This is a genomic window from Pantoea sp. GM01, assembly GCF_000282675.1.
Lineage (GTDB): Bacteria > Pseudomonadota > Gammaproteobacteria > Enterobacterales > Enterobacteriaceae > Pantoea > Pantoea nemavictus.
The window spans coordinates 1-114,740 of sequence record NZ_AKIU01000026.1 but is presented as its reverse complement, the minus strand read 5'-3'; the positions used below and the strand labels follow the sequence as shown (position 1 = coordinate 114,740).

The following is a 114,740-nucleotide window of genomic DNA, read 5'->3' as shown; positions in this document are numbered from 1 at the left end:
TTCAGGCGATTGTCGATTTGGTGTTGCTGGCGGAGGAGAAGACCGGACAGCAGGGCACGGTGGGCATTGGCATTCCCGGCACCCTTTCGCCTTATACGCAGCGGGTGAAAAATGCTAACTCTACCTGGCTGAACGGACAGCCGCTGGATAAGGATTTGGCGCAGGCGCTGAATCGTGACGTGCGCATCGCCAATGACGCGAATTGTCTGGCGGTTTCCGAAGCGGTGGATGGTGCAGGCGCGGGCCAGCCGCTGGTGTTTGCAGTGATCATCGGCACAGGTTCAGGCGCGGGCGTGGCGATTGGCGGCGAGTCACGCATCGGCGGTAACGGTAACGCCGGCGAATGGGGCCATAATCCGCTGCCGTGGATGGACGAAGATGAACTGCGTCACCGCGCGGAAGTGCCGTGTTATTGCGGGTTGCAGGGCTGTATCGAGACATTTGTTTCGGGCACCGGCTTTGCCATCGATTATCAGCGTTTGAGCGGTAAGGCATTGAAAGGCGCAGAAATCATCAAGCTGATTGAGCAGCAGGACCCCGTGGCGGAACTGGCGATGAATCGCTACGAAATGCGTCTGGCGAAATCGCTGGCGCAGGTAGTGAATTTGCTTGATCCGGATGTGATTGTGCTGGGCGGCGGGATGAGCAATAACGATCGGCTGTATCAAACCGTGCCGGCGCTGATGAAACAGTGGGTGTTTGGCCGTGAGTGTGAAACGCCGGTGTTGAAGGCGGTGCACGGTGATTCAAGCGGTGTGCGCGGGGCCGCATGGCTGTGGCCGGTGAAGGGTTAGGGTGCGTTGTGTGCTGGCTGTCCCCCTCTTCGTACCGTGCTGGTTGCCCCCCACCTCGGTCCTCCCCCATAAATGGGGGAGGAAGATGCTGCTATATGTGAGTTATGAAGCTGCATATGGCAGCGTCTCCTTCCCCCGCTTGCGGGGGAAGGCCGGGATGGGGGACAGCCAGCACATACTCACTCACCTACTAACATCGAATCCGGCGGCGCGTTGTCGCGCTGTGATTTAGTTGCCAGGAAGTAGACATACCCCACCGCCATAATCGCCACAAACAATCCGCCAATTACCGGGTTAAACCACAGCATTGCCACCAGACACACCAGCGACAGCACCAGCGCAATACCCGGCACAATCGGATAGCCCGGCGCGCGGAAGCTGCGTTCCATCTCTGGAGCGGTGCGGCGCAGTTTAAACAGGCTCAGCATGCTCATCAGATACATCACAATAGCGCCGAACACCGCCATGGTGATCATCGCGGCGGTCAAGGTCATGCCCTGCAAATTGATGAAGCCATCGCTGTAAATCGCGGCGATACCAATCAAACCACCGGCGATAATCGCGCGGTGCGGCGTCTGGAAGCGTGACAGTTTCGCCAGACTTTGTGGCAGATAACCGGCGCGGGCGAGGGCGAAGAACTGCCGCGAATAGCCAAGAATAATGCCGTGGAAGCTGGCAATCAGACCAAACAAACCGATCCACACCAGCATGTGCATCCAGTTGGAGTTCTCACCAACAATCAACTTCATCGCCTGCGGCAGCGGATCGTTGATATCCGATAGCTTACGCCAGTCGCCTGCGCCACCGGCCAGCAGCATCACGCCAATCGCCAGCACCACCAGCGTGATAATGCCGGTGATATAGGCTTTGGGAATGGTGCGCTTCGGATCTTTGGCTTCTTCGGCCGCCATCGCAGCGCCTTCAATCGCCAGGAAAAACCAGATGGCGAAAGGAATGGCGGCAAAAATGCCCGACATCGCTGGCATACCGAAGCTATCGCTACCCGCCCAGCCATTAGCGGCAAAGTTGGCAAGGCTGAAGCCCGGCGACACCACGCCCATAAACACCAGCAGCTCGAGCACCGCCAGCACGGTGACCACCAGTTCAAACATCGCTGCCAGCTTTACGCCAAGAATGTTCAAGGTCATAAAGACGATATAAGCACCTACCGCTGCCGTTTTCGGATTGAGGTCGGGATATTGCACGTTAAGGTAGGCGCCAATCGCCATGGCGATGGCGGGCGGCGCGAACACGAACTCAATCAGCGTCGCCAGGCCGGCAATCAACCCACCAGTTTCGCCGAACGCGCGGCGGCTATAAGCAAACGGGCCGCCCGCATGCGGAATCGCCGTGGTCAGTTCGGTAAAGCTGAAAATGAAGCAGGTATACAGGGTGGCGATCATCGCGGTGGTAATCAGAAATCCCAGCGTGCCCGCCACGCCCCAGCCGTAACTCCAGCCGAAATACTCACCGGAAATCACCAGTCCAACCGCGATGCCCCACAAATGCAGGGTGCCCAGCGTGGGTTTGAGCTTATTCGTCATCATCTTCTCCCCGTCGTCGTTGTTGGTGCGGCAGCTTCACCGCGCTTTTTTATCTTTGCGCTACAGTGAAGTGATAATGCCGCTGCCGTACGCGGGAAAACTTGACGCGGGCGCAGTGAGTTTTGTCCTCCACGGTCAACTCGCCAGCAAGAAAAGTGCCAGATGCACGCTGCGGTCAACTTTGACTGGTCTGCGGTCAAGCAGTCAGGACGACGTCATCCCATGCTGATAACACCTGCTTGATGCTGGAGACTGATGAATGAGTGCCGAACAATCCGATAGCTTAACCGATGCTGAAATCACCCGGCTGGCGCATCAGGCGCTGGCCGCTTATCCCGCCGCGCTGCGCGGCGACCTGAAGCTGCTGTGCCGCTCGGAAAATGCCACCTTTCTGTTGCAGGCGGCGGGCAAGCGTTATGCGCTGCGTTTGCATCGCCCCAACTATCACAGCAAAGCAGACATTCAAAGCGAACTGCTGTGGCTGGATGCGCTGCGCGACATCGGCATTATGGTGCCGCAGGCGATTGCGGCCAGCGATGGCGAAACCGTGTTGACGTTAGCGATGGCCAACGGCGCCGAGCGCTACGCGGTGCTGTTCCACTGGATCGAGGGCGAGATGCCAACCACGGATGTCGATCCCAAAGCCTTTCAGCAGCTCGGTCACATCACCGCGCGCCTGCACCAGCACAGCCGCAGCTGGCAGAAACCGGCCGGTTTCCAGCGCATTATCTGGGATCATCACACCATGGTCAGCGATCGCAGCCATTGGGGGCGCTGGCAGGATGCGCCGAACCTCAATCCGGCCGATCACGGCATCGTCGCTGCCGCGGTGGCGCGCGTGGGACAGGAGCTGCAAGGCTTTGGCAAAGGCGCGGATCGTTATGGTTTGATCCACGCCGATCTACGTCTGACCAATCTGCTGCTGCACAAAGGCGAAACGCGGGTGATCGATTTCGATGACTGCGGGCTCGGCTGGTATCTGCACGATCTGGCGGCAGCGATCAGTTTCGTGGAGCATCATCCCCGCGCCGCCGAATGGGTGGATAACTGGATCCTCGGCTACGAAAAAGTGGCGCACATCAGCGATGAAGAGATGGCGCTGGTGCCGACGCTGTTGATCCAGCGCCGCATTCAGATGACGGCGTGGATGGGATCGCACGCGGAAACGGAGATGGCGCTCAGTCTGGGGCCGCAGTGGGCCGATCATTCCGTGCGTCTCTGTCGTCGTTATCTGGAAACCAATCAGCTGCCGGTCGGCGTCTGATGCACCAGCAGTGAGCAGCGCTGCGTCGTTGCGGCGCACGGAAGGCCGCCATTTATGGCGTAATGTCACTCACTTAAGCAAAAAATTGCGTTTATACGAAGGTGCGCATGAATGCGCACCCTACGAAACCCCGCCAAATCACCGTAGGGTCGCCATTTATGGCGGCCTCACATCACAATCCACCGATTACCCGCCTGGTACGAAAATTGCTGGAATCCTCTGCCTGTTTCACTCGCGCCATCCTGAGAGGTTCCGATGCCATCACTGATAACTCCCACCGAAGCCTTTAGCGCCTTGTCCATCAACGCCAGTAACCGTGGCGTGCTGGCGGCGGCCGCTACCGGGCTGAGCGCGTTTATTACTGACAAGGGCGGCGATGTCGATCGCATCTTCGGCATCAGCGGAATCAACTCGGAGCTGCTGGCGAGCCCAACCTTAAGTCTGGGCTTGGTGAATTATTGCCGCGTGATGGAAGAGGCGGCGCGCCACGCCGATTTTGATAACTTCGGTTTGCACTACGGCAAGCAGTTCAAACCGCAGTCATTAGGCTTGATTGGCTACATTGGCCTGTGTTCGCCGACGCTGGAGCAGGCGCTGCACAACGTGGTGAATGCCTTTCCGTGGCACCAGCACGATACGCTGACGCGGCTGGTGGATAAAGGGGAATGCTGGCGGCTCGATTATCAGGTGCGCCACGGTGCCATCCTGTCGCGTCGCCAGGATGCGGAGCTGACGCTCGGCATGTTCCTCAATTTAATCCGCCACGTTGCCGGCAAGCATTGGGCGCCGCGCGAAGTGCATTTTGAGCATCCGCGCCCTGAGCAGTGGCACGAGCACTGCAAAGTGTTTGATGCGCCGGTCTGGTTCGATCAACCATTTAACTCGTTACTGATCCCGAAACGCGATCTGCTGCGCAGCATGCCGGAGCACGATCCGATGCTGCTGATGGTGATGCAGGATGCCATCCGCCGCCTCAACAGCGCCGCCAGCCTGCAAAGCGTGGTGGAACAGGCACGATCACAGGTCAATCTGTCGCTGATGCAGGGCGAACCGGTGCTGGAAGAGATTGCCGAAAAAATGGGGTTGTCGAGCTGGTCCCTGCAGCGGCGACTGCGCGAAGAGGGCATTAGCTTCACGGCGCTGGTAGACAAGGTGCGTTGCGAAATGGCTACGCATTATCTGCAACAGAAACAGCTACCGATCTCGGAAATGGCGCTACTGCTCGGTTATTCCGAGGTCAGCGCCTTCTCACGTGCGTTCCGCCGCTGGTTTGGCATCAGCCCGCGCCAGTGGCGCCAGCATGGACTGGCGAACCCGGTGCAAAACCAAACCATGCAGGTTGGCCAGGATTAGGCGGCTGAGGTAAATCTTTGGTTTGCCCAATCAATTGCCAGGCGCGCAGGCACAAGCTTTCATCGCCTTGCGTCTGCGTGACCGCGTAGCGCCCGCTGGGCTGCCACTCCAGTCGCACCAGACATTGCTGACCGGCATAACGCTTAGCATCGCGGAAATGCTGGTTAAGCTGGTGCTGCATGCCATCGGCCCATTTGCAGGATGCGCTGCCCGGCGCACTCTGCGGCTGGCACAGATTGGCAATGCTATCCTGCTGTTTTGGCTGAGCCTGCTGGCAGGCGCTGAGCGCTAAAATAATCACTGCGCCGCTCAGCAACGCGATAATTTTGTTCATCAACGTGCCTAAAGTATTCTCGATTATTAGCCACAGTCTACAGGCCGCATTCAGCATTGCTATGGCATTACTCCGACTGTTGGCAGAACCAGAATTTGCCGCCGCCGCAAGCTACTCTTCGCCGGGCAACTCCAGCTTGCTGTAACCCAATCCGTTCATCTTCCGCACCCGAATCTGCACCGGAATGCGCTCCTTCATCGCTTCCACGTGGCTGATTACGCCGATGGTTTTGCCGCTGGCGTTCAGCGCATCCAGTGCATCCAGCGCGGTATCCAGCGTTTCCGCATCCAGCGTGCCGAAACCTTCGTCAAGAAACAGCGATTCGATACGCGTTTTATGGCTCACCAAATCGGACAGGGCTAACGCCAGCGCCAGGCTGACAAGGAAACTCTCACCGCCCGACAGCGTGCGGGTATCGCGCGTGGCGTCTGCCTGCCAAGTATCAACCACTTCCAGCTCCAGCTCTTCGCTGACGCGACGCTGCAGCAGGTAGCGGCCGTGCAGACGATCGAGCTGGCGATTCGCCAGCCATACCAGATGATCGAGCGTCAGTCCCTGGGCGAAGCGGCGGAATTTATCCCCTTTGGCGGAACCCACCAGATCGTTCAGACGGCCCAGCTGGGCCAGCTCCACTTCATCAGCGGCGATTTGCGTCAGCAACGACTGCTGCTGCAGACGCAGCGCGGCATCGCTGTGCAGCTGCTGCTGCGCTTCGCCCTGCTGGCGCGCGTTGTCGCGTAGCGTCATGCGCAGCTGCTCCAGCTGTTGCTGGATGTTGGCGGCGCTGTCATCACTGAGCTCCGCCGGACGCTGCTGCTGATGTGCAGCCTGTCGCTGGCTGAGCTGCTCGTGTAGCGTGAGCTGCTGCTGACGCTGCTGCTCAAGCGTTTGCAGCCGCTGGCGCAGCTGCTGCACCTCGCTTTCCTCCAGCAGTGCCGCACGCAGCGCGGCTTCATCAGCAAAATCACCCTGCTGCAGTGCGGCAAGCAGGGCGGCTTCCGCCGCGGCTAGGCGATCGTGCAACGTCTGCTGCTGCGCGGTGATTTGCTCAAACTGACCATTCAGGCTGTGCAGCGCGCTTTGCGCCTGTTGCCACTGTTGCAACTGCTGCGCCAGCGCCTGTTCACACTGTTGCAGGGCGGCGTGCTGCTGTTGACGCGCTGTCGCCACTGACTGCTCGCCAAACAGCTGTTGACGCTGCTGCTGTTGTTGCTGGAGCTGTTGCTGCAGGGCGCTGAGCGAGTGCTGCAGTTCATCGAGACGCTGCTGCTCGCGCAGCTGGTTCTGTTGCAGGCTGTTGCGCTCACTCTCGGCTTTGGCCAGCTGCGGCTGCAATTCTGCGAGTAACCGCTCACTTTCCTGCCATTTGATCCAGCGCTGCTGCAAGGCGCTAAGCCAGTTTTCGCGCGCCGCCGGTTCCGGCAGATGAAGCTGGTGCTGCGCTAACTGCTGCTCCAGCTGCAGCGCCAGTTGCTGCCTGGCGCTGCGTTCGCTGGCTTCGCGCTGGCTAAGTTCGTCAAGTGTTTGCTGCGTGCTGGCGATCTGCTGCTGCGCCAGCTGCTGCTGGTTTTGCTGCTGCTGCCACAGCTGCTGCTGGTGCAGATGGGCATCCTTCGCCTGCTGCACAGCGCGCGCGGCGTTTTCCCGTGCCTGAAGCTGCTGCTGCTGGCTGCTTTCCTGCGCATCCTGCTGCTGCAGCCACTGCGCGAATGCGTCCTGCTGCTCCAGCGCGCAGGACAGGGCAAGCGGGTCGCATAGCGTTTGCCACTGCGTTTGCGCCGTCGCCAGCTGCTGGTCGAATTCGTCGATTTCCTGCTGCAAGGCCTGCTGCTGTTGCAGCGACAGCTTCTGCTGCTCGCCTTTGGCGGTGCCGGACTCTTTTAACTGCGCCACACGGGTTTCTAGCGCGGCCAGTCGCTGCTGGTTTGCGCCGGGTTCAAGCTGCTGATATTGCGCAATGGCGGGATGCTGGCACGAGCCACACAGCGGGCAGGGCTGATCCGGCTGTAACTTCGCGCGTTCGTCAGCCAGCTGCGCGATGGTGCGCTCCAGCTCGCAAATTTTGCGCACATCCAGCAGCGCTTGATGTTCGCGTTTGTACTCTTCGCGCAGCGCCTGCAACGCCTGTTCAGCGTCCTGATGCTGTTGCTGCAGCTGCGTTAATTTCTGCTGACGCTGCAACCGCTGCGGCTGCAGCGAGCGCCACTGCGCGGCTAACAGGCTGAGCTGCTGACGCGCGGCGCGCTGCGTTTGATGCTGAGCCAGCGCGCTACGCAGCTGAGTCGTGCTGACTTCGGCCTCGAGCGAAGTTAGTACTTGCTCCGCTTGCAGGCGCTGCTGAGCGGCGTGAGCCTCGGCCTGCTGCAGCGGCTGCGCCGCCTGTTCACGCTCAGCCTGCGCCTGTTGATGCTGCGCAAGCTGGTTGCGCTGCTGCTGTTGCTGCGCATTCAGCTGCGTCAGCGTCTGTTCGCGCTCATCGAGCCGCGCGATCTCCGCCTGCCAGCGCGTCAGTTCTGCGCCCCAATCGGCGACAGCGGCTTCGCGGGTACGGAATTCCTGCTGCTGGGTGAGCTGCTGCTGTAAACGTTCACTTACCTGCTGTTGCTGACTCAGTGCGGCTTGGCTGTTGTGCAGCGCCTGCTGCTGCTGAACGTGTAGCCGTTGTTGCTCGCTGAGCTGCTGGGCGTTATTGGCGATGCTGTGATCCAGCGGGATGACCTGTTCGGTCAGCAGCGTTTCCAACTGCTGCTGTTGCTGGATAGCCTGCTCACGCGCCTGCTGTGCCGCTTGATAGTGGCTTTCGCCCTGCTGCAGAGCGGTTTTCGCCTGCTGCTGTTGGCTGTGCAGCTGCTGTGACTGCTGCTCCAGCGCCAGCCGATCGCGTTGCAACTGTTCGCGCTGCTGCAACTTATCGCGCAGTTTTTCTGCCGGTTCGGCACGCGCCAGCCGTTGACGATCGCCATCGGCTTGCTGCCAGGCCTGTTGTGCAGCGAGCAGCGTCTGTTCTGCCTGCTGCTGTTCCTGGATGAGCTGCTGCGCTTGCGTCAGCCAGTGCTGTTGCTGCTGCGCCTGCGTCAGCTGTTGGTTGAGGATTTGCTCCTGCGTGCCGAGTTCTGCCAGCTGTTGTGTCAGCTCTGCGCGCCGCGCCTCGTCCAGCAGCGACATGCCGCCTGCGCGCGCGCGCAGGGTCTCCAGCTCGCTGCGGGCGCTGCGCCAGCGTTCGTAAATCTGAATCGAAATTTGCCCGTAGATCTCGGTGCCGGTTAGCTCTTCCAGCAGCTCGGCGCGTTCGCCGGGTTTGGCATTAAGAAAGGCGGCAAACTGGCCCTGCGACAGCATCATGGAGCGGGTAAAGCGCGCGAAATCGAGTCCGGACAGGGTTTCGATCGCTTTTAGCTTGTCACCGACTTTATCCGCGACGATCTGATTATCGGCGACGCGCGCCAGCTCGACGCGCGGTGCCTGTAGCTTGCCGTCGGCCTGACCGCGGGCGCGGTTCTGGCTCCAGAAGGCGCGCCAGGCTTCACCTTTAATTTCAAACTCAACTTCTGCCAGACATTCGGCGGTGTCGCGGGTGATCAGCTCATTTTGCGTTTGTGACAGCGTGCCAAGGCGCGGCGTCTGGTGATAGAGCGCCAGACAAATAGCATCGAGCAGGGTGGTTTTGCCCGCGCCGGTGGCGCCGGTAATGGCAAACAATCCGTTACTGGCAAAGGGCTCGCGGCGGAAGTCGATAAACCATTCGCCGCGCAGTGCATTGAGGTTTTTAAAACGGAGCGTCAAAATTTTCATGCTAACGGATTCTCCAGCGCGGCCAGCTGGCTGCGGAACAGCAGCGTCAACTGCTCGGCCTGGTCGGCGTCCAGCTGATCATCCTGCGCCAGCCGGCGGGCAAACACCTCTTCCACTTTTAGTTCACTCAGGGTTTCGTTATCCAGTCGCTCCAGGCTGCGCTGTCGCTGTTCACGGCTGCGGCGCACCAGCAGCACTTCAACTGGCAAATTTTCCGTTAAGGCTTCGATGCGGCGCTGCAGGTCGCTGAGATACTCCTGGGTGGTGATTTCGATGTCCAGCCAGGTTGGCTGCTCGCCTGCACTTGCGCTGAACTGAGCCAGCTGATGTTCGATCTCCGCCATGGAGCCTTTGAGCATCTGCATCGGCTGGAAGTGGGGAATGGGCAACGGCGTGACGGCATCGAGCGTCGCGCTGAACTCCAGCAGGAACACGCTTTTCTCGCGGCCGAGTTCATCAAAGCTGAGCGGAATCGGCGAGCCGCTGTAGCGAATATGGTCGCTATCGGCGATGCGCTGAGGACGATGAATATGGCCCAGCGCGATGTAATCGGCGGGCGGGAACGCCTGCGCCGGGAAGGCATCCAGCGTGCCGATATAGATGTCGCGTACGGAATCGCTTTTCGTAACGCCAACGGTGGTGAGATGGCCGGTGGCAATAATCGGTAGCGTGCTTTCCAACGCATCGCGCTGCGCCTGCGCGGCGGCGAAGCACTGCTGATAGTGCTGCGCGATGGCTTCCAGCAGGGAAATCTGCTTCTCGCGCCCGGATTGGCCGGCCTGGCTGCGCAAAATATCGCGCGGACGCAGATAAGGAATGGCGCACAGCAGCGCCCCCGGCGCGCCATCGCGCTGCTTCAGGGTTAATACTTGCTGCTCGCCGTGGGGCGTCGCGCTGGTAATCACCTGGGTATTCAGGCAGGCCAGCAGCTCGCGCGATTCATTCAGCGTGGCGACCGAATCGTGATTACCGGCCAGCACCACCAGTTGACAGCCGCTGGGCTGCAGCGCCACCACAAAACGGTTAAACATTTCGCGCGCGTAGCTCGGCGGCGATCCGGTATCAAACAGATCGCCGGCGATGATCAGCGCATCCACCTGATGCTGCACAATCTGATCCAGCAGCCAGTCGAGAAACGCCTGATGTTCTCTGGCCCGACTTTTGCTGTAAAAGAACTGGCCGAGATGCCAGTCAGCGGTGTGAATGATGCGCATGTTTGCTCCGTGCTGAGTTTAGCGAAGGCGAATTATAACCACTTAAGATCACAAAGAAAAAAAGCAGATTTTTATTGTGACATTTCCGTTTTTTATCTATCTATCTTAAGGCGGTGTTTTCATAAAAGTGTCATAAAACTGACGCATAATGGCGCCGCAAATCCCAGTGACACGGTGTCACACTAGCAGGAGTTACAATGGCTAAGCGCATTTTGGTTGTGGAAGACGAAGCTCCCATCCGTGAAATGTTATGTTTCGTGCTGGAACAGAATGATTACCAGCCTATTGAGGCGGAAGATTATGACAGCGCGATTGGTAAGCTGATCGAACCCTGGCCTGATTTAATTCTGCTGGACTGGATGTTGCCCGGTGGCAGCGGGATTCAGTTTATCAAGCATTTGAAGCGCGAAGCCATGACGCGCGACATCCCAGTGATGATGCTGACCGCGCGCGGTGAAGAAGAGGATCGCGTACGCGGTCTGGAAGTGGGCGCGGATGATTACATTACCAAGCCGTTTTCGCCAAAAGAGCTGATGGCACGCATTAAAGCGGTGATGCGCCGTATTTCACCGATGGCGGTGGAAGAGGTGATTGAGATGCAGGGTTTAAGCCTCGATCCTTCGTCGCATCGCGTGATGTCAGAAACCACACCGCTGGAGATGGGGCCGACCGAATATAAATTGCTGCACTTCTTTATGACGCATCCGGAACGCGTTTACAGCCGCGAGCAGCTGCTGAACCACGTCTGGGGCACCAATGTATATGTCGAAGATCGCACCGTTGACGTGCATATTCGCCGTTTACGCAAAGCGCTGGAGCTGACCGGCCACGATCGCATGGTTCAAACCGTTCGCGGAACAGGGTATCGTTTCTCTGCCCGCTACTAATCGTAAACGGAGTTTTTACCGTGCTGGAACGACTCTCCTGGAAGAGACTGTTGACCGAGCTGGCGCTGGTCTGTTTACCTGCGCTGGTGCTCGGTCTGTTGTTCGGCTATCTGCCGTGGTTGCTGCTGATTGCGGTGACCGGTGTGATGTTTTGGCACTTCAAAAACCTGATGCGTCTGTCGCACTGGCTGTGGGTCGATCGTTCGATGACGCCGCCAACCGGACGCGGCAGCTGGGAACCGCTGTTTTACGGTTTGTATCAGATGCAGCTGCGCAATCGGCGCCGTCGCCGGGAGCTGGGCAATCTGATCAAACGTTTCCGCAGCGGCGCTGAATCGCTGCCGGATGCGGTGGTGCTGACCACCGAAGAGGGCACCATTTTCTGGTGTAATGGTTTGGCGCAGCAGCATCTCGGCTTGCGTTGGCCGGAGGATAACGGCCAGAACATCCTGAACCTACTGCGTTATCCTGAATTCTCCCGCTATATCCGCCAGCGTAAATTTGATACGCCGCTAACGCAGATCCTCAATAATCAGCATCATATGGAATTCCGCGTCATGCCTTACAGCGAAGGGCAGTGGCTGATGGTGGCGCGTGATGTCACCCAGATGCACCAGCTTGAGGGCGCGCGACGTAATTTCTTCGCCAACGTCAGTCATGAACTGCGCACGCCGCTCACCGTGCTGCAGGGTTATCTGGAAATGATGGATGATTCGGTGATGAACGAGCGCACGCGCAGTAAAGCGTTGCACACCATGCAGGAGCAGACGCGGCGCATGGACAGCCTGGTGAAGCAACTGCTGACCTTGTCGCGTATCGAAGCGGCACCGGCCATCGATCTGAAAGAGACGGTGGATGTACCGGGCATGCTGCTGCTGCTGCAGCGTGAAGCGGAAACGCTGAGCCAGGGACGCCACACCATCCATTTCCATACCGATCCGCATCTCAAAGTGTTCGGCAATGATGAACAGTTGCGCAGCGCCATTTCCAACCTGGTTTACAACGCGGTGAATCACACGCCGGAGGGCACGCGCATCGACATCAGCTGGCTGCGCACCCAACAAGGCGCGCAGTTTAAAGTGTGTGATGACGGACCCGGCATCAGCGAGCAGCACTTGCCGCGCCTGACCGAACGCTTCTATCGGGTAGATAAAGCGCGCTCACGCGCCACCGGCGGCAGCGGATTGGGGCTGGCGATTGTGAAGCATGCGCTTGGCCATCACAACGCGCGGTTGGAGATCACCAGCGTGCCGCATCAGGAAACCTGTTTCAGTTTTCTTCTGCCGCCACGGTTGATTGTGGCTAACGTGATTCAAGAGCGAGTTAACTAAGGTTTGCACGACGTAGCGGCGCAATTTATTGCGCGATAAATCGTGCCGCGACAGAATAGACGTCTTAATGAATTGCGGAATCACTGATGAAATCGCTGTTGCTCTCATGCTTGCTGCTTTGCTCTGCTCTAGCGCACGGCCAACAAACTATGCTGACCGGCAATTTGAGCAGCGTCGGCTCGGATACGCTGGGTTATTTGATGACCTTGTGGGGCGAGGATTTCAGCCGCCAGTCACCGGGCGTCAATGTTCAGGTACAGGCGGCGGGATCCTCAACCGCACCCACCGCGCTGGCGGCCGGTGCCGCGCAGCTGGGCGCGATGAGCCGCCCGATGCAGATCGACGAACGTCAACTCTTTATCGCCCGCTACGGCTATCCGCCGCTGGCGGTGCCGGTGGCGATGGATGCGCTGGTGGTGGTGGTCAATCAGGACAATCCGCTGCCGCGCATCGCGCCGCAACAACTCGATGCTCTGTTTTCCATTACCCGGCTGTGTGGTGCGCAGCAGGTGCCGCAGCATTGGGGCGATCTTGGCCTGAAGGCTAGCCAGTGGGCGACGCGCAGCATTCAGCGCTATGGCCGCAACTCGGCGTCGGGAACATGGGGCTTCTTTAAGCAGCAGGCGCTGTGTAAAGGCGATTTCCGTGCCGACGTCGCCGAATTCCCAGGTTCTGCTGCGGTGGTACAAGCGGTTGCCGCCACGCCTAACAGCATCGGTTACGCCAGTTTTGGCTTTCATCTCAGCGGGGTGAAGATGCTGCCGGTGGTGACGGCAGACGGCGACAGCGTGATGCCGGATGCCGAATCGATCCGCAGTGGCCGCTATCCCTGGTCGCGTCCGCTCTATATCTACGTCAATAAAGCGCCCGGCAAACCGTTGCCGCCGCTGGTCAGTGCTTTCCTGCATCAGGTGCTGTCGCCTCAGGGACAGCGACGGGTGAGCGAAGCCGGTTATCTCCCGCTATCGGATAACCAGATGGCACAAGCGCGTGCCGCTATTGAGGGAAATTGAAGAACGTGCATCTGATCATGAAATTCCTTCATGTGAGCTGAATTTTCTTCTATTGCCGAAGAGGTAACAGCGTGGCATTCTTCTCGGACATATAGCCATCCAGATGGCTAAAAATAACCAGCCGAAATTATACCCTGACGCAACTATGCGCTCAGCCAGGAGAGAAGATGTCACGTCATTCCCCATTCCGTGCCGATACCGTTGGCAGTTTCCTGCGTCCCGCCGCCATTAAACAGGCGCGCGAGCAGTTCGCGAAAGGCGATATCAATGCTGACCAGCTGCGTCAGGTTGAAGATCGCGAAATCCGTCACGTTGTCGAGCAGCAGCGCGCCAACGGTCTGCAGATCGTTACCGATGGTGAATTCCGTCGTGCCTGGTGGCACTTCGATTTCTTCGGCGATCTGCATGGCGTAGAGCTGTTCGAAGCCGATCAGGGCATTCAGTTCAACGGCGTACAGACCAAAGCGCACGGCGTGAAAGTCACGGGTAAAGTGGCCTTCAACCCGAATCACCCGATGCTCGATCACTTCCGCTTCCTGCAAAGCATTGCCGGTGATGCGGTGGCGAAGATGACGATTCCAAGCCCAAGCGTGCTGCACTTTCGCGGTGGCCGTAAGGTGATAGATGCGACGGTTTATCCCGATCTGAAAGCGTATTTTGCCGATCTGGCGCAAACCTATAAAGACGCCATTAAGGCGTTTTATGATGCGGGCTGCCGCTATCTGCAACTGGATGACACGGTGTGGGCCTACCTGTGCTCAAGCGATCAGCAGCAGCAGATCCGCGAGCGTGGCGAAGATCCGCAGGAACTGGCGCGCATCTATGCTGAGGTGCTGAATACGGCGCTGGAGGGGAAACCTGCCGATCTGACCGTGGGTCTGCATGTGTGTCGCGGTAACTTCCGTTCTACCTGGATTTCCGAAGGTGGCTATGAGCCGGTTGCGGAAGTGCTGTTTGGCGGCGTGAATATCGACGCCTTCTACCTTGAGTACGACAACGAGCGCTCAGGTGGCTTCGAGCCGCTGCGCTTCCTCAAGCCGGGTCATCAGCAGGTGGTGCTGGGTCTGATCACCACTAAAACCGGTGAGCTGGAAGATGCGGAGCAGGTTAAAGCACGTCTGCAGGAAGCTGCGCAGTACGTGAGTCTCGATCAAATTTGCCTGAGCCCGCAGTGTGGCTTTGCCTCCACCGAAGAGGGCAACAGCCTGAGCGAAGAGCAACAGTGGCAGAAGATTCGTCTGGTGGTCGAGATAGCAAGAACCGTCTGGTAATGCTGTAAACCTGAACAAACAGGCGCGTAAATCGCGCCTTTTGTGCATCTTCAGGCCAGATCATGCAAAGAGATCTCTCGTGCTGAGGAAACTTTTAGCAAATCATCTGAGGTGTTTGCCCGCTATTCCGCCGTGATTCACTGCTTTATCCCGCTATCCTGTTATATCCTTCTGGTTTTCCGATCCCGTATTGCCTTTCTTCGCTATAAACGTTCTAATTTGCGCCGTTGTCGATTTATCCCTCTGCGAACAGAAGAAAAGTAGTTTAAATCACCTGCGCTTTAGCGATTTGGCCCGCATAACCCGCTGGTCTTGCCTGATAAGCCCTTGTTTTAGCGCATCCAGAGGACAACACGAACCCAACTTCCACCGCAACATCAGCTACAGGCAGTACAGAAGTTTATGACACATCGTTTAACCTCGAAGGATATCCTGGCGCTGGGCTTTATGACGTTTGCCCTGTTCGTTGGCGCAGGAAACATTATCTTCCCACCGATGGTGGGCATTCAGTCTGGCGAACACGTTTGGGTGGCTGCATTCGGCTTCCTGATTACGGCTGTTGGTCTGCCGGTGATCACCGTTATCGCGCTGGCGCGCGTCGGCGGCGGTATTGATGCGTTGAGCTCACCGATTGGCAAAGCCGCCGGTTTGCTGCTGGCAACCGTCTGCTACCTGGCTGTTGGCCCGCTGTTTGCCACGCCGCGTACCGCAACCGTCTCCTTCGCCGTGGGCATTGCCCCGCTGACCGGTGATGGCGCGCTGCCGCTGTTTATCTACAGCCTGATTTACTTCGCGCTGGTGATCGGCATCTCCCTTTATCCGGGCAAACTGCTGGATACCGTAGGCCATTTCCTCGCACCGCTGAAAATTTTTGCGCTGATTGTGCTCGGCGTGGCCGTGCTGATCTGGCCGGCTGGCGGCGTGTCGCCGGCAACCGATGAGTATCAGCGTGCGGCCTTCTCTAGCGGTTTCGTCAATGGTTACTTAACCATGGATACGCTGGGTGCCCTGGTGTTCGGTATCGTCATCGTTAACGCAGCGCGTTCACGCGGTGTGGAAGATGCGAAATTGCTGACGCGCTACACCATGCTGGCCGGTATCATCGCCGGGGTGGGCTTGACGCTGATCTACCTGACGTTGTTCAAACTGGGCAATGACAGCGGTGCATTGGTGGCACAGAGCGCCAACGGTGCCGAGATTCTGCATGCTTATGTGCAGCAGACCTTCGGCGGCATGGGCAGCTTCTTCCTTGCGGCGCTGATTTTTGTGGCCTGCATGGTGACAGCGGTTGGCCTGACCTGCGCCTGTGCGGAATTCTTTGCGCAATACCTGCCGCTGTCGTATAAAGCGCTGGTGTTTATTCTGGGTCTGTTCTCAATGGTAGTGTCGAATCTCGGCCTGAGCCATCTGATTCAGATCTCGATTCCAGTGCTGACGGCGATTTATCCGCCGTGCATCGTGCTGGTGGTGCTGAGCTTTACCCTGAAGTTCTGGAACAAAAGCTCGCGTATCATCGCGCCAACCATGCTGGTTAGCCTGCTGTTTGGTATCGTAGACGCCATCAAAACCACCAGCTTTAAAGATGTGCTGCCGCTGTTCAGTCAGCATCTGCCGCTGGCCGATCAGGGACTCTCCTGGTTGCCGCCATCGCTGGCGATGCTGGTGATTGCCGCGGTGGTGGATCGGGCAAAAGGACGTGAACAGGTCGCTGTGCATCAGTAAGCGATACTGCTGTTAATTCCGACCACGGGCTTGCCCGTGGTTTTTCATTTTCAAGGTACTGAGTGTTATGCAAGAAACCAATAAGCTCAAACGCGGACTGAGCACGCGCCACATCCGTTTTATGGCGCTGGGATCGGCGATTGGAACCGGGCTGTTTTATGGCTCAGCCGATGCCATTAGAATGGCAGGCCCCAGCGTGCTGCTGGCGTACATCATCGGCGGTGCGGTGGCATACATCATCATGCGTGCGCTGGGTGAGATGTCGGTTAACAATCCACAGGCCAGCTCATTCTCGCGCTATGCGCAGGATTATCTCGGCCCGCTGGCAGGTTACATCACCGGCTGGACCTACTGTTTCGAAATCCTGATTGTGGCCATTGCCGACGTGACGGCGTTTGGTATCTATATGGGCGTGTGGTTCCCTGAGGTGCCGCACTGGATTTGGGTGCTGAGCGTGGTGCTGATAATCGGTGCCATCAACCTGATGAGCGTGAAGGTGTTTGGCGAAGTGGAGTTTTGGTTCTCCTTCTTCAAAGTCGCCACCATCATCATCATGATCATCGCCGGCTTCGGCATGATTTTCTGGGGCATCGGCAACGGTGGACAACCGACGGGCATTCACAATCTGTGGACCAACGGTGGCTTCTTCGCGCACGGCATTGTCGGCATGCTGCTTTCGCTGCAGATGGTGATGTTTGCCTACGGCGGCATTGAGATTATCGGTATTACTGCCGGTGAAGCCGAAGATCCGAAGACCTCCATTCCGCGTGCTATCAACTCAGTTCCGATGCGTATTCTGGTGTTCTACGTCGGTACGCTGTTCGTGATTATGTCGATCTATCCGTGGAACCAGGTGGGGACGTCCGGCAGCCCGTTCGTACTCACTTTCCAGCATTTAGGCATTGCTGCGGCGGCATCGATCCTTAACTTCGTGGTGCTGACGGCTTCGTTGTCGGCGATTAACAGCGATGTGTTTGGTGTGGGCCGTATGTTGCACGGTATGGCGCAGCAGGGCCATGCGCCGAAAGTGTTCCAGAAGGTATCCAATCGCGGCATTCCGTGGGTGACGGTTTTAGTGATGATGCTGGCGATGCTGATCGCGGTATATCTTAACTACCTGATGCCGGAAAAAGTGTTCCTGGTCATCGCCTCATTGGCCACCTTTGCCACCGTCTGGGTGTGGATCATGATTCTGCTGTCGCAGATTGCGTTCCGCCGCAAGATTGGTAAACAGGAAGCCGGTAAGTTGCAGTTTGCTATGCCGGGCGGCAGCGCGACCGCCTGGTTCGGCGTGCTGTTCCTGGCGTTCATCATCGGATTGATTGGTTACTTCCCGGATACCCGCGTGTCGCTCTACGTGGGCTTTGCGTGGATTGCGCTGCTGTTGCTGGCGTGGCCGCTGGTGAAAAAGCGTAACAGCTGATGCAGCTAATGCAGGTGCGCGCTTATGCGCACCTGCAACCCGGTGAAGCTGGCTGGCATCACGTCATGCATGTGTTACCAACTCTTCCCTAGCGCAATCTCGCCACCAAATGGGCTTAGGTGATTATTGTCGTAATAAAGCGGCAGGCCTTCACTGGTGATCATACAACCTTGTTGATTGCACAGATTGTCGCGCAGCGACAGTACGCGCACGCCTTGCTGCTGATAGCTTTTCAACAACTTCTCAACCGCTTCTTCTGGGAACTGGAACAGTTTGGTGCGTTCGCTCAATAGCGGCGGCGCCTCCCATTTCCCGAGCCAGGCACTCAGCTCACGACGAATCGGCATATTACGGTTATTGCTGAAGCGTAATGGATCGACATCTACCGATGGCGCATCTTCAATCACCGTAACCTTTTTTCCTGCCTGACGCAGCTGTGCCAACACCTGATCCATACCAAATTTGAGCGCTTCCAGATTGCTTTTCTCTGGATGATCGAGCGCGGTAAAGCCGGCGCCGGGTAACAGACTCATGCCAGAAGCCCAATAGGCGCTGATCACCACCTCATCAATCTTGTCGCTCAGCACCATCTTCAGCACCTGCTGGTTAAAGTTGATGCACTGCTGCGTATGTTTGGGCATTTGGCTCACCACGCGCGTGGCACCAATCAGGAACGGACACGAGGCTTTGGTGAGTTGAAACAGCGGCTTATGTTGTCGCAGCGCGTATCCTGCCACTGAGGTACGTAACGCGGCGGCGTGGCTATCGCCAATCAACGCGATACCGGGACGATCGGTTACGGGATGGCACTCTGCATTCAGCGACGGGAAATTGGCACCGTAATCCAGCAGACACGGATTGCGTTGTGCCGAAATCTTCCATGATTCGCCATTCACCACCATCTCACTCACTCGCGATTTCATACCGCCGGTTTGCCATAGCAGCACCATCGCGCCGGCAGCAACTATTGAGGAGGCGCAATAACCCGGAATCACCCAGCGCGTACGGTTGCCAGCCTGACGGAATGGCTGCTCGACGAATCGCCATGACAGCCAGGCAATCGCCAATGCCACGCCGCTGATGGTCAATCCCTGCCACGCGGTGAGCGGGTGATCGCTACAGATGCGTGCCAGGCTGAGCAGTGGCCAATGCCACAGATACCATGAGTAGGAGATCTTGCCGATAAAGCGCATCGGCGCGTTTTCCAGCAGCCGCTGGTTCAGTTCACCGCGTGCGCCAATCATCAAACACGCTGCGATGACTGGAATAAGTGCCAGCCAGCCGGGAAAGCTATCTTCTTTGCTCAGCAGTAGGCTGGCGGCAACGATCAGCAGCCAGCCGATCACATTGAGCCAATTGGCGCAGCGCCCTTCGAGGGGCTGCGGTTTCCATAACGCCAGCAGCACGCCAGCGCCCAATTCCCAGGCACGTGTCGGCAGCAGATAGAAGGCATGCGTGCTGGCAAAAGGCGTCAGCCAGATGCAGGCCGCCAGCGAAATAAGGCTCAGTACCAGCACCACACCCGCCATGGAGCGTTTCAGGCGAGCTGCCAGCAGCAGAATAAACGGCAGCACGATATAGAATTGTTCTTCGATGCCGAGCGACCAGGTCATCAACAGCGGGTTGAGATCGGAATCACTGCTAAAATAGTCACCGCTTTTCAGCAATAACATATTAGGAACCGAGATAAATACCGCCACGCTGTATTTCGCCAGCTGGCTGAACTCCAGCGGTGAAAGCAGAATAAAGCCAAGCAGCAGTAATATCGCCATCATAAAAAACAGCGCTGGTGCGATGCGGCGAATACGGCGTAAATAGAATTGATAAAACGAGAAGCGTCCTTCAGATATTTCCTTGCTAATGATACCGCCAATTAAAAAACCAGAAATAACAAAAAACAGGTCGACGCCAATAAAGCCGCCATGCAGCGTGGTGATGCCAGAGTGGAACAGAACAACCAATATAATAGCGACGGCGCGCAGGCCGTCAATATCCGCACGATAGCGGTGAGAGGTAGTCGCAGTCATAATACGAATCCACGTTAGTATTAATATTTAGGTTTAGAAGAATGAAGTTCGTTTAAAAATAAATCGGCGCGTCCTGTCGCCGAAAAAAAACTGCAAAAAGGAGAAAATGAGTATTACTAAGGGATGTTTGACGAATGCAGCATATCCCATTTCTAACCGATTCGGGATGTTGATTGAAAAAAGGAGACAAGTCTCAGCTTGCAATAGGTTATTACTCAAGATCGACGTAAGTAATTTTACCTGAAAGTTAAGCCCGCATTACTTATCGAGCTTAACCTCAGGTGCAATAATTCTTAGAATTGGGGATACGTTATTGAGGTTAACGCGTGATGATCGATAGCCTGATTAAACTGCTGTAGCGTCGATTGATAAGGACACAGCATGCCAACATCGGTTACGCGACAATTTTGCTGATGCCACTCTTCACGCAATAGCGCATGGGTTTGATCGATCGGCGTGAGATGGCGCAGATCATCCAGGCTTTGTGCCTGGAAATAGACGCGCAGGAAGCGCGCGTTGCTGGTGGTATCGCGCCAGCGTTCAAATACCAGACTGCTACCGGGTGGAATATTACCGCGGGCATAGCCCGGCAACTGCCAGCTAAAATTGATCAGCGTGCGTAGCATGGCGATATTGGTGTCGTGTGCCACCAGCAGTAGCCAGCGCGCGTCGGGTGAGTCAGCGCTGTTGTCTAAACCTTTAACTACCGCATCCAGCAGTATTGAACCGCGCCTTTGCGCAATATAAGCAACATCATTACTGAGATCGTAGTTGGCGGTGAGCAGCGGCAGCAGGGCGCTAATCTGTTGTGCGGAGGTAATATTTCCCCATGCCAGCTGGCTAAGCGGCAGGTTTTCGCTCCAGCCGAGCCGCAGCGTTTCTACCATGCTGGCCAGCACGCTCAGGCCCTGCACATAGGTATGGCCGCTTTTAGTCTGCTTGAGCTGCCACGGACGATCGAAAAAGGCGCAGTCGGCAGTGCACACCGTTTGCTTCAACTGCTGAATTTCCGGCTGTAAATCATGTTGTAGCTCAGCCAGATTGCCCGCTTTGGCAGAAATGGCCGCGTTTTCCTGCGCTGGATCGAGCTGCGCAAACGGCAGTTTGTCGCTCTGGAACAACGGATCGACATCGCCCTCAACCGAGTGGACCTGCACACCGCAGCCGGGGAAGGCGCCGTCCATCAGCGCTGCGGCGGTGGCACGCGTGCGCTGTAGCGGGCTGGCGCGCACGTAAATCTCTCCGGCAGTGGGGCAACCGGCGCGTAACAGACCGAGCTGGCGATAATGTTCGCCTTGCCAGCGGCCTTTATTGACCACCGCCGCATAACCGTGGCCGGTCAACTCACCATCGGCGGTATTCCAGCGCGGCCAGGCGCGTTCCGTCGCCGCTTCGATCTCTTTACGATTACCCGGCGTTGGCGGACGCACGCCGTGGCGGCTAATCTCCACCACTTTTTCCAGCTGATAGCGATCTGCGGCGTGAACCGGTGCGTTTAGCAGCCACAGCAGGCTAGCGATAAACAGGCGAGCAATCATAACGGCAGGTGCGCGGGCAGCAGCGCTTTCAATTGTGGATAAATCACGGCATTCGCCAGCAGCACTGGATTACCGTTCTGCAGGCCGTGATGGGTGAGATAATCGTTAGTGATGCCGCCTGCTTCGCGCATCAGTACAATGCCCGGCAAGCCATCCCACGGATTCATATGCGCTTCGTAATAACCGATCAGTCGACCGGCGGCCGCCCAGGCGCTCATTAAGGCACCCGAACCATTGCGAATAAACATGCCGCCCTGCGCCAGTAACGCGCCAATAAAGGCGGTAAGTGGCTCAATCGGTTGGCTATTGGAACTGCTGAGGCCGAGCACGCCTTGATCGAGCTGCTGTGCGCTATGCGCCTGGATGCGTTTGTCATTGACCCACGCACCTTTGCCGCGGCAGGCGTGGAAGGTTTCATGGTGGTTGGGATCGCATACCACACCAATCACCGCTTCGTTTTCACAGACAATTGCCAGCGAAACGCACCAGGTGTGCAGGCCGTTAATAAAGCTGCTGGTGCCATCGATCGGATCGATCACCCAGATAAAACGCGCGCCGCTGGTCGCGCCGCCGCTCTCTTCGCCCAGCACCGCATCATCAGGAAAGCGCTCATGGATCAGATGTTTGACTAACTGCTCAACGTTGCGATCCGCCTCGCTAACCACATCCTGCAGATCCTTTTTATGCTCAATGACTAACTGATGGCGTTGCTGGTACCAGGATAACGCGCGGCTGGCGGCGGTTTTCGCGACATCGCAGGCGAAGTGATAGCGTGCGTCGAGTTCGGTTAGCGTGGCTGATGACATCTTTCCCTCTTATGATTTTCCGACCGTAGAAGCAACAACAGACGCCCCAAATGGCGCATTGGCTGTGTGACAGACTTAACAAAAGTTAAGAAAGGCTTCATTAAGCCGCAGATGACAGCGGCTGACAAGAGGAGGAGAAGGCCAGCCAGCGAATTTTTATGTTCACTGGCGGCTAAAACGGCAAGGAGGATTAGCGGCGGGTTCTCACGCCGATTTGGCGCATATCATTGCCGGTTGGCGATTGATGGACGCGCAGACCAAAGGTTGGCAGTACGGCGTAAATATGGTCGAAGATATCTGACTGAATATTTTCATACTCTTTCCACACCGTGGTGCTGGTGAAAACATACACTTCCAGCGGCAGGCCGTTTTCACCCGGCGCTAATTGACGCACCATCAACGTCATCTCTTTATGAATGCGCGGATGTTGCTCCAGCCAGCTTTGTAACCAGACGCGGAAGGTGCCGACGTTGGTTAAGCGGCGGCCATTGAGTGGTGAATCCAAATCACAGCCCAGCTGTGCATTCCATGCGGCAACTTCCTCGCTTTTGCTGTTCAGATACGGCGTCAGTAAATGGGCACTTTTCAACTGCTGCATCATGGCATCGTCGAGGAAGGTTATGCTGGTGGTATCGATATGAATGCTGCGTTTGATGCGGCGTCCGCCGGATTCTGACATCCCACGCCAGTTTTTAAACGAGTCTGAAATCAGCGCGTAAGCGGGAATGGTGACGATGGTGTTATCCCAGTTGCGTACTTTTACCGTAGTCAGCGAAATGTCGATCACCGCACCGTCAGCGCCATATTTCGGCATCTCCAGCCAGTCATTCATCTTCAGCATATTATTGGCAGCCAGCTGGATGCCGGCCACCAGACCGAGAATCGGATCTTTGAATACCAGCATCAGCACCGCAGTCATCGCGCCGAGTCCGGTTATCAGGACGCCGGGCGATTTGCCCAATAGCAGCGAGATAATCATGATCACCATTAAAATGGCGGCGATCAATTTCACGCTTTGAATGATACCGCGCAACGGCAATTGCTGTGCCAGCACGCTGTTAACACTGAGCTGCTGTAACAAATCCAGCAGAGAAAACAGCATCAGCAGGGTAAACACCATCATCCACAGCTGCGCGAAAATCAGCAGTGCGCTGTAGAGCTGGCTGCTGTCATGCAGGAATAATTCGGTTTGTAATTTAAATAACACGCCCTGCATTAACCACACGCTACGGCTAAACAGGCGGCTATTAATCAGCGCCTTCGGCCACTGGCGACTGCCGTTTGCGCTGTAACGACGCAATAGCGGCAAAATGGCGCGATGCAGAATTGCATGGGTGAGAAGCGAGATGGCAAAGATAATCGCAATCACGATGCCCAAAGCCATGATGTGCGTGTAATTAAGACCGGCTTCTGCGAGCCAGTTGGCAATAAAATGCTGCATGAGATTTCCCTGGTGTGAACGAAGTGTAAGGTCACGCAGGGTAGGGGATGGGAAATTTCCCGTCCAACAGACGGGTCTTGAAATCTCTGAGACTAAAGTTGTTGCGCGCGCGCGTCGGCCATCAGACGTGGATAGAACTGGAAGAACAGCGGTTCCAGCCGATCATAGTGATCAACAAAATCCTGATAGGAATCGCGTAGCGCGACCAGACGCGGACGGCGATGCGCCATGCCGCTTAGCACGCGCGCCAGCCGGGTGGGTTCGGCGTAATGCTCAAACCAGCGCTCGCGCCACATCACCGCATTCAGCTCAATAAAGCCTTCCGGCGTGCCCGCCAGCTGCGGCACGATGTCGCGTTCGGCTGCGGCAGTGAACGCCACCAGCGATTGCGTCGGGTGGAATTTTTCCCAGTGCAGCGCGAGGAAGTGATCCCAAATCACATCAAGCGTGATGGGCGCCACGCGGCGCGTTTCGGGGCGAAACAGTTCACGTGCAATACGCACTTCGGGCAGATTATCGGTCAGGACGTCGATGCGGCGATGCATCGCAATGCCCTCCACCACCGGCGCGGGCCATTGCGACTGCACGTTGCCGCGCACGAAGTCGGCCATAAGATTGCCCAGCAGAGAGCTGTTAGCCAGCTGCGCCAGGTGAAGATGAGCGAGAAAGTTCATGGCGCATTATATACACGTCAACCTTCAAGTTACAGGTGCGTTGGCTGCTTTCGCTCACCCGAATCACTGACTACAGCAAGCTCATCGGGCTTTTCTCGTGTGCCGCCTGGCATAGCTCGAATTATTTTGTGTATAAGCAGCATCACAGAAGCGCAGCCAGTTGTTCAGAATTTGCCGCTTTTCCGCTAGACTATGCCGCCTGATTTTAAGTCCTGAAGAAGTGAAGCATGCGCGTAGCCGATTTTACCTTTGAGTTGCCAGAATCCTTAATCGCCCACTATCCGCAGGCGCAGCGAAGCGGTTGTCGCTTGCTGTCGCTGGATGGCCCAAGCGGCGCATTAAGCCACGGCGTATTTACTGACGTGATGGATAAGCTCAATCCGGGCGATCTGCTGGTGTTCAACAACACCCGAGTCATTCCTGCGCGCGTTTTTGGCCGTAAAGCCAGCGGCGGGAAAATTGAGGTGCTGGTTGAGCGCATGCTGGACGATAAACGCGTGCTGGCGCACGTGCGCGCTTCTAAAGCGCCAAAGCCGGGTGCAGAGTTGCTGCTGGGCGATGACGAAAGCGTTAAAGCCACCATGGTGGCGCGTCATGACACGCTGTTTGAAATTGCCTTCGCAGACGATCGCGCGGTGCTGGATATCCTTAACAGCGTCGGCCACATGCCGCTGCCGCCGTATATCGATCGTCCGGATGAAGATGCCGATCGTGAGCTGTACCAAACCGTGTATGGCGTGCGTCCTGGCGCGGTGGCTGCGCCAACCGCCGGTCTGCACTTTGACGAACCGCTGCTGGAGGCGCTAAAAGCCAAAGGCGTTGAGATGGCTTTTGTCACGCTGCACGTCGGTGCTGGCACCTTCCAGCCGGTGCGCGTGGAAACCATCGAAGATCACATCATGCATGCTGAATACGCCGAAGTGCCGCAGGATGTGGTGGATGCCGTGCTGGCGTGTAAAGCGCGCGGCAACAAAGTGGTCGCCGTCGGCACCACTTCAGTGCGTTCGCTGGAGAGCGCCGCAAAGGCCAGCCAGGACGCGCTGATTGCGCCATTCTTCGATGACACACAGATTTTCATCTATCCCGGCTATCACTATCAGGTGATCGATGCGCTGATCACCAATTTCCACCTGCCGGAATCGACCCTGATTATGCTGGTCTCGGCTTTTGCCGGTTATCAGCACACCATGGCGGCTTATCGCAGCGCGGTGGCAGAGCAGTACCGTTTCTTTAGCTACGGGGATGCGATGTACATCACCCGTAATCCACAAGCGCCTGACGAAAGCGTCGGTGCATAAAAAAGTCAGACTGTCTTTCTGATGAGGTTAATGTGAAATTTGAATTAGATACTACCGACGGGCGCGCGCGCCGTGGCCGTCTGGTCTTTGATCGTGGCGTAGTGGAAACCCCGGCGTTTATGCCGGTAGGTACCTACGGCACCGTTAAAGGCATGACGCCGGAAGAAGTGAAAGAGACCGGTGCGCAGATCCTGCTCGGCAACACCTTCCACCTGTGGCTGCGCCCAGGGCAGGAGATCATGAAGCTGCACGGTGATCTGCATGATTTCATGAACTGGCAGGGGCCGATCCTCACCGACTCCGGCGGCTTCCAGGTGTTCAGCCTTGGCGACATCCGCAAGATCACCGAAGCGGGCGTGCATTTCCGTAACCCAATCAACGGCGATCCGATCTTCCTCGATCCGGAAAAATCGATGGAGATTCAGTTCGATCTCGGCTCTGACGTGGTGATGATTTTCGACGAATGTACGCCCTATCCCGCCGATTGGGATTACGCCAAGCGTTCAATGGAGATGTCTCTGCGCTGGGCAAAACGCAGCCGCGATCGTTTTGATGAGCTGGGTAATAAAAATGCGCTGTTCGGTATTATTCAGGGCGGTGTTTACGAAGATTTACGAGATGTCTCCGTTAAAGGTCTGGTAGAGATTGGCTTTGATGGGTACGCTGTGGGCGGCCTGGCGGTGGGTGAACCTAAAGAGGACATGCACCGAATCCTGGAGCACGTCTGTCCGCAAATTCCGCAAGACAAACCGCGTTATTTGATGGGCGTCGGCAAGCCAGAAGATCTGGTGGAAGGCGTTCGCCGCGGTATCGATATGTTTGACTGCGTTATGCCTACGCGCAATGCGCGTAACGGTCATCTGTTTGTTACCGATGGCGTGGTGAAAATCCGTAATGCCCGGTATAAAGATGACACCGCAACGCTGGATGCTGAGTGTGATTGTTACACCTGTCGCAATTATAGCCGCGCCTACTTGCATCATCTTGATCGCTGTAACGAAATACTGGGCGCACGCCTGAATACAATTCACAATCTGCGCTATTACCAGCGTTTGATGGCAGGTTTACGCAATGCCATCGAAGAGGGTAAATTAGAGCACTTTGTTAGCGAGTTCTACCAACGGACGGGGAAGGCGGTTCCTCCGCTGAACGTCTGATAATTCATCAATGAGGGAAATTTAATGAGCTTTTTCATTTCTGACGCCGTAGCCGCAGCAGGCGCACCGTCTCAGGGAAGTCCGTATTCTCTGGTGATCATGCTGGTGGTATTTGGTCTGATCTTCTACTTCATGATTCTGCGTCCGCAGCAGAAGCGTACCAAAGATCACAAGAAGCTGATGGATTCCATCTCTAAAGGTGATGAAGTGCTGACCAGCGGTGGCTTAGTTGGACGTGTGACCAAAGTGTCAGAAACTGGCTATGTTTCTATTGCCCTGAACGACACCACTGAAGTAGTTGTTAAACGTGATTTCGTGGCCGCCGTTCTGCCGAAAGGTACTTTGAAGGCGCTGTAATTTTTTCTTCCCGAAGGGAACTGCCGTGTTAAACCGTTATCCTTTGTGGAAGTACATCATGCTGGTCGTCGTGATTCTCGTCGGCCTGCTCTATGCGCTTCCTAACCTTTATGGTGAGGATCCGGCCGTTCAGATCACTGGTGCGCGCGGTGGCGCCGCCAGTGAGCAAACGTTGGATCAGATCCAGACCGTATTAAAACAAGACAATATCGAGAGCAAATCCCTCGCTCTGGAAAATGGTGCCATCCTGGCCCGCTTTGCGACGCAGGATGGGCAGCTGCGCGCCCGTGATGCCATCACGACGGCACTGGGCGAAGATTACGTTGTGGCACTTAACCTTGCGCCGGCAACGCCACGCTGGTTGAGCATGCTGGCCGCGGAACCGATGAAACTCGGTCTTGATCTGCGCGGCGGCGTTCACTTCCTGATGGAAGTCGACATGGATACCGCGCTGGGCAAACTGCAAGAGCAGAATGCCGACAGCCTGCGCAGCGACCTGCGCGACAAAAGCATTCCGTATACCACCGTTAATAAAATCGCGAACTATGGCGTAGAAGTGCGTTTCCGTGATGGCGCCAGCCGTGACGCGGCAATCAGCTACTTGTCTACTCGCCATCGCGATCTGGTGATCTCAAGCCAGGGCAGCGATGCGCTGCGTGCGGTCATGAGCGATGCACGCCTGAGCGAAGCGCGTGAATATGCGGTGCAGCAAAACATCACCATTCTGCGTAACCGTGTGAACCAGCTTGGCGTGGCCGAACCGTTGGTGCAGCGTCAGGGTTCTGACCGCATCGTGGTAGAGCTGCCGGGTATTCAGGACACCGCGCGCGCCAAAGAGATTTTGGGCGCAACCGCAACGCTGGAGTTCCGTCTGGTTAACACCAGCGTGGATCCAACCGCTGCAGCCAGCGGCCGTGTGCCGGGCGATTCGGAAGTGAAGAAAACGCGCGAAGGGCAGCCCGTGGTGCTGTACAAGCGTGTGATTCTGACCGGTGATCACATCACCGATTCCACCTCCAGCATGGATGAGTACAACCAGCCGCAGGTGAACATTTCACTGGATGGTGCCGGTGGCAACATGATGTCGAACTTCACCAAGGACAACATCGGTAAGCCGATGGCGACCCTGTTTGTGGAGTACAAAGACAGCGGTAAGAAAGATGCCAACGGCCGTTCGATTCTGGTGAAACAGGAAGAAGTGATTAACGTGGCGAACATTCAGTCGCGCCTCGGTAACAGCTTCCGTATCACCGGCATCAACAATCCAAACGAAGCACGCCAGCTGTCGCTGCTGCTGCGCGCGGGTGCGTTGATTGCGCCAATCCAGATTGTTGAAGAGCGCACCATCGGCCCAACCATGGGTCAGCAGAACATCACACAAGGCCTCGAAGCCTGCCTGTGGGGTTTGATTGCGTCGATCATCTTTATGGTGGTGTTCTACAAGAAGTTTGGTCTTATCGCTACCAGCGCACTGCTGTGTAACCTGGTGCTGATTGTCGGCATCATGTCACTGCTGCCAGGTGCGACGCTCACCATGCCGGGTATTGCCGGTATTGTGTTGACGCTGGCGGTTGCGGTCGATGCTAACGTGTTGATTAACGAACGTATTAAAGAAGAGTTGCGTAACGGACGCTCGGTACAGCAGGCGATTCATGAAGGCTATAAAGGCGCCTTCTCCAGTATCGTCGACGCCAACGTCACCACGCTGATTAAAGTCATCATTCTTTATGCGGTCGGTACCGGTTCAATCAAAGGCTTTGCGATTACTACGGCTATCGGTATCGCAACCTCAATGTTTACCGCTATCGTCGGCACCCGTGCCATCGTTAACCTGGTGTACGGCGGCAAACGCATCAACAAGCTGTCTATCTGAGGAGTGCGTTGTGGCACAGGAATATAGTATTGAGCAGCTAAACCACGGGCGTAAAGTCGTCGACTTTATGCGCTGGGATCGGCTGGCTTTCATCATCTCCGGTCTGCTGATTGTGGCATCTATCGCCATTATCGGTGTGCGAGGCTTCAACTGGGGCCTCGACTTTACCGGCGGAACGGTGATTGAGATTAACCTGGAAAAACCGGCGGATCTCGATGCGCTGCGCGAAGGTTTAGTGAAGGCGGGCTTTGAAGAGCCGCTGGTGCAGAACTTTGGTAGCAGTCGCGATGTAATGGTGCGTATGCCACCGGCCACCGGCAATGCAGGCACGGAGCTGGGCAACAAAGTTGTGGCATCCATCAGCCAGACCACTCAGCAGAACGCCACCGTGAAGCGTATTGAGTTCGTTGGCCCAAGCGTGGGAAGCGATCTGGCGCAGGCGGGTGCGATGGCACTGCTGTCGGCGCTGATTGCGATTCTGATCTACATCGGCTTCCGCTTTGAGTGGCGTCTGGCGCTCGGTACCGTACTGGCGCTGGCGCACGATGTGATCATCACCTGCGGCATTCTGTCGCTGGCGCATGTCGAAATCGATCTGACCATTGTCGCTTCACTGATGTCGGTAATTGGTTACTCGCTTAACGATAAGATCGTGGTTTCCGACCGTATTCGTGAGAACTTCCGCAAGATTCGCCGCGGTTCCTCTTACGACATCACTAACGTGTCGCTGACTCAAACGCTGAGCCGTACGTTGATCACCTCCATCACTACGCTGGCGATGATCATGATTCTGTTCGTGTTTGGTGGTGCGTTGCTGAAAGGCTTCTCACTGACCATGCTGATCGGTGTCACCATCGGTACCATTTCATCAATTTATGTCTCTTCAGCGCTGGCGCTGAAACTCGGCATGAAGCGTGAACATATGCTGGTGCAGAAAGTGGAAAAAGAGGGCGCAGATCAGCCTTCGATTCTGCCGTAATGCTGCGTTAGAAAGTAAACGGGCTGCCAATGGCAGCCCGTTTTTTTATGCCTGTCGATCAGGGCGTGGTTTTGTGGGTAGCGGGACTCTCAACATCGTGCACGCGCACGTAGCCGAGCTGTTCTGGCGCTAAGCCGCTCAGCCGCAGCGGCACGGTCACCGTACTGCGTGGCATTAAGCTGGCAGGCACCTCGATGGTCTGGCTCAGGCTTCCCGCATTAAGCGGTTTGCCGCTGGCCGGATCCATCTCGCCCCAGACTACGGTGGCACTCAGCGCCGGAATCGGCTGATCATCGGTGGAACGGATATTCAGATTGGCGCGACTGCCGCCCGCTTCACCCGCCACCTGCGAGAGCGACAAACGCACTTTACCCAGCTGCGTCTGAAGCTCCACCGGCGTATTGGCTTGTGGCAACAACCACGCGCCTTGGGTGGACTGGCTGTTCAGCTGTCCCTGAATTTCCAGCGCCGTTGCCTGATTGGTCAGCTTGCGCATCTGCTGATTAAGCTGACTCACTTCCTGGTGCAACTCTTTGACCTGCGGTGAAACCGGCGTTGAACTGCAACCACTGAGAACCAGCAAAGAGAGTGCTGCTGGTGCCCAAAACGTCCTGATCGTCATGCAATGTCCTTTCTTTATTCGGGAATACGTAAAACCTGGCCAGGGTAAATCTTATCAGGATGCGTCAGCATTGGCTTGTTCGCCTCGAAAATCTTGTTGTATTGATTGGGATTTCCGTAGACCTCTTTCGATACCGCACTCAGGGTATCGCCTTTTTTTACGGTGTAGAACTTCGCGGGCGTGGCGGAATCGCTGGTGGTGACCTTGTCATCCACTTTGGTGATCCCCGCGACGTTACCCGCAGCCACCAGGATTTTCTCCTTCAGCTCCTGAGAAATGCCGTCGCCGGTAACCGTAACGGTATCGCCTTTAACATCCACCTTCACCTTATCGCTGTCAGGCAAGCCGAGCTTGTTGATGTGATCCTGCAATTTCTTACTGGCATCGTCGCCGCCACTCACGGCATCCCACAGTTTTTCTCCAGCTTCTTTCACGAAATCGAACAGACCCATACATCCTCCAGATAATTATGGTGTGCCGCCTTGCTGACGGCTCTCTAAGCGTAGTGGTTTTTTGCGTGCGGGCATGTAGGGGATGTCTTGCATTTGGCTTAACGTCACAAACTGCGATTCACACATTATGTGCCACACACATACATTTTGTGTCGTGATCGCGCTACACTGTGTGGCCTATTTATCTCGCATCAGGAAGCCTCATGCATTGCCCATTCTGCTCCGCTGTGGACACCAAAGTGATTGATTCTCGTCTGGTTAGTGAAGGATCGTCGGTGCGTCGCCGTCGTCAGTGTTTGGACTGTCATGAGCGTTTTACCACCTTTGAAGTGGCCGAACTGGTGATGCCGCGCGTGGTGAAAAGCAACGATGTGCGCGAACCCTTCAATGAAGATAAGCTCAGCAGCGGCATGATCAAGGCACTGGAAAAACGCCCAGTGAGCGCTGATGCGGTGGAAAGTGCGGTAAATCACATAAAAACCCAGCTGCGTGCCACCGGCGAGCGTGAAGTGCCGAGTGCGCTGATCGGCAATCTGGTGATGGATGAGCTGAAAAAGCTCGATAAAGTGGCCTACATTCGCTTTGCTTCGGTTTATCGCAGCTTTGAAGATATTCGCGATTTTGGTGAAGAGATCGCCCGCTTACAGGACTAATCCATGACTGACGAACGCTACATGGCGCGCGCGCTGGAACTGGCGCGCCGCGGACGCTTTACCACTACACCGAACCCCAACGTTGGCTGTGTGATTGTGCGCGAGGGCGAGATTGTCGGCGAAGGCTGGCATCAGCGCGCGGGCGAACCGCATGCTGAAGTGCACGCGCTGCGTATGGCGGGTGAACGCGCCAGAGGCGCAACCGCCTATGTCACGCTCGAACCCTGCAGTCATCATGGACGCACACCGCCGTGTTGCGATGCGCTGATTGCTGCCGGCGTGACGCGCGTGGTTGCCGCGATGCAGGATCCCAATCCGCAGGTGGCGGGACGTGGTCTGTATCGTTTACAGCAGGCGGGTATCGAGGTGAGTCACGGTCTGATGATGAGTGAAGCGGAGGCGTTGAATCGCGGTTTTCTGAAACGCATGCGTACCGGATTCCCGTGGATCCAGCTGAAACTCGGCGCATCGCTTGATGGACGTACCGCGATGGCGAACGGCGAAAGTCAGTGGATCACCTCGGCAGCCGCAAGGCGCGATGTGCAACGTCTGCGCGCCCAGAGTTCAGCTATCCTTAGCACCAGCGCCACCGTATTAGCGGATAATCCGTCGCTGACGGTGCGCTGGGGGGAACTGAGCGCCGATGTGCGTGCGCAACTTGATGAAGCCCAGTTGCGTCAGCCGGTACGCGTAGTGATTGATAGCCAACAGCGCGTCACGCCGCAGCATAGTTTGATCGGCCAGCCAGGCGAAACCTGGTTGATGCGCAGTGAACCCGATCAGCAAGCGTGGCCCGCCAGCGTCACACAAATTGCGGTACCGCAGCGTGGTGAACAGCTCGACCTGGTGGCGATGATGATGTTGCTCGGCCAGCGACAGATCAACAGCGTTTGGGTGGAAGCGGGCGCCAGTTTAGCGGGCGCACTGCTGCAAGCCGGGCTGGTGGATGAGCTGATCGTCTACATGGCACCGAAGCTGCTGGGAAACACCGCGCGCGGCCTGTGCGCGCTGCCGGGATTAGAACAACTGGCAGATGCACCCGCCCTGAATTTTAGCGACGTCCGCCTGGTTGGCGAAGACCTGCGCCTGACGCTGACTCCGCGTTGAAAACGCGCGGAAAAGCCTGAGCGCGTCGCCAAAGAGTATGATAGAATCCGCCCCCTTCTGCGGGGCCATAAAACAACCCAAAGGATATGTATGAAAGTTATCGAAGCTCCTGTTGCCACGCCTGATGCAAACATTGCCATCGTAATTGCGCGTTTTAACAACTTCATTAATGACAGCCTGCTGGACGGCGCGATTGACGCTTTGAAGCGCATCGGCCAGGTGAAAGCAGATAACATCACCGTTGTCTGGGTTCCAGGTGCATACGAACTGCCGCTGGCAGCACGCGCACTGGCGAAAGCCGGTAAGCACGACGCCATTGTCGCGTTGGGCACTGTCATCCGTGGCGGCACCGCACACTTCGAATATGTGGCCGGTGAAGCCAGCTCGGGCATTGCGCACGTCGCCATGACCAGCGAAATCCCGGTGACCTTCGGCGTGTTGACCACTGAAAATATCGAGCAGGCGATTGAACGCGCCGGCACGAAAGCAGGTAATAAAGGTGCCGAAGCGGCCCTGACTGCACTCGAAATGATCAACGTATTGAAAGCCATCAAAGCCTGATTTTTGTAAGGGGAATTTTGTGAAACCTGCTGCTCGTCGTCGCGCCCGTGAGTGCGCTGTTCAGGCGCTTTACTCCTGGCAGCTGTCTAAGAACGACATTGCCGATGTGGAATACCAGTTTCTGGCGGAACAAGACGTCAAAGACGTCGATATTAGCTATTTCCGCGAATTGCTGGCCGGTGTGGCGACTAACAGCGCGTACCTGGACGGTCTGATGAAGCCTTACCTGTCGCGTCAGCTCGAAGAGCTGGGCCAGGTGGAAAAAGCCATCCTGCGTATTTCGCTGTATGAGCTGAGCAAGCGTTCGGATGTGCCGTATAAAGTGGCCATCAACGAAGGCATTGAGTTGGCAAAAGTGTTTGGTGCTGAAGACAGCCACAAATTCGTCAACGGTGTCCTCGACAAAGCTGCCCCGCAAATTCGACCCAATAAAAAATAGTATTAAAGGCCGGTTTACCGGCCTTTTTCTCATTGAGACCTGACTTATGTCTTGTGGTGAATTCGAACTGATCGCACGTTACTTTAACCGCGTCACCAGCTCCCGCCGCGATGTGGAGAAAGGAATTGGTGACGACTGCGCGTTGCTCAACGTGCCAGAAAAACAAACCCTCGCCATCAGCACCGATACGCTGGTTGCGGGCGTCCACTTCTTGCGTGATATCCATCCTGCCGATCTCGGTTACAAAGCGGTTGCCGTTAATCTCAGTGATTTAGCCGCGATGGGCGCCGATCCTGCCTGGCTGACGCTGGCATTGACACTGCCCGAGATCGATGAAAATTGGGTAGCGGCTTTCAGCGATAGCCTGTTTGAGCTGCTGGATTACTACGATATGCAGTTGATTGGCGGCGATACCACGCGTGGACCGCTAAGCATGACGCTCGGCATTCACGGATTGGTGCCGGTGGGAAGGGCGCTGAAACGTTCGGGTGCTAAGCCGGGCGACTGGATTTTTGTCACCGGTACGCTGGGTGACAGCGCCGCCGGTTTGTCGCTGCTGCAGCATCGTCACCGTCTGAATGATCCGGCGGTGCACGAAGCATTGATTAAACGCCATTTGCGTCCGATGCCACGCGTGCTGCAGGGCCAGGCATTGCGTGGTTTGGCAACCTCGGCAATTGATATTTCAGATGGTCTGATTTCCGATCTTGGCCATGTGCTCACTGCCAGCCGCGTCGGTGCACGCCTCAATCTCGACGCGTTACCGCTTTCACCGGCGCTGCGCGATCACTTCGAACCTGAGCTGGTGCTGCAATGGGCGCTAAGCGGTGGCGAAGATTACGAGCTGTGCTTTACCGTGCCGGAAGTTAACCGTGGCGCGCTGGACGTGGCGCTCGGCAATTTTGGCGTGCCTTATACCTGCATTGGCCAGATTGCTCCGGAATCGGAAGGGCTGACACTGCTGGAGAACGGCAAGCCGCGTAGCGTAAATCTGAAAGGGTTTGATCACTTCGGCACCAAGTGAAAGTGGTGACCATGAATGGCCACCCGACAAAATCAGCGTAGGGTCGCCATTTATGGCGACCTGTTTTAAAAACTACTCAAATCCTACCACCGGATGCGGTTGATACACCGTCTCCAGCTCTGCAATATCTGTCGAACTCAACTCCACATCGACCGCCTTCACCAGCTCAGCAAACTGCTGCTCACGCGAGGCGCCAATGATCGGCGCTGTAACCGCCGGCTTGTGTAACAGCCACGCCAGCGCCACCTGGGCACGCGTCACGCCTTTATCCGCCGCAACATTAGCCAGACGCTCGGCAATCGCCGCATCGTTCTCTTCGGTACCGGTATAGAGCTTCTCCATCACGTTATCCGAGACCGAACGCGCGGTGGTTTCGCCCCATGGACGCGTTAACTTACCGCGCGCCAGCGGACTCCACGGCAGCACGGCAATGCCTTCACGCTGGCACAGTGGATGCATTTCGTTCTCTTCTTCGCGCTGAATAAGATTGTACTGATCCTGCATGCTAACAAACCGCGCCCAGTTGTTTTGCTTTTGCAGGTCCAGCGCCTGAGCAAACTGCGATGCGTGCATCGACGATGCGCCGATGTGGCGCGCCTTACCGGATTTCACCACCTCATGCAGCGCCTCCAGCGTCTCTTCAATTGGCGTATCGTAATCCCAGCGGTGAATCTGCAGCAGATCGACATATTCCATGCCAAGACGCGTCAGGCTGTCATCGATAGACTGAAGGATATTCTTGCGTGATAGGCCTTGTGACAGATTGCTGAGCGGGAAATAGACCTTGGTGGCGACCACAACCTGATCGCGGCGGGCAAAATCTTTCAGCGCGCGGCCCACGATCTCTTCGCTACTGCCGTCGGAATAGCTGTTGGCGGTATCGAAGAAGTTAATGCCGGCCTCCAGCGCTTGTTTGATCAGCGGTCGGCTGCTCTCTTCCGGCAACGTCCATGCGTGATTACCGCGCGTGGGATCGCCGTAGGTCATGCAGCCTAAACAGAGACGCGAAACCTGTAAGTCGGTTTGGCCTAAGGGAATAGTTTTCATTTGGGCTCCTGCTCTTATGCTTGAGGGAAATCGTTCCCTAAGCATAGCAGCAGGCTCGCTCACCGGGCGGTGAGCGAGTCGGGCAGTTTACTGGGCGAGCCAGTCAGCGATTTGCTGCTGAATACCGGCGGCATCCAGCTGGTAATCCTGGCGCACCTCTTCCTGCGTGCCTTGCGGGATGAACTCATCCGGCAGGCCGAGGTTAAGCACCGGCACGCGCAGGCGTTTTGCCATCACATACTCGTTGACGCCGCTACCGGCACCGCCTTTGATCGCGCCTTCTTCCAGCGTGATCAGCGAATCGTGACTGGCCGCCAGCTCGGTAATCAGTGCTTCGTCGAGCGGCTTCACAAAGCGCATATCCACCAGCGTCGCATTCAGCGCTTCAGCGGCCGCCGCCGCTTCTGGCAACAAGGTGCCGAAGTTGAGGATTGCCAGCTTTTCACCGCGACGCTTCACGATACCTTTACCCAGCGGCAAACTCGCCAGCGGTTCCAGCACTGCACCGGTGCCGGTACCACGCGGATAACGCACCGCGCTTGGGCCATCCTGATAGTGATAACCGGTGTAAAGCATCAGACGGCATTCGTTTTCATCGCTTGGCGTCATGATCACCATCTCTGGCACACAGCGCAAAAACGCGATATCAAACGCGCCCTGGTGGGTTTGACCATCGGCGCCGACAATGCCGCCGCGATCGATAGCAAACAGCACCGGCAGTTTCTGAATGGCAACGTCATGGATCAGCTGATCGTAGGCGCGTTGCAGGAAGGTCGAATAGATTGCCACAATCGGCTTATAGCCGCCGATCGCCATACCGGCTGCGAAAGTGACGGCATGTTGCTCGGCAATCGCTACATCAAAATATTGCTGCGGGTAATCACGCGAATAGCTCACCATGCCGGAACCTTCGCGCATCGCTGGCGTCACCGCCATCAGGCGCGGATCGTCGACGGCCATTTCGCTCAGCCAGTTGCCGAAGATTTTTGAGTAGCTTGGCAGGCCCGGCACGCTTTTCGGCAGCGCTAAGCTGGCGGGATCGAATTTCGGTACCGCATGCCAGGTGATGGGATCTTCTTCCGCCGGGGCATAACCTTTGCCCTTTTTGGTCATGATGTGCAGGAACTGCGGACCTTTCAGATCGCGCATGTTCTTCAGTGTGCTTACCAGCGTCAGCACGTCGTGACCATCGACCGGGCCAATGTAGTTAAAGCCCAGCTCCTCAAACAGCGTGCCCGGCACCACCATGCCTTTCAGATGCTCTTCGGTGCGTTTTACCAGCTCTTTAATCGGCGGTAAACCGCCCAGCACGCGCTTGCCGCCTTCGCGCAGGCGTGAATAGGTTTTCCCGGAGAGAATCTGTGCCAGGCGATTGTTGAGCGCGCCGACGTTTTCGGAGATCGACATTTCATTATCGTTGAGGATCACCAGCATATCCGGCTTGATATCACCGGCGTGGTTCATCGCTTCAAACGCCATGCCTGCGGTAATGGCGCCATCGCCGATAATACAGGCGGTGCGACGGCCTTTACCTTCACGATCGGCGGCAACCGCCATGCCGAGGCCCGCGCTGATCGAAGTGGACGAGTGGCCGACGCTCAGCACGTCGTATTCACTCTCACCGCGCCACGGGAACGGATGCAGGCCATTTTTCTGCCGGATAGTGCCGATGCGATCGCGGCGTCCGGTCAGAATCTTGTGTGGATAAGCCTGATGGCCAACGTCCCACACCAGATGATCAAACGGGGTGTTATAAACATAATGCAGCGCCACTGTTAGCTCGACGACGCCCAGACCCGAAGCAAAGTGGCCGGATGAACGGCTTACGCTATCCAGCAGATACTGACGCAGCTCGTCACACAGTTCCGGAAGTTTTTCTTTCGGTAATAAACGTAATTCCTGAACCGTGTTTGCTAACGCCAGTGTCGGGTATTTTGCAATATCAAAACTCATCAGAGACTCATTATGAAAGTTATTTATCGCGTTCAATTATGAAGCTTGCCAGCGCTTGTAAGGCGATTGTGTTGTAAGACTGTGCAGCCAGAATATCGAGCGCGCCAAGCGCCTCTTGATAGAGATCCCAGGCTTTGCTGCGAGCATTTTCCAGCCCCATCAAGGCCGGATAGGTGCTTTTTCCTAACGCCTGATCCGAGCCCTGCGTTTTCCCTAACACCGCAGTATCGCCGACCACATCAAGGATGTCGTCCTGCACCTGAAACGCCAGTCCGATGGCGTTGGCGTAGGTATCCAGTACCGGCAAGGCGGCGCGGCCACGTTCTCCGGCGGCTAATGCGCCAAGACGCACCGCTGCACGAATTAACGCGCCGGTTTTATGACGGTGAATCTGTTCCAGCTGCGCCAGGTCGATGCGTTTGCCTTCAGCCGCTAAATCCAACGCCTGTCCGCCGCACATGCCCGCTACGCCGCTGGCCTGCGCCAGTTCGGAAATCATCGCAATGCGCGCTTCGGCGCTGACGCCAGGCATCGGCTGATCGGCCAGAATCGAAAAGGCCAGAGTTTGCAAAGCATCGCCGGCGAGAATCGCCGTGTCTTCGCCATATTTAATATGGCAGGTTGGCTGCCCGCGGCGTAACGCATCGTCATCCATCGCCGGCAGATCGTCATGAATCAGGGAATAAGCATGGATGCATTCAACGGCGGCAGCCGGCACATCCAGGCTGGCCGCGTCGGCCTTCAGCATTTCGCCTGTGGCGTACACCAGAAAGGGACGCAGACGTTTACCGCCTAATAATGCCCCATACTCCATGGCATTCACCAGAGGAGAACTCTGAAAAGGAAGTGGATCTATTAAGCGCGTCAACGCCTGATTGACGCGTTGATGGTACGCGCTCAGCAGTTTAGCGAAATCCATTACTCATTATCCGGCGTAAAAGGGGCGAGGGCGGCATCTTTCTCATCGCTGAGCAGGATTTGCACCCGTTGCTCTGCCTGTTGCAGGGTTTGCTGACCGGTACGTGCCAATTGTACACCGCGTTCAAATTCGTTTAGCGCCTGTTCCAGCGGCAACTCACCACTTTCCAGACGGCTAACAATCTGTTCCAGCTGCTGTAATGCGCTTTCAAAACTGGCTGGCGCTTCGGCTTTTTTCGGCATAATCAGTGTCGACTCACAGGTTAGGACATTATGTTGCAATCGGTCATGGTAGCCGACGAGGATTAATTAGCAAAATAATGAATGTGACTGCGGTAGCAGAAGCAGTCACCCCTCAAAGGTGATATACTTTTGCGCCTCGGATGCGGGGGCTCCTGAATCAACCCGCAATTATATGATTTTAACAGCTAAGTGCCGATGCTTTTAGCACTTATTTGCCCAAACGAACCCCTGTCGCCATGAAGTTTATCATCAAGCTGTTCCCAGAAATCACCATCAAAAGTCAGTCGGTGCGTCTGCGCTTTATCAAAATTCTTACCAGCAGCATTCGTAATATCCTGCGTACCGTCGATGAAGACATCAAGGTCGTGCGCCATTGGGATCACGTTGAAGTGCGTTCCAAAAATGAGTCGCTGCGTGAAACCATCGTCACCGAACTGACGCGTATTCCCGGCATTCACCACGTGCTGGCGGTGGAAGATCGCGCCTATACCGACATGCACGATATCTTCGAGCAGACGCTGGTGCTTAATCGCGAGCGTCTGGAAGGCAAAAGCTTCTGTGTGCGCGTGAAGCGCCGCGGAACGCACAGCTTCAGCTCGCAGGATGTTGAACGCTACGTTGGCGGCGGTCTTAATCAGCACATCGCCAGCGCGCGGGTGCAGCTTAATCGTCCGGATGAAACGGTGAACCTGGAGATCGAAGACGATCGCCTGTTACTGATCACCGCACGTTATGAAGGTCTGGGCGGTTTCCCGATAGGGACGCAGGAGGATGTACTGTCGCTGATTTCCGGAGGTTTCGACTCCGGAGTTTCCAGCTACATGCTGATGCGTCGCGGTTGCCGCGTGCATTACTGCTTCTTTAACCTTGGCGGTGCGGCACATGAGATTGGTGTACGTCAGGTCGCGCATTATCTCTGGCAGCGTTTTGGTCGTTCGCATCGCGTACGTTTTGTGGCGATCAACTTCGAGCCGGTAGTCGGTGAGATTCTGGAGAAGGTTGACGACGGCCAGATGGGCGTGGTGCTGAAGCGCATGATGGTGCGTGCGGCGTCAATGGTGGCAGAACGTTACGGCGTGCAAGCGCTGGTGACCGGCGAAGCGCTCGGTCAGGTGTCCAGCCAGACGCTGACCAACCTGCGTTTGATCGATAATGCCTCTGATACGCTGATTTTGCGTCCGCTGATTTCACACGATAAAGAGCACATCATCGATGTGGCGCGTAAGATCGGCACCGAAGATTTTGCCCGCACCATGCCGGAATATTGCGGTGTGATTTCGAAAAGCCCGACTGTGAAGGCGGTGAAAGCGAAGATCGAAGCGGAAGAGCTGAATTTCGATTTCGAGATTCTGAATCGTGTCGTGCAGGAAGCCAGCAACGTCGATATCCGTGAAATCGCTGAACAGACCGAAGAAGAAGTGGTGGAAGTGGAAACCGTCGACTCCTTCACCAGCAACGATGTGGTGCTGGATATTCGTTCGGCGGATGAGCAGGACGCGAAGCCGTTGGCACTTGAAGGCGTTGAGGTCAAACCTCTGGCGTTCTACAAACTCAGCACCCAATTCGGCGATCTGGACCAGAGTAAAACCTGGCTGCTGTATTGCGATCGCGGTGTGATGAGTCGCCTGCAGGCGCTGTATCTGCATGAGCAGGGCTTCAAAAACGTGAAGGTTTATCGTCCTTAAGCTCCAGGTGCGCATGAATGCGCACCACACCGTTTTTGTTGGGGCGTCTTGATGGCGACCCCAGTAAATTAACGCTCTTCAAACTCCTGATAGTTATAAATCCCCGCCGCCAGCACCAGCTGCGCAGCGACTTCGCGCGCCTTCTCTTTATCCACCAGCAAATCAATCAGCTTCAAAGCAAAGTCCATCGCAGTGCCTGGTCCCTGGCTGGTTAGCAGATTAACGCGCGGGTCCCATACCACGCGACGCTCCATCCATTTGCTGTCTGGAATGGTGTCACGCAAGCCGGGAAAACCGGTCATATTGCCCACCGGGAACAGATCGTGCGGGACCAAAACCGTGCCCGGCGCGGCACAGATCGCTGCCACAATCTTGCCTGAAACATGGAACTGACGCACGGTCTCGACCAGCAGCGGGCTGTCGCGGAAGGTTTCTGCGCCTTTTAAACCGCCAGGCAGCACAATCGCGTGGTAATCATTGTCGGCGACCTCTACTAACGGCGCGTCCGCAAGCAGGCGCACGCCGCGCGAACAGACGATCTCGCGCGTGCCGTCACTCTCGACGCTGGCAGTGGTGACACTTATTCCGCCGCGCACCAGCAAATCGATAGTGGTGACCGCTTCGGTCTCCTCACTGCCATGTGCCAGGCAAACCAGAACCGATGCGTTCGCGCTCATAGTGGGACTCCTTACGTTTAATCAGATCGTACAAACGGGTGTTCTCCGGCAGCGAAATACCCTGCGCGCGGGCGCGGCGCAACAGGTAGCCAGTGATGTAATCAATTTCGGTCAGACGCTGCGCCTGCACATCCTGCAGCATCGATGAGGTGTTGGCGGCGGTGCTATCAATCACGTCGTAAATTATGCCGCGCAGATTATCCACCGCCATATGCTGGCCTTCGCGCTCCATCACCCAGGCGATCTCTTCACACAAAGTGGCGATTTGCTCTGGCCAGGCTCGCAACGCGCCGTTCTGGCAGTCGTGCTCGACGGTTAGCGGATTGATCACGCAGTTGATCGCCAGCTTGCGCCAGCTGGCGGCGGCGATGTTGTCATGCCAGGCCACATCCGGCAGCGCCTGATGCAGAATATCGGCGATATCGCTCAGGGCCGCGCTCTCGCGATTAGCCGGACCGATATGTGTCATACCCTGGGCGACATGTTTGATCACCGTGCCATCACGCATCGCGGCGTGGGTGGTGATACCACGCAGCAGCGGCTGACGCACATCTTTTAGCTCATCCAGCGTGCCCATACCATTGTGCAGTAGCAAAATGGGGGCATGCGCAGGCAGCACGCTTTGCAGGTTTTTCACCGCAGGCGAAACCTGTGGCGCTTTTAGCGTCACCAGTAACAGCTGGCTTTCGGCGAGGAACAGCGGATCGTTAGCAATAAATCTGTGATTGCTCACCTTGCCTTGGGGATCGATGACATTCGCTGAGCAGTAAGGCTGTGGCACACGCAGCCAACCCTGAACCTCATGTCCCTGACGGGCGAGCGCGGCGAGCCAAATTTGACCTAAGGCGCCACATCCCAACACGGTAATTTTCATTTTGCCTCCCGTGGGCGGGTTCCTGTTTTCACGATATGGGTAAGTATAGCTTTCCGCGTATCGTGTTTTATTAGCGCCACAAGACGCGTATTATGCATGTCACTTTAGTATCAGGAGAAGAAAAGATGCCATCTTTCGATATCGTTTCCGAAGTCGAATTGTCGGAAGTGCGAAATGCCGTGGAGAATGCGAGCCGCGAGATCTCAACCCGTTTCGATTTCCGTAACGTGAGTGCAACCATTGAGCTCAACGAAAAGAGTGAGACCATCAAAATCAGCAGCGAATCTGATTTCCAGGTAAAACAACTGGTGGATATTCTGCGCGAAAAGCTGCTGAAGCGTGGCATTGAAGGCGCGGCAATTGAAGTGCCGGAAGAGATTGTGCACAGCGGTAAAAGCTGGTCGGTTGAAGCCAAGCTGAAAAAGGGTATCGAAAGCGATATCGCCAAAAAGCTGGTGAAACTGATCAAAGACAGCAAGCTGAAAGTACAGACGCAGATTCAGGGCGAAGAACTGCGCGTAACCGGTAAGTCACGCGACGATCTACAGGGTGCGATGGCGCTGGTGCGCGGTGGTAACCTCGGCCAGCCTTTCCAGTTCAAAAACTTCCGCGACTAATCGCGTTTGTCGCGCGCTGCACGACGATAAAGCGTGCTGCGCGCGACGCCCAATGCCTGCGCCGTTTTACTGATATTGCCATTGAAGCGCTGCAGCGTTTCGCTAATTAAGCGTTCATCATGACTCTGCCGATCTTCCTGCATGGGTAGTGCTGCGCGGCGATATTCGGCAGGTAAATGCACTTCGGTCACTTCCTCACCTTCATCCGCCAGCGCCAGCAGCACGCGTAACAGGCTGCGTAATTGCCGCACATTACCGGGCCACGGCAGCTGTGCCAGCGCGGTCAGCAGCGCAGGCGACAGCTGAATGTCACGTTCTGCGCCGCCCAGCTCGAGCCATAAACGGCAGATAAACCCTTCGATATCCGGCCAGTCGCGCAGCGGCGGAATGGTCATAGAAAATTCCTGCAGGCGATAAAGTAAATCTTCGCGGAATTCACCTTCTGCCACGCGCTGTGCCAAATCCCGGTGCGTGGCGCAGATAACGGCAAAATTTACCGGCCAGCTGCGACTGGAACCGAGCGGCGCCACTTCTTTCTCCTGCAACACCCGTAGCAAGCGAGTTTGCAGCGCCAGCGGCATATCGCCGATCTCATCAAGGAACAGCACGCCGCCGTCCGCTTCGCGTATTTTGCCGATATAGCCACTCTTGTTGGCGCCGGTAAAGGCGCCGGGCTGGTAGCCAAACAGCTCGGATTCAATCAGCGCTTCCGGGATTGCCGCGCAGTTAATCGCCACAAACTTGCCTTCACGCCAGCGGCTCTGCTGATGCAGTGCACGACTTACAAACTCTTTGCCGCTGCCGGTTTCGCCGTGAATGCAGAGTGACACCCCGGCGTTAAGCAGCCGCACCATCTTTTCGTCATCGCGATGCAGCGAGAAGGGCAGATCGCGGGTAGGTTCGCTCGGTGCGGCGAAATGGCTGCGCTGTGGCGCGCGCAGGCGGAAATAGTAGCGCTGGGTGGCGTAATCGAGCGGCATGGGAAGGGTATTGGCGTGTTGCTGCTGCTGCGGAAACAGCTGCTGGAAAGTCACGCTGCCGAGTTGATCGCTACTCAATGCCAGCTCGCGCATCGCCAGACGATTCGCGGCGGTCAACACGTTATCTGAAAATACCAGCAGCAGCTCATCGCTGGTATCGATGCCTTGTGGCTGAAGGTGCAGACTCATCAACCACTGCTGCGGATGCAGGCTCTGCTTCACCCACAAATACTCAATCTGTTTCGCTGCGGCTTTGACCCAGCTAAAGGTTTGCGGATGTGGGAAGTGCGCCGGACCGGAGATATCCAGCACGCCAGCAATCTGACCGTTCGGCATTTGCAACGGCATCGCCGCGCAGTACAGCCCTTGATTGAGCGTCAGGAAGTGCTGATGGCCGGCAATTTCGCAGCCATCATCAATCGCCAGCGCGGTGCCAATCGCATTGGTGCCACGCCCGCATTCACTCCACAAATTGCCGGGTGCCAGCGCATAACGCTGAGCTTTTTCCATCGAGGGCATATCGCCAAAGGTATTGAGTACCAAACCGGTGGCATCCGAGAGAATGACCACCGATTGCTTCTCAGCCAGTTTTTGCGCCAGCTGGTTAATCACCGGCTGGGCGAACTGCTGCAGTCCGGCATTGCTGGCGAGCAGGTCTGCCAGCTCACCCTGGCGAACGCGAGGAAAATCGTCGGCGGTGCGATCGAGGCCATACAGCTGGCTACGAAACCAGGAGTCGCTTAACAGCGGATTGGCGGTAACGGCAGACGCGGATGAATTTCCCTGCATTGATGACCTCGTACCCAAGCGAAAGTGTTGCGGCATTGTAGCGGCTTGGTTTCCGTACTGTTGCGATACGCAACACAGATGACGATTTTTTCTCCATTTTCTCGAGCAGAAAGTGGAAGTGTGATTTGTTAATTTTCTGATTTATTTGGTTATTTATGCATTTTTTGTTGGGTTGGTAAAACTGGCACGCGCGCTGCAATAGCTTATCCAGCAGCGTGTTAATCAATGAAGTCATACAACGTTGCCGCTGTCCGTTCAGATTATCTGACCCTACATTAAGGAGTTTGCGATGCGTTATGCACATCCCGGCACGCCCGGCGCTTTGGTTTCATTTCAGGCGACCTACGGCAACTACATTGCGGGCAAATTCGTCGAGCCGCTCAGCGGTCAATACTTCACCAATACTTCACCGGTAAATGGCAGCGATATTGCGCAATTCCCACGTTCAGACGCGCGGGATATCGATTTAGCACTGGACGCTGCTCATCAGGCCGCTGACGCCTGGGGGAAAACCAGTGTGCAGCAGCGTGCCAATATCCTGCTGCAGGTAGCGGATCGCATCGAGGCGAATCTCGAGAAACTGGCGGTGGCGGAGAGTTGGGATAACGGTAAGCCGATCCGTGAAACACTGAATGCCGATCTACCGCTGGCGGTGGATCACTTCCGCTACTTCGCCGGTTGTCTGCGCGCGCAAGAGGGCAGCACCGCGGAGATCGATGAAACTACCGTGGCCTATCACTTCCATGAACCGCTCGGCGTGGTAGGGCAAATCATCCCATGGAACTTCCCTCTATTGATGGCAGCGTGGAAACTGGCGCCGGCATTAGCGGCAGGTAACTGCGTGGTGTTGAAACCTGCCGAGCAGACGCCGCTGGGGATTACGCTGCTGATGGAAGTGATTGGCGATCTGTTCCCGGCGGGCGTGCTGAATGTGGTGCAGGGATTTGGCCGTGAAGCGGGGGAAGCGCTGGCGACCAGCAAGCGCATCGCCAAAATCGCCTTCACCGGTTCAACCCCGGTTGGGCGTCACATCATGGCCTGTGCCGCTGAAAATATCATTCCCTGCACCGTGGAGCTGGGTGGCAAGTCGCCGAACATCTACTTCGCTGATGTGATGGACGGTGAGGACGAGTTTATAGAGAAAGCGGTAGAAGGCTTAGTACTCGGCTTCTTCAATCAGGGTGAAGTTTGTACCTGTCCTTCGCGCGCGCTGATCCATGAATCGATCTATCAAGCCTTTATGGATCGCGTAATGGCGAAGGTGGCAAATATCCGCCGTGGCGATCCGCTCGATACTGACACTATGATCGGCGCGCAGGCCTCGCGTCAGCAATTCGACAAAATCCTGTCATATATCAACGTCGCACGTGACGAAGGCGGGCAAATTCTGACCGGTGGCGAACGCGCGAGCGTGGCCGCTGAGCTGAATGATGGATTCTACATTCAGCCGACCTTAATCAAAGGAACTAACCAGATGCGCTGTTTCCAGGAGGAGATTTTTGGGCCGGTGATTGGCGTTACCACCTTTAAGGATGAGGCTGAAGCGCTGGCGATTGCCAACGAAACGCAGTTTGGTCTCGGGGCTGGCGTGTGGACGCGTGATACCAATCTGGCGTATCGCATGGGACGCGGCATTAAAGCGGGGCGCGTCTGGACCAACTGCTATCACATCTATCCCGCTCATGCGGCATTCGGCGGCTATAAGCAATCGGGTGTTGGCCGTGAGACGCACAAAATGGCGCTGAGCGCTTATCAACAAACCAAAAATCTGCTGGTCAGCTATGGCACCGCGCCGTTAGGCCTGTTCTGAGTCCGCATCCGATCAAATGGAGAGTGAAAGATGAATATGCAAATCAAAACCACCATGAAAGCCGCCGTGGTGAAGTCTTTTGGTGAACCGTTAGTGATTGAGCAGGTACCGGTGCCGCAGGTGGGACCGGGGCAGATTTTGGTGAAGATCGCCGCCACCGGTGTGTGTCACACCGATTTACACGCCGCGGAAGGCGACTGGCCGATCAAGCCGAATCCGCCGTTTATTCCGGGTCATGAAGGTGTCGGCCAGGTTGTGGCCCTGGGCGCAGGCGTTAAACATTTGAAACTGGGCGATCGCGTGGGCGTGCCGTGGCTCTATTCGGCCTGCGGTCACTGCGAGCATTGCCTTGATAGCTGGGAAACGCTGTGTTTGTCGCAGCAAAACGCTGGCTACTCGGTAAACGGCAGTTTCGCCGAGTATTGCCTCGCTGATGCTAACTATGTCGGCATCATTCCGGATAACGTTGATTACAATGAAATCGCACCGATTCTCTGCGCGGGCGTCACCGTCTACAAAGGGCTGAAGATGACCGACACCAAACCCGGCGATTGGGTGGTGATTTCGGGCATCGGCGGCCTGGGTCATATGGCGGTGCAATATGCGGTAGCGATGGGATTGAACGTGGCGGCTGTAGATATTGATGATGAGAAGCTGGAATTTGCTAAACGCTTAGGTGCCAGCGTGGTGGCTAATGCGAAAAATGTCGATCCGACCAAAGTGTTTCAGGAGAGCTTCGGTGGCGCGCATGGCGTGCTGGTGACGGCGGTTTCACCGAAAGCCTTCGAGCAGGCGATTGGCACGCTGCGTCGTGGCGGTACCATGGTGCTGAACGGTTTGCCGCCGGGAAAATTTGATTTGTCGATCTTCAATATGGTGCTGGATGGCATCACGGTGCGCGGTTCCATCGTCGGGACGCGTAAAGATCTGCAGGAGGCATTGGATTTCGCCGGTCGTCATAAAGTGAAAGCCACCGTGGCGGTGGAACCGCTAACCAACATCAACGATATTTTCGCGCGCATGCACGCCGGCAAGATTGAAGGGCGTATCGTGGTGGATCTGTCGCTGTAAGAAAAAGCCCGACACGGAGGTCGGGCTGATGATTTAGCAGCTGGCGAGCAGCGCTTCGAGTTCTACGCGGCTCGTCACTTTGCTGTCTATTTTGATATAAGCACTTTTCTCTTCCGGCACGATAAACACTGACGCCACGCCGGGTTGTGCTTTCAAACGTTTCTCAAGGTTTGGCACTGCCAGCACCGCATCGCTGAGCATGATACGCAGGCTGCTGACGTAAGGCGGTTCCTGCATCGACATCGCCACAAATAACCACGCTGCCGCGACAATGGCGCCAACCAAAAATACGGTTTGTGCATCAACATGACCAAAGATCCAGCCGCCCATGCTGCCGCCAATCGCCACGCCAATGAACTGGCTGGTGGAGTAAATGCCCATCGCGGTGCCTTTGTAGCCTGGCGGCGACTCTTTGCTGATCAGGGAAGGCAGAATGGCTTCCATCAGGTTGAAGGCGAGGAAGAACAGCTGCACGCCAATCACCAGCGTCCAGAAGTGACCTGCCGCGCCCCACAGCACGATTTCCGCAACGATGATCGTCGCCACACAGCCAACGAACACGCGCTTCATGCGGCGTTTAACTTCGGCATAGATGATGAAGGGCACCACGGCGACAAACGCGACTAACATGGTGACCAGATAGACTTTCCAATGTTCTGCTGCTGGCAATCCAGCCTGTTCAAACTGGCCTGGCAGCGCCACGAAACTCGACATCAGCAGAATATGCAGACAGAGAATGCCGATATTCAATTTTAATAATCTTGGGTTGGCCAGCACCGTGCGGATGCTGCCTTTTACCATGCCCGATTCACGATTGAGCACGTGGTTTGGTGCATTCGGCACCACTAACAGGGTGATGACGATGCCAAGCGTCGCGAGGATAGCAATCATCCAGAACAGCGCATGCAAGCCCAGCGCATGTGTCACGATGGGACCGACCACCATCGCAATGGCAAAGGTGACGCCGAAGCTGATGCCAATAAATGCCATGGCTTTCGTACGGTTCTGTTCGCGGGTTAAATCCGACAGCAATGCCATCACCGCTGCAGCAATCGCGCCAGAGCCCTGTAATGCACGGCCTAAGATCACGCCCCATATGGAGTCGGAGGTTGCGGCAATGATGCTGCCGAAGACAAACAGCATCAGTCCGCCGACGATCAACGGCTTACGGCCGACACGATCGGAGAGTAGACCGAAAGGAATCTGGAAGATGGCTTGCGCCAAACCATAGATGCCGATTGCGAGACCAATCAGCGTTTCACTGGCGCCCTGTAACGCCATGCCGTACGTGGTGAGTACCGGCAAGACCATAAACATTCCCAGCATGCGCAGGGAAAAAACTGTACCTAAACCCCATGTAGCGCGAAGCTCTACTGGCGTCATTTTATTGTCGTTCATGTTTACCTCAAAATTATACTGCGCCCATTTTAGGCAGCAGGGCAGGGCGGGTAAAACATTTGTTCTTAAGCAGTGGTAACAAAAAGAAAGGGCGCGAAATTCGCGCCCTTTCTGGTTTTGCGGAGCTGAATTACCAGACGTAAGTCAGCAAGTCTTTCGACGCCGGCGTCATGAAATCAACTGACATCATCACGCTGAGGGCAGTGATAGCGATAATCGAGAACACAAACAGTTTACGCGCCCAAACTTTATCGTTTGAGGTTTTGTAACCTGAAAGCGCCATCCCGAGCCACCACACGCTAACGGCCGCGGCCACCACCAGATATTTGTAGCCCGCGTAACCGCCAAGGGTCAGCATCAGCGTGGCAATCATGAACGCCAGGATATACAGCGTAATATGATTTTTCGCCACCGAGATGCCTTTCACTACTGGCAGAACCGGAATGTTGGCAGCCTGGTAATCTTTAAAGCGGAAGATGGCAATCGCATAGGAGTGCGGCATCTGCCACAGGCTAAAGATAGCCAGTAAAATCAACGCCCCAGCGTCAAACTGGTTGGTTACCGCGCAGTAGCCAATCACCGGCGGCGCAGCGCCAGAGAGACTACCAATCAGCGTGCCGTAGACAGAGTTACGCTTCATATAGAGGCTGTAAACGCCTACGTAGACCACGAAGCCCATCACCGCCAGCCACATGGCCAGCGGGTTAGCGCCGAAATACAGCAACGCAAAGCCAGCAATACCCAATGCGGTTGCATAAACCAGGCTTACTTTCGCCGAGATCAGGCCTTTGACCAGAACACGGTTCCGCGTTCTCTCCATTTTGATGTCGATATCGCGGTCAATCACGTTGTTGAATACACAACCTGATGCGACGACCAGCGACACGCCAACCAGCGAGGCGAGAAACAGGGTGTAATCAATGCTGCCTTTCGAAGCCAGCAGGAATCCACCGATCACAGAAATTAAATTGCCGAAAATAATTCCTGGTTTTGTTACTTGCAGGTATTGCTTAATCATTACACGACTCTTTAGTGGGCCATCATGTTGTAGTTGAGGTTCCACATAATCCACAGTGAGCCTACGACAACAATCAAGATGATGAGTGCTGAGAAGACAATGGCCACCATGTTCCAGCCACCTTCTGATTTGCTGTCTAAGTGCAGGAAGTAGACCAGGTGAACCAGCACCTGAACCACCGCACACACCAGAACCACACCCAGAATAGTGCCGTGTGAAGCGCCGCCATCCATTACCATCCAGAACGGAATACCGGTCAGGATGATCGAGAGGACGAAGCCGATCATGTAAGACTTCACGCTACCGTGCGAAGCGCCATGCTCGTTAACAGAATGACTCATTACATGGCTCCCATCAGGTAGACAACGGTGAATACGCAGATCCAAACCACATCCAGGAAGTGCCAGAACAAGCTAAGGCACATGATACGGGTGCGATTGGTTGCAGTCAGACCACGTTTAGAAATCTGGAACATCATCACTGCCATCCAGATCAGACCAGAGGTCACGTGCAGACCGTGCGTGCCGACCAGCGTAAAGAACGCTGACAGGAAGCCGCTGCGGTCAGGACCGAAGCCTTCCTTGATCAGGTGATGGAATTCATAGATTTCCATCCCGATGAAGCCCGCACCGAACAGGAAGGTCAGGGCTAACCAGCTGATGACCGAACCCTTGTTCTGGTTGTTCATCGCGATCACTGCCATACCATAGGTAATGGAGCTGAGCAGCAGCAGCGCGGTTTCGACCAGTACGAACGGCAGTTCGAAGATGTCTTTACCTGCCGGGCCACCGGCAGTGTTATTGACCATAACTGCATAGGTCGCAAACAGGGTTGCGAAGATAATGCAGTCACTCATCAGGTAGATCCAGAAGCCAAAGACTTTATTGGCTCCTGCATCGTGATGCCCATGCTCCGCATGGGCGTCGTGGTGGTGTTTTGCAGTTTCAGTTGACATTATTTCAGACCTGCTTTGCTGATTTCGTCAAAGTGCTTCTTCTCGATCTGCTCGACTTCGGCAACCGGTACGTAGTAATCCACGTCTTCATCGAAGCTCTTCACAATCCAGGTCACGATAGTACCTACGAATGTGAGGCCAGCCAGCCACCAGATATGCCAGATCATTGCGAAACCGAACACAGTCATCAGGGCCGCGATAACAACAGCTGCGCCGCTGTTTTTCGGCATATGAATTTCTTCATATTTTTCTGGCTGCTTGTACGCTTCGCCTTTCTCTTTCATTTCCCAGAACGCATCACGCTCGTGGATATGTGGGATAACGGCAAAGTTGTAGAACGGCGGCGGTGAAGAGGTTGCCCACTCCAGCGTACGTCCACCCCACGGGTCACCGGTCAGGTCACGGTTCTGGTCGCGGTCACGCACAGAAACGTAGAATTGGGTCAGCTGGCACAGAATACCGCAAGCGATCAGCGCCGCACCGCCTGCTGCAACAACCAGCAGTGAGTGGAACTGTGGATCGATGTCCTGGCTGATACGACGCGTCATACCCATGAAGCCCAGCGCATACAGCGGCATAAATGCCACGAAGAAGCCGATGATCCAGAACCAGAACGCGCGGATACCCCATTTTTCATTTAGCGTGAAGCCGAATGCTTTCGGGAACCAATAGGTCACGCCAGCCATACAACCGAACACCACACCACCGATAATAACGTTATGGAAGTGCGCGATCAGGAACAGGCTGTTGTGCAGAATGAAGTCCGCACCCGGAACCGCCAGCAGAACACCTGTCATACCACCAATAGAGAAGGTAACCAGGAAGCCGATGGTCCACAGCATCGCTGAGTGGAACTCAACGCGACCCTGATACATGGTGAACAGCCAGTTGAAGATTTTCACGCCGGTCGGGATAGCGATGATCATCGTCATGATACCGAAGAAGGCGTTTACGTTTGCACCCGCACCCATGGTGAAGAAGTGGTGCAGCCAAACGATGAACGACAGTACGGTAATCGCGATGGTCGCCCACACCAGAGAGGTGTAACCGAACAGACGCTTTTTAGAGAAGGTCGCAGTGACTTCAGCGAAGACACCAAACACCGGCAGAACCAGGATGTATACTTCCGGGTGACCCCAGACCCAAATCAGGTTGACGTACATCATCATGTTACCGCCCATTTCATTGGTGAAGAAATGGAAGCCAAGGTAACGGTCAAGTGTCAACAGTGCCAGCGTAACGGTCAGTACCGGGAACGCAGCGATGATCAGGACGTTAGTACACAGTGATGCCCAGGTGAATACCGGCATTTTGAACAGGTCCATGCCCGGTGCACGCATCTTCAGAATGGTAACGAAGAAGTTGATACCGGTCAGTGTGGTACCGATACCGGACAGCTGGAGACTCCAGATCCAGTAATCGACCCCGACGCCAGGACTGTACTCCACCCCGGAAAGCGGCGGATAAGCCAACCAGCCGGTCTGTGCGAACTCGCCCACACCCAGAGAGATGTTCACCAGGATTACACCGATCGCGGTAAACCAGAAGCTCAGGTTGTTCAGGAACGGGAAGGCAACGTCACGTGCACCGATTTGCAGCGGTACCGCGATGTTCATCAGACCTACCACGAATGGCATCGCCACGAAGAAGATCATGATCACGCCGTGAGCGGTGAAGATCTGGTCGTAGTGGTGCGGCGGTAGAATGCCGGCTTCCCCAGCGGAAGCCATCACTTGTTGAGTACGCATCATTACCGCATCGGCAAAGCCGCGCAGCAACATGACGAATGCCATGATGATGTACATGATACCCAGTTTTTTGTGGTCAATGGAGGTGAACCATTCAGACCACAGGTACTGCCACTTACCAAAATAGGTGATGGCCGCAACCAGCGCCAGACCACCTAAGATGATAGCGGCGACCGTAACCACGATAATGGGTTCGTGGTATGGCACTGCATCCAGTGTTAATTTTCCGAACATCGTATTATTCCTCGGCTCCCGCGGAAGCGGCGTGACTCATGTCCATACCTTCATGCTGTGGCATGTCCATCTTCCCGTGGCTCATCTTGAACTTATCAATAACTTGCTTGAACAGTTCTGGATTCGTCGTAGAGAAATATTCCACCGGGTGATTTTCGCTTGGCGTAGCCAGTTTCTCGAAATCATCCATGGTGTTCAGCGCGTTAGGTGCCGCTTTAACTTTGGCAACCCACTGCTGGAATTCCGCATCGTCTTTAGTTGCAATGGCTTTGAATTTCATACCAGAGAAACCACGACCACTGAAGTTCGCAGAGATACCGTCAAATGTTCCTGGCTCGTTGGCGATCAGATGCAGTTTGGTCTGCATACCGGCCATTGCATAAATCTGGCTGCCGAGAGTAGGAATAAAGAAGGAGTTCATCACGGAGTTGGAGGTGATTTTGAAGTTCACCGGAGTATTTGCCGGGAAGGCAATCTGGTTAACGGTAGCAATACCCTGTTCCGGGTAAATGAACAGCCATTTCCAGTCCAGCGCCACTACATCAATCTCAACCGGTTTAACGTCAGAAACCAGCGGTTTGCTCGGCTCCAGCGCGTGGGTTGATTTCCAGGTCAAAACGCCGAGGAAGATAATGATCAGGATCGGAATGGTCCAGACCACGGCTTCCACTTTGTTCGAGTGTGACCAGTTAGGGCTATAGGTTGCATTAGTATTGGTTGCCCGATATTTCCAGGCAAAAAATACTGCCATGAAGACTGCCGGGATAACGACGATCATCATCAAGCCAAAAGCTGTCAGAATCAACGAACGCTGCTCCAGTGCAATCTGTCCTTTGGGATTTAACAACGCACTATCGCAGCCACTGAGTAATACAGCGCCTGCAATTAATGACAAAATCCCCAAACTTTTATTGTATTTACTGAGTCTCATTTAACGACCTCAATGACAAAGGGCTCTATTGTCGTTTAAGTGTGCGCGCATTTTACGGGAAGGTTTATGCAGTGTAAACCAGCATAAGGATGTGTCAGAAGGCTGTTGACACCTTTTGCTAAGGGTGTCACAGATGTTACGCAGGGTGACAAATTATTAACTGCGACAAGCAGTTGGCGTTAATATAACAAAAAACAATGGTAGAAACCGCAGAAAAATCAGGGAAAGTATAAACCGTACTCTTAATGCTCATTTATTTAACATTTCTGTATCATTTTTGCGATGAGTTTAATACAAACTAATTGCTCACCGGATTTAAATATTACCGCGAAGTTGTTAATTTAATGTTTCTAATTCGCGTTAAAAAAAATGCTATTGGTAAAATCAGTTCCTAATATTTTTTGCGCCATTTATTTGTCATTCACAAATAGCGATGAGTTAACGGTGATTGCCCGGCGACATTTTTCTTAATGCCAAACTGTCCAAAATTACGCCGAGTGCAACGGCCAACAGGGCAAATGCCATGCCGGCTTCAAACATCGGCGTAAGCAGCGCGTTGATTGGCAAAACTCCGCTGGCATTAAGCGCCAACGCCAGCAGCCATAACGCCAGCAGGCCACAGCCAACACTAAATAGGCGTACCGTCCAGCGGTAGCCTTGCGGCCATAAGCTGCGCATCACAAACTCACCACTTTGCTGGATGCTATGTAACGTGCCGCGACATAGCCACAACAGCAGCAAACCCGGCACACCGGCAAATACCGTAAAGGCATAAAAAGCTGGCCAGCCCCAAAGCTCAACCAGCCAACCGGCTGCAGGGCCAACGTAAACGCGTCCTACCGCCGAAAGGGCCGAGAGCAGCGCGAACTGGGTGGCGGAGAAGGATTTATTACACAGTGTCATTAACAAGGCGACAAAAGCCGCTGTGCCCATACCGCCGCACAGGTTTTCAATGAAGACCGCGCTGGCCATACTCCCAAGATGCGGAGGCGTCACGGCCAATAGCCAGTAAGCAAAGTTTGAGACAGCTTGTAGCACGCCGAAAATCATTAATGCACGGAACAGACTTAAGCGCTGCATCAGCACGCCGCCATATAGCGCGCCAATAATTGTAGCAAGCAAGCCGAGCGTTTTGTTGACCAGTCCGACGTCGCCGGCGCTGAAACCCACGCCGCGAATCAGGAATGTGGTGGTGAGCGAAGCGGCAAACGCATCGCCGAGCTTATAAAGGATAATCAGGGTGATCAGCAGCCAGGCATTGTTACGCTGGAAGAAGTCTTTAAGCGGGAACGTTACTGCCTGACGTAATGAATGTGGTTCACGCGCTGGCATTGTCGGCTCTTTAGCCAGTAATGTCGCGATCAGCCCTGGCACCATCAACAGCGCCATCAGCCAGTACGTGGCTTGCCAGCCGAGATAGCGATCCGCTAACCAAAGCGCGAGTCCGCCCGAAATCAGCATCGCCAGACGATAACCTAGCACGGTGATGGCCGCGCCGCTGCCGCGCTCTTCCGGCGGTAGCACGTCGGTTTTCCAGGCATCAAACACGATATCCTGCGAAGCCGAACAGAACGCCACCAAAACCGCCAACGCCGCCAGCAGCGTTAAGTCACGCGAGGGTTGCATAAAGCCCATGGCAATAATGCCGCCAATCAGTGCCAGCTGAGTGACCAGCAGCCAGCCGCGACGCCGGCCAAGAAACGGCGGCGTATAGCGATCCATCATCGGCGACCACAGAAACTTAAATACGTAAGCCTGGCCGACAAGGGAGAAGAAACCAATCGTTTTCAGGTCAACGTTCTCAACCGTCATCCACGCCTGTAACGTCCCGGCGGTTAACGCCAGTGGTAAGCCAGAGGCAAAACCGAGCAGCAGCAATACCGCCGCATTACGTTGGGTAAAAATACGCAGATAATGAGATGTCATAGCCAACCTGGAATGAAGCCCGGCCAGAAGTGACCGGGCAAATTACTGCGGAAATTAGCGGGCGTTCTGCTTAATGAAGTTGTGAACGCTGGTGTCCTGCGCCATATCAGCAATCACGTCACTCAGCGTTGAGTTAACCGCGTTGGTGATCTTCGCGTTGGTAGCGGTAAACGCACCTTCTACGCTGTAAGTCTGGCGATAGTTTTTCACCTGCTTGTTGCCGTTTTTCGCGGTAGCGATGATGGAGATATCGGCTTTAGTCGTAATGCTATAGCGCACGTTGCCCTGTGTTACATCAGCATATAGACCGTTCACCACAATTTGCAGATCTACCGCACCGCTTGGGCCGATCATATAACCGCGTGACGTCATCTGCTTCTCCAACACTTCCTGCAGCAGGAAGCGCAGGTCGCGTGAAGGCGTCAGCGTAATCAGTTGACCATCGCGGTTGACTTTCGCCAGCGCCTGATCGGAACGTTGATCGGCACCGTTAACACTGATGGTAACGCCCATCAGACTTGGATCTTGCTGCGGCAGTTGAATCTTCGGTTGAATATCCAACGTGGTGTTGTTGCTGGCACAGCCGGCCAAAATAAAAGCAGCCAGCAGAGGGAATAACAGTTTTTTCAACATACTCATTCTCGTTAGCATATAGGTTGGTTTGCAAAACTGCGGCCATCATAGCATTGCGCAGCGGTGAAAAAAGCCCCGGGCCAATGGAAATTGATTGTAAAGGCTTTTTTCAGACGTGCAGAAATGCCGCCCGGTTGACCTGAAGCATAAGCGGGTTACTATGCGCAGCGTCGAGGGATTTATTTGCGGCTAACCCGCGGAAGCGGCGAAAAACCTACTAATATTTAAACAGATGGGCACAGCGCTCGCCGGAGAGGAGTGTTAATCATGATTCGCGAACAAATAGAAGAAAAGTTGCGTAACGCTTTCGAGCCTGCACATCTTGAAGTGCACGATGAAAGCTACCGTCATAACGTGCCCGCCGGTTCTGAAAGTCACTTTAAAGTGGTGATAGTCAGCGATCGATTTACCGGTCAGCGCTTTCTGCAACGCCATCGCGCCATTTATGGTGAACTGGCAGCCGAGTTAGCGGGCAGCGTACACGCGCTGGCACTGCATACTTACACGCAAAAAGAGTGGGATGGATTGCAGGATACGGTTCTGGCCTCACCCAATTGTCGCGGTGCAGGAACCCTTGCCTGAATTCATTTCATCACCTTCCTCAAAACGGCCTGCGGGCCGTTTTCTTTTCATTTATTCCCTCCAAACGCGATCTACGGCGCAAAAAAGCAGCAAAACCGCCAAAAAGTGGTGAGTTTGCAGCCTCGACTCATTCCAGCGATGCCGCTATAATGCGGCGTCTATTTTTCCGGAATGTCTTCGGGACGCTTCTGGTAACAGGGATTAGGTTCTGCCTGCAGAGGCCGTCCCGGTTGTTGGATACGGCGCATTTATGTGTGGTGTCTGAAGTTGACCGAGCACGTGATTTTTTGAGGTAACAAGATGACAGTTTCAGTAGAAACCACTCAGGGTCTGGGCCGTCGCATTTCGATTACTGTTGCAGCTGACAGCATCGAGAGCGCAGTGAAGAAAGAACTGGTGGAAGTGGCTAAGAAAGTCCGTATCGACGGTTTCCGTAAAGGCAAAGTGCCGGCACACATCATTTCTCAGCGCTACGGTGCTTCTGTTCGCCAGGACGTGCTGGGCGAGCTGATGACGCGCAACTTCGTTGACGCCATCATCAAAGAGAAAATCAATCCGGCTGGCGCACCAAACTATGTGCCGGGCGAATATAAAGAAGGCGAAGATTTCACCTACGCGGTTGAGTTCGAAGTGTATCCAGAAGTTGAGCTGAAAGGCCTGGATGCCATCGAAGTCGAGAAGCCAGTAGTAGAAGTGACTGACGCTGACGTTGATACCATGCTGGAAACCCTGCAGAAGCAGCAGGCGACCTGGAAAGAGAGCGATGCTGCAGCGACTGCTGAAGATCGCGCAACCATCGACTTTAGCGGTTCTGTTGACGGCGAAGAGTTTGAAGGCGGCAAAGCCTCTGACTTCGTGCTGGCAATGGGCCAGGGCCGTATGATCCCAGGCTTCGAAGAGGGCGTTGTTGGCCATAAAGCCGGCGAAACCTTCACTATCGACGTGAAATTCCCAGACGATTACCACGCTGAAAACCTGAAAGGGAAAGACGCGAAGTTCGAAATCGTGCTGAAGAAAGTTGAAACCCGTGAGCTGCCAGAGCTGACAGAAGAGTTCATCAAGCGCTTTGGCGTGGAAGATGGTTCAATTGCCGGTCTACGTGCTGAAGTGCGTAAGAACATGGATCGCGAGCTGAAAGGTGCTATCCGCAATCGCGTGAAGACTCAGGCAATCGACGGTCTGGTTAACGCCAACGACATCGATGTTCCGGTTGCGCTGATCGACAGCGAAATCGACGTTCTGCGCCGTCAGGCAGCACAGCGTTTTGGTGGCAACGAGAAGCAAGCGCTGGAACTGCCACGTGAACTGTTCGAAGAGCAGGCTAAACGTCGCGTAGTTGTTGGCCTGCTGTTGGGCGAAGTGATTCGCATCAACGAACTGCAGGCTGATGAAGATCGCGTTAAAACGCTGATCGAAGAGATGGCTTCTGCGTATGAAGATCCGCAGGAAGTGATTGAGTTCTACAGCAAAAACAGCGAGCTGATGAACAACATGCGCAACGTGGCTCTGGAAGAGCAAGCGGTTGAAGCAGTTCTGGCCAAAGCCAAAGTTACTGACAAAGCCACTAACTTCCAGGAACTGATGAACCAGACCTCAGCGGCCTGATTCGTAAGTTAACCGTAAGTGCTAAGCCCGTGACTGAAAAGTCGCGGGCTTTTTCGTTTCTGGCGTGATGTGCGCAGATTTGTCCTCTATTTGCTTAATTAATCGGCAAATTATCCGCTAAGCTCTTTTTCCGTGTTAGCGAATGGGCAAAAGGTTGTTATGCTTGAAACAACTGGGCAGCATCCCCAGATACAGGGAGAATGCATGAAAACAGTGAGACTGACTGATTAACCGTGTCGATATCTCGGTTTGAGACCGTGGCACGTAGTGTTCCTGCCGCGGCTTACGTAAAATCGGTACAGAATGTTGCCAATGAAATTTATCAGGAGACGGTAATGTCATACAGTGGCGATCGTGAATTTACTGCACCGCACATGGCGCTGGTGCCAATGGTGGTCGAACAAACCTCGCGCGGCGAGCGTTCTTACGACATCTACTCTCGCCTGCTCAAAGAGCGTGTGATCTTCCTGACCGGTCAGGTTGAAGATCATATGGCTAACCTGATCGTGGCGCAGATGCTGTTTCTGGAAGCTGAGAATCCTGAAAAAGACATTTACCTCTACATTAACTCGCCTGGCGGCGTGATTACTGCTGGGATGTCGATTTATGACACCATGAAATTTATCAAGCCCGACGTTAGTACCATCTGTATGGGTCAGGCTTGTTCAATGGGTGCGTTCCTGCTGACTGCGGGCACCAAAGGCAAACGTTTCTGCCTACCTAATTCACGTGTGATGATTCATCAGCCGTTAGGCGGTTATCAGGGCCAGGCGACGGATATCGAAATCCATGCGCGCGAAATTTTGAAAGTGAAGCAGCGTATGAATGAGTTAATGGCTGAGCATACCGGCAAGTCGCTGGAAGAGATCGAACGCGACACCGAGCGCGATCGTTTCCTCTCTGCGGGCGAAGCGGTAGAGTATGGCTTAGTCGATTCTATTCTGACGCATCGCCAATAAGACACATCTGTCTGCCCCTTACGCTATAGTTAACGGGAAGCAGGCAGATGGGTTGAATGCATATCGGCCGTTGATGTACGGCCAGCGCCGTACAACAAATTTGGTCTGAGAAAGAAAAGAGGTTAGCTGATGACAGATAAGCGCAAAGACGGTTCAGGTAAGTTGCTGTACTGCTCTTTCTGCGGCAAAAGCCAGCATGAAGTCCGTAAGCTAATTGCCGGGCCGTCAGTGTACATTTGCGATGAGTGCGTTGATCTCTGCAACGACATCATTCGTGAAGAGATTAAGGAAGTAGCGCCGCATCGCGAGCGCAGTTCACTGCCGACGCCGCACGAAATCCGCCATCATCTTGATGATTATGTAATTGGTCAGGAAAGGGCGAAGAAAGTGTTGGCAGTAGCGGTGTATAACCACTACAAACGCCTGCGCAATGGCGATACCAGTAATGGCATCGAACTGGGCAAAAGTAACATTTTGCTGATCGGTCCAACCGGTAGCGGTAAAACATTGCTGGCAGAAACGCTGGCGCGTTTACTGGATGTGCCATTTACCATGGCCGATGCCACCACGCTGACCGAAGCCGGTTATGTGGGTGAGGATGTTGAGAACATCATCCAGAAGCTGCTGCAGAAGTGTGATTACGACGTGCAGAAAGCGCAGCGCGGTATTGTCTACATTGATGAAATCGATAAGATTTCTCGTAAGTCTGACAACCCATCGATCACCCGTGACGTATCGGGCGAAGGCGTGCAGCAAGCGCTGCTGAAACTGATTGAAGGCACCGTGGCTGCTGTACCGCCGCAGGGCGGACGCAAACATCCACAGCAGGAATTCTTGCAGGTTGATACCTCTAAGATTCTGTTCATCTGTGGTGGTGCATTTGCCGGTCTCGACAAAGTGATTTCTCAACGTGTTGAAACCGGATCCGGTATCGGCTTCGGCGCAACCGTGAAGGGCAAATCTCAGAAGGCGAGCGAAGGCGAATTGTTGTCGCAGGTTGAGCCAGAAGATCTGATCAAGTTTGGCCTGATTCCTGAATTCATTGGTCGTCTGCCCGTCGTAGCAACGCTGAGCGAGTTGAGTGAAGAGGCGCTGATTCAGATTCTGCGTGAGCCGAAGAATGCGCTGACCAAACAGTATCAGGCGTTGTTCAATCTGGAAGGTGTAGAGCTGGAATTCCGTGACGAAGCTTTAACGGCAATTGCTAAAAAAGCGATGTCACGTAAAACCGGTGCACGTGGTCTGCGTTCCATCGTGGAAGGTGCGTTACTCGAAACCATGTATGACTTGCCATCAATGGATGACGTTGAAAAAGTGGTGATTGATGAGTCAGTAATTGATGGTCAATCCGAGCCGATGTTGATTTATGGAAAGCACGAAGCCCAGGCTTCTGGCGAATAAATAAACAATCGCACCGCGTTGTTATCTTAAAAAAGGGGAAAAATCTTTCCCCTTTTGTTTTTCTCTCGCCAGTGACATTGAATGTCGTACAAGCATCCCCATATACTCAATATCCTGTGGGTTTAACTGCAAAACCTCTATTGCGCGGTACCCATCACCTGGCGGACATTAAACTAAGAGAGAGCTCTATGAATCCTGAGCGTTCTGAACGCATTGAAATCCCCGTGTTGCCGTTGCGCGACGTGGTGGTTTATCCGCACATGGTAATTCCGTTGTTTGTTGGCCGGGAAAAATCGATTCGGTGCCTCGAAGCCGCGATGGATCATGATAAAAAGATCATGCTGGTTGCACAGAAAGAGGCTTCAACGGATGAACCTGGCATTAACGATCTCTTCTCAGTAGGGACCGTCGCTTCTGTATTGCAGATGCTGAAACTTCCAGACGGCACGGTAAAAGTGCTGGTTGAAGGTTTACAGCGCGCGCACATCACCACGTTAGCTGATAATGGCGACCATTTTGTTGCCCAGGCTGAATATCTGGTCTCGCCGGAAATTGAAGAGCGCGAACAGGAAGTGCTGGTGCGCACGGCCATCAACCAGTTTGAAGGCTATATCAAGCTGAATAAAAAGATCCCGCCTGAGGTATTAACTTCCCTCAACAGCATTGACGATGCGGCCCGATTGGCCGACACCGTAGCAGCGCATATGCCGCTGAAACTGGCTGATAAACAGTCGGTGCTGGAGATGTCCGACGTGAATGAACGTCTGGAATATCTGATGGCGATGATGGAATCAGAAATCGATCTGCTGCAGGTTGAGAAGCGTATTCGCAACCGCGTTAAAAAGCAGATGGAGAAAAGCCAGCGTGAGTACTATCTGAATGAGCAAATGAAAGCCATTCAGAAAGAGCTGGGCGAAATGGATGACGCGCCCGATGAATACGAGGCGCTGAAACGTAAGATTGAAGCGGCTAAAATGCCGACCGAAGCGCGTGAAAAAGCTGAAGCTGAGTTACAAAAGCTGAAGATGATGTCGCCGATGTCAGCAGAAGCGACCGTGGTTCGTGGCTATATTGACTGGATGGTTCAGGTTCCATGGGTCGCGCGCAGCAAGGTGAAAAAAGACCTGCGTAAAGCGCAAGAGACGCTGGATATTGACCATTATGGTCTGGAGCGTGTTAAAGACCGCATCCTTGAGTATCTTGCGGTGCAGAGTCGCGTCAGCAAAATCAAAGGACCGATTCTGTGTCTCGTTGGACCGCCAGGCGTAGGTAAAACCTCGCTGGGCCAGTCGATTGCGAAGGCAACCGGACGCAAATATGTGCGTATGGCGCTGGGTGGCGTACGCGATGAAGCGGAAATTCGCGGACATCGTCGTACCTACATTGGCTCTATGCCCGGTAAGCTGATCCAAAAAATGGCGAAAGTTGGCGTGAAGAACCCGCTGTTCCTGTTGGATGAGATCGACAAAATGTCGTCCGACATGCGCGGCGATCCGGCTTCAGCGCTGCTTGAGGTGCTGGATCCCGAGCAGAACATCGCGTTCAACGATCACTATCTGGAAGTCGATTACGATCTTTCTGACGTGATGTTCGTGGCGACCTCCAACTCCATGAACATCCCAGCGCCGCTGCTTGACCGTATGGAAGTGATTCGTCTTTCGGGTTATACCGAAGATGAAAAGCTGAATATCGCTAAGCAACATTTGCTGCCGAAACAGATTGAACGTAATGCGCTGAAAGACAAAGAGATCACCGTCGACGACAGTGCCATTGTAGGTATCATTCGCTATTACACCCGTGAAGCGGGCGTGCGTAGTCTGGAGCGCGAACTCTCCAAGCTGTGCCGTAAAGCGGTGAAAACGCTGCTGATGGACAAATCGAAAAAACACATCGTGATCAACGGTGATAATCTCAAGGATTTCCTTGGCGTGCAGCGCTTTGATTATGGTCGTGCAGAGAGCGAAAGCCGTGTTGGTCAGGTGACCGGTCTGGCGTGGACGGAAGTGGGCGGCGATCTGCTGACCATCGAAACTGCCTGCGTACCTGGCAAAGGTAAGCTGACTTACACCGGTTCGCTGGGCGAAGTGATGCAGGAATCGATTCAGGCGGCGCTGACTGTAGTGCGTGCGCGTGCGGAGAAACTGGGCATCAATGCTGATTTCTACGAGAAACGTGACATTCACGTCCATGTGCCAGAAGGTGCGACGCCGAAAGATGGCCCAAGCGCCGGTATCGCCATGTGCACCGCGCTGGTCTCATGCTTAACCGGTAACCCGGTACGTTCTGACGTGGCGATGACGGGCGAAATCACCCTGCGTGGCTTGGTTCTGCCGATTGGCGGACTGAAAGAGAAGTTGCTCGCAGCGCATCGTGGTGGCATTAAAACGGTACTGATTCCCGATGAAAACAAGCGCGATCTGGAAGATATTCCACAGAACGTGATTGCCGATCTGGAGATTCATCCGGTGAAGCGTATTGAAGAGGTGCTGAACCTGGCACTGGAAAATGCGCCATATGGTATGCAGGTTGCGACCGCAAAATAGTGATTAGCGACATAAACCGCTAAAAAGCGAAGCTGGCAGGCAAATTGTTGCTTGCCAGCTTTTTTTTGTGCCGCTAACTTAGTGGGCTGCTGGATCAACGATTAAGATGAATACCGTTGTTTCGGCTCCACAGGCTTGATATAACTTGCTGCGCGTTCGCACCGGGCGGGAAGCGCGGGTGCGATGTGAATAATAAAAGAGGGGATGAAGAGAGTGAATAAGTCACAGTTGATCGACAAAATTGCTGCAGACGCTGACATTTCTAAAGCAGCAGCGGGACGTGTATTAGATGCATTCATGGAGTCCGTTACCGAAGCTCTGAAAGGCGGTGATGAAGTGGCACTGGTTGGTTTCGGTACTTTCTCTGTACGTGAGCGTGCAGCTCGTACAGGCCGTAACCCACAAACGGGTAAAGAACTCACCATCCCGGCTGGTAAAGTTCCGGGCTTCCGTGCAGGTAAAGCACTGAAAGATTCCGTCAATTAATGACCGCTGATCTATCCATTGAAGCAATTTCTTCCATGGATTGAGGACGCAAAAGCCGTTCTCATGTAACATACGGGCACATCATTTTTGATGTGCCTTTTTTATTCTTGATGCGCGGCGATGGCCTTTGGTTGTTGTCTCCGCATGGTTGCCAACTGCCAGCCTGAACAGCAGTTGCACGATGATGACATCGTGTTAAAGCTTTACATTCACACTACAGCGGAGTGTTGTCATACCATGATGGACAATTTACGCGCGGCGTCGAATCATGTCGTGCTCAAGATTATTCTGGGATTGATCATCCTGTCTTTTGTACTCACCGGGGTGGGCAACTACCTGATTGGCGGCGGCAGCGATTATGCCGCGAAAGTTAACGGCCATGAGATCAGCCGTGCGGAGCTGGAGCAGGGTTATAACAATGAGCGCAATCGTCAGCAGCAGATGCTGGGCGATCAGTTCTCACAGCTAGCCAGCAACGAAGGCTATATGCAGCAGATGCGTCAGCAGGCGCTGTCACAGCTGATTGATCAGGCACTGCTCGATCAATACATCAAAGATCTGCACATTGGCATCAGCGATGATCAGGTGAAACAGGCAATTTTCAATCAAAAAGCCTTCCAGACCAACGGTAAGTTCGACAACGCCAAATACAGCGGCCTGATCACCAGCATGGGCTTCACCGCTGACCAGTATGCGGAAGCGCTGCGCAAGCAGCTGGCGACGCAGCAGCTGATTAACGCCATTGCCAATACCGATTTCATGCTGAAAGGCGAAACCAGCAAACTGGTGGATCTGGTATCACAGCAGCGTGAAGTGCGCCAGGCGGTGATTGATGTCAACGCGTTGGCGGCTAAACAGACCGTCAGTGACGATGAAGTCAGTCAGTATTATCAGCAACATCAAAACAGCTTTATGGCGCCTGAGCAGTTCCGCGTGAGCTACATCAAAATGGATGCCGCTAGCATGACGGAAACGGCCAGCGAAGCAGATATTCAGAGCTGGTACGACCAACATAAAGCGGATTATTCACAGCCGCAGCGCAATCGCTATAGCGTGATTCAGACCAAAACTGAAGCCGATGCCAACGCCGTGGTTGATGCCCTGAAAAAAGGTGAAGATTTCGCTGCACTGGCAAAAAGCAAATCAGTTGACCCAATCTCAGCGCGTAAAGGTGGCGATATGGGGTGGCTGGAGCCGAGCACTACGCCAGACGAGCTGAAAAATGCCAATCTGACGCAGAAAGGCCAGCTGTCGGGTGCTATTAAGTCTTCTGTTGGCTACCTCGTGGTGCGCCTGGACGATATTCAGCCGGAGCAGGTTAAGCCGCTGGCCGAAGTGCATGACGCCGTTGCGGACAAAGTGAAGCAAGAGAAAGCGGTGGATGCCTTCTACAAAATTCAGCAGAAAGTGAGCGAAGCGGCCAGCAATGATAATGAATCGCTGGCTGGCGCAGCACAGGCTTCGGGTCTGAAAGTGGTCGAAACCAATTGGATCACCCGCGATAACTTGCCAGATGAGCTGAATTTCGATGCGGTTAAGCAGGCGATCTTCAACGGTGGTTTAGTCGGTCAGAATGGTGCGCCGGGTAACAACTCCGACATCATTTCTGTGGATGGCGATCGCGCCTTCGTCTTGCGTATCAGCGAGCATAAACCGGAAGCGGTGAAGCCGTTGGATCAGGTTAAAGCGCAGATTGTGGATACCCTGAAGCATGATAAAGCGACGCAGCAGGCAAAAGCGCAGGCCGACAAATTGCTGGCCGATCTGAAAGCCGGTAAAGCAGATGCGCTGCAAGCTGCGGGCTTGACGCTCAGCGCCAGCAAATCATTCGACCGCAATGCACAGGATCCGGTTGCGCAGTCAGCTTTCAATCTGCCACAACCTGCCGACAATAAGCCGTCGTGGGGCGTAAGCGAAGATATGCAAGGCAATGTGGTGCTGGTGGCGCTGGATAAAGTCAGCGCCGGCAATATGCCGCAGGCACAGACCGATGAGATGGTGAAAGGTGTGACGCAGAATAATGCGCAGATCGCCTTTGAAGCGCTGCTGGAAAACCTGCGTAAAGAGGCGAAGATTAAGTACGGCGCCGCTGCACAAAACCAGTAAGCCTCACAAAAAAAGTTAAATCACTGCAATACCGAAAGGCCGCTTATGCGGCCTTTTCCATTTCTGGAATTGCCCTTTTGAGCGTTGATTTTAGCTGTGACACCCTGCTGTTGCTGTCAAACACAAGGAGAAACACAGCATGGTTAAATCAACGTTTCATGCCCTCTGTATTGCGCTGGCGCTGGGCGGCGCAGTTTATACCACTGGGCTCGCGGCCGCCGAGAGCCCCAGCGAAACACAGGCAACGCAAGTTTCCACGCCACAGGAAGGGCAGGTCAGCATTAATTCAGCCACAGCTGAGCAGCTCGCTGCTGGCATGAATGGCATAGGACTAAAGAAAGCGCAGGCGATAGTGAGTTATCGCGAGCAATACGGTCCCTTTACTGCCATTGAGCAACTCAAGGAGGTGCCGGGCATCGGCAGTGCATTGATAGAGCGTAACAGCGCTCGGCTTAAACTGTGAGGCGACTCGCGACTTTGAAGGATTGAAAAAGCCCCTATTCAGGCTGTGCTATGCTCAACAGGTCTTACCAGTTGTCATTCTCAGCCTGAACAGGAGCAACAATGCAAACCACAATTAAAGTGCGCGGGTATCATCTGGATGTTTATCAGCACGTGAATAACGCGCGCTATCTGGAGTTTCTTGAAGAGGCGCGCTGGCAGTGGCTGGAGGATGTCGATGCCTTTCATTGGCTGATGGCGCAACAGCTGGCGTTTGTGGTGGTGAATATCAACATTAACTATCGTCGTCCGGCAGTGCTGGGCGACGTGCTGAATATTGAAAGTGAAGTATCTCAGCTAAGCGGTAAAAGTGGTGTGATCACGCAGCGCGTATTATTGGCGAAAGATAATTCGGTGGTGGCTGACGCAGCGCTAACCTTTGTTTGTATCGATTTACGCACGCAAAAAGCGGTGCCGATGGAGGGGGAGTTGCGAGATCGTATGGCGGCGTTGATGCTTGAGAGTCATTAGCTGGCATCAATGACGCCAGCTTACAGCGCAATCTGAATCAGCTGAGGCCGCTTTTCTGTTTCATCGCGGCCATCACGGCTGACGTGTTTTCCTGATACTCGGCTAAGCCGCGGGCACGTAAATGACAGGCTGCGCATTCGCCACATCCATCGCCCTTAATGCCGTTATAGCAGGTGAGGGTTTCGGCGCGTACCAACGGCAACTGCTGCCAGTAATCTGCCAGCGCCCAGGTCTCCGCTTTGTTCAGCCACATTAGCGGCGTTTCAAAGCGAATATTGCGCGCCATTCCCAGACTGACGGCGTTATTCAGGGCTTTAACAAACTCATCGCGGCAATCCGGATAACCGGAGAAATCGGTCTCACATACGCCGGTGATGACTGCCTCAGCTTCAACCTGATAGGCATAAATTGATGCCAGCGTCAGGAACAGAATATTGCGGCCCGGCACAAAGGTACTCGGTAAACCGCTGGCGTTAGGATCATACGTCGGTACGGGAATATTATCGCGTGTCAGGCTGCTGACGGCTAACTCGTTGAGCAGCGTCACATCCAGCACTTTGTGCGCACGTACGCCGAGCTTTTGTGACAGCTCAGCCGCAACCTCAATCTCTTCGCGATGACGCTGGCCGTAATCAAAGGTGACGCAATGCACTTCATCATAATGTTGCAGCGCCTGAATTAAACAGGTGGTGGAGTCTTGTCCGCCACTAAATACCACAACGGCTCTTTTCATTTTTTCTTCCCCAAAAATCAGTGCGCCTATGGTACTGGCTCAGACGCGGACTGAACAGTATACCCGTCATACTTCAAGTCCCTTCATGGCGCCTACTCTTGGGTAGATGCGTTGGCTGCGCGTGTTCACCCCGGTCACTTATTTCTGTAAGTTCCTGGAATTCAACCACTTGCCGCCTTTCTGCCACTCGAATTTTTTAGGATGTAACGCTGGCTGTGGTTGGCGGCGGAATCCAGGCGCGGGTGAAATCAAACCAGCCCAAACTGTTGAGTTGAATGCCCTCAACGCCAGGCGGAGCAAAAACCTGATAGCGATAGTTAAACAGTGGCAGAAGATGACCTGCGCGCATCAGATGCTGGAACAGTTGATGGGTTTGCTCGCCACGCAGCGCCGCGCTGGGTTGCTGGGCGATAGCGCTGAGCGGTTGTTGCAGCACGTCTTCGCGCAGCGGTTGCCATACCGCATCGTTCTCCAGCCAGTTCACCAATGTGAACAGCGGCGCATCGCCGATCAGCCGATCGCCCATCACGACATCAGCTTCACTGAGATCGATATCGTCGCGCCAGCTTTTTACGTCGTGGAATACGCAGGTCAGGGTGCAGCCGTATTGCGCCAGCAGGGGGATCAGCGCTTGTGCCATGACATGCAACTCGACCGGTAAATGGTAATGCAGCGTCAGAGCTGGCGGCAGTGCAATGTTGTCGCACTCTGCAAACGGTACGGGCCAGCCGGGGAGCAGTTCGTGACTTGGGGTGATCAAGCCTTCATCCAGCGGCAACTGCTGAATCACGCCGCTACGCTGAATCAGCGCAATCAGCGATTTGGCTTGGTCGGCACTGAAGTGCGAAGAGATACGCGGTGCGAGATAGCAAAATCCGAGGCTTATGCTGCGATCTACTGACCGCAGCGTATCCAGTTCATCAGGATCGCCAATCGCGATTTGCACCGGGTGGCTACAGCTGGTGCCGAGATCACGATCAAACAGCTGTGGCGTGATCCAGTATTCCATCCGCTGGATCAGCGGGCGCTGCAAATGCCAGCGCGCATGGCTCTCCAGCCGCACCAGATCAGCGGTGAAGTGCGTCAGTTTCCATGCTCCGCTGCCAATATCAGCGAATTCAGGATGAGGTAACAAACAGAACTGATGCGCCAGCCGCTGCGGCAGCCAGTAATCGCTTTCGCGCAGTTGAATATGCACCGCCAGCGGATGCGGGGCTTCAATTTGCTCAATTGCCGCCAGCAGGCGCGAACCGCGCGGCGATTGCATGATCTGTTGCAGCTGCTCGACCAGTTGCGCCGCTTGCACCGGCTCATCGTTATGCCAGCTGAGCTGCGGGCGCAGCCAGAAGTACCATTCACGGCCGCTGGCATCGTGCTGCCAATGGTGAGCGATATCGCCTTCAACATCGTTATCGCGAAAGCGCGTTAGCCCGGAGAAAACCTGGCGCGCCAGATGTTGCTCGGCGCGACCGGTCAGCTGCAGCGGACGCAGCGGTTCCATCGCGCGGTAATAGGGGATGCGCAAAATCGGCGACTGGTTTTGCCATTGGCCGCCCATCAGCGGCCACAGCATTTTCACCAGTCGATCGGGATGCAGATCCAGCACTTGCAAGGCTTGTACCGCTTCACCGGCATCAAGTTGCCGTGTTAACAACTGCTGACGCAGCTGCTCCGGCGACAGCAGAAAAGTCAGCTCGCCCTGTTTGCCGCGTCCGGATTCAGCGCGCCAGCGCAGCCAACCCGCGTCCTGCCATTGGCGTAGCAGCGTACGCGCGTGGCGTTCACTGCAAAAACAGTGCTGTGCCATCACAGCGACGCTGAGACGTTGTGTTTCACCGTGGCTGAGTTGCCACAGACGCTGAAATTGGTTGACCCGATGCAGTTCGCGCATAGCTAAACCCGGAACAGTTTTCAAAAAGTATTCACTATTAGTTCCGTAATTACCAGGCGATAGTAGCCACCTCATTCAGACAGGAGAATTCGCATGGCTCGTCTCGCGGCATTTGATATGGACGGTACGCTGCTGCTGCCCACCCATCGGTTAGGTAATGAGACGCTGGCAAGCCTGCAGGCGTTGCATCAGCGCGGGGTAACTCTGGCTTTTGCCACCGGTCGCCATCTGATGGATATGCAGCGAGTCCGCGAGCAAATCACCTTGCCAGCATGGCTGATCACCGGCAACGGCACGCGTATTCATGATCTGGAAGGCAACCCGCTTTACGGCTGTGATTTGAGCTCATCTGTGGCTGAAGAGGTGATTCACACCCATTGGCAAACGCCGGCGTCGATTCATATTTTCAATGATGAAGGCTGGTTTACTGATAAGCCCTTGCCTGGTGCGCTGGAAGCTCATGCGATGAGCGGGTTCCATTACCAACTGCGTGACTTGCGCCAGATGTCGGCGCATGAAGTGACTAAGATCTGTTTTATTGCGCCGCATGAAATGTTGCAGGCGTTAAGAAGTGAACTGCAGGCCGCATTAGGCGAGCGGGCCAATATTTGTTTTTCCGCGTGGGATTGCCTGGAGGTATTGCCGGTCGACTGCCATAAAGGCGCGGCGTTGGGACGTCTGTGTCAGCATCTTTCGCTGTCGCTCTCCGACTGCATGGCGTTTGGCGATGCGATGAACGATCGTGAAATGCTGGAGCGCGTGGGCAACGGATTTATTATGTGCAATGCAATGAATCAACTGAAAACGTCATTGCCGCATTTACCGATTATTGGTCATTGCGAGACACAGGCGGTGTCTCACTACTTAAATCACTGGATGACCACACCACACCTCGATTATTCCCCCGAATGCTGAGGCTTACAGTGAACCGGACAGGACGTCCGGTTTTTTATTGCAGCTCATGCACCCACGGCGTAATGTCGCCGATATTCTGCTTCACCCATTCTGCATTGTAATAGGTATCGGGATAGCGCTCGCCGCTATCGCATAGCAGCGTCACCAGTGAACCTTGTTCGCCATTTTCCCGCATGCGTTTTGCTACCTGCAACATGCCCCAGAAGTTAGTGCCGGTTGAAGCGCCAGGACGACGTCCGAGGATCTGCTCCAACTGCAGCATCGCAGCGACGGTCGCCCCATCCGGCACCTTCATCATTTCGTCAATTACGTCCGGTAAAAACGACGGTTCCACGCGTGGACGGCCAATGCCCTCAATCAAACTGCCGCGTTCGCTGCGCAGCGTAGTGTCGTGGCTGTGCCAGTAATCAAAGAACACAGAATGCTGCGGGTCGACCACCAGCAGGCGGGTATCGTGGCCCTGATAGCGGATGTAACGGCCTAAGGTGGCTGAGGTCCCGCCGGTGCCGGCGCTCATGATGACGGTATGCGGTACCGGAAAAGGTTCATGCGACATCTGACGGAAAATGCTTTCGGCGATATTGTTGTTGCCGCGCCAGTCCGTCGCGCGCTCAGCGTAAGTGAACTGGTCCATAAAGTGGCCTTTTAATTCACGCGCTAAACGCTCGGATTCGCTATACAGCTGGCAGGGATCGGCGACGAAATGGCACTCGCCGCCATAAAAACGAATCATCTCGATTTTACGTTTGGCGGTACTGGCGGGCATCACCGCGATAAATGGCAGGCCAAGCAGCTGCGCGAAATAAGCTTCCGATACGGCGGTGCTGCCAGAAGAGGCTTCAATGATCGGCGTATTTTCACCGATCCAGCCATTAACCAAACCGTAGAGAAACAGGGAGCGCGCCAGGCGATGTTTCAGGCTGCCACTAGGATGGGTGCTTTCATCCTTTAGATAGCAGTGAATGCCGGGGAAATCGTCCAGTTTGAAGCGGATGAGATGCGTATCCGCTGAACGCTGAAAATCGGCGTTAATTTCATTGATGGCGTGGCGAACCCAGAGCGTTTGCATGTTGCTTTTCCGTGATCATTATTGCGCACATTGTAAGGCACTGGCAGGAAAAAGAGGTTGCTTTAATCGGGGTATAATGGTGCGCTTAGAGAAAATTTTTCTCCAGGAGTGGCAAATGTTAGATAAAACTGACCGTGCTTTGCTGGCAATGCTGCAGCAGGATTGCACGCTGTCGTTGCAGACGTTGGCCGAAGCCGTGAATCTCACCACCACGCCGTGCTGGAAACGCCTGAAAAAACTGGAAGATGATGGCATTATTCGTGCGCGTGTGGCGCTGGTGGACGGCGAGAAAATCGGTCTATCGCTCACCGCCTTTATGTTTGTTAAAACTCAGCAGCACAGTAGCGAGTGGTTTAAGCAATTTGTCGCCGTGGTGCAGCAAATGCCGGAAGTGATGGCGTTTTACCGCATGGCGGGTGAGTACGATTATTTGCTGCGTATTCAGGTGGCGGACATGAAGAGCTATGACAACTTTTATAAGCGTCTGGTGAATGGTGTGCCGGGCCTGATGGATGTGACCTCCAGTTTTGCCATGGAAGAGATTAAATACACCACCGCATTGCCGGTAGCGCCCTAACGGGCAGAGAAAGAGACACGCTTGTGCGATTATTCAGCCAGTTAAGTTGGTATTTTTTGCGCGAGTGGCGGCGATATTTGGGTGCCGTCAGCTTGCTGATTGTTATTGCGCTGCTGCAGTTGCTGCCCCCGCACGTGGTCGGCGTGATTGTCGACGGCGTCACCCAGCATAACCTGAGCGCAGGGCAGATCTTCATGTGGATTGGCGTGATGCTGCTGACCGCGGTGATCGTCTATCTGCTGCGTTACGTCTGGCGCGTGCTGCTGTTCGGCGCCTCCTACCAATTGGCCGTTGAGCTGCGAGAAGATTTTTACCGTCAGCTCAGTCGCCAACATCCTGCCTTCTATCTGCGTCATCGCACGGGCGATCTTATCGCCCGTGCCACCAATGATGTCGATCGCGTAGTGTTTGCCGCCGGTGAAGGCGTGCTGACGCTGGTGGATTCGCTGGTAATGGGATTGGTAGTGCTGATCGTGATGAGCACACAAATTAGCTGGGAGCTGACGTTACTGGCGCTAATACCGATGCCGATTATGGCATTCGCTATTCAAAAAGATGGCGCACGCTTGCATCAGCGTTTCAAAGTGGCGCAGGCGGCCTTCTCCAGCCTTAACGATCAAACTCAGGAAAGCCTGACCAGCATTCGCATGATCAAGGCGTTTGGCCTTGAAGATCACCAGTCGCAACAGTTTGCGGGCATCGCCGCAGATACCGGCAAGAAAAATCTGCACGTGGCACGCGTTGACGCGCGTTTCGATCCGATCATTTACATCGCCGTCGGCTTCTCCAATCTGTTGGCGATTGCCGGTGGTGGCTGGATGGTGTGGAACGGCAGCTTAACGCTCGGTCAACTCACCAGTTTTGTGATGTATCTCGGTTTGATGATTTGGCCGATGCTGGCGCTGGCATGGATGATCAATATCGTCGAGCGTGGGAGCGCGGCGTGGAGCCGTATTCGCTCACTGCTGACAGAAGCGCCTGCGGTCGAAGATGGACAGAAAGTGTTACCACCTGAACCGGGCGTACTGCAGGTTGCGATCCGTGAATTCCGCTATCCGGCCAGTTCCGGCGCGGTGCTCAGTCACCTCAATTTTCAGTTAAAACCGGGCCAGATGCTGGGATTATGTGGACCGACTGGCTGCGGTAAGAGCACATTGCTCAGCCTGATTCAGCGCCATTTCGATGTTGATCAGGGCGATATCCGCTATCACAACACGCCGCTGCCGCAGCTGCGGCTCGATAGCTGGCGCAGTCGGCTGGCGGTAGTGAGTCAGACGCCGTTCCTGTTCTCCGATACCATCGCTAATAATCTGGCACTCGGCTGTCCGAATGCCACGCAACAAGAGCTGGAGCAGGTGGCGAAGATGGCCTGCGTGCACGACGACATTCTGCGCCTGCCGCAGGGCTATGAAACCGAAGTCGGCGAGCGCGGCGTGATGCTGTCCGGTGGACAGAAACAGCGCATCTCCATTGCACGCGCGCTGCTGCTGAATGCGGAAATCCTGATTCTGGATGATGCTCTGTCGGCGGTAGATGGCCGTACCGAGCATGACATTCTGCATAACCTGCGTCAGTGGGGCAAAGGGCGCACGTTAATTATCAGTGCGCATCGTTTGTCAGCGCTCACTGAGGCCAGCGAAATTCTGGTGCTGCAGCAGGGCGCAGTGACGCAGCGTGGCGATCATGACACCTTAGCGGCAAAACAGGGCTGGTATCGCGATATGTACCGTTATCAGCAGTTGGAAGCGGCATTGGATGACGATGAAGTGGCAGAAGGAGCAAGCCGTGGCTAAATCACAACGTCTGTGGCCGACGCTGAAACGTCTGCTGGCGTACGGCAAACCGTGGCGTAAATCGCTGTGGCTGGCGGTCGGTATGCTGTGGATTGCAGCCGCAGCTGAAGTTACCGGACCGGTTCTGGTGAGCTATTTCATCGATAATTTGGTAGCGAAGCATCAGATGCCGTGGGGCATTGCCGCTGGCTTGCTGGTGAGCTTTGTTTTGCTGCAGTTGCTGGCGGCGGGATTGCACTATTTTCAAGCGTTGCTGTTTAACCGCGCGGCAATTGGCGTGGTGCAGCAACTGCGCGTTGATGTGATGAACGCGGCGCTACGCCAGCCGCTGAGCGCCTTCGACACGCAACCGGTGGGGCAGATTATCTCCCGCGTCACCAACGACACCGAAGTGATCAAAGATCTCTACGTCACCGTGGTAGCCACCGTATTGCGTGCTGCTGCTCTGATTGGTGCGATGCTGGTGGCGATGTTCTCACTGGATTGGCGCATGGCGCTGGTCGCGCTGGTGATTTTCCCGTTGGTGCTGACGGTAATGTTGATATATCAACGCTTCAGCACGCCGATTGCACGTCGCGTACGCAGTTATCTGGCGGATATCAACAATGGCTTTAACGAAGTCATCAACGGCATGAGTGTGATCCAGCAGTTCCGCCAGCAGGCGCGCTTTGGTGAGCGCATGGGCAAAGCCAGCCGTTCACACTATCTGGCACGGATGGAAACGCTGCGGCTGGATGGCTTTTTATTGCGCCCGCTGCTGAGCCTGTTTTCCGCCATGATTCTTTGCGGTTTGCTGATGCTGTTTAGCTTTGCCACGCCGGGCGTGTTTGAAGTCGGCGTACTCTATGCCTTTATTACCTATCTTGGCCGGCTTAACGAGCCGCTGATTGAGCTGACCACGCAGCAGTCAATGCTGCAGCAAGCGGTAGTGTCTGGCGAACGTATCTTCGAACTAATGGATGCCGAACAGCAAGGTTACGGCGGTGATATTCAGCCGCTGGCCTCCGGCAGTATCTCGCTGCGTGATGTGAGCTTTGCCTATCGCGATAATCGCGATGTGTTGAGCAATATTAACCTTGAAGTGCCGGCGCGTAATTTTGTTGCGCTGGTCGGTCATACCGGCAGCGGTAAAAGCACCTTAGCCAATTTGCTGATGGGCTATTATCCGGTAACACGCGGTAGCATCGAACTGGATGGTCGCCCGCTGCCGCAGTTGTCGCATGCCGCCTTGCGTCAAAGTATTGCGATGGTGCAGCAGGACCCGGTGGTACTGGCAGATTCGCTGCTGGCCAACGTGCGTTTGGGCCGCGATATCCCGGAAGAGGAGGTGTGGCAGGCGCTGGAAACGGTGCAGCTGGCACCACTGGCACGCAGCATGGCTGAAGGGATTCACACGCGGCTGGGCGAGCAGGGTAACAATCTGTCGGTTGGGCAGAAACAGCTACTGGCGCTGGCTCGCGTGCTGGTTTCACTGCCGCAGATTTTAATCCTCGACGAAGCCACGGCCAATATAGACTCTGGTACGGAGCAGGCCATTCAGCATGCGTTACGGGCGCTGCGCCAGCACAGTACACTTGTGGTCATCGCGCATCGGCTTTCCACCATCACGGAAGCCGATCAGATTTTAGTGCTGCATCGCGGTCAGGTGGTTGAGCGCGGAACGCATGCTGAACTGCTGGCTGAGCAGGGCCGTTACTGGCAGATGTATCAGCTACAGCAGGCGGGCGATGAACTCGCGGCGGGCATCCCCGTACAAGCTAAAGGGTGAATTGCACCTTTTTTGCACAGTTTTATCGGAATGTTCTGTATTGATGCACCCCTTTGAGGCCTGAAGCACCAAAGGGGTGCAACATGGCAACACCTCTCTTGCCACCACTCCCCAATTAGCGCCATACCTCACATAACGAAGCGCCATGCAGCGCGCCTAGGCTACTGACATTCCCCTTTTTTTATTTATGGCACAGCCTTTGCTTATATCCCTACGTGTCCGCGAAGACTCACTCAATTTCTTATCCGGAGGGGAACGTATGAAGCTGGTTACCGTGGTAATCAAACCATTTAAGCTGGAGGACGTGCGTGAAGCCTTATCCTCTATTGGCATTCAGGGACTGACAGTTACCGAGGTGAAAGGTTTCGGTCGCCAGAAAGGTCACGCAGAGCTTTATCGCGGTGCCGAGTACAGCGTTAACTTCCTGCCAAAAGTAAAAATTGATATCGCTATTGCGGACGACCAGCTTGATGAAGTGGTCGATGTCATCAGCAAGGCCGCTTATACCGGCAAAATTGGCGACGGCAAGATTTTCGTCGCAGAACTGCAGCGCGTCATTCGTATTCGTACCGGCGAGACCGACGAAGCAGCACTGTAACTGGGGCTCTGAATTGTGATGGGATGGAAAGAAATGAATAAACTGATAACGAAGTTGGGCCTCACCAGCCTCGCGCTGTTACCTTCTCTGGCGATGGCGGCAGCACCTGCGGTGGCAGATAAAGCTGATAACGCCTTTATGATGATCTGTACCGCGCTGGTACTGTTTATGTCAATTCCAGGCATTGCGCTGTTCTACGGTGGTTTGATCCGCGGGAAGAACGTGCTGTCAATGCTGACTCAGGTTGCGGTGACGTTTTCACTGGTGTGCGTGCTGTGGGTCATCTATGGCTACTCGCTGGCGTTCAGCGAAGGTAACGCCTTCTTTGGTAGCTTCCAGTGGGCCATGCTGAAAAATATTGAGCTGAAAGCCTTGATGGGCAGCTTCTATCAGTACATCCATGTCGCGTTCCAGGCTTCCTTCGCCTGTATCACCGTTGGCCTGATTGTGGGTGCGTTAGCTGAGCGTATTCGCTTCTCTGCGGTACTGATTTTCGTGGTGGTGTGGCTGACGCTGGCCTATCTGCCAATCGCACACATGGTTTGGGCGGGCGGCTTGCTGGCGCAAGATGGCGCGCTCGACTTCGCAGGCGGTACTGTAGTGCACATCAACGCCGCTGTTGCCGGTCTGGTCGGTGCTTACCTGGTGGGCAAACGTGCTGGTTTCGGTAAAGAAGCGTTCAAACCGCACAACCTGCCAATGGTATTCCTTGGTACGGCGATTCTGTATGTGGGCTGGTTCGGCTTCAACGCCGGTTCTGCATCTTCTGCTAACGAAATCGCTGCGCTGGCCTTCCTGAATACCGTTGTAGCAACGGCGGGTGCTGTTCTGTCCTGGGTGTTTGGCGAGTGGGCGGTACGTGGTAAACCTTCTCTGCTGGGTGCTTGCTCGGGCTTCATTGCGGGTCTGGTGGCGATTACCCCAGCGTGTGGTTACGTTGGTGTTGGCGGCGCGCTGATCATCGGTCTGGCGGGTGGCTTGGCCGGTCTGTGGGGTGTGACAACGCTGAAGAAATGGCTGCGCGTTGATGACCCATGCGATGTATTCGGTGTGCACGGCGTGTGTGGCATCCTCGGCTGCATTCTGACCGGTGTGTTCGCTTCGTCTTCACTGGGCGGCGTTGGCTACGCAGAAGGCGTGACTATGGGCCATCAGGTGTGGATTCAGCTGTTCAGCGTGGGTGTGACTATCGTCTGGACTGCCGTGGTTGCCTTCATCGGCTTTAAACTGGCGGATATGATTGTTGGCCTGCGTGTTCCGGAAGATCAGGAACGTGAAGGTCTGGATGTGAATAGCCACGGCGAGAACGCTTACAACCAGTAATCGTCGGGTTAAAGAAGAGCAGTGCGCTAAAATTATAAGAAAACAGAGGGGCGATGATTTCGCCCCTTTTTTTATGCCTCGCGCTGACGCATTACGCCTTCCTGCACGGTGGTGGCCACCAGCTGGCCATCTTGCGTATAAAACTCACCACGCACAAATCCGCGTGCACCTGATGCAGATGTACTCACCACGCTGTACAGCAGCCACTGTGACAAGTCGAATGGGCGATGGAACCACATAGAGTGATCGATGGTGGCAACCTGCATATCAGCCTCAAGGAAGCCTTTACCGTGCGGCTGTAGCGCGACTGGCAAGAAGTTGAGATCCGAGGCATAACCGAGCAGATACTGATGAATGCGGCGATCGTCCGGTAGCTCGCCGTTAGCGCGAATCCACACCTGGCGCAGCGGTTCGTCGACGTGACCTTTCAACGGGTTATGAATCTGCACCGGGCGGATATCCAGAGGTCGTTCGGCGAGGAATTTCTCTTTTAATTTCAGCGGCAAATGTGCGGCCAGCTTTTTCGCCAAATCCTGCTCCGATGGCAGATTATCCGGGCCTGGCACCTGCGGCATGCTGTTTTGATGTTCGAAGCCACTTTCTGGTGCCTGGAACGATGCCGTCATGTAGAAAATCGGCTGACCATTCTGCACGGCGCTGACGCGGCGCGCACTGAAGCTTTTGCCATCTCTCAGCGTTTCGACATCATAAATAATGGCTTTCTGGCTATCGCCTGGACGCAGAAAGTAGCTGTGGAAGGAGTGAATAATGCGTTCTTCCGGCACCGTTTGTTTCGCAGCGTATAGTGCCTGTCCCACTACCTGACCACCAAACACCTGTCGCAGGCCAAGGTCTTCGCTCTGACCGCGAAACAGCCCTTCTTCCAGTTTTTCCAAATTTAATAAATTAAGCAGGTTGTGCAGTGCCTGACTCATAGCGGATTCCTCAGTGTGACTTATCGCGCCAGTGTGAAAGATCCGACCAGTTTCCGTCAATGATTTTGCCGTACTTTCAGCAAGCTGGCTGATGCTTTAGGCGCAATCCCGATATTTGTGCCAGAATTAAGGGCATTCGGCGGTAGAAAATCCAGGTATTAAATTTACCGCCGACAATCATAGTGTTCATAAGGAGACGACATCGATGAAACTCTGGCAAGTTATTAGCGGTATGACCCTGGCCGCAGCGATTACAGGTTGTGCAGACCACAGTAAACCGGTAGCTACCCCAACGCTCGGCTCAGCGGTAGCAGGGCAGCAGGCCGCCATCGCGCAGCCAAATGTCAGTGGTTCGGTGTATATTCGCCAGCGCATTGCGCTGCCGCCGGATTCCGTGCTGACTGTTACGCTCTCTGATGCGTCGCTGGCCGATGCGCCATCGAAGGTGCTGTCGCAGCGCGTAGTGCGTACTGAAGGGAAACAGGCGCCGTTCCAGTTTGTCTTGCCGTTTAATCCGGCAGACATTCAACCCAACGCGCGCATTCTGTTAAGTGCGGCCATTTCAATTGATGGCAAGCTGGCGTTTATCACCGATACGGTGAAACCGGTGATTAATCAGGGCGGAACCAAAGCAGAACTGCTGCTAGTGCCGGTGACTAACGTCGCGATGCAAACCCAACCGGGCGCAGCGACTACGGTGCCTTCGACATCACCGACGCAGGTTACGCCATCGGCTTCGGTACCCGCTCCGACGAGTCTTTAAATCGATCAATGGGGCGAGAGAGCCCCGGAAGTCAACATTGTTCCGTAAAGCCGCTGTCTCGTCCCTGATCGCTCGTCACACGCCATCCATGGCGTGTGACGCTTTACTCTACAACGATGACTTCCGGCGTATTAAGTTGAGTGCGGTTTGTGGCCTGTCTGAGCGCGACATATAGCACCGCTAAATTTGCCAGCGATATTTTTCCAACTCAATCTCCCCAACATCACTCACTTCAATTCCTTCCGCTTCTAAGGCATCACGCTGACGAAACAGATCGTCGCCCTGCAGAGAAATACGACCATGGCGATTGATGACGCGAAACCAGGGCAATTTGCTGCCTTCTGGCAAACGGCGTAATACGCCACCCACCTGACGAGCTGCACGTGGCGAACCTGCCAGCTGGGCAACATCACCGTAAGTGATGACTTTTCCTGGCGGAATGGCCGCAATAATCTGCCAGACGCGCTGAGAGAAATTGTTCTGGTCGCTCATGTGCGCACCTATTTTTATTGAAGAAAGGGCAAACTTTAGCATGCAGAAGGGTAGACAGCAGCGCTTAGCTGTGTGCTTGTGCAAGAAACCAACGGTTGTCTGGCCTACGCTTGCAATTGCCAGGGGGTTACTTGATAATGCCTGCGCTCTCGAAATGAGGGCTCGTCAATGGGGGCCCTGTTGGTTCTCCCGCAACGCTAACTTGTGAACTCGGTCAGATCCGGAAGGAAGCAGCCGCAGCAGGCGACGCGTGTGCCGGGATGTAGCTGGCAGGGCCCCCACCCATTTTATCTCCCTTCAGAACTCCCACAGAATTTAACCCATAGAGAAATCTGGCACTCCTTTGCCGGTGAATCACTCCTTGATAAAACGATGACGTTGCAGAATGGCTGTTAGAGGAAAATCTTAGCGGACGAACTTCCAGACAGAAACCGGTACTTTATCGTAAAGCTTATTCATGGTCAGTTCAGCCAGACGGTGATCGGCTGCCGAATAGAATACCGCGAGTTCATTATCAGGTAATTCGTACTTGTTTTTTTCGATCACCCGTTCAAGGGTATCGATTGAGCGACAGCGGCGCAGTCGCATCAAATAATCTGTTTTGGTTAAGGCTTGGTTGCTCATAAATAAACCGGTCTCAGTCTGGTGCTAAAAGGAATGGCTAGGTTGTTGGAGATAAGCACACTCTTCGGCAAACAGATTAAATAAGCGTTTTGCTGAACGCTGCCACCGTTGTAGATCCTGAGTATTGATTCCATAGCTGCTGAACAGCATAAAGGTATCGTCAAGATATTCATCGATTTGCGTAATCAGGGCTTCATCTTCAACGTGCTTAATTTTGTAATTCATCGTGAAAGAAGCGATATGCTCAATCAAATCGTTGAGCTGTAAATTGCTTTCAGAAGTAGGATCATTAACCCAGCCATGATGGCTATCAGTCAATGTCGCCATACTTTCATCGAACAAGTTCTCACACAGGTATTTAAGCTGGGCAATATCATGCCGTTTCGGTGAGTATTCGTCCATCTTTTTCCCCTCCATAGCTAGCACAGTTACCGCAGCGCGGCGAGATTAGGAAAAGCTACCAGGAAGCGATCACGAATAAAGCGTATTCAGCGACTCCTTAAATGTAATCCACAATCATTAGCTTTGCTCACCTCAATTACCAAATATTACAATTCGTCGGCAGGAGAGGGGCGGGTATTGTCAATCACTTCAAACACCAGTGCGCCGGGGTTTACCTGGAACATCACTTCTTCACGACGCGTAAACGTTTCATTTAAATCCAGGCAAGGATTAAATAAATTCCAGTTGAAATCGTAAAGCATTTTAAATCGATTATTGTCGGCTGGTTGAATAGAAATAATCTGGAAGCTGTCCGGAACTAATTGCGCGTTTTGAGAATACCACTGTAAATCACCGGCTAATGCCTCGGCTATTTTGAGAATATTCCCCTGGATAATTCTTACTAACTTTTCGCAATCGTCCTCATCCACAGCAATATCACAATGAATAATAGACGGCATTTTGTATCCAGTAAAAGAATGATGTTTCTATCATTGAGCTTCTTGCCCGACATTGCAAGTCGCTAATAAACAGAAAGAGTAATCGTTGTGATGGGTTTCATAACTCAATCAAGTAAAAACGGTGAATTACCGGGAATATTTCCGCCAGCGGTCAACTTTTGAAACACTTTTACTCAGGCGCAATGAAGACGGAATCGGGTACCATTATTGTTATGTTATAACATTATTGGTTATTGAGTATGAATCACAGCGGTTTACTTCTATCCCTTGGCGGCCGGTTACTGGTCGCGCTGGCGTTGATTGCCTTTCTGGCGCTGGCATTATGGTGGGGAATGCAGAAATGATGCATTTCAACCGCTTACAGGCAGGTTATCAGGGGCGGGCGGTAACGCCAGTTATTAACGGCGAGCTGACCAAGGGCAGCATGACGGCGCTGATTGGCGCTAATGGCAGCGGAAAATCGACCTTATTGAAAACCATTGCCGGTTTATTGCCGCCAATTTCCGGTCACTGTGAATTGCAGATTCAGCGCAAAGCGCTGGGGTGGCTACCGCAGCGCAGCGAACTTGAAACGCGTTTTCCTCTTACGGCTTATGAACTGGTGGCGATGGGATGCTGGCCGCGCTGCGGCTGGTTCGGCAGCATCAATCGGTCCTTATGCAAAGAAATTGACGCAGCGCTGGATGCGGTCCAGATGCGTGAGTTTGCTGATGCTCAACCTTCTACCTTATCCGGTGGACAACTGCAGCGCGTGCTGTTCGCGCGTCTGATGCTGCAGCGCAGCCAGCTCTGGCTGCTGGATGAACCCTTCAACGGTATTGATACGCAAACCGTCACGCTGCTGATGTCCATTCTCGAACAGCAGCAGCGAGCGGGAACCACATTATTGGTGGTACTGCACGATCGCCCGCTGGTGGCGCGTTATTTTCAGGATGTGTTGTCACTGGATAACGCTGACTCTGCACACGCTCCGCAATTGCGCAAGGTGGCGTCGTGACATTAATTCAACCTTTTATCGAATTCGGTTTCATGCGCCGTGCGCTAGTCGCCTGCGTGGCACTGGCGATCAGCGCAACTCCGCTGGGCGTGTTCCTTTCACTGCGCCGCATGAGTTTGGTCGGCGATGCGCTATCACATGCCGTATTACCCGGCGCGGCGATGGGTTATCTGGTATCGGGATTATCGCTGGTGGCGATGGGCATTGGCGGCCTGATTGCCGGTTTGGCAGTGGCGCTGCTCTCCGGCGCGGTTAGCCGTTATACGCACTTGAAAGAGGATGCCAGTTTTTCTGGCTTCTACCTCGGTTCGCTCGCGCTCGGTGTCACGCTGGTGTCGCTACGGGATTCCAGCGTCGATCTTCTGCACGTGTTATTTGGATCGCTGCTGGCGGTGGATAACGCGGCGATTCTGCTGGTCGGCGGCATTGCGGCTTTCACTTTGCTGCTGCTGGCGGTGATCTTCCGTCCGCTGGTGATAGATGCATTCGATCCCGATTTCCTGCGCGCCCAGGGCAAATGGAGCGCGCCGCTGGTGCACGGGTTGTTCCTGATGCTGGTGGTGCTCAATCTGGTGGCAGGCTTTCAGGTTCTGGGCACGCTGATGTCAGTGGGATTGATGATGTTACCTGCAACCAGCGCGCGCTTCTGGAGCCGCCATCTCGCCTGCATGCTCGGCATCGCCATGCTGCTGGCGATCGTCTCTGCGTTTATCGGCCTGATTCTATCGTGGCATTTCTCGCTGCCGGCTGGACCTGCGGTAGTGCTGAGTGCTGCGGTGCTCTTTCTACTTTCTGTTTTGACAGGACCATGTGGCGGCCTGTTGCGCCGCCGATAACGAAACCAATAAAGGGGATATGAATGAAAAAGTTACCGCTGAGTTTGGCGATTAGCGCCATGCTGATTAGTCCGCTGGCGTTGGCCAAAAGCGTTGATGTTGTGGCGAGCTTTACCGTGCTGGCAGATATCGTGAAGCAGGTAGGTGGCGAGCACGTTAATGTGAAATCGTTAGTTGGCCCAAATGGCGATCCGCACACCTTCGAACCTACGCCGCAGGATAGCCAGGCGCTGTCGCAGGCTGATGTGGTGTTCGTTAGTGGTTTAGGCATGGAAGGGTGGATGGATCGCCTGATCAGCGCTTCAGGCTACAAAGGCACGATTGTGGTGGCATCGAATGGCGTGAACACGCGCAAGATGGAAGAGGACGGTAAAAGCATCACCGATCCGCACGCGTGGAACAGTATGCAAAACGGTGTGATTTACGCCACGAATGTGATGAATGCCCTAATCAAAGCAGATCCTGAAGATGCAGCGGATATTCGCAAAAGCGGTGAAAGTTACATTCAGCAATTGCAGAAGCTGGATAGCTGGGCGAAAACCGCGTTTGCTGAAGTGCCGAAGAACAAACGTAAAGTGCTGACCAGCCACGATGCCTTTGGCTATTTCGGCCAACGTTACGGTGTTAGCTTCCTTGCGCCCGTAGGCTTTTCAACCGAAGCAGAAGCCAGCGCCAGCGATGTGGCCTCGATCATCAAACAGCTAAAGGCCGAGCACATTAATACCTACTTTATGGAGAATCAAACCGATCCGCGTCTGGTAAAACAGATCGCCAGCGAAACGGGGGCAAAGCCGGGCGGGGAACTCTATCCGGAAGCGTTGTCTGAAGCTGATGGTCCAGCGGCGACCTATGTGGCCGCGTTCAAACACAATGTTGACGCCATTCTGCATAGCATGAAGTAAAAAAAAGGCCGGGGAGCATCCCGGCCAATTATCACGACACATTCCTACCTTTTTTTCTTTCTTCCCTGAACCGCCTTAAAGCGCGGATTGGTTTTGCAAATTACATAGATGCGACCTTTGCGACGCACCACTTTGCAATCTTTATGGCGCGACTTCGCAGAGCGCAATGAACTCAATACCTGCATGCCTAATCCCCCGTGTTACTTGTTACGCGTCAGGAAGCTGCCAAAACGCTGATTGAAGCGCGCGGTGCTGCCCTCTTTGGCGAAATCTTTCTGTTTACCGGTGTAGAACACGTGGGATTTTGAGGAAACATCCAGCGTGACGTACGGCAGCACTTCACCTTCATACTCGATGGTGCGCTCGGTTTTGATGGTGGAGCCGACTTTGAAGTATTCGTTAGCTGACGTGTCGTGGAAAACCACAGCGCGATAATGGGGATGAATATCCGGTTTCATAGTAACCTCGTTATGTAATGTTATACTATAACAATAGTATGAACCCGAAGCATGATGAATGCAACCGCGTTAAACGCAGATGTTTTTGCAGGGTGGTGAAGGGGTAATAAAAAAAGGCCGCATCAGCGGCCTTTTCGGGAAGGGTAATACTTAGTGTTTATGCTCGACAGGATGACCCTGTTCAATATCACCTTTGTTCTTACTGAAGCGGCGGCGAACCACCACGAAGAACACCGGAACGAAGAAGATAGCCAGCGCAGTTGCTGTTACCATCCCGCCCATAACGCCAGTACCTACCGCGTTCTGCGCGCCAGAACCCGCACCAGTACTGATCGCCAGCGGCATTACGCCGAGGATAAAGGCGAGTGAGGTCATCAGAATCGGACGCAGACGCATACGGGATGCTTCCAGCGTTGATTCAACCAACCCTTTGCCTTCCTTCTCCATCAAATCCTTAGCAAATTCGACAATCAGGATGGCGTTCTTCGCCGACAATCCTATGGTGGTCAACAAGCCCACCACAAAGTAGACGTCGTTGCTCAGGCCACGCAGCGTAGTAAACAGCAGTGCGCCGACGACACCCAGCGGTACGACTAACATGACCGAGAATGGAATCGACCAGCTCTCATACAGCGCCGCCAGACACAAGAACACCACAATCAGCGAGATGGCATACAGCGCCGGTGCCTGGTTGCCAGACAAGCGTTCCTGATAGGACATGCCGGTCCAGTCATAACCGATACCTGCAGGCAGTTTTCCGGCCAACTCTTCCATCAGGTTCATGGCATCACCGGAGCTCTTGCCTGGCGCTGCCTGGCCAAGGATCTCCATCGATGGCAAGCCGTTATAACGCTCCAGACGCGGTGAACCGTACTGCCACTTCGCCGAGGAGAAGGCGGAGAACGGAACCATGGTGCCGCCACTGTTGCGCACGAACCACTTACTGATATCGTCCGGCAACATACGCGAATCGGCTTCGCCCATGACGTACACTTTCTTCACGCGACCACGATCGATGAAGTCGTTGACGTAAGAGCCACCCCATGCTGAACCCAGCGTGGTATTGATGTCAGACAACGACACACCCAGTGCCTGCGCTTTTTCCTGATCGATAATCAGTTTGTACTGTGGCGTATCTTCCATACCATTTGGACGTACGCCAACCAGCGTATCCGGATGCTGGGCAATCATGCCAAACAACTGGTTACGCGCGGCGGTCAGCTTCTCGTGACCCAGGTTACCCTGATCGGTCAGCATGAAGTCAAAGCCGGTGGCGTTACCCAGTTCGATAATCGCTGGCAGGTTGAACGGGAATACCATTGCATCTTTGATCTGACCGAGCGCCTGCATGGCACGTCCGGCAATCGCAGGTACTTTCAGGTTAGCATCGCCACGCTCATCCCACGGCTTGAGGCTGACGAACGCAATACCGGTATTTTGTCCACGACCGGCAAAGCCGAAGCCGTTAACGGTAAACACCGAATTCACGCTGTCTTTCTCTTTAGTCAGGAAGTAATCGGTTACCTGATCCAATACCTTCTGGGTACGTTCCTGGGTTGCACCGGCCGGCAGCTGCGCCTGCGCCAGTAACAGACCCTGATCCTCTTCCGGCAGGAACGAGGTAGGCAGTTTCAGGAACATGTAGGCCATGCCGACAACGATAATGAGATAAATTAGCAGGTAGCGACCTGTACTGCGCACGATATGACCGACACTATCGACATAGTGGTTGGTGCTCTTGTCGAACATACGGTTAAACCAGCCGAAGAAACCGGTGGTTTTACCGTGGTTGCCTTTTGCCACTGGCTTCAGCAGGGTGGCACACAGCGCAGGCGTCAGAATCAACGCCACCAGTACCGACAGCGCCATCGCGGAAACGATGGTGATCGAGAACTGGCGATAGATTACGCCGGTTGAACCGCCGAAGAACGCCATTGGAATAAACACCGCAGACAGCACCAGTGCGATACCCACCAGCGCGCCCTGGATCTGCTCCATCGAACGCTTAGTGGCCTCTTTAGGCGGTAAGCCCTCTTCGGCCATCACACGTTCAACGTTCTCTACTACCACGATGGCGTCATCTACCAGCAGGCCGATAGCGAGCACCATCCCGAACATCGTCAGGGTGTTTATCGAGTAGCCAAAGGCGCTGATAACCGCAAAGGTACCGAGCAAGACGACCGGAACGGCGATGGTTGGAATCAGCGTTGCACGGAAGTTCTGCAGGAACAGATACATCACCAGGAACACCAGCACGATCGCTTCAAACAGCGTTTTCACCACTTCGAAAATCGAAATTTTAACGAACGGCGTGGTGTCGTACGGATAAACGGTTTTCATGCCTTCCGGGAAGAACGGCTCCAGCTTCTTCAGTTCGCCTTTAACCGCATCGGCGGTATCCAGCGCGTTAGCACCGGTTGCCAGTTTGATCCCGATACCTGAAGCCGGTTTGCCATTGTAACGCGCGATGATCTCGTAGTTTTCACCACCCAATTCAATCTTCGCTACATCACGCAAGCGCACCTGCGAACCATCCTGATTCACTTTCAGCAAGATATTGCCAAACTCGTCTGTTGATGTCAGACGGGTTTGCGCAATGATCGAGGCATTCAGCTGCTGGCCTGGTACCGGTGGCGTACCACCTAACTGACCTGCGGCAATCTGGGTGTTCTGCACTTGCAGCGCGCTGATCACATCCACCGGTGTCAGCTGATAGTTATTCAGCTTGTGGGGATCGAGCCAGATACGCATCGCATACTGCGCACCAAACACCTGGGTATCACCCACGCCCGGCATACGGCTGACCGGATCTTTGATGTTAGAAGCGACATAGTCAGAAATATCATTCTGCGTCATGGTGCCGTCATCACTGACGAAACCGGCCACCATCAGGAAGCTACTGGAAGATTTCTTAACCTGAATCCCCTGTTGCTGCACCTCTTGTGGCAATAACGGCGTGGCCAGCTGCAGTTTGTTCTGCACCTGAACCTGCGCAATATCGGCATCAGTACCAGACTGGAAGGTTAGCGTCAGCGTCAACGTACCTGACGAGTCGCTGCTCGAGGACATATACATCAGTCCATCGATACCGTTCATGTTTTGCTCGATGACCTGGGTCACCGAATCTTGCAGCGTTTTCGCATCAGCACCCGGGTAGGTCGCCTGGATTTCAACCGCCGGCGGCGCAACATTGGGATATTGCTCAATCGGCAGGCTGATAATCGATAGCACACCGGCCAGCATAATGATGATGGCGAGCACCCACGCAAAAATGGGGCGATCAATAAAGAACTTAGCCATGTATCAGTGGCTCCTGTTTATGACGATGATTTAGCAGACGGTGATTCTGGCGCAGCTTTGGCATCGTCGGGGACTTCTTGTGGCGTCACCTGCGCACCCGGTTTGGCACGCTGGATACCGGTGGTGATCACCCGATCGCCTTCTTTCAGACCTTCCGTCACCAGCCATTTGTCGCCAAATGCCTGATTAGCGGTGATGTTACGTGATTCCACTTTGTTATCTGCGCCAACGACCATTGCCGTAGCCTGACCGGTTGGAGTGCGGGTTACGCCCTGTTGCGGTACCAGCAATGCGGTTGGGTTGGTGCCTTCATCCAGACGTGCGCGAACAAACATACCTGGCAGCAGGCGATTGTCCGGATTCGGGAAGATGGCGCGCAGCGTAATAGAACCGGTGGTTTCATCCACGCTGACATCAGAGAATTCCAATGTGCCTGACTGGCTATATGCGCTACCGTTTTGCATCAGCAGGGTGACGTTGGCCTTACCGTCATTCTGTTTCAGCTGACCGGATTCCAGCTCTGCGCGCAAACGCAGGAAATCATCGCTGGATTGGGTCACGTCAACATACATAGGATCGAGCTGCTGCACGGTTGCTAACGCGGTGGTTTGCCCATTTGAAACCAGTGCACCTTCGGTCACTGACGATTTACCAATACGACCGCTGATTGGCGAGGTCACTTTGGTATAGGCCAGATTGATGCGGGCGGTTTCCACATTGGCACGCGCCGCCTGAGCGGCTGCCGCAGTCTGCGCTGCAGTGCCTGCTGCGGTGTCATAATCCTGCTGACTAATGTACTTGGTACCCAGCAGCGGCTTATAACGCGTAATGGTTAGCTGCGCGACGCGGGCATTGGCTTCTGCCTGCGCTAAATCGGCTTTGGCACTGTCATAGGCTGCCTGATAGGTGGCGGGATCGATTTGATACAGCGATTGACCGGCCTTTACATCACTACCTTCAACAAAATTACGCTTGAGAATTATACCTGACACCTGAGGGCGAACTTCCGCAACGCGGAAGGCCGAGGTACGGCCCGGCAGCTCAGTAGTAATTTTCAAGGGTTCGTTTTTTAACGTCACAACACCCACTTCTGGGGGCTGCTGCTGGGCGGCTTGCTGGGATTTATTATCATCACATCCTGTTAACACAAAGCTGCCTGAAAGCATCAGGACGGCCGCCAGAGGCGCTAATCCTCTGTTTTTATTCATAAATAAACCTCTAGTGTCCGATATCAAATGATCAATGGATCACAAACCGATAAACCCATTGCTGCGTTAAAACACGGGTCGTGCTATGGTACATACATTCACAAATGTATGTAAACTTACAAGTTTGTAAAAAAAGCCCAGCATGGCACGAAAAACCAAAGCGCAAGCTCTTGAAACACGGCATCAAATTCTTGACGCCGCATTAGCACACTTTTCCGAACACGGTGTGGCCGCCACGTCTCTGGCGGATATCGCAACAGCGGCCGGCGTCACGCGCGGTGCTATTTACTGGCATTTCAAAAATAAAGCCGATCTATTACATGAGATCTGGCTACGTTGTGACGCTGGGCTGGACGATGTGGAACTTGAGTATCAGACAAAATACCCTGGCGATCCACTTTCTGTTGTCCGTTCGATGTTGATCTATATCCTTGACGCCACAGCAAAGGATCCGCAAAGACGCGCATTAATGGAGATTATCTTTCATAAATGTGAATTTGTTGGCGAAATGTCGACCTTACAGGATATGCAGCAGAGCTTACTGCAAGAGTGTTACGATCGAATTGAAAACGTGCTACGTCTCTGTATTGATGCCGGTCAGTTGCCTGCGGGCCTCAATACACGCCAGGCCGCGCTACTGATGCGGGGCTATATCAATGGCATGATGGAAAGCTGGTTGTTCAACCCGCAAAGCTTTGATCTGGCAGAAGATGCACCGCAGCTGGTGGATGCCTTTCTCGATATGCTAAGGCTGAGTCCAACGCTGCTTAGTCCGCCTTAACTTCCGCCGCTTGTTTTTGCTCATAATCATGTTGAACGATCGCCAACGCCGCCAGTACGGTAGCGGTGGGGACGTTATTCTCTTCAAGCAGTTGAATCAAATCGACGGCAAGCTTGATTTCGTCCGGTGCGCTGTCCAGTGACATTTTTCCTCCTAAATACGTAATTTCGCCGCGACCAGCAGCATTAACAGTGCGCCGAGCAGCGCTGCGGCGAAACCGGCCGGATGCAAGGTGGCGAGATCGCCGGTAGTAAAGTAAGTAGCGATATAGCCACCAATGAGTGCGCCAATCACTGCCAGCACCAGCGTAGGCACGAATCCTCCCGGACGACCGGGAAAAATAACCCGCTTGAGCCAACCCGCGGCTAATCCCATCACAATCCAAAAAACCAGCGTCATGATTTTCTCCTCCTGCGCATCGCAACGAGTATAGAGGAAAAAGCGCCGTGCTTAGCGCGAGGTAAACTGTAATTCCAGTTTGTAGATGGCGGCACGACAGCGCGCCAGACGCTCCTGTAACTGATCAACTTCACGGATCAGTTGCTGCTGAACGCTCAGGGTTTCAGCCCGCGCCAGATGCTGTTCGCGTTGCTGAATCATCGCCAGCAGTCGCTGTTCAAAGCCTTGGTACTCTTCGCGTTTTTTTTGACGTGAATCAATGCGCGGACGCTCACGCTTGACGCGCAACTGTTGGCTCTCGCATTCGCGTTGCAAGGCGGCGATCTGATCCAGTACTTTCTCTGCCAGCCACTGACGGCGCGCCACATCGCTATCGGCTGCGGTTAGTTGTGAAACATTGCTTTCCAACTCGCGCAGATAATCCGCCAGGCGCGTGCCGCTGGTGCGAAATAGCTGAGTGTCAAAACGTGGCTGACGACAGGCACCATCCGGCTGCTGCGCAATCTGCTGGCGCAGTAAATCTAACATGGCATGAAGACGCTGTTGTGCGGGCGGTTGGGGCATCACTCGGTTTCCGACTGTGTTAACGTAACGCTGTTTTGACTCTTTCAGGCATCAGGCATGCAGCGTATTTTACTACTGAGCCTTGGCTGGCTGGCGATTGTGCTAGGTACGCTGGGCATTGTATTACCTTTATTACCCACCACGCCATTTGTGTTGCTGGCGGCCTGGTGTTTTGCGCGCTCGTCGCCACGTTTCCACCACTGGTTGCTGTGGCGATCGCCGTTTGGTCGCTATATTCGCCACTGGCAACAGCATCGCGCCATGCCGCCCGGGGCTAAAGGGCGCGCTATCCTGATGATTGTGGCCACCTTTTCCGTCTCAATCTATCTGGTGAATTTGCTGTGGGTGCGCATTCTGCTGGGCGTAATGCTCGCTCTGCTAGTGCTGTTTATGTGGCGCATTCCGGTTGTTGCAGAGAACGCCGACCCGCCGCAACAGTCGCGTTAGGGTTGCATTTAGCCGGGTATTTGCATAGATTTGGGCATCTTCGTGCGTGGCTTCCCTTATAAACGACTTCGCTTAAGCCGGTTTCCGGTTATTGGCGCTAGAGAAGCTGCGCGTATTAGATATTTTCTCCAGGCGTAACATTTATGACCCCAACTGCGCAGCAGCTTGAACTCATCAAAAACAGCATCAAAAGCATTCCTGACTATCCTAAGCCGGGCATTCTGTTCCGTGACGTGACCAGTCTGATGGAAGATCCGCAGGCCTATGCCGCGTCGATCGCCATTCTGGTTGAGCGTTATCGTGACAAAGGCATCACCAAGGTGGTGGGGACTGAGGCGCGTGGCTTCCTGTTTGGTGCGCCTGTCGCGTTGGGTTTGGGCGTGGGTTTTGTGCCGGTGCGTAAGCCAGGCAAACTGCCGCGTGAAACCTTCAGTGAAAGTTATGAGCTGGAGTACGGCACCGACGCGCTCGAGCTGCATAAAGATGCAATCAAGCCAGGCGATGTGGTGCTGGTTGTCGACGATCTGCTGGCAACGGGCGGCACCCTTGAAGCGACAGTAAAATTGATCCGCCGCGCTGGTGGTGAAGTGAAAGATGCCGCCTTCGTGATTAATTTGTTTGACCTGACCGGTGAAGCCCGTCTCACCGCCATGGGCGTTGAGTGCTTTAGCCTGGTCAATTTCCCCGGCCACTAAGGCCTGTGCGCTCCGCTGTGCGGCGGGGCGCAACCTCCGCAAAGTTATCGGTTGCTGATCCGCTTGTGGCTGTTAAACTACTGCCAAAATAAACAGGGTTTGCGAAACCGCATTTTCTCCCTTCTCCCTAAAATCCAGTGATTGAATCCACATGAGCTATCAGGTACTTGCGCGAAAATGGCGTCCCCAGGCTTTCGCTGACGTAGTCGGTCAGGAACATGTGCTGACTGCGCTGGCCAACGGGTTGTCACTGGGACGAATCCATCATGCTTATCTCTTTTCCGGCACCCGCGGCGTAGGTAAAACCTCGATCGCGCGTCTGTTGGCGAAGGGACTTAACTGCGAAACCGGTATCACCTCGACGCCGTGCGGACAATGCGATAACTGCCGCGAAATCGAGCAGGGGCGTTTTGTCGATCTGATTGAGATCGATGCCGCATCGCGCACCAAAGTTGAAGACACGCGCGATCTGCTCGATAACGTGCAGTACGCACCGGCGCGTGGGCGCTTCAAGGTCTATCTGATCGATGAAGTGCACATGCTGTCGCGTCACAGCTTTAACGCGCTGCTGAAAACCCTTGAAGAGCCGCCATCACACGTTAAATTCCTGCTGGCGACCACCGATCCGCAGAAGCTGCCGGTAACAATCCTATCGCGTTGCCTGCAATTCCACCTCAAAGCGCTCGACGTTGAGCAAATCCAGCAACAGCTGGCGCATGTATTACAGCAAGAGCAAATCGCTGCCGAACCACGTGCGCTGCATCTGCTGGCCCGCGCCGCTGACGGCAGTATGCGCGATGCGCTCAGCCTGACCGATCAGGCGATTGCGATGGGGCAGGGCAGCGTAACGCGCGATAGCGTGGCGCAAATGCTCGGCACGCTCGACGATGAACAGCCGCTGGCGTTGATTGAAGCGCTGGTGGACGGGCAGGGCGAGCAGGTGATGGCGCTGCTGAACCAGGCGGCCTCACGCGGGGTTGAGTGGGAAGCGCTGTTGGTAGAGATGCTGCGTTTACTGCACCGCGTGGCGATGGTGCAGCTGCTGCCGAGTTCGCTCAGCGAGGACGATCTCAGTCAGGCCGATCGCCTGCGCGAGTTAGCGCGCGTGCTGCCTCCAGCGGACGTGCAGCTTTACTACCAAACGCTGTTGATGGGACGGAAAGATCTGCCGCTGGCACCGGATCGTCGCTTAGGCGTTGAAATGACGCTGCTGCGTGCCCTGGCATTCCATCCGCAGGCGGCAATTGCTGAGCCGGTAGCGCGTCCAACTTTGACGCCACAAGCCGCGCCACAAGCTGCGTCGCAGGTTGCGGCCCCCGCAGCAGCGTCCGCGCCTGTCGCTTCTGCGCCGAAAGCGGCACCGGCTGCACAACCGCATATGGCGCCGCCGGATAATGAGGCGCCGCCGATGTCAGATGATTATCCTGACCTGCAATCTGCGCCCGATCCGCTACCCGACTCCACCAGCCAGTTGTTACAGGCGCGAACGCAGCTGCTGCGTCAGGGAGCCGGCAAAGCAAAAAAGAGTGAGCCGGCAGCGCGTTCCGCGCGGCCGGCGAATCCGGCGCTGGAACGTCTCGCTAGCGTCACTGAACGCGTACAACAACGTGCGGCTGAACCTGCGGTAAAAGCACCGGCTAAACCGGAAGCTTATCGCTGGAAAACCCAGCTGCCGGTTGAGGCTAAGCCTGAACCCGTGGCGACGCCAAAAGCCTTGCGTTCTGCACTTGAGCATGAGAAAACCCCTGAGCTGGCGCTACGTCTGGCGGAAGAGGCTCAGCAGCGCGATGCATGGGCGGCTGAGATTGCCGCGCTGACGCTGCCGAAACTGGTGCAGCAGGTGGCGCTCAACGCGTGGAAAGAGGTGGCGGAAAATGGCATTACGCTGCATCTGCGCAGCAGCCAGCGCCATCTCAATTCTGCTGCTGCTAAGCAGGCGCTCACGGAAGCGTTGAGTCAGTCTGCCGGTCAGCCGGTTGAATTGACTATTATTGAAGACGATAATCCTACGGTATTGACGCCACTGGAGTGGCGTCAGGCCATTTACGAAGAGAAGCTGTCGCAAGCGCGGCAGTCGATCGAAAGCGATACCCACATTCAGACACTGCGTCGCTTCTTCGATGCCGATTTGGATGAAGAGAGTATTCGACCGGTGTGAACATGCTGCCGCGCGTTGATTGCGCGCAGCCCCAGCAGAGAGAGAAAACTATGTTTGGTAAAGGCGGATTGGGCAACCTGATGAAACAGGCCCAGCAGATGCAAGACAAAATGGCCAAAGTTCAGGAAGAGATTGCCGCGATCGAAGTGACCGGTGAATCAGGTGCTGGCTTAGTCAAAGTAACCATCAACGGTGCGCACAACTGCCGTCGTGTCGAAGTCGATCCAAGCTTGCTGGAAGATGACAAAGACATGCTGGAAGATTTGATTGCGGCGGCGTTCAACGATGCAGCGCGTCGCATCGACGAAACGCAAAAAGAGAAAATGGCTTCAGTTTCTAACGGTATGCAGCTGCCACCTGGCTTCAAGATGCCGTTCTAATGCAAACCAGTCCACTGCTTGAATCTTTGATGGAGTCGTTGCGCTGCCTGCCGGGCGTTGGCCCGAAGTCGGCGCAGCGCATGGCTTTTCAGCTGTTGCAACGCGATCGTAGCGGTGGCATGCGTCTGGCGCAGGCTCTGACCCGCGCCATGTCGGAAATCGGCCACTGCGCCGATTGCCGTACCTTCACCGAGCAGGAGATCTGCACCATCTGTGCCAATCCACGCCGTCAACAAAACGGTCAGATTTGCGTGGTGGAGAGCCCGGCGGATATTCACGCCATTGAGCAGACCGGCCAGTTTGGCGGCCGCTACTTTGTGCTGATGGGCCACTTGTCACCGCTGGATGGCATTGGTCCGCAGGATATCGGCTTAGATCGGCTGGAGCAGCGTCTGGAGCGTGAAACTTTAACCGAAGTGATCCTCGCTACCAATCCCACGGTGGAAGGGGAAGCCACCGCCAACTACATCGCCGAGCTGTGCGGACAATATGGCGTTGATGCCAGCCGCATTGCGCACGGTGTGCCGGTTGGCGGCGAGCTGGAAATGGTCGATGGCACCACGCTGTCGCACTCGCTCGCCGGACGCCACAAGATTAAATTCTAATCACTTGCCGATGTCTTCGCGGACATCGGCTTGAAATCCTGCCCTTCACCCCCATTTCTCTCTCAACGTATCATCAACCCCGATTCAGTTGAGGTAGCAATGACCATGAAAGGACAAGAGACGCGTGGCTTCCAGTCAGAGGTAAAACAACTTCTGCACCTGATGATCCATTCTCTCTATTCAAACAAAGAGATTTTCCTGCGCGAGCTGATTTCAAACGCCTCTGATGCCGCCGATAAGCTGCGCTTCCGCGCGCTGTCGACGCCAGATCTGTATGAAGGCGACGGCGACCTGCGCGTGCGCATCTCGGTCAATCCGGAAAACCGCACCCTGACGCTCAGCGACAATGGCATCGGTATGCGTCGTGATGAGGTGATTGAGAACCTCGGCACCATCGCCAAATCCGGTACCAAATCTTTCCTCGAATCCATGGGTTCCGACCAGGCAAAAGATAGCCAGTTGATCGGCCAGTTTGGCGTCGGCTTCTATTCTGCCTTTATTGTGGCCGACAAAGTCACCGTGCGTACCCGCGCGGCGGGTGCAAAAGCCGATGAAGCGGTGTTCTGGGAATCAGCCGGTGAAGGTGAGTACACGCTGGCGGAGATTGAGAAAGCCGATCGCGGTACCGAGATCACCCTGCACTTGCGCGAAGGCGAGGACGATTTCCTTGATGCATGGCGCGTGCGTAACGTCATCAGTAAATATTCCGATCACATCGCGCTGCCGGTTGAGATCGAGACGAAAGATGAAGAGAGCGGCGAAAGCAGCTGGGAAAAGATCAACAAAGCCCAGGCGCTGTGGACGCGAAATAAGTCAGAGATCAGCGACGACGAATACAACGAGTTCTACAAACATATCGCCCATGATTTTAGCGATCCGGCGATCTGGAGCCACAACCGCGTGGAGGGTAAGCAGGAGTATACCAGCCTGCTGTACATCCCGGCGCGCGCGCCGTTTGACATGTGGAATCGCGACAGCAAGCACGGCCTGAAACTTTACGTGCAGCGCGTGTTTATCATGGACGACGCCGAGCAGTTCATGCCGAACTACCTGCGCTTTGTCCGTGGTCTGATAGATTCCAACGATCTGCCGCTCAATGTGTCACGTGAAATCCTGCAGGACAGCCGCGTTACCCAAAGCCTGCGCGCCGCGCTGACCAAGCGTAGCCTGCAGATGCTGGAAAAATTGGCGAAAGACGACGCGGAAAAATATCAGCAGTTCTGGAAAGAGTTCGGTCTGGTGCTGAAAGAAGGTCCAGCCGAAGACAACGCCAACCAGCAGGCGATTGCTAAACTGCTGCGCTTTGCCACCAGCCAGAGCGAAGGCGCCGAGCAGACCATTTCGCTCGACGATTACCTGAGCCGCATGGTGGAAGGTCAGGATAAGATTTACTACATCACCGCCGACAGCTATGCCGCCGCGAAGAGCAGTCCGCATCTGGAACTGTTCCGCAAGAAAGGCATTGAGGTGCTGCTGCTCTCCGATCGTATCGACGAATGGATGATGAGCTACCTCACCGAATTCGACGGCAAAACCTTCCAGTCAGTCAGCAAAGCGGATGATTCGCTGAGCAAGCTGGCCGATGAAGAGACTGAAGAGCAGAAAGAAGCGGAAAAAGCGCTGGAGCCGTTTGTTGAGCGCGTGAAAACTCTGCTGGGCGAGCGCGTGAAAGAGGTGCGTCTGACGCATCGTCTCACCGACACGCCAGCAATCGTCACCACCGATGCTAACGAAATGACCACGCAGATGGCGAAGCTGTTTGCTGCGGCTGGTCAGGACGTGCCGGAGGTGAAGTACATCTTCGAGATCAATCCGGAGCATACGCTGGTTAAACGCGTGGCGGATACCCAGGACGAAACGCGCTTTGCCGAGTGGGTTGAGCTGCTGCTGGATCAGGCGTTGCTGGCCGAGCGCGGTACGCTCGACGATCCGAACCAGTTTATCCGTCGTATGAATCAGCTGCTGACGGCGTAATCGCACCAAACTCGTAAGGTCGCCATTCCTGGCGACCTTTTTTATATCTGCGCCTGATCGCGTAACCAATCGCGAAACAGCGTAATCTCCGCATCGTGCTGGCGTGAAATCTTGGTCATCATCAAGGTGGCGCGATCGACGCGCACAAAGCCTAACGGCGCAATCAAAGTGCCGTCACTCAACTCCTTACGCACCAACAGACGTGGTGCCATGATCACGCCTAAGCCATTTTTTGCCGCCTGAATCCCTAACGTCAAATTATCGAAATGCTTGCCGATCCAGAAATTGCCGCGCGCGCCGCTGGTTTTCGCCCATTCCGCCCAGGCATGCAGGCGCGTATCGGCGTGCAGCAGCGGCAGCGAGGCGAGATCCTGTTCGCTTTGAAAACGCGCCGCAAACAGCGGAGCGCACAGCGGGCCGATATAATCATCGCTGATCAAGGTGGCATCAATATCGTCATCGGGTGATTGCTCAGCGCTGAGGATCAGCACATCGGTGTGCTCACTGCGCAGCTGGTCAATCTCCACCAGCGGCTGAAACTGCACTTCAATATCGGGATAGCGCTGATAGAAGCTGGCGATGCGTGGAATCAGCCATTGCGCCAGAAAGCTGGGCGCGCAGGAGACGCTGAGGTGATGACGCATGCCGGTGCGGATGCTTTCGCAGGTGGTGGAGAGTTCGCTGAACGCTTTCTGACAACTCACCAGCAAACGCTCACCGTGTGAGGTTAATTTGACGCGTCCGCTGGCCCGCACAAACAGCGGCTTGCCCATCCAGCTTTCCAGTTGCCGCACCTGATGGCTGATGGCGCTGTGGGTGACATGTAGACGTTCGGCCGCCACGCTAAAACTGCTATACAGTGCCGCCTGGTGGAAATATTGCAGAGCACGTAATGATGGAAGCGCGGTCATACTCGTCCCTTGTGTAAAAACCTAACAGGGATTGTCAGTTTATATCATTTTAATGTCCAGCCGCATTGGCTTAACCTTTCCCCCAGATTATGGCGGGTTGACGGCTGAGCTTCTCTGTGTTTTACGCCGAAATCACCGCCACGCTTCACTTCCCGCACACAGCACAATAACCAGAGAAATGTCACGCGATGGCTCCACAACTTGCTACTGCCAGGGCGGCGGCGGCGCGCGATAAGCTTCGCGGCTTGCTGTCTCGTCATTACCGGCTTGAAAACTACGATATCTTCTTCGCCCCCTCTTTGCATATTGCACGGGTGCTGCTTTCCCAGCTCTTTCTTCGTCAGGAGCAGGCGCGTAATCAAACCCGCTATGCCTCGCAATATCCGGTCAGTGAACTCAGCGTGTTGCCCACCTTGCCGATGATGGCGGGCAATATTGCGCTGGTGGAGCACGTTGATATGCAGCAGGGCCGGGTACGCGCACTGAGCGAATGTCAAAGCCAGGGCGTTACCGATGCGTCGGAGTCGTTTGCTACGCAGCTGCATAAGCGCTTAATTAGCGATGCGCGGCTGTTTGTTGCGCGCCTCGACAGGCATGCTGCGCTTTGTGGTGACCTGGTGATGATCGCGCTGCGCACCGCAGATTTCAGTACGCTGGTACGCAGCGAGCTGCGGCTGTTTGAGCAGGGATTAGCGCTAGGCGAGGCGCCGGAACAGGCACTTGAATTAATGGATGATAGCGAGTGGCGGCCCTTCAACATTGCTATGGTGGAGAATATCGCGCTCGACTCGCCCTTTATATTGCACTCTATTCAGCAACCGGGTTTACCCTTTGCGCTTTTTCCGCTGCCGAGCGGTCTCAATGCTCATGCATTACCGCAGGATATTCAGGTTCTGCCACAGCAGGGCCGTTTGCGGCTGCGGGCCAATGTGCGCGGCGGCGTAAACAAACATCTCAACGTCACGCCGACCTTAAAAAAGCGCCTGAAGGACGTGCTGATGCTTAGCCGTAATTCTTAAAAACAGGCACTCTGCTGGTATTCGCTGACAAAGCAGGTCAAAGTAGACCTTTCATGGCAAGCACGCCCGTTTCCTTGTGGTGCGCGGGTCATAATGGTATGTTCTTCGCCTTCTCAGATTGAACAATGCAATTCGCAAGGGGAATTACGCAATGCGTATTATTCTGCTCGGAGCTCCGGGCGCAGGTAAAGGCACTCAGGCTCAATTTATCATGGAGAAGTACGGTATTCCGCAAATCTCCACGGGTGACATGCTGCGTGCGGCAGTGAAAGCAGGCACCGAACTGGGCCAACAGGCTAAAGCGATCATGGATGCCGGTAAACTGGTGACTGACGAGTTAGTGATTGCGCTGGTTAAAGAGCGTATCGCGCAGGAAGACTGCAAAAACGGTTTCCTGCTCGATGGCTTCCCACGCACTATCCCGCAGGCTGATGCCATGAAAGAAGCGGGCATCAAGGTTGACTACGTGCTGGAGTTTGCTGTTCCGGACGAGCTGATTGTGGATCGTATTGTCGGTCGTCGCGTACATACGCCATCTGGCCGCGTTTATCACGTCACCTACAATCCACCGAAAGTGGCAGGTAAAGATGACCTGACCGGCGAAGAGCTGACCACGCGTAAAGATGACCAGGAAGAGACCGTGCGTAAGCGTCTGGTGGAGTACCATCAACTGACCGCGCCGCTGATTGCCTACTACGGCAAAGAAGCGCAGGACGGCAACACCGAATATCACAAAATCGACGGCACCCGCCCGGTCGCTGAAGTGAGCACGCAATTGGCCACGATCCTCGGCTAAGGCGTTCTGGGGCCGGTTGTCCGGCCCTTTTGCAGCAATTGCTTTCCCCTCCCACGATTTCCGCTACAATTTCCCCCTGATTTTGCATTTGACCCATTCGTTTCGACATCAAGGAAATACAATGAGGCAAGAAAAGCCCGGGGTTTTGCTGGTTAATTTAGGCACGCCAGACGCACCCACCACACCTGCGGTTAAGCGCTATCTAAAACAGTTCCTCGGCGATCCACGTGTGGTCGATACGCCACGCTTATTGTGGTGGCCGATTCTCAATTTCATCATTGTGCCATTCCGATCGCCGCGCGTTTCGAAACTCTATGCCTCGGTGTGGATGGAGGAAGGCTCGCCGCTGATGGTGTTCAGCAAGCGTCAGCGTGAAGCCTTAGCGCAGCGTTTAGATATGCCGGTTGAACTTGGCATGAGCTACGGCCAGCCCAGCCTGGATAGCGCCCTGCAGCGTCTGCTGGCGCAGGGCGTCAATAAACTCATCGTGCTGCCGCTCTATCCACAGTTCTCCTGTTCGACGGTTGCGGCGGTGTGGGATGGATTAGCCACCAGTTTCAAACCGCTGCGTTCACTGCCGGAAGTGGCGTTTATTCGCGATTATGCGGAACATCCGGCCTACATCGCCGCGTTGAAAGCCTCGGTGGAGCGCTCCTTCGCGCAGCATGGCGAACCGGATCTGCTGGTGCTGTCGTATCACGGCATTCCGCAGCGTTTCGCCAATGAAGGCGATGATTATCCGCAGCGCTGCAAAGACACCACTGCTGCGCTGGCGGCGGCCTTAGGCATTGCACCGCATAAGATCATGATGACCTTCCAGTCGCGCTTTGGCCGCGAGCCGTGGCTGACGCCGTATACCGACGAAACCATGAAGAGTTTGCCGGCGAAAGGCATCAAGCACGTGCAGGTGATGAGTCCAGGCTTTGCCGCAGATTGCCTCGAAACGCTGGAGGAGATTAGCGGGGAGAACTGCGAGATCTTCCTGCATGCCGGCGGCGAAAAGTTCGAGTACATTCCGGCGCTCAACGACGATGCTGAGCACATTGAAATGATGGTGCAGTTGGTCAACGCGCGCCGTTAAGGGTGTGGCAGAGAGTGTGATATCATTCTCTGCCTGATTTTCCCTGACGGCACTCTCGATGAAATTTCCCGGCAAACGCAAATCCAAACACTATTTCCCCGTCAACGCGCGCGATCCGCTGCTGCAAGCTACGCAGCAAGAGCAGGAAGAGGGCAGTTGGGTGGTGGGTATCGACCAGACGCTGGTGGATATCGAAGCCAAAGTCGACGATGACTTTTTGCAACGTTACGGTCTCAGTGCCGGTCACTCGCTAGTGATCGACGATGCCACCGCTGAGGCCCTCTACAACGAACTCATGCGTGAAGAGCTCATCAGCCATCAGTTTGCCGGCGGCACCATCGGCAATACCTTACACAACTACTCCGTTCTCGCCGATGATCGCTCTGTACTGCTGGGCGTAATGTGTAACAACATCCAGATCGGCGGCTACGCCTATCGCTATCTGTGCAATACCTCCAGCCGCATGGATCTCAACTTCCTGCAGGGCGTTGATGGCGCCATTGGCCGCTGCTTCACGCTGATTGGCGAGCAGGGCGAACGCACCTTCGCCATCAGCCCTGGTTTAATGAATCAGCTGCATGCTAACAACATCCCGGAAGAGGTGATTGCGGGGGCGTCGGCGCTGGTGTTGACCTCTTATCTGGTGCGCTGCCAGCCGGGCGAACCGATGCCGGAAGCGACCTTGCGCGCCATCGAATATGCGAAGAAACACAATGTGCCGGTGGTGCTGACGCTCGGTACTAAATATGTGATTCAGGATAACCCGCAATTCTGGCGCGATTTCCTGCGCGATCACGTCTCGATCGTCGCGATGAATGAAGAAGAGGCTTTCGCGCTGACCGGTGAGCAAGACCCGTTGCTGGCATCGAACATGGCGCTGGATTGGGTGGATTTAGTGCTGTGCACCGCCGGGCCGACCGGTTTGTACATGGCCGGATTCACCGAAGACGAGTTCAAACGCAAAACCAATCATCCGCTGCTGCCAGGCGCGCTGGCCGAATTCAACCAGTATGAATTTAGTCGCGCGATGCGCCATAAAGATTGCCAGCAGCCGCTGCGCATCTTCTCGCATATCGCGCCGTATATGGGCGGGCCGGAGAAGATCATGAACACCAACGGCGCGGGCGATGGCGCACTGGCAGCGCTGCTGCATGACATCACCGCCAACAACTTCCATCGCCAGAAGGTGCCTAACTCCAGCAAACATGGCCGTGAATACCTGACATATTCGTCGCTGGCACAAGTGTGTAAATATGCGAACCGGGTGAGTTATCAGGTGTTGAACCAGCATTCACCGCGTCTGACGCGCGGTCTGCCGGAGCGGGAAGACAGTTTAGAAGAGTCGTATTGGGATCGTTGAGGGTGGCATCGGTGCGCATTAATGCGCACCTGACGCCGGTAGGGTCGCCATTAATGGCGACCTGGCCTAAGACCGCACAAATTTAAATCGGGCACTCACGCACAATCGGGTTCTGCGCAATCTCTTCTTCCAGCACGTGCAACATGCTGTTAGCGATTTCACGTTCGCCCATCACCACACGATTGGCGCCGCGCTCCATAATGTAGGTCACCTCATCGTCATAATGCGCACGTGCGATGATCTCAATGTCCGGACGCTTCTCACGTGCGGCGGTGACCACTTCACCGGCTTCATAGCCATTCGGAATGGTCAGCAGCAGCCAGCGGGCGCAATCGAGACGCGCTAACTCCATGGTATCGACGCGTGCTGCATTGCCCAGTACCGCTTTGATGCCTTGCTCGCGCAGCGCTTCAACGCGTGGACGGGAGTTTTCCACCACCACCAGCGGCACATCCGCTTCCATCAGCTTTTGTCCCAGCAGGCTGCCAACGCGGCCATAGCCGACCAGCACGGCGTGGTTACAGATATCCACCGGAATTTGCTTCTCCTCTTCAATGGCTTCTTCCAGCGTCTGCTCTTCCATAGTCTCGGTTTTATCGAGATAGCGTTCCAGAAGGGTAAACAGAATCGGGTTAAGCATGATGGAGAGAATCGCCGCCGCCAGCACCAGATTGCGACCTTCGTCGCTCAGCATACCCAGCGAGATACCGAGGCCGGCGAGGATAAAGGCGAATTCACCAATCTGCGCCAGGCTCACTGAAATGGTCATTGCGGTACGACGGGAATGACCCAGCAGCGTCACCAGCAGCCAGGCGGCAATCGATTTGCCCAGCACGATAATCGCCAGCGCGCCAAGTACCGCCAGCGGCTGCTCAATCAGGATCATCGGATCAAACAGCATGCCGACTGAAACAAAGAACAGCACGGCGAAGGCGTCGCGCAGCGGCAAGGTATCGTGGGCGGCGCGGTGGCTGAGTTCAGATTCATTCAATACCATGCCGGCAAAGAAGGCGCCAAGCGCGAAGGAGACATCAAAGAATTCGACCGCACCAAAGGCGATACCAAGCGCCAGCGCCAGTACCGCAAGGGTAAATAGCTCACGCGAACCGGTAGCGGCACTCTTGGCGAGAATCCATGGCACGACGCGGCGGCCTACCACCATCATCAGCACCATAAAGGCGACGACTTTGCCGATGGTCAGCAGCAGATCCCACAGCAGCAGAGTTGGGCTGGCGTTGCCCTGTTCCAGCATGCCGGCGATGGCGGGCAGCAGCACCAGCGTTAGCACCATCACTAAATCTTCTACGATTAACCAGCCAATGGCGATTTGTCCGCGCTGGCTATCAATCAGTTGTCGTTCTTCAAGCGCCCGCAGCAGCACCACGGTACTGGCGGTAGAAAGACACAGGCCAAATACCAGACCGGTCATCCACGACCAGCCCATGGTCCAGGAAAGTCCCATTCCCAGCAGCGTCGCCACGGCAATTTGCGCGATGGCGCCAGGAATGGCGATGGACTTTACCGACATCAAATCCTTCAGCGAGAAGTGCAAACCGACGCCAAACATCAGCAGAATCACGCCGAGTTCAGCCAGTTCTGGTGCAAGGTTAGTATCTGCGACAAAGCCTGGCGTGAAAGGGCCGGCCAGCACGCCAGCCAATAAGTAACCGACCAGCGGTGAGATGCGCAGGCGGTTTGCCAGCATACCAAGGAGAAATGCGAGGACCAGCCCCCCGACAATGGTAGTGATCAACGGTGTGGTGTGATGCATGCCTGTCTCCTTGTGTGCAAATGTATCCGCTTGTAACAACCTAGTGTAATGCACAATCGCTCACCGCGTTTAAACATTTGAGCGGTAAAAGACCAGTAAATTGAAAAAATGAGACAAAAACGCAGCTGAAGCTTCATTTTCATCAGTTATCTCACTATATCGGCTGCAAATACGCAGAATGAAGGGCGATGAGGAAAAATAGTTGCCCTGTGAAAGGGGCTTAGGGAAAGTGGTTATCACAGATAAAGCCGTCATAAAGGGGATAACGGGTGACCAGGCCAGGATTTGGACGGTGGATGGCAGATTAGATTCTGGTGATGAGCAGCAGATCGTTGCAAGCTGATCCACGTAAAACGTCTTTCATCTTGAGTTAATGAGTCATCTGTGCGACACAGAAGGGCGAAAACGCAGATTAAGTCCACCGCTCAGTGGAAAAACGCAGAATAAGGAGATCGGCATTGTTTTTATCACCGCGAAAAGGGCGCTGGCTGGCGCTGTTAGTGTTACTGCTGCCGATGCTGGCGCAGGCGTGGCAAACGGATCGCAGTTATCGTTTCAGCATTTTGCACACCAACGATCATCACGGTCGTTACTGGACTAACGCTCAGGGCGAATATGGCCTGGCGGCACAGAAAACCTTGATGGATCAACAGCGTTATGATGTGCAGGCTAAAGGCGGTGGTGCGCTGATTCTCTCAGCGGGCGATGTGAACACCGGCGTGCCAGAGTCAGATATGCTGGATGCGGAGCCGGATATTCGCGGCATGAATCTGGTCGGCTATGACGCCATGGCGTTGGGCAACCACGAATTTGATAAACCACTCAGCGTGCTGCAGAAGCAGCAGAAGTGGGCCAAGTTTCCGTTCCTTTCGGCCAACATCTATCAAAAAGGCACCGACACGCGCTTATTTAAGCCGTGGGCGACCTTTAATCGCATGGGGCTAAAGATCGCGGTAATCGGCCTGACCACCACCGACACGCTGCGCATCTCCAATCCGGAGAATATCGCCGCCATCGATATCCGCGATCCGGTGAAAGAGACCGAGAAAGCGGTGGCGGAACTGCGCGCCAGTGAAAAACCTGACGTCATTATCGCACTAACGCATATGGGTCATTACGACGACGGTCAGCACGGTAGCAATGCGCCAGGCGACGTTGAGCTGGCACGCAGCCTGCCGCCCGGCACCCTCAATGTGATCATCGGCGGCCATTCGCAGGATGCGGTGTGCATGGAGAAAGAGAACGTCAGCGTAAAAGATTATCAGCCGGGCCAACCGTGCCAGCCGGATCGCCAGAATGGCGTGTGGATCATGCAGGCGAAGGAGTGGGGCAAATTCGTTGGACGTGGTGACTTCACCTTTCGTAATGGCGAGCTGACGCTGGAGAATTACCAGCTGATCCCGGTGAATCTGAAACATAAAGTGAAGAACCTCGACGGCAGCGAATCCTGGCTCACCTGGCAGGAGGAGATCCCGAAAAACAGCGCGATGATGAAGCTGTTAACCCCTTATCAACTGCGTGCCGGCAAGAAGCTGGATGTGAAAGTCGGCAGCAGCGATGGCGTATTCGTTGGCGAACGCGACAAGGTGCGATTTGAACAAACCAACCTCGGTCAGCTGATTTTGCGCGCGCAGATGGATGCGACCAAAGCGGACTTTGCCGTGATGAGCGGTGGCGGCATTCGCACTTCACTGGCGCAGGGTAATCTGAGCTGGCGCGATCTGCTGCAGGTGCAGCCGTTCGGCAATCAGGTGGTATCGGTCACGCTGACCGGCAATGAGTTGCTGAACTATCTGGCGACAGTGGCCAATATCAAAGTGGACTCAGGTGGCTTCGCGCAGTTCACCAACATCAGTTTGGTAGCGGATGGCAAAGGCGTGAGCGATGTGAAGATCAACGGCGAGGCGCTGCAAAAGGATAAAACTTATCGCATGGCGACCAACAGCTTCAACGCCAGCGGCGGCGACGGTTATCCGAACATCGAAACCCATGCCGGTTTCAGCAATAGCGGGCTGCGCGATGCCGATGTGCTGCGCGAATTTGTTAGCCAGCATTCTCCGTTGAAGATTGCCGACTTTGCGCCAACCGGCATCGTGCATCTGACGGAAGCGCAGATTGAGGAGCGCAACAAAGCGCAGGAGAAGCAGCGGAAACCAAGCTATCCGCAGATGATTCTGGCGTGGATTTGGCCGCGCGCCGCGCAGCAACATTGAACGTTGATGGCCAGGTGCGCATGATTGCGCACCTGGGCCGTAGGGTCGGCCTTCATGGCGACCGGTTTTCAGAGAGGCATCAAGCCTGACAGGATTTCTGCGTCACCCAACGGTGGCGCAATTTATCCCACACCCAGTTGTAGAGCATGGTGTAGGGCAGGAAGAACAGAAAGAACGCCACTTCCAGCACGAAGGCTTCCAGCAGCGAAATATTCAGCATCCAGGCGGCAATCGGCAAGCCGATCAGGATAAAACCACCTTCAAAGCCCAGCGCGTGCATAGCGCGCAGACCGAAGCCGCGTTTAACCTGCGGCGGCCAGATGCGATCAAAACCGGTGTTATAGATCATGTTCCACAGCATGGCGACGGTCGACAGCATGATCGCCAGCGCGCCCATCTGAAACAGCGGTTTCTCCATGATCCAGGCAGCCAGCGGCGCAACGGTGATAAGTGCCAACCCTTCAAAGCCTGCGGCATGACAAAAACGTTCTTTCAGCGAACGGGTACGCATAGAAACCTCCTGATTAGTGATGTCGCGTATTTTCGCACCCTAAAATGCTAAGATAAAATGATCACCTATCGATAAAAGCGATGGTTCACCATGAAGTACTCCCCGGAATCTCTTGAAGCTTTTGTGCAAACCGTCGCCAGCGGATCGTTTTCAGCGGCAGCGCGCGCGTTGGCAAAAAGCCAGTCCACCATCAGCAGCGCGGTAGCTAATCTGGAAGATGATCTGGGCTTCACGCTGTTTGATCGCAGCGGACGCCAGCCGGTGCTCACCGAACATGGACAGCGTGCGTTTGCGCAGGTGCAGCAGATTCTGGCCGCCAGCCAGCGGCTGGATGAGCTGGCGGTGCGCCTGTCGCAGGGGGTTGAGCCGCGCCTTAGCCTGGCGATCTCTGATTTCTGGCAGGCCGATCATCATCAAAATTTGCTCAATCGTTTTGATCAACGTTATCCGGATATCGAGTTCGAGTGCATGATCGCGGAGGATGCGGATGCTTTAGATCTGTTGCAGGCCGGTCGTGTGCATCTCGGCGTGGTACGGGCGCAGCCACAGTTGCCGCCGGATTTGGCGGTGGCGCGCCTGCAGGTTGGCGCGCAGATGGCGATCTATCTGCATCAGGATCATGCCTTGTCGCAGTTGCAGCAGGTGAGTGAAGGGCAGTTAGGTGAGCTGCGACATCTACGGCTCAACACGTGGGTGCAAAATCGTGAGCCGCTGCCCGCCGGACGCGTGTGGTCAGCGCCATCCTATCTGTTACTGCTGGAGATGGCGGAGCAGGGTTTCGGCTGGAGCGTATTGCCGCGCTGGCTAGTGGAGCAGTTTGGTCATCAGGTGCTGAAAGAGCTGCCGGTGCCGGGCTGGCCACAGCGTATTGCGGTAGATGTGGTGTGGTCACGACGCAATCCACCGGGGCCGGCCGGGCGCTGGATGATCGATCAACTCTGCGCCCAGCAGCCCGATTAATCGCGTCTGGCGACATCGGCCAGCGGCGCATCCAGCAGGCGCGACAAATCCTGCGCCGCCAGTTCGATATCCAGCCCGCGTTTGCCGCCAGAGATGAAAATGGTGGCGAACTCCGCCGCCTGCCGATCGATCACCGTTGGCAGACGTTTTTTCTGTCCCAGCGGGCTAATGCCGCCCACCAGATAACCGGTTACGCGCTGTGCCAGCTGCGGATCGGCCATATCGGCTTTCTTGGCGCCCAGCGCTTTGGCGACCTTTTTTAGGTCCAGCTGAGTTGAGACCGGCGTCACCGCCACGGCCAGCGCTTTGGCATCGCCATTGAGCGACACCAGCAAAGTTTTGAATACCTGGCGCGCATCAAGATTGAGCTTACGCACCGCTTCATCACCAAAATGAGTTTCATGGCTGTCGTGGTCATACGGATGCAGGGTAAAGGTGACGTTTTGTTTTTCCAGAAGTTTTACCGCGGGCGTCATGATTGGTCCTTGTTAGGAATATTCTTATTTCAGTTTTGATGGAAAAACAGTGGCGAAATTCTGAACTTTGCGCGAGAATTGGCCCGCGCCAGCAAGAGATTGCTGGTGATAACCAAAATCATAAACAAATTCCTCTTTGACGGGCCAATATTATTATTGGCCTTCTTTTTTTCTGAATTTTTCCATTGTTATCACTCGCACATACTTGTAGCGGCGCGATTTATCGCGCGCTTTTCAGCGACATTCGTAAGCTCAATTGAGCGCAATAAATTGCGCCGCTACGGATAAGTGCAGAATTTATTTCTTCAGCAACCCCGGCAAATTATCGTCGCCATACAGATGCAGCGCGCCCACCGCCACCACATATCGCCCTTTAGGTAATGCCAGCAACAGTTCGCGCCAGTGCTGATTACGATTACGCATCAGCGTGTCGTTAAGCTCGCTGCTAAAAGTGCTGGGCAACGCCACCGGTTGCTGCGTTGGCGGCGCATCCAGCCACCAGCTAATCATGGTTTGCAGCAGACGTGCGTTGGTATGCCAATGCTCAAGCGTATCCAGCAACAGCGGCAAACCATCTTGCGGCAGCGATTTCAGCAGGGCGATCTGGGTTTCCGGACCTTCCAGTTCAATAATGCGTTTATTCGCCGCTTTTGCCGCCTGCAACAGCTGATAATCGATGCCAAACTGCGGACGTAAGCCGAGTCGCTGCGCCTGTTGTGCCTGTAACATCAACGCGATTTGCCAGAACGGCAGCGTGTCGAAAACGCTCAGTGAAAGTGACAGCTCATCACACAGGGCTTGCAGCCGTTGCAGCACGTCAGCTGCAAGGCGCATTGCCAGCGGCGGATGCGCATCATCGTTGCTAAACGGCGATGCGCCTTGCGTAATATCGGCTTCAACAATCAGCGCGTCGGCTTTATTAAGCTGACGCAGCAAACCGGCGGGCAGCGGCTGCATGTCGCGCGTGCCCATATGGATGCTGCCCGCCAGATGCAGGCGTCGGTCACCCAGCTGAATATCCATGGCCGGCCAGCTGTAACTGGCCGGGAAAAGGGTCGCGATCCGTTGTTGGATGCTGTGCCACAGACCGTGTCTCATTCCCTGTCCTGTCCTTTTTAATGCAAAAATCCATGCTAGCGATTTCATCCACGGAAGAACAGGGCTGGAGTGGCTATTCCCGCTGCGCGGGCTTGAAGCGCAGCAAACGGTTAGCGTTACTCACTACGGTAATTGACGATAGCGCCATCGCCGCGCCCGCCACAATTGGGCTCAGCAGCAGGCCGGTAAACGGATAGAGCACGCCCGCGGCAATCGGAATGCCCAAACTGTTGTAAATGAAGGCGCCTAATAGGTTCTGACGCATATTGCGCAGCGTGGCGCTGGCTATCGACAACGCATCGGCGACGCAGTGCAGATCGTTGCGCATCAGCGTCATTGCTGCGGTTTCAACCGCCACGTCGCTGCCGCCGCCCATCGCGATACCGACATCTGCCTGCGCCAGCGCCGGTGCATCATTAATGCCGTCGCCCACCATCACCACTTTGCGACCTTGCTGCTGCAGCTGAGTAATGGCCTGCGCTTTGCCCTCCGGCAGTACGCCGGCAATCACTTCATCAATTCCGGCTTCGGCGGCAATTGCCTGCGCGGTTTTCTGGTGATCGCCGGTCAACATAATCAAGCGATAACCCAGCTGATGCAGACGCTGCAGCGCCACTTTGCTCTCCGGACGTAGGCTGTCACGCAGCGCGATTAATCCCAGTAGCTGATGACTATCGGCCAGCAGCACCGGCGTAGCGCCTTGTGCGGCAAAGTGCTCGATATCCGCTTGCGCGGCGCGGTAATCAATCTGATGTGCATCCAGCAGCGCCTGATTACCCAGCAGCAGCGTTCTGTCGTCAACTTTAGCGCTGATGCCTTTGCCACGTATTGTACGAAATTGCTTAACCGCTTCGCCGCTGACATCAGGCGCGGCAGCGAGAATTGCTTTAGCCAGCGGATGGCTGGATCCATGCTCCATCTGCGCCGCCGCGCTGAGCACCTGCTGGCGATTCCAGTCGCTGTAAAGCACCACATCGCTGACCTGCGGCGTGCCGCGCGTCAGGGTGCCGGTTTTGTCGAACACGATGGTATCGACTTCGCTGGCACGTTGCAGCGCATCGGCGTCACGCACCAGCACGCCCAGTTCTGCCGCGCGTCCCACGCCAGCAATCACCGACATCGGCGTGGCTAAACCCAAGGCGCAAGGACAGGCGATGATCAGCACCGTGGTGACAATCACTAAGGTATAAGCCAGCTGCGGCTGCGGACCAACCAGATACCAAATCAGGCCGCTCAGCAGCGCAATCGCGACCACCACCGGGACAAAAACGGCGGAGATGCGATCGGCCAGACGCCCGATGTCAGGCTTGCTGCTTTGCGCCTGTCGCACCAGATTAATGATGCGCGACAGCGTGGTATGGCTGCCGGTGGCGCGCGCGACAAAGTGCAGCGTGCCGTTTTGCACCAGCGTACCGGCAAAGATTTTGTCGCCCGACTGTTTGGCCTGCGGTACGGCTTCGCCGGTCAGCATGGCTTCATCAAACCAGGCTTCGCCGTTGACGACGTCACCATCTACCGGCACGCGATCGCCGGTCACCAGTTTAAGCGTCATGCCCGGCTGAACCTCGCTCAGCGGCAGCAAGGTTTCACCGTGATCGCTGACGACGCGCGCCTGCGCGGGCGTTAAATCCAGCAGGCGTTCCAGTGCTTTTGAGGCACGCTGGCGTGCGCGCTGCTCCAGCGCGTGGCCAAGATTGATTAAGCCCACGATCATTACGCCGGCTTCAAAATAGAGATGGCGTGCCTGATGCGGAAAGAATTCTGGCCATAGCGCCACACTCATTGAATAGAGCCACGCTGCGCCGGTTCCCAGCGCCACCAGCGTATCCATGGTGGCGGTGCCGTGACGCAAACTGCGCCACGCGCTGCGATAGAAATGGCCACCGGCAATCAGCATCACCAGCAAAGTGATCACGCCCAGCGTGCGCCACAGCGTTTGGTTATCGGCGCTCAGCATCATGTTGTCGCCGAGCATGCCCCAAATCATCATCGGCACGCCGAGCAGCAAGGCCAGCGCTGATTGCCAGCTAAAGCGCCGCATGGCTTGCCGTGCGCTGACCTGCTGGCGTTCGCGTCGCGTTTGTTCATCATCGATCACTTCGGCGGAATAGCCCGCCTGATCGACCGCGCTAACCAGCGCGTCGGCTGGTGCATCGCCGAGGATCAGCGCGCTGCGCTCGCCGAGATTGACGCGTGCCTGGCTGACGCCGGGCACGTTTTGTAGCGCCTGCTCCACGCGACTCACGCAGCTGGCGCAGCTCATGCCGCCAATCAGTAAGTGATGCACGGGAAGATCTTTGGTAAGCGATTCTGCCGGTTGCGACTCCGTTGTCAGCGCCTCCGGCGGCGGCTCTGTAGCTGTCAACGGTTTAGGCTTTGGGCTGGCTGCGCCGTCTTTCAGCACCGCGTGATAACCGGCTTGTTCCACCGTGGCGATCAGATCGCTGGCACTGGCGGCGCCAGTTACGCGCGCTTCTTCCTGCGTGACGTCGGCCTGTTCGACATCGCTGCGCTGCTCCAGCGCTTCTTTTACGCGTTTAACACAGTGGCCGCAGGACAAGCCGTCCAACGCCAGCAGTTGAGTATGTGGCATGGTTTACTCCTCAGGTTTTGACTGCATGCAAAATTTGCATTAGAGATGTACCCTAAACCTTCCATTCAGGGGAAGGTCAAGAGGTGAATATGAACATCAGCGATGTGGCAAAAAAAACCGGACTCACCACCAAAGCGATTCGTTTCTATGAAGAGAAGGGCGTGGTGACGCCGCCATCACGCAGTGATAATGGTTATCGCTATTACGCGGCGCATCATATTGATGAACTGAATCTGCTGCGCCAGGCGCGTCAGGTGGGGTTTACGCTGGAAGAGTGTCGGGAACTGGTGACGCTGTTCAACAATCCTGCACGGCACAGCGCGGATGTTAAAGCGCGCACCTTGCAGAAAGCCGATGAGATTGCCGCACATATCGAAGAGTTACACGTAATGCGTGCGCGCTTGCTGGAACTGGCAGAAGCTTGCCCGGGCGATGACAGCGCGGAGTGCCCAATCATCAATCACCTGGCCGGATGCTGCCATCACGCGGATGGCAAGCGCGACTCAGGGAAAAATTAAAGCGGGTAGGCAAAAGAGAAATCACGAATAAAGGCGCCATTCGCAGCGGCTATCGCTTTCACCATCTCGGCATAATAGTTTTCAACACCGATTTCATGCACCGCGGCGATCATCGGTTTAAGACGATCACAATAGATGTCTGGATTGAGCGAAGATGCGCGGTTTACATTGGGAACGTTCTCGCCACAAATGGCCTGATAATAGGTGCGTGTTGCACCTTTCACTTCGGCTGAAACGGCTTTCATATCGTCTTCAGCGGTAAGGATTTGCAGCGTCGGAATTTGATGCGCATCGATGGCGTTCTGTAGGCGATCAACAAACTGCTTAAAGAACTCAATTGAACCCAGGTCCATGACGCGCGGCGCGGTGGTGCGGCCCTGCGTGTTGCCAAGCGGTTTGCTGTGCTCTTTATGCGAATTAGCTGTTGTGGATGAAGATAATTTTTTCAGATCGAGATCAAACAGCAGATCCGCCAGCTCGCGGCGCTGTGCCAGATCCATATCCTTAATCTCTTTGACCAGATGGGCGACCTCATCTGACTTGTACTGGAAGTTCTGTAGCCAGATAGACCAGTACTCATTTTTCGCAACGAACCAGGCAGGTCGATTATCGGCGGAGTAACGCTTAATCTTCGCGCTTTTTTTGTCATATTCGATCGCTGTTCCATCGGCAAACTGGAACTGGCAACCGGCGAATAACGGATTCACGTCAACTTCCGCGCCTTGCTTTACCCACTCTTCAACCTCACTTGACATAAGGTAGGTAAGAGGAGGCTTGTCATTTTGGACACACTCAACCAGAGATTTTAAGTCAGGGATTTTACGTTTGAAATTATACCCATAGTAAATAAAGCGTTTCATGGCTGGCTATCCCTCTAACAGTGTGCAGGTGAATTTACCACATTGTTAGAAGCTTATCTTAACGACGTCGTATCAGTTTGTTCAAAGTGTGTTCTATGTCCTCAAAAATAGCCCCTTCCTCATAAAGCAAGGCTGCCGCTTGTTCAATCTCGCGATCGGTTGGCTTATATTCCCGAATGAATCTCGCATGTGAAATGACTAACTCGGGTGATTCCGCACAGATATCGATTTTGTAGAGCGCTATCAGACAGGAAACAATATGTTCTCTCAATGCGCACATCCCTACTGACAGTGAAACTTAGCGAAAACCACATTCTGATAGGCTAATGCTGCTGCATTTTTTACCCTTAGCGGGTGAAACGCCGAGTCTTGCTTAGCTTCGCGGATCAATTGGCGTACATAGGGTTGCGAGAGGCCAAATTCCTGCGCGATATCTGCCGCTGTGTTTCCTGCCACATGTGCCATATAGATTTGCTGATTGCGTTGTGTGTGATCTGACATCTAAAGTTCCCCGATAGTCTTTAGCTTATTTAAAGTGAGAGTTAAGTTAATGCTGAGTGTTGTGGTCTTGTTTATACGCTGAGAAAAGGGCCATCAGACGACAGCCCCGTGAAACACTTTGCTGTTAGTAATGGAAACCACCGCCTTGATGACCGCCACCCGCAGCAGCATGGGCACCATTACCGAAACCATGCGCTTCGGCGCTGTGTGTTCCTTCGGAATTGCTACCGCCATTGCCATGATCGTTATTCGCATGGCCATGCATCGCCCGTCCATTTGCCCCACCTTTCAGCGGATTACGCTCAAAGGCAGCGATGTGTGGCACCGCAACTTGTAAAGAAGGAGTCACCGCAGCCAACTCCGCCGCTGTGGTGGTGGTGCTGACACCGTTTACCGTCAGGCTAACCGGTGTCTTACCTGGCAGACTTGCCGCACTTACGTTGATTGAACCCACCATCATTTGCTGGCGCTGCATCTCTCCGAGCTTGTAGCTGGTGGCACTGACCTGCGGAGCCTGGGCAGGAGCAACACCCATCATCATTTGCTGGCGTTGCATCTCACCGAGCTTGTAGCTGGTGGCGCTAACCTGCGGAGCCTGAGAAGGCGCGACGCTCGCACTTTTCTGCTGGCGCTGCATCTCGCCGAGCTTGTAGCTGGTGGCGCTGACCTGCGGAGCCTGAGAAGGCGCCACGCCCGCACTTTTCTGCTGACGCTGCATCTCACCGAGCCTGTAGCTGGTGGCGCTGACCTGCGGAGCCTGAGAAGGCGCTACGCCCGCGCTTTTCTGCTGGCGCTGAATCTCGCCGAGCTTATAGCTGGTGGCGCTGAGCTGTTTAGCCTGACGATCGGCATCGGCCTGGCGGGCGTCAGCCAG

General features: G+C 54.9%; 104 protein-coding genes, 1 other RNA gene, 1 pseudogene and 1 other annotated feature (1 of these 107 running past the window's edge). Of the genes and pseudogenes, 57 read left to right on the top strand and 49 right to left on the bottom strand.

The genetic code is table 11. The features are described from left to right. Window positions 1–794, top strand: partial view of a fructokinase gene (mak, locus tag PMI17_RS05835; RefSeq protein WP_007887050.1) — the 3' portion only. 118 nt of this gene lie to the left of the window's left edge; only the last 794 of its 912 coding nucleotides appear in the window; its start codon lies off the left edge, out of view; the stop codon is at window positions 792–794. Between the two features lie 179 nt (window positions 795–973). Here mak and eat read toward each other — a convergent pair whose 3' ends face one another. Then, a complete protein-coding gene (eat, locus tag PMI17_RS05830) occupies window positions 974–2,338 on the bottom strand; it encodes an ethanolamine permease (protein WP_007887049.1) in 1,365 nt (454 codons plus the stop codon). A gap of 259 nt (window positions 2,339–2,597) precedes the next feature. On the opposite strand from eat, the gene PMI17_RS05825 reads away from it, so the two are divergent. Next, window positions 2,598–3,602 (top strand): phosphotransferase enzyme family protein, encoded by a 1,005-nt coding sequence (locus PMI17_RS05825; RefSeq protein WP_007887045.1) that lies wholly within the window; start codon window positions 2,598–2,600, stop codon window positions 3,600–3,602. A 255-nt stretch (window positions 3,603–3,857) separates the two neighbouring features. Next, window positions 3,858–4,955: an AraC family transcriptional regulator gene (locus PMI17_RS05820; protein WP_007887044.1), complete on the top strand. Its 1,098-nt coding sequence runs from the start codon at window positions 3,858–3,860 to the stop codon at window positions 4,953–4,955. Here PMI17_RS05820 and PMI17_RS05815 read toward each other — a convergent pair. The 3 genes from PMI17_RS05815 to sbcD form a co-directional block, all read right to left on the bottom strand. Next, window positions 4,879–5,289 carry a cell envelope integrity TolA C-terminal domain-containing protein gene (locus tag PMI17_RS05815; RefSeq protein ID WP_036620348.1) on the bottom strand — a complete coding sequence of 137 codons (411 nt, stop codon included), beginning with the start codon at window positions 5,287–5,289 and terminating at the stop codon, window positions 4,879–4,881. The two genes, PMI17_RS05820 and PMI17_RS05815, sit on opposite strands and share 77 nt — an antisense overlap. Window positions 5,290–5,400: 111 nt before the next feature. Then, window positions 5,401–9,081 (bottom strand): SbcC/MukB-like Walker B domain-containing protein, encoded by a 3,681-nt coding sequence (locus tag PMI17_RS05810; RefSeq protein ID WP_007887042.1) that lies wholly within the window; start codon window positions 9,079–9,081, stop codon window positions 5,401–5,403. Continuing rightward, window positions 9,078–10,295, bottom strand: coding sequence for an exonuclease subunit SbcD (gene sbcD / locus PMI17_RS05805; RefSeq protein WP_007887041.1), 1,218 nt, complete (start codon window positions 10,293–10,295; stop codon window positions 9,078–9,080). Before sbcD ends, PMI17_RS05810 begins: the two co-directional genes overlap by 4 nt. Window positions 10,296–10,492: 197 nt before the next feature. Here sbcD and phoB point away from each other — a divergent pair, with 197 nt between their 5' ends. From phoB to proY, 6 genes are all read left to right on the top strand, one after another. Then, on the top strand, window positions 10,493–11,182 hold the full coding sequence (phoB, locus tag PMI17_RS05800) for a phosphate response regulator transcription factor PhoB (RefSeq protein WP_007887040.1): 690 nt from the start codon (window positions 10,493–10,495) through the stop codon (window positions 11,180–11,182). Between the two features lie 20 nt (window positions 11,183–11,202). Then, window positions 11,203–12,513, top strand: coding sequence for a phosphate regulon sensor histidine kinase PhoR (phoR, locus tag PMI17_RS05795; protein ID WP_007887039.1), 1,311 nt, complete (start codon window positions 11,203–11,205; stop codon window positions 12,511–12,513). 86 nt (window positions 12,514–12,599) lie between these two features. After that, window positions 12,600–13,526 (top strand): PstS family phosphate ABC transporter substrate-binding protein, encoded by a 927-nt coding sequence (locus PMI17_RS05790; RefSeq protein ID WP_007887037.1) that lies wholly within the window; start codon window positions 12,600–12,602, stop codon window positions 13,524–13,526. 167 nt (window positions 13,527–13,693) lie between these two features. Further along, complete coding sequence (locus PMI17_RS05785) at window positions 13,694–14,797, top strand: cobalamin-independent methionine synthase II family protein (protein ID WP_007887036.1); 1,104 nt, start codon at window positions 13,694–13,696, stop codon at window positions 14,795–14,797. A 402-nt stretch (window positions 14,798–15,199) separates the two neighbouring features. Continuing rightward, on the top strand, window positions 15,200–16,519 hold the full coding sequence (gene brnQ, locus PMI17_RS05780) for a branched-chain amino acid transporter carrier protein BrnQ (protein ID WP_007887035.1): 1,320 nt from the start codon (window positions 15,200–15,202) through the stop codon (window positions 16,517–16,519). 67 nt (window positions 16,520–16,586) lie between these two features. Then, on the top strand, window positions 16,587–17,942 hold the full coding sequence (gene proY / locus PMI17_RS05775; RefSeq protein WP_007887034.1) for a proline-specific permease ProY: 1,356 nt from the start codon (window positions 16,587–16,589) through the stop codon (window positions 17,940–17,942). 74 nt (window positions 17,943–18,016) lie between these two features. On the opposite strand, the gene PMI17_RS05770 is transcribed toward proY, so the two are convergent. From PMI17_RS05770 to PMI17_RS05750, 5 genes are all read right to left on the bottom strand, one after another. Then, the gene (locus PMI17_RS05770; RefSeq protein WP_007887032.1) at window positions 18,017–19,969 is read right to left on the bottom strand and encodes an acyltransferase family protein; all 1,953 of its coding nucleotides are present in this window, start codon (window positions 19,967–19,969) and stop codon (window positions 18,017–18,019) included. A 293-nt stretch (window positions 19,970–20,262) separates the two neighbouring features. Beyond that, window positions 20,263–21,507: a histidine-type phosphatase gene (locus PMI17_RS05765; RefSeq protein WP_007887030.1), complete on the bottom strand. Its 1,245-nt coding sequence runs from the start codon at window positions 21,505–21,507 to the stop codon at window positions 20,263–20,265. Next, window positions 21,504–22,313, bottom strand: a complete 810-nt coding sequence (locus tag PMI17_RS05760) for an inositol monophosphatase (protein WP_007887028.1) — start codon at window positions 22,311–22,313, stop codon at window positions 21,504–21,506. Before PMI17_RS05760 ends, PMI17_RS05765 begins: the two co-directional genes overlap by 4 nt. A 190-nt stretch (window positions 22,314–22,503) precedes the next feature. After that, window positions 22,504–23,754 (bottom strand): mechanosensitive ion channel family protein, encoded by a 1,251-nt coding sequence (locus PMI17_RS05755; RefSeq protein ID WP_007887026.1) that lies wholly within the window; start codon window positions 23,752–23,754, stop codon window positions 22,504–22,506. Between the two features lie 92 nt (window positions 23,755–23,846). Further along, on the bottom strand, window positions 23,847–24,428 hold the full coding sequence (locus PMI17_RS05750; RefSeq protein WP_007887024.1) for an ACP phosphodiesterase: 582 nt from the start codon (window positions 24,426–24,428) through the stop codon (window positions 23,847–23,849). A 227-nt stretch (window positions 24,429–24,655) separates the two neighbouring features. On the opposite strand from PMI17_RS05750, the gene queA reads away from it, so the two are divergent. Genes queA through secF form a run of 5 tightly spaced genes read left to right on the top strand, consistent with a single transcriptional unit; the run spans window position 24,656 to window position 30,092 of the window. Further along, window positions 24,656–25,726, top strand: coding sequence for a tRNA preQ1(34) S-adenosylmethionine ribosyltransferase-isomerase QueA (queA, locus tag PMI17_RS05745; protein WP_007887023.1), 1,071 nt, complete (start codon window positions 24,656–24,658; stop codon window positions 25,724–25,726). Window positions 25,727–25,758: 32 nt separating this feature from the next. Beyond that, window positions 25,759–26,883 carry a tRNA guanosine(34) transglycosylase Tgt gene (gene tgt / locus PMI17_RS05740; RefSeq protein ID WP_007887022.1) on the top strand — a complete coding sequence of 375 codons (1,125 nt, stop codon included), beginning with the start codon at window positions 25,759–25,761 and terminating at the stop codon, window positions 26,881–26,883. A gap of 24 nt (window positions 26,884–26,907) precedes the next feature. Beyond that, entirely contained in the window at window positions 26,908–27,240 is a 333-nt protein-coding gene (gene yajC, locus PMI17_RS05735) for a preprotein translocase subunit YajC (protein WP_007887021.1), read from the top strand. Window positions 27,241–27,265: 25 nt separating this feature from the next. Further along, complete coding sequence (gene secD / locus PMI17_RS05730; RefSeq protein ID WP_071531036.1) at window positions 27,266–29,113, top strand: protein translocase subunit SecD; 1,848 nt, start codon at window positions 27,266–27,268, stop codon at window positions 29,111–29,113. Between the two features lie 10 nt (window positions 29,114–29,123). Then, complete coding sequence (secF, locus tag PMI17_RS05725; RefSeq protein WP_007887019.1) at window positions 29,124–30,092, top strand: protein translocase subunit SecF; 969 nt, start codon at window positions 29,124–29,126, stop codon at window positions 30,090–30,092. 58 nt (window positions 30,093–30,150) lie between these two features. Here secF and PMI17_RS05720 read toward each other — a convergent pair whose 3' ends face one another. Next, window positions 30,151–30,714 (bottom strand): DUF3251 domain-containing protein, encoded by a 564-nt coding sequence (locus tag PMI17_RS05720; protein WP_007887017.1) that lies wholly within the window; start codon window positions 30,712–30,714, stop codon window positions 30,151–30,153. 14 nt (window positions 30,715–30,728) lie between these two features. After that, on the bottom strand, window positions 30,729–31,166 hold the full coding sequence (gene lysM / locus PMI17_RS05715; protein WP_007887016.1) for a peptidoglycan-binding protein LysM: 438 nt from the start codon (window positions 31,164–31,166) through the stop codon (window positions 30,729–30,731). Window positions 31,167–31,369: 203 nt separating this feature from the next. Here lysM and nrdR point away from each other — a divergent pair, with 203 nt between their 5' ends. From nrdR to thiL, 5 genes are all read left to right on the top strand, one after another. Further along, window positions 31,370–31,819 (top strand): transcriptional regulator NrdR, encoded by a 450-nt coding sequence (gene nrdR / locus PMI17_RS05710; RefSeq protein ID WP_007887015.1) that lies wholly within the window; start codon window positions 31,370–31,372, stop codon window positions 31,817–31,819. Window positions 31,820–31,822: 3 nt separating this feature from the next. Beyond that, entirely contained in the window at window positions 31,823–32,926 is a 1,104-nt protein-coding gene (gene ribD, locus PMI17_RS05705; protein WP_007887009.1) for a bifunctional diaminohydroxyphosphoribosylaminopyrimidine deaminase/5-amino-6-(5-phosphoribosylamino)uracil reductase RibD, read from the top strand. Between the two features lie 90 nt (window positions 32,927–33,016). Then, on the top strand, window positions 33,017–33,487 hold the full coding sequence (gene ribE / locus PMI17_RS05700) for a 6,7-dimethyl-8-ribityllumazine synthase (RefSeq protein WP_007887008.1): 471 nt from the start codon (window positions 33,017–33,019) through the stop codon (window positions 33,485–33,487). Between the two features lie 19 nt (window positions 33,488–33,506). Continuing rightward, on the top strand, window positions 33,507–33,926 hold the full coding sequence (gene nusB, locus PMI17_RS05695) for a transcription antitermination factor NusB (protein ID WP_007887007.1): 420 nt from the start codon (window positions 33,507–33,509) through the stop codon (window positions 33,924–33,926). Window positions 33,927–33,972: 46 nt separating this feature from the next. After that, entirely contained in the window at window positions 33,973–34,950 is a 978-nt protein-coding gene (thiL, locus tag PMI17_RS05690; RefSeq protein WP_007887006.1) for a thiamine-phosphate kinase, read from the top strand. Between the two features lie 72 nt (window positions 34,951–35,022). Here thiL and PMI17_RS05685 read toward each other — a convergent pair whose 3' ends face one another. The 4 genes from PMI17_RS05685 to xseB form a co-directional block, all read right to left on the bottom strand. After that, complete coding sequence (locus tag PMI17_RS05685; RefSeq protein ID WP_007887004.1) at window positions 35,023–35,997, bottom strand: aldo/keto reductase; 975 nt, start codon at window positions 35,995–35,997, stop codon at window positions 35,023–35,025. An 87-nt stretch (window positions 35,998–36,084) separates the two neighbouring features. Further along, window positions 36,085–37,950, bottom strand: a complete 1,866-nt coding sequence (gene dxs / locus PMI17_RS05680) for a 1-deoxy-D-xylulose-5-phosphate synthase (RefSeq protein ID WP_007887003.1) — start codon at window positions 37,948–37,950, stop codon at window positions 36,085–36,087. Window positions 37,951–37,969: 19 nt separating this feature from the next. Continuing rightward, window positions 37,970–38,869 carry a (2E,6E)-farnesyl diphosphate synthase gene (gene ispA, locus PMI17_RS05675; RefSeq protein WP_007887002.1) on the bottom strand — a complete coding sequence of 300 codons (900 nt, stop codon included), beginning with the start codon at window positions 38,867–38,869 and terminating at the stop codon, window positions 37,970–37,972. Then, entirely contained in the window at window positions 38,869–39,111 is a 243-nt protein-coding gene (xseB, locus tag PMI17_RS05670) for an exodeoxyribonuclease VII small subunit (protein ID WP_007887001.1), read from the bottom strand. The genes ispA and xseB overlap by 1 nt, the downstream gene beginning before the upstream one ends. A gap of 236 nt (window positions 39,112–39,347) precedes the next feature. Here xseB and thiI point away from each other — a divergent pair, with 236 nt between their 5' ends. Next, on the top strand, window positions 39,348–40,796 hold the full coding sequence (thiI, locus tag PMI17_RS05665) for a tRNA uracil 4-sulfurtransferase ThiI (protein ID WP_007886999.1): 1,449 nt from the start codon (window positions 39,348–39,350) through the stop codon (window positions 40,794–40,796). Between the two features lie 68 nt (window positions 40,797–40,864). Here thiI and yajL read toward each other — a convergent pair whose 3' ends face one another. Both yajL and panE read right to left on the bottom strand, forming a co-directional pair. Then, window positions 40,865–41,473: a protein deglycase YajL gene (yajL, locus tag PMI17_RS05660; RefSeq protein ID WP_007886997.1), complete on the bottom strand. Its 609-nt coding sequence runs from the start codon at window positions 41,471–41,473 to the stop codon at window positions 40,865–40,867. Continuing rightward, window positions 41,427–42,347, bottom strand: coding sequence for a 2-dehydropantoate 2-reductase (panE, locus tag PMI17_RS05655; protein ID WP_007886995.1), 921 nt, complete (start codon window positions 42,345–42,347; stop codon window positions 41,427–41,429). The genes yajL and panE overlap by 47 nt, the downstream gene beginning before the upstream one ends. Before the next feature lie 125 nt (window positions 42,348–42,472). Here panE and PMI17_RS05650 point away from each other — a divergent pair, with 125 nt between their 5' ends. Further along, on the top strand, window positions 42,473–42,964 hold the full coding sequence (locus PMI17_RS05650) for a YajQ family cyclic di-GMP-binding protein (RefSeq protein WP_007886994.1): 492 nt from the start codon (window positions 42,473–42,475) through the stop codon (window positions 42,962–42,964). Here the strand turns inward: PMI17_RS05650 and PMI17_RS05645 are convergent. Continuing rightward, window positions 42,961–44,733, bottom strand: a complete 1,773-nt coding sequence (locus PMI17_RS05645) for a sigma-54-dependent Fis family transcriptional regulator (RefSeq protein WP_007886993.1) — start codon at window positions 44,731–44,733, stop codon at window positions 42,961–42,963. The genes PMI17_RS05650 and PMI17_RS05645 overlap by 4 nt on opposite strands. Before the next feature lie 289 nt (window positions 44,734–45,022). On the opposite strand from PMI17_RS05645, the gene PMI17_RS05640 reads away from it, so the two are divergent. Further along, on the top strand, window positions 45,023–46,543 hold the full coding sequence (locus PMI17_RS05640; protein ID WP_007886991.1) for an aldehyde dehydrogenase family protein: 1,521 nt from the start codon (window positions 45,023–45,025) through the stop codon (window positions 46,541–46,543). Window positions 46,544–46,573: 30 nt separating this feature from the next. Continuing rightward, window positions 46,574–47,614, top strand: coding sequence for an alcohol dehydrogenase AdhP (adhP, locus tag PMI17_RS05635; RefSeq protein WP_007886989.1), 1,041 nt, complete (start codon window positions 46,574–46,576; stop codon window positions 47,612–47,614). A gap of 33 nt (window positions 47,615–47,647) precedes the next feature. Here the strand turns inward: adhP and PMI17_RS05630 are convergent, their stop codons facing one another. From PMI17_RS05630 to PMI17_RS05595, 8 genes are all read right to left on the bottom strand, one after another. Further along, window positions 47,648–49,012, bottom strand: a complete 1,365-nt coding sequence (locus tag PMI17_RS05630) for an MFS transporter (protein ID WP_007886988.1) — start codon at window positions 49,010–49,012, stop codon at window positions 47,648–47,650. A 130-nt stretch (window positions 49,013–49,142) separates the two neighbouring features. Next, window positions 49,143–50,030 (bottom strand): heme o synthase, encoded by an 888-nt coding sequence (gene cyoE / locus PMI17_RS05625; protein ID WP_007886987.1) that lies wholly within the window; start codon window positions 50,028–50,030, stop codon window positions 49,143–49,145. An 11-nt stretch (window positions 50,031–50,041) separates the two neighbouring features. Beyond that, window positions 50,042–50,371 (bottom strand): cytochrome o ubiquinol oxidase subunit IV, encoded by a 330-nt coding sequence (locus tag PMI17_RS05620; protein ID WP_007886986.1) that lies wholly within the window; start codon window positions 50,369–50,371, stop codon window positions 50,042–50,044. Next, entirely contained in the window at window positions 50,371–50,985 is a 615-nt protein-coding gene (locus tag PMI17_RS05615) for a cytochrome o ubiquinol oxidase subunit III (protein WP_007886985.1), read from the bottom strand. The genes PMI17_RS05620 and PMI17_RS05615 overlap by 1 nt, the downstream gene beginning before the upstream one ends. After that, window positions 50,985–52,967, bottom strand: coding sequence for a cytochrome o ubiquinol oxidase subunit I (gene cyoB, locus PMI17_RS05610; protein WP_007886984.1), 1,983 nt, complete (start codon window positions 52,965–52,967; stop codon window positions 50,985–50,987). The genes PMI17_RS05615 and cyoB overlap by 1 nt, the downstream gene beginning before the upstream one ends. Window positions 52,968–52,971: 4 nt before the next feature. Beyond that, a complete protein-coding gene (gene cyoA, locus PMI17_RS05605) occupies window positions 52,972–53,898 on the bottom strand; it encodes a cytochrome o ubiquinol oxidase subunit II (protein ID WP_007886978.1) in 927 nt (308 codons plus the stop codon). Window positions 53,899–54,336: 438 nt separating this feature from the next. Then, the gene (gene ampG, locus PMI17_RS05600; RefSeq protein ID WP_007886976.1) at window positions 54,337–55,824 is read right to left on the bottom strand and encodes a muropeptide MFS transporter AmpG; all 1,488 of its coding nucleotides are present in this window, start codon (window positions 55,822–55,824) and stop codon (window positions 54,337–54,339) included. A 54-nt stretch (window positions 55,825–55,878) separates the two neighbouring features. Next, a complete protein-coding gene (locus PMI17_RS05595; protein WP_007886975.1) occupies window positions 55,879–56,457 on the bottom strand; it encodes a lipoprotein in 579 nt (192 codons plus the stop codon). A gap of 264 nt (window positions 56,458–56,721) precedes the next feature. On the opposite strand from PMI17_RS05595, the gene bolA reads away from it, so the two are divergent. The 9 genes from bolA (at window position 56,722) to PMI17_RS05550 (ending at window position 67,111) form a co-directional block, all read left to right on the top strand. Further along, window positions 56,722–57,039, top strand: a complete 318-nt coding sequence (bolA, locus tag PMI17_RS05590; protein WP_176519194.1) for a transcriptional regulator BolA — start codon at window positions 56,722–56,724, stop codon at window positions 57,037–57,039. A 300-nt stretch (window positions 57,040–57,339) separates the two neighbouring features. After that, complete coding sequence (tig, locus tag PMI17_RS05585; RefSeq protein ID WP_007886973.1) at window positions 57,340–58,644, top strand: trigger factor; 1,305 nt, start codon at window positions 57,340–57,342, stop codon at window positions 58,642–58,644. Between the two features lie 335 nt (window positions 58,645–58,979). Beyond that, window positions 58,980–59,603 (top strand): ATP-dependent Clp endopeptidase proteolytic subunit ClpP, encoded by a 624-nt coding sequence (gene clpP, locus PMI17_RS05580; protein ID WP_007886971.1) that lies wholly within the window; start codon window positions 58,980–58,982, stop codon window positions 59,601–59,603. A gap of 129 nt (window positions 59,604–59,732) precedes the next feature. Beyond that, window positions 59,733–61,004: an ATP-dependent protease ATP-binding subunit ClpX gene (clpX, locus tag PMI17_RS05575; protein ID WP_007886970.1), complete on the top strand. Its 1,272-nt coding sequence runs from the start codon at window positions 59,733–59,735 to the stop codon at window positions 61,002–61,004. Window positions 61,005–61,192: 188 nt separating this feature from the next. Further along, window positions 61,193–63,547 (top strand): endopeptidase La, encoded by a 2,355-nt coding sequence (lon, locus tag PMI17_RS05570; protein ID WP_007886968.1) that lies wholly within the window; start codon window positions 61,193–61,195, stop codon window positions 63,545–63,547. A 213-nt stretch (window positions 63,548–63,760) separates the two neighbouring features. After that, window positions 63,761–64,033: a nucleoid-associated protein HU-beta gene (gene hupB, locus PMI17_RS05565; RefSeq protein ID WP_036620343.1), complete on the top strand. Its 273-nt coding sequence runs from the start codon at window positions 63,761–63,763 to the stop codon at window positions 64,031–64,033. A 237-nt stretch (window positions 64,034–64,270) separates the two neighbouring features. Next, complete coding sequence (ppiD, locus tag PMI17_RS05560) at window positions 64,271–66,139, top strand: peptidylprolyl isomerase (protein ID WP_036620375.1); 1,869 nt, start codon at window positions 64,271–64,273, stop codon at window positions 66,137–66,139. A gap of 139 nt (window positions 66,140–66,278) precedes the next feature. After that, window positions 66,279–66,602 (top strand): ComEA family DNA-binding protein, encoded by a 324-nt coding sequence (locus tag PMI17_RS05555; RefSeq protein WP_007886961.1) that lies wholly within the window; start codon window positions 66,279–66,281, stop codon window positions 66,600–66,602. A 101-nt stretch (window positions 66,603–66,703) separates the two neighbouring features. Further along, on the top strand, window positions 66,704–67,111 hold the full coding sequence (locus PMI17_RS05550; protein WP_007886959.1) for a YbgC/FadM family acyl-CoA thioesterase: 408 nt from the start codon (window positions 66,704–66,706) through the stop codon (window positions 67,109–67,111). Window positions 67,112–67,148: 37 nt separating this feature from the next. Here PMI17_RS05550 and queC read toward each other — a convergent pair whose 3' ends face one another. Together queC and PMI17_RS05540 are read right to left on the bottom strand one after the other, a co-directional pair. After that, window positions 67,149–67,844, bottom strand: coding sequence for a 7-cyano-7-deazaguanine synthase QueC (gene queC / locus PMI17_RS05545; protein WP_007886958.1), 696 nt, complete (start codon window positions 67,842–67,844; stop codon window positions 67,149–67,151). Window positions 67,845–68,040: 196 nt separating this feature from the next. Next, entirely contained in the window at window positions 68,041–69,735 is a 1,695-nt protein-coding gene (locus PMI17_RS05540) for an SgrR family transcriptional regulator (protein WP_007886957.1), read from the bottom strand. 93 nt (window positions 69,736–69,828) lie between these two features. Here PMI17_RS05540 and cof point away from each other — a divergent pair, with 93 nt between their 5' ends. Further along, entirely contained in the window at window positions 69,829–70,650 is an 822-nt protein-coding gene (gene cof / locus PMI17_RS05535) for an HMP-PP phosphatase (protein ID WP_007886955.1), read from the top strand. Between the two features lie 34 nt (window positions 70,651–70,684). Here cof and PMI17_RS05530 read toward each other — a convergent pair whose 3' ends face one another. Beyond that, entirely contained in the window at window positions 70,685–71,719 is a 1,035-nt protein-coding gene (locus PMI17_RS05530) for a PLP-dependent cysteine synthase family protein (RefSeq protein ID WP_007886953.1), read from the bottom strand. Between the two features lie 115 nt (window positions 71,720–71,834). Here PMI17_RS05530 and PMI17_RS05525 point away from each other — a divergent pair, with 115 nt between their 5' ends. From PMI17_RS05525 to amtB, 5 genes are all read left to right on the top strand, one after another. Continuing rightward, window positions 71,835–72,296, top strand: a complete 462-nt coding sequence (locus PMI17_RS05525; RefSeq protein ID WP_007886951.1) for an Lrp/AsnC family transcriptional regulator — start codon at window positions 71,835–71,837, stop codon at window positions 72,294–72,296. 23 nt (window positions 72,297–72,319) lie between these two features. Further along, window positions 72,320–74,089, top strand: coding sequence for a SmdA family multidrug ABC transporter permease/ATP-binding protein (locus tag PMI17_RS05520; protein WP_007886949.1), 1,770 nt, complete (start codon window positions 72,320–72,322; stop codon window positions 74,087–74,089). After that, the gene (locus PMI17_RS05515; RefSeq protein ID WP_036620341.1) at window positions 74,082–75,857 is read left to right on the top strand and encodes a SmdB family multidrug efflux ABC transporter permease/ATP-binding protein; all 1,776 of its coding nucleotides are present in this window, start codon (window positions 74,082–74,084) and stop codon (window positions 75,855–75,857) included. Before PMI17_RS05520 ends, PMI17_RS05515 begins: the two co-directional genes overlap by 8 nt. A gap of 259 nt (window positions 75,858–76,116) precedes the next feature. Then, entirely contained in the window at window positions 76,117–76,455 is a 339-nt protein-coding gene (glnK, locus tag PMI17_RS05510) for a P-II family nitrogen regulator (RefSeq protein ID WP_007886947.1), read from the top strand. Window positions 76,456–76,488: 33 nt separating this feature from the next. Then, window positions 76,489–77,778, top strand: a complete 1,290-nt coding sequence (gene amtB, locus PMI17_RS05505) for an ammonium transporter AmtB (protein WP_007886945.1) — start codon at window positions 76,489–76,491, stop codon at window positions 77,776–77,778. 71 nt (window positions 77,779–77,849) lie between these two features. Here amtB and tesB read toward each other — a convergent pair whose 3' ends face one another. Then, window positions 77,850–78,713, bottom strand: a complete 864-nt coding sequence (gene tesB, locus PMI17_RS05500) for an acyl-CoA thioesterase II (protein ID WP_007886944.1) — start codon at window positions 78,711–78,713, stop codon at window positions 77,850–77,852. A gap of 205 nt (window positions 78,714–78,918) precedes the next feature. Between tesB and PMI17_RS05495 the strand changes: the two genes are divergently transcribed. Next, entirely contained in the window at window positions 78,919–79,476 is a 558-nt protein-coding gene (locus PMI17_RS05495; protein WP_007886942.1) for a YbaY family lipoprotein, read from the top strand. A 180-nt stretch (window positions 79,477–79,656) separates the two neighbouring features. Here PMI17_RS05495 and PMI17_RS05490 read toward each other — a convergent pair whose 3' ends face one another. Further along, a complete protein-coding gene (locus PMI17_RS05490; RefSeq protein ID WP_007886940.1) occupies window positions 79,657–79,968 on the bottom strand; it encodes an MGMT family protein in 312 nt (103 codons plus the stop codon). A gap of 178 nt (window positions 79,969–80,146) precedes the next feature. Between PMI17_RS05490 and ffs the strand changes: the two genes are divergently transcribed. Continuing rightward, an RNA gene (gene ffs / locus PMI17_RS24435) (signal recognition particle sRNA small type) lies at window positions 80,147–80,243 on the top strand. Window positions 80,244–80,373: 130 nt separating this feature from the next. Here ffs and PMI17_RS05485 read toward each other — a convergent pair. From PMI17_RS05485 to PMI17_RS05475, 3 genes are all read right to left on the bottom strand, one after another. Then, window positions 80,374–80,592, bottom strand: coding sequence for an HHA domain-containing protein (locus tag PMI17_RS05485; protein ID WP_007886938.1), 219 nt, complete (start codon window positions 80,590–80,592; stop codon window positions 80,374–80,376). Window positions 80,593–80,616: 24 nt separating this feature from the next. Beyond that, entirely contained in the window at window positions 80,617–80,994 is a 378-nt protein-coding gene (gene tomB, locus PMI17_RS05480) for an Hha toxicity modulator TomB (RefSeq protein WP_007886936.1), read from the bottom strand. Window positions 80,995–81,140: 146 nt separating this feature from the next. Then, window positions 81,141–81,494, bottom strand: a complete 354-nt coding sequence (locus tag PMI17_RS05475) for a hypothetical protein (protein ID WP_007886932.1) — start codon at window positions 81,492–81,494, stop codon at window positions 81,141–81,143. 340 nt (window positions 81,495–81,834) lie between these two features. Here PMI17_RS05475 and PMI17_RS05470 point away from each other — a divergent pair, with 340 nt between their 5' ends. The 3 genes from PMI17_RS05470 to PMI17_RS05460 are packed head-to-tail and all read left to right on the top strand — an operon-like array spanning window position 81,835 to window position 84,229. Further along, the gene (locus PMI17_RS05470) at window positions 81,835–82,491 is read left to right on the top strand and encodes a metal ABC transporter ATP-binding protein (protein ID WP_007886927.1); all 657 of its coding nucleotides are present in this window, start codon (window positions 81,835–81,837) and stop codon (window positions 82,489–82,491) included. Next, window positions 82,488–83,327, top strand: a complete 840-nt coding sequence (locus tag PMI17_RS05465) for a metal ABC transporter permease (protein ID WP_007886925.1) — start codon at window positions 82,488–82,490, stop codon at window positions 83,325–83,327. The genes PMI17_RS05470 and PMI17_RS05465 overlap by 4 nt, the downstream gene beginning before the upstream one ends. A 23-nt stretch (window positions 83,328–83,350) precedes the next feature. Next, complete coding sequence (locus PMI17_RS05460; RefSeq protein WP_007886924.1) at window positions 83,351–84,229, top strand: metal ABC transporter substrate-binding protein; 879 nt, start codon at window positions 83,351–83,353, stop codon at window positions 84,227–84,229. 44 nt (window positions 84,230–84,273) lie between these two features. On the opposite strand, the gene ykgO is transcribed toward PMI17_RS05460, so the two are convergent. The 4 genes from ykgO to PMI17_RS05445 form a co-directional block, all read right to left on the bottom strand. Further along, the gene (ykgO, locus tag PMI17_RS24700) at window positions 84,274–84,414 is read right to left on the bottom strand and encodes a type B 50S ribosomal protein L36 (protein ID WP_007886922.1); all 141 of its coding nucleotides are present in this window, start codon (window positions 84,412–84,414) and stop codon (window positions 84,274–84,276) included. A 15-nt stretch (window positions 84,415–84,429) separates the two neighbouring features. Further along, complete coding sequence (locus PMI17_RS05455; protein ID WP_007886920.1) at window positions 84,430–84,687, bottom strand: type B 50S ribosomal protein L31; 258 nt, start codon at window positions 84,685–84,687, stop codon at window positions 84,430–84,432. Window positions 84,688–84,837: 150 nt separating this feature from the next. Further along, on the bottom strand, window positions 84,838–87,987 hold the full coding sequence (locus PMI17_RS05450; RefSeq protein WP_007886918.1) for a multidrug efflux RND transporter permease subunit AcrB: 3,150 nt from the start codon (window positions 87,985–87,987) through the stop codon (window positions 84,838–84,840). A 17-nt stretch (window positions 87,988–88,004) separates the two neighbouring features. After that, entirely contained in the window at window positions 88,005–89,195 is a 1,191-nt protein-coding gene (locus tag PMI17_RS05445) for an efflux RND transporter periplasmic adaptor subunit (protein WP_007886916.1), read from the bottom strand. A gap of 142 nt (window positions 89,196–89,337) precedes the next feature. Here PMI17_RS05445 and acrR point away from each other — a divergent pair, with 142 nt between their 5' ends. After that, entirely contained in the window at window positions 89,338–89,976 is a 639-nt protein-coding gene (acrR, locus tag PMI17_RS05440) for a multidrug efflux transporter transcriptional repressor AcrR (RefSeq protein ID WP_007886915.1), read from the top strand. Here acrR and rsmS read toward each other — a convergent pair. The 3 genes from rsmS to priC are packed head-to-tail and all read right to left on the bottom strand — an operon-like array spanning window position 89,963 to window position 90,939. Beyond that, window positions 89,963–90,121: a pleiotropic regulatory protein RsmS gene (gene rsmS / locus PMI17_RS24695; protein WP_007886913.1), complete on the bottom strand. Its 159-nt coding sequence runs from the start codon at window positions 90,119–90,121 to the stop codon at window positions 89,963–89,965. The two genes, acrR and rsmS, sit on opposite strands and share 14 nt — an antisense overlap. A gap of 8 nt (window positions 90,122–90,129) precedes the next feature. After that, a complete protein-coding gene (locus PMI17_RS05435; protein WP_007886909.1) occupies window positions 90,130–90,375 on the bottom strand; it encodes a GlsB/YeaQ/YmgE family stress response membrane protein in 246 nt (81 codons plus the stop codon). A 51-nt stretch (window positions 90,376–90,426) separates the two neighbouring features. Next, window positions 90,427–90,939 carry a primosomal replication protein PriC gene (priC, locus tag PMI17_RS05430; protein ID WP_007886907.1) on the bottom strand — a complete coding sequence of 171 codons (513 nt, stop codon included), beginning with the start codon at window positions 90,937–90,939 and terminating at the stop codon, window positions 90,427–90,429. A gap of 57 nt (window positions 90,940–90,996) precedes the next feature. Here priC and PMI17_RS05425 point away from each other — a divergent pair, with 57 nt between their 5' ends. From PMI17_RS05425 to htpG, 6 genes are all read left to right on the top strand, one after another. Beyond that, window positions 90,997–91,386 (top strand): DUF454 family protein, encoded by a 390-nt coding sequence (locus PMI17_RS05425; RefSeq protein ID WP_007886905.1) that lies wholly within the window; start codon window positions 90,997–90,999, stop codon window positions 91,384–91,386. A 143-nt stretch (window positions 91,387–91,529) separates the two neighbouring features. After that, window positions 91,530–92,081 (top strand): adenine phosphoribosyltransferase, encoded by a 552-nt coding sequence (gene apt / locus PMI17_RS05420; RefSeq protein WP_007886903.1) that lies wholly within the window; start codon window positions 91,530–91,532, stop codon window positions 92,079–92,081. A gap of 151 nt (window positions 92,082–92,232) precedes the next feature. Next, window positions 92,233–94,239 (top strand): DNA polymerase III subunit gamma/tau, encoded by a 2,007-nt coding sequence (gene dnaX, locus PMI17_RS05415; RefSeq protein WP_036620334.1) that lies wholly within the window; start codon window positions 92,233–92,235, stop codon window positions 94,237–94,239. Continuing rightward, window positions 93,581–93,642, top strand: a sequence feature (DnaX frameshifting element). (Overlaps the previous gene by 62 nt.) A gap of 50 nt (window positions 94,240–94,289) precedes the next feature. Continuing rightward, window positions 94,290–94,619: a YbaB/EbfC family nucleoid-associated protein gene (locus PMI17_RS05410; RefSeq protein WP_007886899.1), complete on the top strand. Its 330-nt coding sequence runs from the start codon at window positions 94,290–94,292 to the stop codon at window positions 94,617–94,619. After that, window positions 94,619–95,224 carry a recombination mediator RecR gene (gene recR / locus PMI17_RS05405; protein ID WP_007886897.1) on the top strand — a complete coding sequence of 202 codons (606 nt, stop codon included), beginning with the start codon at window positions 94,619–94,621 and terminating at the stop codon, window positions 95,222–95,224. The genes PMI17_RS05410 and recR overlap by 1 nt, the downstream gene beginning before the upstream one ends. A gap of 99 nt (window positions 95,225–95,323) precedes the next feature. Then, a complete protein-coding gene (htpG, locus tag PMI17_RS05400) occupies window positions 95,324–97,198 on the top strand; it encodes a molecular chaperone HtpG (RefSeq protein WP_007886895.1) in 1,875 nt (624 codons plus the stop codon). Between the two features lie 41 nt (window positions 97,199–97,239). Here the strand turns inward: htpG and PMI17_RS05395 are convergent, their stop codons facing one another. Beyond that, entirely contained in the window at window positions 97,240–98,109 is an 870-nt protein-coding gene (locus PMI17_RS05395) for a LysR substrate-binding domain-containing protein (RefSeq protein ID WP_007886894.1), read from the bottom strand. 188 nt (window positions 98,110–98,297) lie between these two features. Here PMI17_RS05395 and PMI17_RS05390 point away from each other — a divergent pair, with 188 nt between their 5' ends. The 4 genes from PMI17_RS05390 (at window position 98,298) to PMI17_RS05375 (ending at window position 102,365) form a co-directional block, all read left to right on the top strand. Next, window positions 98,298–99,128, top strand: a complete 831-nt coding sequence (locus tag PMI17_RS05390) for a DUF6024 family protein (protein WP_007886893.1) — start codon at window positions 98,298–98,300, stop codon at window positions 99,126–99,128. A 151-nt stretch (window positions 99,129–99,279) separates the two neighbouring features. Continuing rightward, complete coding sequence (gene adk / locus PMI17_RS05385; RefSeq protein ID WP_007886892.1) at window positions 99,280–99,924, top strand: adenylate kinase; 645 nt, start codon at window positions 99,280–99,282, stop codon at window positions 99,922–99,924. A gap of 121 nt (window positions 99,925–100,045) precedes the next feature. Further along, on the top strand, window positions 100,046–101,005 hold the full coding sequence (gene hemH / locus PMI17_RS05380) for a ferrochelatase (protein WP_007886891.1): 960 nt from the start codon (window positions 100,046–100,048) through the stop codon (window positions 101,003–101,005). 58 nt (window positions 101,006–101,063) lie between these two features. Continuing rightward, a complete protein-coding gene (locus PMI17_RS05375) occupies window positions 101,064–102,365 on the top strand; it encodes an inosine/guanosine kinase (RefSeq protein WP_007886890.1) in 1,302 nt (433 codons plus the stop codon). Between the two features lie 82 nt (window positions 102,366–102,447). Here the strand turns inward: PMI17_RS05375 and ybaL are convergent, their stop codons facing one another. After that, entirely contained in the window at window positions 102,448–104,136 is a 1,689-nt protein-coding gene (gene ybaL, locus PMI17_RS05370) for a YbaL family putative K(+) efflux transporter (protein WP_007886889.1), read from the bottom strand. Window positions 104,137–104,594: 458 nt separating this feature from the next. On the opposite strand from ybaL, the gene ushA reads away from it, so the two are divergent. Beyond that, entirely contained in the window at window positions 104,595–106,349 is a 1,755-nt protein-coding gene (gene ushA, locus PMI17_RS05365) for a bifunctional UDP-sugar hydrolase/5'-nucleotidase UshA (RefSeq protein ID WP_007886888.1), read from the top strand. 79 nt (window positions 106,350–106,428) lie between these two features. Here the strand turns inward: ushA and PMI17_RS05360 are convergent, their stop codons facing one another. Beyond that, a complete protein-coding gene (locus PMI17_RS05360) occupies window positions 106,429–106,860 on the bottom strand; it encodes a multidrug/biocide efflux PACE transporter (RefSeq protein ID WP_007886887.1) in 432 nt (143 codons plus the stop codon). A gap of 90 nt (window positions 106,861–106,950) precedes the next feature. Here PMI17_RS05360 and PMI17_RS05355 point away from each other — a divergent pair, with 90 nt between their 5' ends. Further along, complete coding sequence (locus tag PMI17_RS05355; RefSeq protein WP_007886886.1) at window positions 106,951–107,820, top strand: LysR family transcriptional regulator; 870 nt, start codon at window positions 106,951–106,953, stop codon at window positions 107,818–107,820. On the opposite strand, the gene ybaK is transcribed toward PMI17_RS05355, so the two are convergent. The 3 genes from ybaK to copA all read right to left on the bottom strand — a co-directional run bounded on the left by ybaK (window position 107,817) and on the right by copA (window position 111,987). Next, window positions 107,817–108,296: a Cys-tRNA(Pro)/Cys-tRNA(Cys) deacylase YbaK gene (gene ybaK, locus PMI17_RS05350; RefSeq protein ID WP_007886885.1), complete on the bottom strand. Its 480-nt coding sequence runs from the start codon at window positions 108,294–108,296 to the stop codon at window positions 107,817–107,819. The genes PMI17_RS05355 and ybaK overlap by 4 nt on opposite strands. A gap of 297 nt (window positions 108,297–108,593) precedes the next feature. Next, window positions 108,594–109,394 (bottom strand): TraB/GumN family protein, encoded by an 801-nt coding sequence (locus PMI17_RS05345; protein ID WP_007886884.1) that lies wholly within the window; start codon window positions 109,392–109,394, stop codon window positions 108,594–108,596. 73 nt (window positions 109,395–109,467) lie between these two features. Further along, window positions 109,468–111,987, bottom strand: a complete 2,520-nt coding sequence (copA, locus tag PMI17_RS05340; protein ID WP_007886883.1) for a copper-exporting P-type ATPase CopA — start codon at window positions 111,985–111,987, stop codon at window positions 109,468–109,470. A gap of 89 nt (window positions 111,988–112,076) precedes the next feature. Between copA and cueR the strand changes: the two genes are divergently transcribed. Next, entirely contained in the window at window positions 112,077–112,505 is a 429-nt protein-coding gene (cueR, locus tag PMI17_RS05335; protein ID WP_007886881.1) for a Cu(I)-responsive transcriptional regulator, read from the top strand. On the opposite strand, the gene PMI17_RS05330 is transcribed toward cueR, so the two are convergent. Both PMI17_RS05330 and PMI17_RS24430 read right to left on the bottom strand, forming a co-directional pair. Beyond that, on the bottom strand, window positions 112,502–113,365 hold the full coding sequence (locus tag PMI17_RS05330) for a hypothetical protein (protein WP_007886880.1): 864 nt from the start codon (window positions 113,363–113,365) through the stop codon (window positions 112,502–112,504). The genes cueR and PMI17_RS05330 overlap by 4 nt on opposite strands. 625 nt (window positions 113,366–113,990) lie before the next feature. Continuing rightward, a pseudogene (locus tag PMI17_RS24430) lies at window positions 113,991–114,740 on the bottom strand (hypothetical protein); the annotation flags it as partial.

What these genes read in the sequence shown, in the direction of transcription:
- rsmS (WP_007886913.1), bottom strand. Translation starts at nt 90,121, where the DNA reads ATGTCACTGGACAGCGCACCGGACGAAATCAAGCTTGCCGTCGATTTG.
- cof (WP_007886955.1), top strand. Translation starts at nt 69,829, where the DNA reads ATGGCTCGTCTCGCGGCATTTGATATGGACGGTACGCTGCTGCTGCCC.
- queC (WP_007886958.1), bottom strand. Translation starts at nt 67,844, where the DNA reads ATGAAAAGAGCCGTTGTGGTATTTAGTGGCGGACAAGACTCCACCACC.
- ppiD (WP_036620375.1), top strand. Translation starts at nt 64,271, where the DNA reads ATGATGGACAATTTACGCGCGGCGTCGAATCATGTCGTGCTCAAGATT.
- lysM (WP_007887016.1), bottom strand. Translation starts at nt 31,166, where the DNA reads ATGGGTCTGTTCGATTTCGTGAAAGAAGCTGGAGAAAAACTGTGGGAT.
- proY (WP_007887034.1), top strand. Translation starts at nt 16,587, where the DNA reads ATGCAAGAAACCAATAAGCTCAAACGCGGACTGAGCACGCGCCACATC.
- acrR (WP_007886915.1), top strand. Translation starts at nt 89,338, where the DNA reads ATGGCACGAAAAACCAAAGCGCAAGCTCTTGAAACACGGCATCAAATT.
- tomB (WP_007886936.1), bottom strand. Translation starts at nt 80,994, where the DNA reads ATGGACGAATACTCACCGAAACGGCATGATATTGCCCAGCTTAAATAC.
- htpG (WP_007886895.1), top strand. Translation starts at nt 95,324, where the DNA reads ATGACCATGAAAGGACAAGAGACGCGTGGCTTCCAGTCAGAGGTAAAA.
- PMI17_RS05345 (WP_007886884.1), bottom strand. Translation starts at nt 109,394, where the DNA reads ATGAGACACGGTCTGTGGCACAGCATCCAACAACGGATCGCGACCCTT.
- PMI17_RS05685 (WP_007887004.1), bottom strand. Translation starts at nt 35,997, where the DNA reads ATGAAAACTATTCCCTTAGGCCAAACCGACTTACAGGTTTCGCGTCTC.
- yajC (WP_007887021.1), top strand. Translation starts at nt 26,908, where the DNA reads ATGAGCTTTTTCATTTCTGACGCCGTAGCCGCAGCAGGCGCACCGTCT.
- PMI17_RS05720 (WP_007887017.1), bottom strand. Translation starts at nt 30,714, where the DNA reads ATGACGATCAGGACGTTTTGGGCACCAGCAGCACTCTCTTTGCTGGTT.
- cyoE (WP_007886987.1), bottom strand. Translation starts at nt 50,030, where the DNA reads ATGATTAAGCAATACCTGCAAGTAACAAAACCAGGAATTATTTTCGGC.
- ribD (WP_007887009.1), top strand. Translation starts at nt 31,823, where the DNA reads ATGACTGACGAACGCTACATGGCGCGCGCGCTGGAACTGGCGCGCCGC.
- sbcD (WP_007887041.1), bottom strand. Translation starts at nt 10,295, where the DNA reads ATGCGCATCATTCACACCGCTGACTGGCATCTCGGCCAGTTCTTTTAC.
- PMI17_RS05360 (WP_007886887.1), bottom strand. Translation starts at nt 106,860, where the DNA reads ATGCGTACCCGTTCGCTGAAAGAACGTTTTTGTCATGCCGCAGGCTTT.
- thiI (WP_007886999.1), top strand. Translation starts at nt 39,348, where the DNA reads ATGAAGTTTATCATCAAGCTGTTCCCAGAAATCACCATCAAAAGTCAG.
- yajL (WP_007886997.1), bottom strand. Translation starts at nt 41,473, where the DNA reads ATGAGCGCGAACGCATCGGTTCTGGTTTGCCTGGCACATGGCAGTGAG.
- nrdR (WP_007887015.1), top strand. Translation starts at nt 31,370, where the DNA reads ATGCATTGCCCATTCTGCTCCGCTGTGGACACCAAAGTGATTGATTCT.
- ispA (WP_007887002.1), bottom strand. Translation starts at nt 38,869, where the DNA reads ATGGATTTCGCTAAACTGCTGAGCGCGTACCATCAACGCGTCAATCAG.
- PMI17_RS05620 (WP_007886986.1), bottom strand. Translation starts at nt 50,371, where the DNA reads ATGAGTCATTCTGTTAACGAGCATGGCGCTTCGCACGGTAGCGTGAAG.
- PMI17_RS05785 (WP_007887036.1), top strand. Translation starts at nt 13,694, where the DNA reads ATGTCACGTCATTCCCCATTCCGTGCCGATACCGTTGGCAGTTTCCTG.
- PMI17_RS05825 (WP_007887045.1), top strand. Translation starts at nt 2,598, where the DNA reads ATGAGTGCCGAACAATCCGATAGCTTAACCGATGCTGAAATCACCCGG.
- PMI17_RS05770 (WP_007887032.1), bottom strand. Translation starts at nt 19,969, where the DNA reads ATGACTGCGACTACCTCTCACCGCTATCGTGCGGATATTGACGGCCTG.
- PMI17_RS05495 (WP_007886942.1), top strand. Translation starts at nt 78,919, where the DNA reads ATGAAACTCTGGCAAGTTATTAGCGGTATGACCCTGGCCGCAGCGATT.
- PMI17_RS05460 (WP_007886924.1), top strand. Translation starts at nt 83,351, where the DNA reads ATGAAAAAGTTACCGCTGAGTTTGGCGATTAGCGCCATGCTGATTAGT.
- tig (WP_007886973.1), top strand. Translation starts at nt 57,340, where the DNA reads ATGACAGTTTCAGTAGAAACCACTCAGGGTCTGGGCCGTCGCATTTCG.
- PMI17_RS05755 (WP_007887026.1), bottom strand. Translation starts at nt 23,754, where the DNA reads ATGCAGCATTTTATTGCCAACTGGCTCGCAGAAGCCGGTCTTAATTAC.
- eat (WP_007887049.1), bottom strand. Translation starts at nt 2,338, where the DNA reads ATGACGAATAAGCTCAAACCCACGCTGGGCACCCTGCATTTGTGGGGC.
- clpX (WP_007886970.1), top strand. Translation starts at nt 59,733, where the DNA reads ATGACAGATAAGCGCAAAGACGGTTCAGGTAAGTTGCTGTACTGCTCT.
- PMI17_RS05425 (WP_007886905.1), top strand. Translation starts at nt 90,997, where the DNA reads ATGCAGCGTATTTTACTACTGAGCCTTGGCTGGCTGGCGATTGTGCTA.
- cyoB (WP_007886984.1), bottom strand. Translation starts at nt 52,967, where the DNA reads ATGTTCGGAAAATTAACACTGGATGCAGTGCCATACCACGAACCCATT.
- PMI17_RS05490 (WP_007886940.1), bottom strand. Translation starts at nt 79,968, where the DNA reads ATGAGCGACCAGAACAATTTCTCTCAGCGCGTCTGGCAGATTATTGCG.
- xseB (WP_007887001.1), bottom strand. Translation starts at nt 39,111, where the DNA reads ATGCCGAAAAAAGCCGAAGCGCCAGCCAGTTTTGAAAGCGCATTACAG.
- PMI17_RS05455 (WP_007886920.1), bottom strand. Translation starts at nt 84,687, where the DNA reads ATGAAACCGGATATTCATCCCCATTATCGCGCTGTGGTTTTCCACGAC.
- adhP (WP_007886989.1), top strand. Translation starts at nt 46,574, where the DNA reads ATGAATATGCAAATCAAAACCACCATGAAAGCCGCCGTGGTGAAGTCT.
- apt (WP_007886903.1), top strand. Translation starts at nt 91,530, where the DNA reads ATGACCCCAACTGCGCAGCAGCTTGAACTCATCAAAAACAGCATCAAA.
- PMI17_RS05470 (WP_007886927.1), top strand. Translation starts at nt 81,835, where the DNA reads ATGATGCATTTCAACCGCTTACAGGCAGGTTATCAGGGGCGGGCGGTA.
- PMI17_RS05395 (WP_007886894.1), bottom strand. Translation starts at nt 98,109, where the DNA reads ATGACCGCGCTTCCATCATTACGTGCTCTGCAATATTTCCACCAGGCG.
- dxs (WP_007887003.1), bottom strand. Translation starts at nt 37,950, where the DNA reads ATGAGTTTTGATATTGCAAAATACCCGACACTGGCGTTAGCAAACACG.
- PMI17_RS05790 (WP_007887037.1), top strand. Translation starts at nt 12,600, where the DNA reads ATGAAATCGCTGTTGCTCTCATGCTTGCTGCTTTGCTCTGCTCTAGCG.
- ybaL (WP_007886889.1), bottom strand. Translation starts at nt 104,136, where the DNA reads ATGCATCACACCACACCGTTGATCACTACCATTGTCGGGGGGCTGGTC.
- cyoA (WP_007886978.1), bottom strand. Translation starts at nt 53,898, where the DNA reads ATGAGACTCAGTAAATACAATAAAAGTTTGGGGATTTTGTCATTAATT.
- amtB (WP_007886945.1), top strand. Translation starts at nt 76,489, where the DNA reads ATGAATAAACTGATAACGAAGTTGGGCCTCACCAGCCTCGCGCTGTTA.
- PMI17_RS05475 (WP_007886932.1), bottom strand. Translation starts at nt 81,494, where the DNA reads ATGCCGTCTATTATTCATTGTGATATTGCTGTGGATGAGGACGATTGC.
- PMI17_RS05330 (WP_007886880.1), bottom strand. Translation starts at nt 113,365, where the DNA reads ATGAAACGCTTTATTTACTATGGGTATAATTTCAAACGTAAAATCCCT.
- PMI17_RS05595 (WP_007886975.1), bottom strand. Translation starts at nt 56,457, where the DNA reads ATGTTGAAAAAACTGTTATTCCCTCTGCTGGCTGCTTTTATTTTGGCC.
- panE (WP_007886995.1), bottom strand. Translation starts at nt 42,347, where the DNA reads ATGAAAATTACCGTGTTGGGATGTGGCGCCTTAGGTCAAATTTGGCTC.
- PMI17_RS05435 (WP_007886909.1), bottom strand. Translation starts at nt 90,375, where the DNA reads ATGACGCTGGTTTTTTGGATTGTGATGGGATTAGCCGCGGGTTGGCTC.
- glnK (WP_007886947.1), top strand. Translation starts at nt 76,117, where the DNA reads ATGAAGCTGGTTACCGTGGTAATCAAACCATTTAAGCTGGAGGACGTG.
- PMI17_RS05375 (WP_007886890.1), top strand. Translation starts at nt 101,064, where the DNA reads ATGAAATTTCCCGGCAAACGCAAATCCAAACACTATTTCCCCGTCAAC.
- thiL (WP_007887006.1), top strand. Translation starts at nt 33,973, where the DNA reads ATGTCTTGTGGTGAATTCGAACTGATCGCACGTTACTTTAACCGCGTC.
- phoB (WP_007887040.1), top strand. Translation starts at nt 10,493, where the DNA reads ATGGCTAAGCGCATTTTGGTTGTGGAAGACGAAGCTCCCATCCGTGAA.
- PMI17_RS05445 (WP_007886916.1), bottom strand. Translation starts at nt 89,195, where the DNA reads ATGAATAAAAACAGAGGATTAGCGCCTCTGGCGGCCGTCCTGATGCTT.
- cueR (WP_007886881.1), top strand. Translation starts at nt 112,077, where the DNA reads ATGAACATCAGCGATGTGGCAAAAAAAACCGGACTCACCACCAAAGCG.
- priC (WP_007886907.1), bottom strand. Translation starts at nt 90,939, where the DNA reads ATGCCCCAACCGCCCGCACAACAGCGTCTTCATGCCATGTTAGATTTA.
- PMI17_RS05550 (WP_007886959.1), top strand. Translation starts at nt 66,704, where the DNA reads ATGCAAACCACAATTAAAGTGCGCGGGTATCATCTGGATGTTTATCAG.
- PMI17_RS05555 (WP_007886961.1), top strand. Translation starts at nt 66,279, where the DNA reads ATGGTTAAATCAACGTTTCATGCCCTCTGTATTGCGCTGGCGCTGGGC.
- adk (WP_007886892.1), top strand. Translation starts at nt 99,280, where the DNA reads ATGCGTATTATTCTGCTCGGAGCTCCGGGCGCAGGTAAAGGCACTCAG.
- PMI17_RS05765 (WP_007887030.1), bottom strand. Translation starts at nt 21,507, where the DNA reads ATGATTGCTCGCCTGTTTATCGCTAGCCTGCTGTGGCTGCTAAACGCA.
- PMI17_RS05640 (WP_007886991.1), top strand. Translation starts at nt 45,023, where the DNA reads ATGCGTTATGCACATCCCGGCACGCCCGGCGCTTTGGTTTCATTTCAG.
- PMI17_RS05410 (WP_007886899.1), top strand. Translation starts at nt 94,290, where the DNA reads ATGTTTGGTAAAGGCGGATTGGGCAACCTGATGAAACAGGCCCAGCAG.
- queA (WP_007887023.1), top strand. Translation starts at nt 24,656, where the DNA reads ATGCGCGTAGCCGATTTTACCTTTGAGTTGCCAGAATCCTTAATCGCC.
- ampG (WP_007886976.1), bottom strand. Translation starts at nt 55,824, where the DNA reads ATGACATCTCATTATCTGCGTATTTTTACCCAACGTAATGCGGCGGTA.
- PMI17_RS05810 (WP_007887042.1), bottom strand. Translation starts at nt 9,081, where the DNA reads ATGAAAATTTTGACGCTCCGTTTTAAAAACCTCAATGCACTGCGCGGC.
- PMI17_RS05530 (WP_007886953.1), bottom strand. Translation starts at nt 71,719, where the DNA reads ATGCAAACGCTCTGGGTTCGCCACGCCATCAATGAAATTAACGCCGAT.
- PMI17_RS05525 (WP_007886951.1), top strand. Translation starts at nt 71,835, where the DNA reads ATGTTAGATAAAACTGACCGTGCTTTGCTGGCAATGCTGCAGCAGGAT.
- tesB (WP_007886944.1), bottom strand. Translation starts at nt 78,713, where the DNA reads ATGAGTCAGGCACTGCACAACCTGCTTAATTTATTAAATTTGGAAAAA.
- PMI17_RS05760 (WP_007887028.1), bottom strand. Translation starts at nt 22,313, where the DNA reads ATGTCATCAGCCACGCTAACCGAACTCGACGCACGCTATCACTTCGCC.
- ribE (WP_007887008.1), top strand. Translation starts at nt 33,017, where the DNA reads ATGAAAGTTATCGAAGCTCCTGTTGCCACGCCTGATGCAAACATTGCC.
- PMI17_RS05650 (WP_007886994.1), top strand. Translation starts at nt 42,473, where the DNA reads ATGCCATCTTTCGATATCGTTTCCGAAGTCGAATTGTCGGAAGTGCGA.
- ykgO (WP_007886922.1), bottom strand. Translation starts at nt 84,414, where the DNA reads ATGCAGGTATTGAGTTCATTGCGCTCTGCGAAGTCGCGCCATAAAGAT.
- brnQ (WP_007887035.1), top strand. Translation starts at nt 15,200, where the DNA reads ATGACACATCGTTTAACCTCGAAGGATATCCTGGCGCTGGGCTTTATG.
- PMI17_RS05630 (WP_007886988.1), bottom strand. Translation starts at nt 49,012, where the DNA reads ATGAACGACAATAAAATGACGCCAGTAGAGCTTCGCGCTACATGGGGT.
- PMI17_RS05645 (WP_007886993.1), bottom strand. Translation starts at nt 44,733, where the DNA reads ATGCAGGGAAATTCATCCGCGTCTGCCGTTACCGCCAATCCGCTGTTA.
- PMI17_RS05815 (WP_036620348.1), bottom strand. Translation starts at nt 5,289, where the DNA reads ATGAACAAAATTATCGCGTTGCTGAGCGGCGCAGTGATTATTTTAGCG.
- PMI17_RS05355 (WP_007886886.1), top strand. Translation starts at nt 106,951, where the DNA reads ATGAAGTACTCCCCGGAATCTCTTGAAGCTTTTGTGCAAACCGTCGCC.
- ybaK (WP_007886885.1), bottom strand. Translation starts at nt 108,296, where the DNA reads ATGACGCCCGCGGTAAAACTTCTGGAAAAACAAAACGTCACCTTTACC.
- PMI17_RS05750 (WP_007887024.1), bottom strand. Translation starts at nt 24,428, where the DNA reads ATGAACTTTCTCGCTCATCTTCACCTGGCGCAGCTGGCTAACAGCTCT.
- recR (WP_007886897.1), top strand. Translation starts at nt 94,619, where the DNA reads ATGCAAACCAGTCCACTGCTTGAATCTTTGATGGAGTCGTTGCGCTGC.
- copA (WP_007886883.1), bottom strand. Translation starts at nt 111,987, where the DNA reads ATGCCACATACTCAACTGCTGGCGTTGGACGGCTTGTCCTGCGGCCAC.
- PMI17_RS05615 (WP_007886985.1), bottom strand. Translation starts at nt 50,985, where the DNA reads ATGTCAACTGAAACTGCAAAACACCACCACGACGCCCATGCGGAGCAT.
- PMI17_RS05540 (WP_007886957.1), bottom strand. Translation starts at nt 69,735, where the DNA reads ATGCGCGAACTGCATCGGGTCAACCAATTTCAGCGTCTGTGGCAACTC.
- clpP (WP_007886971.1), top strand. Translation starts at nt 58,980, where the DNA reads ATGTCATACAGTGGCGATCGTGAATTTACTGCACCGCACATGGCGCTG.
- PMI17_RS05390 (WP_007886893.1), top strand. Translation starts at nt 98,298, where the DNA reads ATGGCTCCACAACTTGCTACTGCCAGGGCGGCGGCGGCGCGCGATAAG.
- lon (WP_007886968.1), top strand. Translation starts at nt 61,193, where the DNA reads ATGAATCCTGAGCGTTCTGAACGCATTGAAATCCCCGTGTTGCCGTTG.
- dnaX (WP_036620334.1), top strand. Translation starts at nt 92,233, where the DNA reads ATGAGCTATCAGGTACTTGCGCGAAAATGGCGTCCCCAGGCTTTCGCT.
- PMI17_RS05485 (WP_007886938.1), bottom strand. Translation starts at nt 80,592, where the DNA reads ATGAGCAACCAAGCCTTAACCAAAACAGATTATTTGATGCGACTGCGC.
- PMI17_RS05450 (WP_007886918.1), bottom strand. Translation starts at nt 87,987, where the DNA reads ATGGCTAAGTTCTTTATTGATCGCCCCATTTTTGCGTGGGTGCTCGCC.
- hemH (WP_007886891.1), top strand. Translation starts at nt 100,046, where the DNA reads ATGAGGCAAGAAAAGCCCGGGGTTTTGCTGGTTAATTTAGGCACGCCA.
- PMI17_RS05820 (WP_007887044.1), top strand. Translation starts at nt 3,858, where the DNA reads ATGCCATCACTGATAACTCCCACCGAAGCCTTTAGCGCCTTGTCCATC.